The sequence below is a fragment of the Pseudomonas oryzihabitans genome, from assembly GCF_014522265.1.
Lineage (GTDB): Bacteria > Pseudomonadota > Gammaproteobacteria > Pseudomonadales > Pseudomonadaceae > Chryseomonas > Chryseomonas aestiva.
Map to the genome: position 1 here is coordinate 2,205,303 of NZ_CP017024.1, position 111,906 is coordinate 2,317,208.

General features: G+C 67.0%; 96 protein-coding genes, 1 other RNA gene and 11 pseudogenes (2 of these 108 running past the window's edge). 40 read left to right on the forward strand and 68 right to left on the reverse strand.

Going from position 1 to position 111,906, the window contains the following annotated elements; genetic code table 11:
* The 4 genes from BGI51_RS10180 to BGI51_RS10195 all read left to right on the forward strand — a co-directional run.
* Positions 1-801, forward strand: partial view of an MFS transporter gene (locus BGI51_RS10180; RefSeq protein ID WP_252977260.1) — the 3' portion only. It extends 576 nt beyond the left edge of the window; the window shows 801 of its 1,377 coding nt (coding positions 577-1,377); the start codon falls outside the window, past its left edge; the stop codon is at positions 799-801.
* 125 nt (positions 802-926) lie between these two features.
* Positions 927-2,045, forward strand: a complete 1,119-nt coding sequence (locus tag BGI51_RS10185; RefSeq protein WP_187981033.1) for an ABC transporter substrate-binding protein — start codon at positions 927-929, stop codon at positions 2,043-2,045.
* A complete protein-coding gene (locus BGI51_RS10190) occupies positions 2,042-3,100 on the forward strand; it encodes a FecCD family ABC transporter permease (RefSeq protein ID WP_187981034.1) in 1,059 nt (352 codons plus the stop codon). The genes BGI51_RS10185 and BGI51_RS10190 overlap by 4 nt, the downstream gene beginning before the upstream one ends.
* Positions 3,097-3,894 carry an ABC transporter ATP-binding protein gene (locus BGI51_RS10195; protein WP_187981035.1) on the forward strand — a complete coding sequence of 266 codons (798 nt, stop codon included), beginning with the start codon at positions 3,097-3,099 and terminating at the stop codon, positions 3,892-3,894. Before BGI51_RS10190 ends, BGI51_RS10195 begins: the two co-directional genes overlap by 4 nt.
* A 156-nt stretch (positions 3,895-4,050) precedes the next feature.
* Here the strand turns inward: BGI51_RS10195 and BGI51_RS10200 are convergent, their stop codons facing one another.
* The gene (locus BGI51_RS10200) at positions 4,051-6,177 is read right to left on the reverse strand and encodes a TonB-dependent siderophore receptor (protein ID WP_187981036.1); all 2,127 of its coding nucleotides are present in this window, start codon (positions 6,175-6,177) and stop codon (positions 4,051-4,053) included.
* Positions 6,178-6,410: 233 nt separating this feature from the next.
* Between BGI51_RS10200 and BGI51_RS10205 the strand changes: the two genes are divergently transcribed.
* From BGI51_RS10205 to BGI51_RS10215, 3 genes are all read left to right on the forward strand, one after another.
* A complete protein-coding gene (locus BGI51_RS10205; RefSeq protein ID WP_187981037.1) occupies positions 6,411-7,358 on the forward strand; it encodes a class I SAM-dependent methyltransferase in 948 nt (315 codons plus the stop codon).
* Positions 7,359-7,869: 511 nt separating this feature from the next.
* A complete protein-coding gene (locus tag BGI51_RS10210) occupies positions 7,870-8,313 on the forward strand; it encodes an NfeD family protein (RefSeq protein WP_158891696.1) in 444 nt (147 codons plus the stop codon).
* Positions 8,314-8,340: 27 nt separating this feature from the next.
* A complete protein-coding gene (locus tag BGI51_RS10215) occupies positions 8,341-9,195 on the forward strand; it encodes an SPFH domain-containing protein (RefSeq protein WP_187981038.1) in 855 nt (284 codons plus the stop codon).
* Positions 9,196-9,219: 24 nt separating this feature from the next.
* On the opposite strand, the gene BGI51_RS10220 is transcribed toward BGI51_RS10215, so the two are convergent.
* Positions 9,220-9,441, reverse strand: coding sequence for a VF530 family DNA-binding protein (locus tag BGI51_RS10220; protein ID WP_187981039.1), 222 nt, complete (start codon positions 9,439-9,441; stop codon positions 9,220-9,222).
* A gap of 206 nt (positions 9,442-9,647) precedes the next feature.
* On the opposite strand from BGI51_RS10220, the gene BGI51_RS10225 reads away from it, so the two are divergent.
* The 8 genes and pseudogenes from BGI51_RS10225 to pcaC all read left to right on the forward strand — a co-directional run bounded on the left by BGI51_RS10225 (position 9,648) and on the right by pcaC (position 16,772).
* A complete protein-coding gene (locus tag BGI51_RS10225; RefSeq protein WP_187981040.1) occupies positions 9,648-10,496 on the forward strand; it encodes a CoA transferase subunit A in 849 nt (282 codons plus the stop codon).
* Positions 10,497-10,499: 3 nt separating this feature from the next.
* Positions 10,500-11,285 carry a CoA-transferase subunit beta gene (locus BGI51_RS10230; protein ID WP_187981041.1) on the forward strand — a complete coding sequence of 262 codons (786 nt, stop codon included), beginning with the start codon at positions 10,500-10,502 and terminating at the stop codon, positions 11,283-11,285.
* Positions 11,282-12,496: a 3-oxoadipyl-CoA thiolase gene (gene pcaF / locus BGI51_RS10235; protein WP_187981042.1), complete on the forward strand. Its 1,215-nt coding sequence runs from the start codon at positions 11,282-11,284 to the stop codon at positions 12,494-12,496. Before BGI51_RS10230 ends, pcaF begins: the two co-directional genes overlap by 4 nt.
* Positions 12,497-12,751: 255 nt before the next feature.
* A complete protein-coding gene (locus BGI51_RS10240) occupies positions 12,752-14,044 on the forward strand; it encodes an MFS family transporter (protein WP_187981043.1) in 1,293 nt (430 codons plus the stop codon).
* 61 nt (positions 14,045-14,105) lie between these two features.
* Positions 14,106-14,181: non-coding RNA, sX9 sRNA (locus BGI51_RS10245), on the forward strand.
* A 23-nt stretch (positions 14,182-14,204) separates the two neighbouring features.
* Positions 14,205-15,562, forward strand: a pseudogene (locus BGI51_RS10250) (3-carboxy-cis,cis-muconate cycloisomerase).
* A gap of 16 nt (positions 15,563-15,578) precedes the next feature.
* Positions 15,579-16,365 (forward strand): annotated as a pseudogene (gene pcaD, locus BGI51_RS10255) (3-oxoadipate enol-lactonase).
* 11 nt (positions 16,366-16,376) lie between these two features.
* The gene (gene pcaC / locus BGI51_RS10260; protein WP_093257243.1) at positions 16,377-16,772 is read left to right on the forward strand and encodes a 4-carboxymuconolactone decarboxylase; all 396 of its coding nucleotides are present in this window, start codon (positions 16,377-16,379) and stop codon (positions 16,770-16,772) included.
* 971 nt (positions 16,773-17,743) lie between these two features.
* Here pcaC and BGI51_RS10265 read toward each other — a convergent pair.
* The 9 genes and pseudogenes from BGI51_RS10265 to BGI51_RS10305 form a co-directional block, all read right to left on the reverse strand.
* Complete coding sequence (locus tag BGI51_RS10265; RefSeq protein ID WP_187981044.1) at positions 17,744-19,150, reverse strand: ATP-binding protein; 1,407 nt, start codon at positions 19,148-19,150, stop codon at positions 17,744-17,746.
* A gap of 119 nt (positions 19,151-19,269) precedes the next feature.
* Positions 19,270-19,794: a GNAT family N-acetyltransferase gene (locus BGI51_RS10270; RefSeq protein WP_187981045.1), complete on the reverse strand. Its 525-nt coding sequence runs from the start codon at positions 19,792-19,794 to the stop codon at positions 19,270-19,272.
* Positions 19,795-19,957: 163 nt separating this feature from the next.
* Complete coding sequence (gene pqqE, locus BGI51_RS10275; RefSeq protein ID WP_187981303.1) at positions 19,958-21,109, reverse strand: pyrroloquinoline quinone biosynthesis protein PqqE; 1,152 nt, start codon at positions 21,107-21,109, stop codon at positions 19,958-19,960.
* 22 nt (positions 21,110-21,131) lie between these two features.
* Positions 21,132-21,407, reverse strand: coding sequence for a pyrroloquinoline quinone biosynthesis peptide chaperone PqqD (pqqD, locus tag BGI51_RS10280; RefSeq protein WP_133862265.1), 276 nt, complete (start codon positions 21,405-21,407; stop codon positions 21,132-21,134).
* A complete protein-coding gene (gene pqqC / locus BGI51_RS10285; RefSeq protein ID WP_187981046.1) occupies positions 21,404-22,153 on the reverse strand; it encodes a pyrroloquinoline-quinone synthase PqqC in 750 nt (249 codons plus the stop codon). The genes pqqD and pqqC overlap by 4 nt, the downstream gene beginning before the upstream one ends.
* 5 nt (positions 22,154-22,158) lie before the next feature.
* Positions 22,159-23,069: pseudogene (pqqB, locus tag BGI51_RS10290) on the reverse strand (pyrroloquinoline quinone biosynthesis protein PqqB).
* A 55-nt stretch (positions 23,070-23,124) separates the two neighbouring features.
* On the reverse strand, positions 23,125-23,196 hold the full coding sequence (gene pqqA, locus BGI51_RS10295) for a pyrroloquinoline quinone precursor peptide PqqA (RefSeq protein WP_003243383.1): 72 nt from the start codon (positions 23,194-23,196) through the stop codon (positions 23,125-23,127).
* Between the two features lie 183 nt (positions 23,197-23,379).
* The gene (gene pqqF / locus BGI51_RS10300) at positions 23,380-25,770 is read right to left on the reverse strand and encodes a pyrroloquinoline quinone biosynthesis protein PqqF (protein ID WP_187981047.1); all 2,391 of its coding nucleotides are present in this window, start codon (positions 25,768-25,770) and stop codon (positions 23,380-23,382) included.
* A 438-nt stretch (positions 25,771-26,208) separates the two neighbouring features.
* Positions 26,209-28,641 (reverse strand): glucose/quinate/shikimate family membrane-bound PQQ-dependent dehydrogenase, encoded by a 2,433-nt coding sequence (locus BGI51_RS10305; RefSeq protein WP_187981048.1) that lies wholly within the window; start codon positions 28,639-28,641, stop codon positions 26,209-26,211.
* Positions 28,642-28,974: 333 nt separating this feature from the next.
* Here BGI51_RS10305 and BGI51_RS10310 point away from each other — a divergent pair, with 333 nt between their 5' ends.
* The 9 genes and pseudogenes from BGI51_RS10310 (at position 28,975) to BGI51_RS10340 (ending at position 41,875) form a co-directional block, all read left to right on the forward strand.
* Positions 28,975-29,916, forward strand: a complete 942-nt coding sequence (locus tag BGI51_RS10310; RefSeq protein WP_405046460.1) for an AEC family transporter — start codon at positions 28,975-28,977, stop codon at positions 29,914-29,916.
* A 183-nt stretch (positions 29,917-30,099) separates the two neighbouring features.
* Positions 30,100-31,134 (forward strand): annotated as a pseudogene (locus tag BGI51_RS24040) (HAMP domain-containing protein); the annotation flags it as partial.
* 93 nt (positions 31,135-31,227) lie between these two features.
* Positions 31,228-31,992 (forward strand): methyl-accepting chemotaxis protein, encoded by a 765-nt coding sequence (locus BGI51_RS24045; RefSeq protein ID WP_410003747.1) that lies wholly within the window; start codon positions 31,228-31,230, stop codon positions 31,990-31,992.
* 120 nt (positions 31,993-32,112) lie between these two features.
* Positions 32,113-33,144 (forward strand): annotated as a pseudogene (locus BGI51_RS24050) (HAMP domain-containing protein); the annotation flags it as partial.
* A gap of 93 nt (positions 33,145-33,237) precedes the next feature.
* A complete protein-coding gene (locus tag BGI51_RS24055; RefSeq protein WP_374941207.1) occupies positions 33,238-34,002 on the forward strand; it encodes a methyl-accepting chemotaxis protein in 765 nt (254 codons plus the stop codon).
* A 344-nt stretch (positions 34,003-34,346) separates the two neighbouring features.
* Entirely contained in the window at positions 34,347-39,203 is a 4,857-nt protein-coding gene (locus BGI51_RS10325) for a PAS domain S-box protein (protein WP_187981052.1), read from the forward strand.
* The gene (locus tag BGI51_RS10330) at positions 39,200-40,138 is read left to right on the forward strand and encodes a diguanylate cyclase domain-containing protein (protein WP_187981053.1); all 939 of its coding nucleotides are present in this window, start codon (positions 39,200-39,202) and stop codon (positions 40,136-40,138) included. Before BGI51_RS10325 ends, BGI51_RS10330 begins: the two co-directional genes overlap by 4 nt.
* A 292-nt stretch (positions 40,139-40,430) precedes the next feature.
* Positions 40,431-41,441 (forward strand): AI-2E family transporter, encoded by a 1,011-nt coding sequence (locus tag BGI51_RS10335; protein WP_133862255.1) that lies wholly within the window; start codon positions 40,431-40,433, stop codon positions 41,439-41,441.
* A complete protein-coding gene (locus tag BGI51_RS10340) occupies positions 41,441-41,875 on the forward strand; it encodes an NUDIX hydrolase (protein ID WP_187981054.1) in 435 nt (144 codons plus the stop codon). The genes BGI51_RS10335 and BGI51_RS10340 overlap by 1 nt, the downstream gene beginning before the upstream one ends.
* A 12-nt stretch (positions 41,876-41,887) precedes the next feature.
* Here BGI51_RS10340 and BGI51_RS10345 read toward each other — a convergent pair whose 3' ends face one another.
* The 4 genes from BGI51_RS10345 to BGI51_RS10360 all read right to left on the reverse strand — a co-directional run bounded on the left by BGI51_RS10345 (position 41,888) and on the right by BGI51_RS10360 (position 47,567).
* Entirely contained in the window at positions 41,888-42,130 is a 243-nt protein-coding gene (locus BGI51_RS10345; RefSeq protein WP_133862253.1) for a hypothetical protein, read from the reverse strand.
* Positions 42,131-42,314: 184 nt separating this feature from the next.
* Positions 42,315-43,226 (reverse strand): D-alanyl-D-alanine endopeptidase, encoded by a 912-nt coding sequence (pbpG, locus tag BGI51_RS10350; RefSeq protein WP_037006760.1) that lies wholly within the window; start codon positions 43,224-43,226, stop codon positions 42,315-42,317.
* A gap of 242 nt (positions 43,227-43,468) precedes the next feature.
* On the reverse strand, positions 43,469-45,004 hold the full coding sequence (locus BGI51_RS10355) for an acetyl-CoA hydrolase/transferase family protein (RefSeq protein WP_187981055.1): 1,536 nt from the start codon (positions 45,002-45,004) through the stop codon (positions 43,469-43,471).
* Positions 45,005-46,115: 1,111 nt separating this feature from the next.
* Positions 46,116-47,567, reverse strand: a complete 1,452-nt coding sequence (locus BGI51_RS10360; RefSeq protein ID WP_187981056.1) for an anion permease — start codon at positions 47,565-47,567, stop codon at positions 46,116-46,118.
* 304 nt (positions 47,568-47,871) lie between these two features.
* On the opposite strand from BGI51_RS10360, the gene BGI51_RS10365 reads away from it, so the two are divergent.
* Positions 47,872-48,396, forward strand: a complete 525-nt coding sequence (locus tag BGI51_RS10365) for a gamma carbonic anhydrase family protein (RefSeq protein ID WP_187981057.1) — start codon at positions 47,872-47,874, stop codon at positions 48,394-48,396.
* Between the two features lie 979 nt (positions 48,397-49,375).
* Here the strand turns inward: BGI51_RS10365 and BGI51_RS10370 are convergent.
* From BGI51_RS10370 to BGI51_RS10380, 3 genes are all read right to left on the reverse strand, one after another.
* Positions 49,376-50,299, reverse strand: coding sequence for an SdiA-regulated domain-containing protein (locus tag BGI51_RS10370; protein ID WP_187981058.1), 924 nt, complete (start codon positions 50,297-50,299; stop codon positions 49,376-49,378).
* 70 nt (positions 50,300-50,369) lie between these two features.
* Positions 50,370-51,275 (reverse strand): SdiA-regulated domain-containing protein, encoded by a 906-nt coding sequence (locus BGI51_RS10375; RefSeq protein WP_187981059.1) that lies wholly within the window; start codon positions 51,273-51,275, stop codon positions 50,370-50,372.
* 138 nt (positions 51,276-51,413) lie between these two features.
* Positions 51,414-52,079 (reverse strand): fumarylacetoacetate hydrolase family protein, encoded by a 666-nt coding sequence (locus BGI51_RS10380; protein WP_187981060.1) that lies wholly within the window; start codon positions 52,077-52,079, stop codon positions 51,414-51,416.
* Between the two features lie 238 nt (positions 52,080-52,317).
* Between BGI51_RS10380 and serA the strand changes: the two genes are divergently transcribed.
* On the forward strand, positions 52,318-53,547 hold the full coding sequence (gene serA, locus BGI51_RS10385; protein WP_187981061.1) for a phosphoglycerate dehydrogenase: 1,230 nt from the start codon (positions 52,318-52,320) through the stop codon (positions 53,545-53,547).
* 214 nt (positions 53,548-53,761) lie between these two features.
* On the opposite strand, the gene rpiA is transcribed toward serA, so the two are convergent.
* A complete protein-coding gene (gene rpiA, locus BGI51_RS10390; protein ID WP_187981062.1) occupies positions 53,762-54,436 on the reverse strand; it encodes a ribose-5-phosphate isomerase RpiA in 675 nt (224 codons plus the stop codon).
* Positions 54,437-54,560: 124 nt separating this feature from the next.
* On the opposite strand from rpiA, the gene ilvA reads away from it, so the two are divergent.
* Positions 54,561-56,075, forward strand: coding sequence for a threonine ammonia-lyase, biosynthetic (ilvA, locus tag BGI51_RS10395; protein WP_187981063.1), 1,515 nt, complete (start codon positions 54,561-54,563; stop codon positions 56,073-56,075).
* Positions 56,076-56,885: 810 nt separating this feature from the next.
* On the opposite strand, the gene BGI51_RS10400 is transcribed toward ilvA, so the two are convergent.
* From BGI51_RS10400 to BGI51_RS10505, 23 genes and pseudogenes are all read right to left on the reverse strand, one after another.
* Complete coding sequence (locus BGI51_RS10400; protein ID WP_187981064.1) at positions 56,886-57,122, reverse strand: hypothetical protein; 237 nt, start codon at positions 57,120-57,122, stop codon at positions 56,886-56,888.
* A 59-nt stretch (positions 57,123-57,181) separates the two neighbouring features.
* Positions 57,182-57,631, reverse strand: a complete 450-nt coding sequence (locus BGI51_RS10405; protein ID WP_158894320.1) for an excinuclease — start codon at positions 57,629-57,631, stop codon at positions 57,182-57,184.
* A gap of 101 nt (positions 57,632-57,732) precedes the next feature.
* Positions 57,733-58,131, reverse strand: coding sequence for a hypothetical protein (locus tag BGI51_RS10410; protein WP_133862242.1), 399 nt, complete (start codon positions 58,129-58,131; stop codon positions 57,733-57,735).
* Between the two features lie 23 nt (positions 58,132-58,154).
* Positions 58,155-59,386: pseudogene (locus BGI51_RS10415) on the reverse strand (beta-ketoacyl-ACP synthase).
* Positions 59,386-60,123: a 3-oxoacyl-ACP reductase FabG gene (gene fabG / locus BGI51_RS10420; RefSeq protein WP_187981065.1), complete on the reverse strand. Its 738-nt coding sequence runs from the start codon at positions 60,121-60,123 to the stop codon at positions 59,386-59,388. The pseudogene BGI51_RS10415 and the gene fabG overlap by 1 nt, the downstream one beginning before the upstream one ends.
* On the reverse strand, positions 60,120-60,569 hold the full coding sequence (locus BGI51_RS10425; RefSeq protein ID WP_187981066.1) for an ApeP family dehydratase: 450 nt from the start codon (positions 60,567-60,569) through the stop codon (positions 60,120-60,122). The genes fabG and BGI51_RS10425 overlap by 4 nt, the downstream gene beginning before the upstream one ends.
* Positions 60,566-61,750, reverse strand: coding sequence for a beta-ketoacyl-[acyl-carrier-protein] synthase family protein (locus tag BGI51_RS10430; protein ID WP_187981067.1), 1,185 nt, complete (start codon positions 61,748-61,750; stop codon positions 60,566-60,568). Before BGI51_RS10430 ends, BGI51_RS10425 begins: the two co-directional genes overlap by 4 nt.
* On the reverse strand, positions 61,747-62,247 hold the full coding sequence (locus tag BGI51_RS10435; RefSeq protein ID WP_187981068.1) for a hypothetical protein: 501 nt from the start codon (positions 62,245-62,247) through the stop codon (positions 61,747-61,749). The genes BGI51_RS10430 and BGI51_RS10435 overlap by 4 nt, the downstream gene beginning before the upstream one ends.
* Entirely contained in the window at positions 62,244-63,491 is a 1,248-nt protein-coding gene (locus tag BGI51_RS10440; protein WP_187981069.1) for an NAD(P)/FAD-dependent oxidoreductase, read from the reverse strand. Before BGI51_RS10440 ends, BGI51_RS10435 begins: the two co-directional genes overlap by 4 nt.
* Positions 63,484-65,808, reverse strand: a complete 2,325-nt coding sequence (locus tag BGI51_RS10445; RefSeq protein ID WP_187981070.1) for an MMPL family transporter — start codon at positions 65,806-65,808, stop codon at positions 63,484-63,486. The genes BGI51_RS10440 and BGI51_RS10445 overlap by 8 nt, the downstream gene beginning before the upstream one ends.
* Complete coding sequence (locus BGI51_RS10450) at positions 65,805-66,389, reverse strand: outer membrane lipoprotein carrier protein LolA (protein WP_187981071.1); 585 nt, start codon at positions 66,387-66,389, stop codon at positions 65,805-65,807. The genes BGI51_RS10445 and BGI51_RS10450 overlap by 4 nt, the downstream gene beginning before the upstream one ends.
* Positions 66,377-66,811 carry an acyl-CoA thioesterase gene (locus BGI51_RS10455; protein ID WP_187981072.1) on the reverse strand — a complete coding sequence of 145 codons (435 nt, stop codon included), beginning with the start codon at positions 66,809-66,811 and terminating at the stop codon, positions 66,377-66,379. The genes BGI51_RS10450 and BGI51_RS10455 overlap by 13 nt, the downstream gene beginning before the upstream one ends.
* On the reverse strand, positions 66,804-68,330 hold the full coding sequence (locus tag BGI51_RS10460) for an HAL/PAL/TAL family ammonia-lyase (protein WP_187981073.1): 1,527 nt from the start codon (positions 68,328-68,330) through the stop codon (positions 66,804-66,806). Before BGI51_RS10460 ends, BGI51_RS10455 begins: the two co-directional genes overlap by 8 nt.
* Complete coding sequence (locus BGI51_RS10465) at positions 68,320-69,240, reverse strand: LpxL/LpxP family acyltransferase (RefSeq protein ID WP_187981074.1); 921 nt, start codon at positions 69,238-69,240, stop codon at positions 68,320-68,322. Before BGI51_RS10465 ends, BGI51_RS10460 begins: the two co-directional genes overlap by 11 nt.
* Positions 69,237-69,974, reverse strand: coding sequence for a glycosyltransferase family 2 protein (locus BGI51_RS10470; RefSeq protein ID WP_187981075.1), 738 nt, complete (start codon positions 69,972-69,974; stop codon positions 69,237-69,239). Before BGI51_RS10470 ends, BGI51_RS10465 begins: the two co-directional genes overlap by 4 nt.
* A complete protein-coding gene (locus BGI51_RS10475) occupies positions 69,971-71,617 on the reverse strand; it encodes an AMP-binding protein (protein WP_187981076.1) in 1,647 nt (548 codons plus the stop codon). Before BGI51_RS10475 ends, BGI51_RS10470 begins: the two co-directional genes overlap by 4 nt.
* A complete protein-coding gene (locus tag BGI51_RS10480) occupies positions 71,614-72,186 on the reverse strand; it encodes a hypothetical protein (protein ID WP_187981077.1) in 573 nt (190 codons plus the stop codon). The genes BGI51_RS10475 and BGI51_RS10480 overlap by 4 nt, the downstream gene beginning before the upstream one ends.
* 10 nt (positions 72,187-72,196) lie before the next feature.
* The gene (locus tag BGI51_RS10485; protein ID WP_027599969.1) at positions 72,197-72,451 is read right to left on the reverse strand and encodes an acyl carrier protein; all 255 of its coding nucleotides are present in this window, start codon (positions 72,449-72,451) and stop codon (positions 72,197-72,199) included.
* Positions 72,452-72,461: 10 nt separating this feature from the next.
* A complete protein-coding gene (locus BGI51_RS10490; RefSeq protein ID WP_017642722.1) occupies positions 72,462-72,722 on the reverse strand; it encodes a phosphopantetheine-binding protein in 261 nt (86 codons plus the stop codon).
* Positions 72,715-73,482 (reverse strand): lysophospholipid acyltransferase family protein, encoded by a 768-nt coding sequence (locus BGI51_RS10495; protein WP_187981078.1) that lies wholly within the window; start codon positions 73,480-73,482, stop codon positions 72,715-72,717. The genes BGI51_RS10490 and BGI51_RS10495 overlap by 8 nt, the downstream gene beginning before the upstream one ends.
* Positions 73,479-74,201 (reverse strand): beta-ketoacyl synthase chain length factor, encoded by a 723-nt coding sequence (locus BGI51_RS10500; RefSeq protein ID WP_187981079.1) that lies wholly within the window; start codon positions 74,199-74,201, stop codon positions 73,479-73,481. The genes BGI51_RS10495 and BGI51_RS10500 overlap by 4 nt, the downstream gene beginning before the upstream one ends.
* Before the next feature lie 368 nt (positions 74,202-74,569).
* Positions 74,570-74,899, reverse strand: a complete 330-nt coding sequence (locus BGI51_RS23465) for a hypothetical protein (RefSeq protein WP_252977262.1) — start codon at positions 74,897-74,899, stop codon at positions 74,570-74,572.
* Positions 74,872-75,846, reverse strand: a complete 975-nt coding sequence (locus BGI51_RS10505; protein WP_252977263.1) for an MFS transporter — start codon at positions 75,844-75,846, stop codon at positions 74,872-74,874. Before BGI51_RS10505 ends, BGI51_RS23465 begins: the two co-directional genes overlap by 28 nt.
* Before the next feature lie 107 nt (positions 75,847-75,953).
* On the opposite strand from BGI51_RS10505, the gene BGI51_RS10510 reads away from it, so the two are divergent.
* Complete coding sequence (locus BGI51_RS10510; protein WP_187981080.1) at positions 75,954-76,850, forward strand: LysR substrate-binding domain-containing protein; 897 nt, start codon at positions 75,954-75,956, stop codon at positions 76,848-76,850.
* Positions 76,851-76,871: 21 nt separating this feature from the next.
* On the opposite strand, the gene BGI51_RS10515 is transcribed toward BGI51_RS10510, so the two are convergent.
* The 3 genes from BGI51_RS10515 to BGI51_RS10525 all read right to left on the reverse strand — a co-directional run bounded on the left by BGI51_RS10515 (position 76,872) and on the right by BGI51_RS10525 (position 81,120).
* Positions 76,872-78,554 carry an ATP-dependent nuclease gene (locus BGI51_RS10515; protein WP_187981081.1) on the reverse strand — a complete coding sequence of 561 codons (1,683 nt, stop codon included), beginning with the start codon at positions 78,552-78,554 and terminating at the stop codon, positions 76,872-76,874.
* Complete coding sequence (locus BGI51_RS10520) at positions 78,535-80,409, reverse strand: 3'-5' exonuclease (RefSeq protein WP_187981082.1); 1,875 nt, start codon at positions 80,407-80,409, stop codon at positions 78,535-78,537. Before BGI51_RS10520 ends, BGI51_RS10515 begins: the two co-directional genes overlap by 20 nt.
* A gap of 318 nt (positions 80,410-80,727) precedes the next feature.
* On the reverse strand, positions 80,728-81,120 hold the full coding sequence (locus BGI51_RS10525; protein ID WP_187981083.1) for a globin domain-containing protein: 393 nt from the start codon (positions 81,118-81,120) through the stop codon (positions 80,728-80,730).
* A gap of 215 nt (positions 81,121-81,335) precedes the next feature.
* Here BGI51_RS10525 and BGI51_RS10530 point away from each other — a divergent pair, with 215 nt between their 5' ends.
* Entirely contained in the window at positions 81,336-82,028 is a 693-nt protein-coding gene (locus tag BGI51_RS10530) for a bacteriorhodopsin (RefSeq protein ID WP_187981084.1), read from the forward strand.
* Between the two features lie 2 nt (positions 82,029-82,030).
* Positions 82,031-82,882, forward strand: a complete 852-nt coding sequence (locus BGI51_RS10535) for a Brp/Blh family beta-carotene 15,15'-dioxygenase (RefSeq protein ID WP_187981085.1) — start codon at positions 82,031-82,033, stop codon at positions 82,880-82,882.
* Here the strand turns inward: BGI51_RS10535 and BGI51_RS10540 are convergent.
* Positions 82,856-83,335 carry an Lrp/AsnC family transcriptional regulator gene (locus BGI51_RS10540; protein ID WP_064309082.1) on the reverse strand — a complete coding sequence of 160 codons (480 nt, stop codon included), beginning with the start codon at positions 83,333-83,335 and terminating at the stop codon, positions 82,856-82,858. The two genes, BGI51_RS10535 and BGI51_RS10540, sit on opposite strands and share 27 nt — an antisense overlap.
* 490 nt (positions 83,336-83,825) lie before the next feature.
* The gene (gene proP, locus BGI51_RS10545) at positions 83,826-85,277 is read right to left on the reverse strand and encodes a glycine betaine/L-proline transporter ProP (RefSeq protein ID WP_133863240.1); all 1,452 of its coding nucleotides are present in this window, start codon (positions 85,275-85,277) and stop codon (positions 83,826-83,828) included.
* 290 nt (positions 85,278-85,567) lie between these two features.
* Here proP and BGI51_RS10550 point away from each other — a divergent pair, with 290 nt between their 5' ends.
* Positions 85,568-86,548 carry a DUF6515 family protein gene (locus tag BGI51_RS10550; RefSeq protein WP_187981086.1) on the forward strand — a complete coding sequence of 327 codons (981 nt, stop codon included), beginning with the start codon at positions 85,568-85,570 and terminating at the stop codon, positions 86,546-86,548.
* Between the two features lie 19 nt (positions 86,549-86,567).
* Here BGI51_RS10550 and BGI51_RS10555 read toward each other — a convergent pair whose 3' ends face one another.
* Entirely contained in the window at positions 86,568-87,251 is a 684-nt protein-coding gene (locus BGI51_RS10555; RefSeq protein WP_187981087.1) for a class I SAM-dependent methyltransferase, read from the reverse strand.
* A gap of 898 nt (positions 87,252-88,149) precedes the next feature.
* Here BGI51_RS10555 and BGI51_RS10560 point away from each other — a divergent pair.
* On the forward strand, positions 88,150-88,596 hold the full coding sequence (locus BGI51_RS10560; RefSeq protein WP_187981088.1) for a type IV pilin protein: 447 nt from the start codon (positions 88,150-88,152) through the stop codon (positions 88,594-88,596).
* Here the strand turns inward: BGI51_RS10560 and BGI51_RS10565 are convergent.
* Positions 88,593-89,432, reverse strand: a complete 840-nt coding sequence (locus tag BGI51_RS10565) for a DUF6502 family protein (protein ID WP_133863247.1) — start codon at positions 89,430-89,432, stop codon at positions 88,593-88,595. The genes BGI51_RS10560 and BGI51_RS10565 overlap by 4 nt on opposite strands.
* Before the next feature lie 121 nt (positions 89,433-89,553).
* Positions 89,554-89,697: a hypothetical protein gene (locus tag BGI51_RS10570; protein ID WP_007161029.1), complete on the reverse strand. Its 144-nt coding sequence runs from the start codon at positions 89,695-89,697 to the stop codon at positions 89,554-89,556.
* Positions 89,698-89,874: 177 nt separating this feature from the next.
* Between BGI51_RS10570 and BGI51_RS10575 the strand changes: the two genes are divergently transcribed.
* Positions 89,875-90,975: a catalase family protein gene (locus BGI51_RS10575; protein WP_187981089.1), complete on the forward strand. Its 1,101-nt coding sequence runs from the start codon at positions 89,875-89,877 to the stop codon at positions 90,973-90,975.
* A gap of 8 nt (positions 90,976-90,983) precedes the next feature.
* On the opposite strand, the gene BGI51_RS10580 is transcribed toward BGI51_RS10575, so the two are convergent.
* Positions 90,984-91,616, reverse strand: coding sequence for a glutathione S-transferase family protein (locus BGI51_RS10580; RefSeq protein ID WP_187981090.1), 633 nt, complete (start codon positions 91,614-91,616; stop codon positions 90,984-90,986).
* Positions 91,617-91,743: 127 nt separating this feature from the next.
* Between BGI51_RS10580 and dbpA the strand changes: the two genes are divergently transcribed.
* Positions 91,744-93,117 carry an ATP-dependent RNA helicase DbpA gene (gene dbpA, locus BGI51_RS10585; protein ID WP_187981091.1) on the forward strand — a complete coding sequence of 458 codons (1,374 nt, stop codon included), beginning with the start codon at positions 91,744-91,746 and terminating at the stop codon, positions 93,115-93,117.
* A gap of 261 nt (positions 93,118-93,378) precedes the next feature.
* Here dbpA and BGI51_RS10590 read toward each other — a convergent pair whose 3' ends face one another.
* The 5 genes from BGI51_RS10590 to BGI51_RS10610 form a co-directional block, all read right to left on the reverse strand.
* A complete protein-coding gene (locus tag BGI51_RS10590; protein WP_187981092.1) occupies positions 93,379-94,251 on the reverse strand; it encodes an oxygenase MpaB family protein in 873 nt (290 codons plus the stop codon).
* 3 nt (positions 94,252-94,254) lie between these two features.
* Positions 94,255-94,842: an NUDIX domain-containing protein gene (locus BGI51_RS10595; RefSeq protein WP_133863251.1), complete on the reverse strand. Its 588-nt coding sequence runs from the start codon at positions 94,840-94,842 to the stop codon at positions 94,255-94,257.
* Positions 94,843-94,957: 115 nt separating this feature from the next.
* Entirely contained in the window at positions 94,958-95,605 is a 648-nt protein-coding gene (locus BGI51_RS10600; protein ID WP_133863252.1) for a TIGR04211 family SH3 domain-containing protein, read from the reverse strand.
* A 236-nt stretch (positions 95,606-95,841) separates the two neighbouring features.
* Positions 95,842-96,054: a hypothetical protein gene (locus BGI51_RS10605; protein ID WP_133863253.1), complete on the reverse strand. Its 213-nt coding sequence runs from the start codon at positions 96,052-96,054 to the stop codon at positions 95,842-95,844.
* A gap of 22 nt (positions 96,055-96,076) precedes the next feature.
* A complete protein-coding gene (locus BGI51_RS10610) occupies positions 96,077-96,913 on the reverse strand; it encodes a CDP-diacylglycerol diphosphatase (RefSeq protein ID WP_252977264.1) in 837 nt (278 codons plus the stop codon).
* On the opposite strand from BGI51_RS10610, the gene BGI51_RS10615 reads away from it, so the two are divergent.
* A complete protein-coding gene (locus BGI51_RS10615) occupies positions 96,912-97,178 on the forward strand; it encodes a DksA/TraR family C4-type zinc finger protein (protein ID WP_017642690.1) in 267 nt (88 codons plus the stop codon). The genes BGI51_RS10610 and BGI51_RS10615 overlap by 2 nt on opposite strands.
* Positions 97,179-97,328: 150 nt before the next feature.
* Here the strand turns inward: BGI51_RS10615 and BGI51_RS10620 are convergent, their stop codons facing one another.
* The 5 genes and pseudogenes from BGI51_RS10620 to BGI51_RS10640 all read right to left on the reverse strand — a co-directional run bounded on the left by BGI51_RS10620 (position 97,329) and on the right by BGI51_RS10640 (position 100,318).
* Entirely contained in the window at positions 97,329-97,700 is a 372-nt protein-coding gene (locus tag BGI51_RS10620) for a VOC family protein (protein ID WP_187981093.1), read from the reverse strand.
* Between the two features lie 65 nt (positions 97,701-97,765).
* A pseudogene (locus BGI51_RS10625) lies at positions 97,766-98,463 on the reverse strand (helix-turn-helix transcriptional regulator).
* A 78-nt stretch (positions 98,464-98,541) separates the two neighbouring features.
* Positions 98,542-98,907 (reverse strand): hypothetical protein, encoded by a 366-nt coding sequence (locus BGI51_RS10630; RefSeq protein ID WP_252977265.1) that lies wholly within the window; start codon positions 98,905-98,907, stop codon positions 98,542-98,544.
* Positions 98,908-99,059: 152 nt separating this feature from the next.
* Positions 99,060-99,614: a GNAT family N-acetyltransferase gene (locus BGI51_RS10635; protein WP_187981095.1), complete on the reverse strand. Its 555-nt coding sequence runs from the start codon at positions 99,612-99,614 to the stop codon at positions 99,060-99,062.
* Positions 99,614-100,318 (reverse strand): glutathione S-transferase N-terminal domain-containing protein, encoded by a 705-nt coding sequence (locus BGI51_RS10640; RefSeq protein WP_187981096.1) that lies wholly within the window; start codon positions 100,316-100,318, stop codon positions 99,614-99,616. Before BGI51_RS10640 ends, BGI51_RS10635 begins: the two co-directional genes overlap by 1 nt.
* 145 nt (positions 100,319-100,463) lie before the next feature.
* On the opposite strand from BGI51_RS10640, the gene BGI51_RS10645 reads away from it, so the two are divergent.
* Together BGI51_RS10645 and BGI51_RS10650 are read left to right on the forward strand one after the other, a co-directional pair.
* A complete protein-coding gene (locus BGI51_RS10645) occupies positions 100,464-101,213 on the forward strand; it encodes an alpha/beta fold hydrolase (protein WP_187981097.1) in 750 nt (249 codons plus the stop codon).
* Positions 101,214-101,216: 3 nt separating this feature from the next.
* Positions 101,217-102,263 (forward strand): metal-dependent hydrolase, encoded by a 1,047-nt coding sequence (locus tag BGI51_RS10650; protein WP_187981098.1) that lies wholly within the window; start codon positions 101,217-101,219, stop codon positions 102,261-102,263.
* Between the two features lie 86 nt (positions 102,264-102,349).
* Here the strand turns inward: BGI51_RS10650 and BGI51_RS23865 are convergent.
* Positions 102,350-102,598: pseudogene (locus BGI51_RS23865) on the reverse strand (hypothetical protein); the annotation flags it as partial.
* A gap of 27 nt (positions 102,599-102,625) precedes the next feature.
* On the opposite strand from BGI51_RS23865, the gene BGI51_RS10655 reads away from it, so the two are divergent.
* Complete coding sequence (locus tag BGI51_RS10655; RefSeq protein WP_187981305.1) at positions 102,626-104,071, forward strand: PLP-dependent aminotransferase family protein; 1,446 nt, start codon at positions 102,626-102,628, stop codon at positions 104,069-104,071.
* On the opposite strand, the gene BGI51_RS10660 is transcribed toward BGI51_RS10655, so the two are convergent.
* A complete protein-coding gene (locus BGI51_RS10660) occupies positions 104,068-105,786 on the reverse strand; it encodes a GGDEF domain-containing protein (RefSeq protein WP_187981099.1) in 1,719 nt (572 codons plus the stop codon). The genes BGI51_RS10655 and BGI51_RS10660 overlap by 4 nt on opposite strands.
* Before the next feature lie 245 nt (positions 105,787-106,031).
* Between BGI51_RS10660 and BGI51_RS10665 the strand changes: the two are divergent.
* A pseudogene (locus BGI51_RS10665) lies at positions 106,032-106,540 on the forward strand (nucleoside 2-deoxyribosyltransferase).
* 139 nt (positions 106,541-106,679) lie between these two features.
* On the opposite strand, the gene BGI51_RS10670 reads toward BGI51_RS10665, so the two are convergent.
* Together BGI51_RS10670 and BGI51_RS10675 are read right to left on the reverse strand one after the other, a co-directional pair.
* Complete coding sequence (locus tag BGI51_RS10670) at positions 106,680-107,381, reverse strand: glutathione S-transferase family protein (RefSeq protein ID WP_187981100.1); 702 nt, start codon at positions 107,379-107,381, stop codon at positions 106,680-106,682.
* Between the two features lie 154 nt (positions 107,382-107,535).
* A pseudogene (locus BGI51_RS10675) lies at positions 107,536-108,436 on the reverse strand (LysR family transcriptional regulator).
* An 87-nt stretch (positions 108,437-108,523) separates the two neighbouring features.
* Here BGI51_RS10675 and BGI51_RS10680 point away from each other — a divergent pair.
* Positions 108,524-109,306: an NAD(P)H-dependent oxidoreductase gene (locus tag BGI51_RS10680; RefSeq protein WP_187981101.1), complete on the forward strand. Its 783-nt coding sequence runs from the start codon at positions 108,524-108,526 to the stop codon at positions 109,304-109,306.
* A gap of 436 nt (positions 109,307-109,742) precedes the next feature.
* Here the strand turns inward: BGI51_RS10680 and BGI51_RS10685 are convergent, their stop codons facing one another.
* The 3 genes and pseudogenes from BGI51_RS10685 to BGI51_RS10695 all read right to left on the reverse strand — a co-directional run.
* Positions 109,743-110,126: a DUF2845 domain-containing protein gene (locus tag BGI51_RS10685; protein WP_187981306.1), complete on the reverse strand. Its 384-nt coding sequence runs from the start codon at positions 110,124-110,126 to the stop codon at positions 109,743-109,745.
* Positions 110,039-110,323 (reverse strand): DUF2845 domain-containing protein, encoded by a 285-nt coding sequence (locus tag BGI51_RS10690; RefSeq protein ID WP_133862215.1) that lies wholly within the window; start codon positions 110,321-110,323, stop codon positions 110,039-110,041. Before BGI51_RS10690 ends, BGI51_RS10685 begins: the two co-directional genes overlap by 88 nt.
* 25 nt (positions 110,324-110,348) lie before the next feature.
* Positions 110,349-111,906: pseudogene (locus BGI51_RS10695) on the reverse strand (DUF748 domain-containing protein); its annotated part runs 1,286 nt beyond the window's last position; the annotation flags it as partial.

Genomic DNA, 111,906 nt, shown 5'->3' on the forward strand with positions numbered 1-111,906 from the left:
TGGCACAGCCTGCTGGTGCTGGGCGGCGTGCTGCCGCTGGCGCTGGCCGTGGTGCTGCTGCTCTGGCTGCCGGAATCGGCGCGCTATCTGGTGGTGCACGGCAAGAGCGCCGAGCGCATCCGCCGGGTGCTGGCACCCATCGGCCGCGAGGCCGCCGAGGCCCGGCACTTCGTGGTGCCCGAGCAGAAGTCGGTCAAGACCGGCAACGTCTTCGCGGTGATCTTCAACCGCAACTACAGCGCCGGCACCCTGCTGCTGTGGCTGACCTATTTCATGGGCCTGGTGATCGTCTACCTGCTCACCAGCTGGCTGCCGACGCTGATGCGCGACGCCGGCGCCAGCCTGGAGCAGGCCGCCCTGATCGGCGCGCTGTTCCAGTTCGGCGGGGTGCTCAGCGCGGTGTTCGTCGGCTGGGCCATGGACAGATTCAATCCGCACAAGGTGATCGGCCTGTTCTATGTGCTGGCTGGGATCTTCGCCTATTGCGTGGGCCAGAGCCTGGGCCAGGTCGCCCTGGTCGCCACCCTGGTGCTGGTGGCCGGCATGTGCATCAACGGCGCCCAGTCGGCCATGCCGTCGCTGGCGGCGCGCTACTACCCGACCCATGGCCGCGCCACCGGGGTGTCCTGGATGCTCGGCATCGGCCGCTTCGGCGCCATCACCGGCGCCTGGATGGGCGCGACCCTGCTGGGCCTGGGCTGGACCTTCACCCAGGTGCTCACCGCGCTGCTCCTGCCGGCCGGTCTTGCCGCCCTGGCGGTATTGATCAAGGGCGTGGTCAGCCACGCCGATGCCACCTAGCGTCGACGGCTTCCCCTTTGCCGGTGGCAGGCGCTAGGCGCAGGCGCTGCCACCGCGTAAAGTTGCACCCTTTGCATGCTCCGCAGTCACCCGTCTAGAGCGGGTGCAGACGTCCAAGGGGTTCCATGAAAGGTTTCGCGCGCAGCGGGCAGTGGGCTGTCCGGCTGGTAACGCTTATCGCTTGCTTTCTGATTGCTCCGGCCTTTGCCGAGACCCGCCAGGTCACTGACGTTCTCGGGCGCACGGTGACGATCGAGGCACCGGCCAAGCGGGTGGTGCTGGGCTTCCACTATGGCGACTACCTGGCGGTCGGTGGCGAGCAGGCCTTCGATGCCGTGGTCGGTGTCTCCCGCGGCGCCTGGGAACGCAAGGTGCCGGCCAACTGGGCGCTCAATGTCGCCCACCGACCCTCCCTGGCCAGCCTTCCCGATGTGGGGGAGACGGAAAACAACAGCTTCTCGGTGGAAAAGGTCCTTGCCCTCAAGCCTGATCTGGTGGTGCTGGCCGCCTGGCAATTCCAGGCGCTGGATAGCGAGGTCAAGCGCCTCGAACAACTCGGCATCCCGGTGGTGGCGATCGACTACAACGCCCAGACCCTGGAGCGCCACCTGGCCTCCACCCGCCTGCTCGGCGTCATCACCGGCCAGGAGGCGCGCGCCGCCGAGCTGGCCGACTTCTATGCCAAGGTGGTGGAGGACATCCAGACCCGCATCGCGGCCGCTCATCGTCCGAAGCCGCGGGTCTATGCCGAGTTCGGCAACAAGGGGCCGGCCGAGTACTCCTTCACCTATGGTCGCAACATGTGGGGCGCCATGGTCACCCTGGCCGGTGGCGACAACATCGCCGCGCCCTTCATCCAGTGGTGGGGGGTGATGAATCCGGAACAAGTGCTTATGGCCCAGCCGGAGGTCATCTTCATCTCCGGGCGCGAGGACAACAGCAATCCCACCGCCTTGCCCATGGGCCCTGGCGTCAGCGCCGACGACGCCCGCAGCCACCTGCGCGCCTTCATGCAGCGACCGGGCTGGGCCAATCTGCCGGCGATCCGCGACGGGCGTCTGTATGGCGTCTACCAGGGCGCCTCGCGCAGCCTGGAGGACTTCGCCATGCTGCAGTTCATCGCCAAGCAGCTCTATCCGGATCTGTTCCAGGACGTGGATCCCATGGCCAACTACCGCGACTACTATCGCCGCTACATGCCGATCCAGCCGCAGGGCACCTTCGCCATAGGCCTGACGCCATGAGCGAGGCCGCGAGCGCCAGCCACGGCAACGCCATCGCCGAGCAGCGCGCCCGCGAGCGTCGCCGCTGGCGCGCCTGCGCGGTGTTTCTGCTGTTGACCCTGGCGGCTCTGGTGCTGGACATCGCCACCGGGCCGTCGCTGCTCTCGCCGCTGGAGGTGCTCAAGTCGCTGACCGGGCTTGGCGAGCGGCAGCCGATGACCGACGCCATCGTCCGCGACCTGCGCCTGCCGGTGGCGCTGATGGCCCTGGCGGTGGGCGCCGCCCTCGGTGCGGGCGGGGCGCAGATGCAGACGCTGCTCAACAACCCCATGGCCAGCCCCTACACCCTGGGCATGGCCGCCGCCGCCGGCTGTGGCGCCGCTCTCAGCCTGGCACTGGGCAGCTTCGGCCTGGGCGCGCTGATCGGGGTGCCGCTGGGGGCCTTCGCCTTCGCCATGCTGGCGGCGCTGTTTCTCTTCGCCCTGGCCTCGCTCAAGCGCACCGGCAGCGACACCATCATCCTCGGCGGCATCGCCCTGCTGTTCCTCTTCCAGTCGCTGCTGTCGCTGGTGCAGTTCCTCTCCTCGCCGGAGCTCTCCCAGCAGATCCTCTTCTGGCTGTTCGGCAGCCTCGGCCGCGCCACCTGGACCACCCTGGCCATCGTCGCCGGGGTGACCCTGCTGTGCTGCCTCCTGCTCTTGCGCGATGCCTGGAAACTGGCCGCGCTGCGCCTGGGCGAGGCGCGGGCCGAGAGCCTCGGCGTGGACATCCGCCGCCTGCGCCTCAAGGTGCTGATCCTGGTGGCGGTGATGACCGCCACGGCCACCAGTTTCGTCGGGGTGATCGGCTTCGTCGGCCTGGTCGCGCCCCATATCGCCCGTTGGCAGGTGGGCGAGGATCAGCGCTTCCTGCTGCCGCTGTCGGCCATCTGCGGCGCCCTGATGCTGTCCTCTGCCTCGGTGCTGTCCAAGTCGATCCTGCCCGGGGCGCTGTTTCCGGTGGGCATCGTCACCGCCATCGTGGGAGTGCCCTTCCTGCTATGGCTCATCTTCGCCCCGCGCAGGTCCAGCCCATGATCCGTCTCCATGACCTCGCGCTGAAGCGCGGCGACCGCACCGTGATCTCCGGACTCTGCACCGAGCTGCACGCAGGGCAGGTGCATGTGATCCTCGGCCCCAATGGCACCGGCAAGACCACCCTGCTGCGCGCCCTGGCCGGTGACCTGCCGCTGGCGGCGGGTCATATCGAACGCGGGGAAAGGCGGCTGGTGGCGGGGGCTTCGCTCCGCGCTCAGCGCGAGGGCTGGCGCCAGGGCGTGGCCTATATGCCCCAGGATTCCCATGCCGAGGCGGCGCTGTCGGTGCTGGAGACGGTGGCCATGGGCAGCCTGGAACGGCTGACCCTGCACCTGGACGATGAGCTGCTGGAGCGGGCGCTGGGCAAGCTCGACGAGGTGGGCATCGGCCATCTGGCCTCGCGTCAGCTGGGTGCCCTGAGTGGCGGTCAGCGGCAGCTGGTGTTCTTTGCCCAGGTGCTGATGCGCGAACCCGAGGTGATGCTGCTGGATGAACCGGTCAGCGCCCTGGATCTGCGGCACCAGATCAACCTGCTCGATCGGGTACGCCACGAGACCCGATTGCACAATCAGGTGACCGTGGTGGTGCTGCACGATCTCAACCTGGCCTGCCAGTACGCCGATTCGCTGCTGGTGCTGGTCAACGGTGGCCTGCTGGCCGCCGGCCGACCCGCCGCCATCGTCACCGCCGACCTGCTGGAAGCCACCTACGGCGTGGCGGTGGACATCCTCCACGACCGCCAGGGCCGCCCGGTGGTGCAGCCGCTGACCGGTCAGGCCTTCAGCGAGGCCTGATTTTCAATGGGTCGTAGAGCCTGTTCATAATCTCGCGAGCTAGAGCCAAACAAGGCGAGAAGGCCTGAGGAAGCGGAGTTTACATAGCGTAAATGAGCATTCCGAAGGCCTTCTCAACGCGGTTTGGCCGACGCGCAGCAGATTATGAGCAGGCTCTTAGAAAGTGTAGGTGAAACCGGCCTGTACCGTCCGCGGCTCGCCCGGATAGCTGTAGGCGTTCCAGGAACTCTCGTCGTAGCCCTTGTTGAAGACGTTGCGCACGTCCAGGTTCAGCCGCAGGTGCTCGTCGACCTTGTAGAAGCTCAAGAGGTCGGTGACCGTGTAGCTGTCCATCGTGTAGTCGCTGGCGATGGTCTTCTGGCCTTCGCGCTCACCCACGTACTTGAGGTTGGCACCCAGGCCCAGGCCGCGCAGTGCACCGTCGTGGAATTCGTAGACGTTGAGCAGGTTGACGGCATTGCGCGGGATGTTGGTCAGGCGCGTGCCGCGGGCCAGGGTGTTGTCCTTGGTGACCTCGGCATCGGTGAAGGCGTAGCCGCCGAGGATGCGCCAGTTGGGCGTCAGGTCGCCGGTCACGTTGACTTCGAAGCCGCGGCTGCGCACCTCGCCGGCGGCGACGTTGAAATTCGGATCGACCGGGTCCAGGGTCAGGACGTTTTCCTTGACCGTATGGAAGATCGCCGTGTCGACGCTGAGACGACCGTCCAGCGCCGCCCACTTCATGCCCACCTCGTAGGCCTTGCCTTCCTCGGGATCGAAGCCGCCGCCCAGGCGCGCCGCGCCGGTGTTGGGCTTGAATGACTTGGAGGCGCTGGCATAGAGGGCCAGTTCCGGGGTGAGGTCGTAGCTGACGCCCAGGCGCGGGGTGACGGCGTTGTCGGCGTTGGACCAGCTCTGACCACCGGCGACGAAGTTGTCGTAGTCATGCTCGAAGCGTTCCAGGCGCACGCCACCCAGCACCTTGAAACGCTCGGTAAGGGCGATCTGGTCCTGCACGAAGGCCGCCCAGGTCTTGAGGGTCTCGTGGTCGTGGGTGGGCGTACGGGTCAGGGCCGGACGCGGCTGGCCGAGAACCGGATCGACCAGGTTGACCGGATAGGCGCTGACACTGCCTGGCGAGCGCTGGATGATCGACTGATAGTCGTAGTCTTCCACCTCGATCCCGGTGATCAGGGTGTGGCCGAGGCCGAAGGTGTCGAAGCGACCGGTCACGTTCAGCTGCAGGTCGCGATCGCTCCACTCCAGCTTGCGGTAGTTGAAGTTGCGGCCGAGGGTCACGCCGTCGGCCTGCACGCCGTTGGCTTCCACGGCATTGCCCTTGAGGCTGCCGTCCAGGTACTGGAAGCCGCCGGCCAGGGTCCAGGCGTCGTTCAACTGGTGCTCGAAGCGCAGCTGATAGGCCTCGCTGTCGCTGTGCAGCAGGTTGGTGGTGCCCTTTTCCCAGGCATTGGTGGAGCGACTGGCCTCGGCGCGCTGGGTCAGGTAGTTGGTGCGACCGCGATCCAGCGGGGCGTTGCTGCGGATGATGTCCGCCTCGAACGTGATGAGGGTGGCGTCGGTGGCCTGCCAGCTCAGCACCGGGGCGACTTCGTAGCGCTCGGTGTGCACGTCGTCGCGGAAGGTGTCGCCGCCCTCGGCGATCAGGTTGAGGCGATAGGCCAGGCGGCCGTCCTCGTCCACCGGGCCGGTGGTGTCCAGGGTGCCGCGTTTCTGGCCCTGGTCGGTGAACTGGCTGCCAAGGGTGGTCTTGCGCTCGCCCAGCGGCTGCTTGGTGACCACGTTGAAGGTGCCGCCCGGATCGCTGCGGCCATAGAGGGTCGCGGCCGGTCCGCGCAGGACCTCGACCCGCTCCAGGGTGGCGGCATCCGGCGCGCTGGGATAGCCACGATTCATGGGGAAGCCGTTGCGGAAATACTCGGAGCTGGTGAAGCCGCGCACCGTGTAGCTGGTCAGGCCCTGGCCGCCGAAGTTGTTGCCGCGGCCGACGCCACCGGCCTGGTCCAGCGCCTGTTGCAGGCGGGTGGCGGAGAGGTCGTCGAGGGCTTCGCGGGAGACCACGCTCACCGACTGGGGCGTTTCGTGCAGCGGGGTGTCGGTACGGGTGGCACTGCTGGAACGCTCTGCCTTGTAGCCCTGCACCGGACCGGTGGGTGATTCGGCCGTGCCGACGATGGTGAGGTCGGACAGCGCCTGGGGCGAATCTTCCGTCTGCTCCTGCGCATGACCGGCGAGGGGGAGGGCACAGAGGGGCAGCAGATAGAGAGCAGGGGCCAGCCGGTGCATTGTTATCGTCCTGGGGTTCGGGGAGGCGGATTCTAGAGCGGCTTACAAAGTGGATACAACTGCGAGTCGTTACCGCCTGAGACATATTTTCATCGGACTGGTCGGTTCGTTGGCGACGGCGCGCCCAAATACCGTCGTCGCCAATCGCCGGCAGACATCTGGCGGGCCTGCGCCGGGAGGCGAGCCCGGCACTTTTGCCGTAGCATGCCGCTCCTTTGCCGTCGTGACCGCCCATGAATACCGCCACCCTTGCCCACCTCTCCGCGCTGCTGCTCGCCGCCCTCGATTCGCCACCTGCCGAGGCGCGCCGGCTGGTGCACGGCCGTGGCCGGCTGCTGCCGGGGCTGGAACAACTCACCGTGGACTGGCTGGAAGGCGTGGTGCGGGTAGGGCTGTTTCGCGAATTGCCCGCCGCCGAGCTGGATGCCCTGCGCACGACTCTGACCGTCCTGGGCGAGACCCCGGCGTGGCGCGCCAGCGGCGCCCGCAGCCTGCTCCTGCAGCATCGCTATCGCCTGGACGCGGCCAGCGAGGCGCTGATCGGTGCGCCGGTGGGCGAGCACGTCATCCATGAAGACGGCCTGAAGTTCGGCCTGGACCTCACCCGCCACCAGAACATGGGGCTGTTCCTCGACATGCGCCTGGGCCGCCGCTGGGTGCGCGAGCAGGCCGCCGGTCTGCGCATCCTCAACCTGTTCGCCTACACCTGTGGCTTCTCGGTGGCCGCCCTGGCCGGCGGCGCGGCCCAGGTGGTCAATCTGGACATGGCCCGCGGGCCCCTGACCCGCGGTCGCGAGAACCACCGACTCAATGGCCATGACCTGGGCAAGGTCAGCTTTCTCGGCCACGAACTGTTCAAGTCTTGGGGCAAGGTGCGCAAGCTGGGGCCCTATGACCTGGTGATCGTCGATCCGCCCAGCTTCCAGCAGGGCAGCTTCGCGCTGACCAAGGACTACGCGCGCATCCTGCGCCACCTGCCCGAACTGCTCACCCCCGGTGGCCGGGTGCTGGCCTGCGTCAACGACCCCGGCGTCGGCGCGGATTTCCTCATCGCCGGCATGGCCCAGGAGGCGCCCGGACTGGCCTTCGTCGAGCGCCTGGCCAATCCACCGGAATTCGCCGACGAAGACGCCGAAGGTGGTCTCAAGGTGCTGGTGTTCCAGCAGGACCAGGCGTCGTAGGTTGGGTTGAGCGCCGCGAAGCCCAACGGTGTCCAGGCGCGACCCCGCCTTGTTGGGCTTCAACGATAAAGCCGTCTCAACCCAACCTACGGAATCCGCCCGTAGGTTGGCGCTGAGCGCCGCGAAGCCCAACGGTGCCCAGCCTCGACCCCGGCCCGTTGGGCTTCGACGATGAGGCCGTCTCAACCCAACCTACGGAGCCTGCCCGTAGGTTGGCGCTGAGCACAGCGAAGCCCAACGGTGCTCAGGCGCGACCCCGCCTTGTTGGGCTTCGACGGTGGAGCCGTCTCAACCCAACCTACGAATCCGCCCGCAGGTTGGCGCTGAGCGTAGCGAAGCCCAACAGTCCCCAGGTTCAACTTCAGTTCTTTGGGCTTCGACAGTGGCGCCGGCTCAACCCCACCTGCGCGACGGGGCGCCATTTCATCGGGCGCTCGGTACCACTCGGAGGCCCTGGTGGCGGATGAGCGCAGCAGCAGCCATGCTGTGGCGTTACCTGGAAGGAGCGGCAATGGACGTGCAATGGTGGTACTGGCTGGTGCTGGGCGTCGGCCTGATGCTGAGCGAATTGGTGGTGCCGGCCTTTTTCCTGATCTGGTTCGGCCTGGGCGCCCTGCTGGTCGGCGTGCTGCTGCTGGTACTGCCGGCCCTGGCGCTGGCCGTGCAACTGCTGGTCTGGAGTCTGGCCTCGCTGGTGGCGGTGTTTCTCTGGTTTCGCTATGGCAAGGACCGTGGCAAGCCCGGTGAAGACTGGAGCGCCGACGTCCATCTGGGCGAGATCGGCCTGCTGGTCGCGGCGGTCGGCCCCTTCGCCCGTGGCCGCGTGCGCTTCCAGAAACCCATCCTCGGCAGCGATGAATGGCCCTGCCTGGCCGACGCCGAGATCGCGGCCGGCGAGCGGGTTCGACTGCTCGCCTTCGAAGGCAACCTGGTCAAGGTCGCCCGTCAATCCTGACGTCTTCCATCCATAGGGACATCGTCCATGAGTGTCAGTCTTATCGTCGCCCTGCTGTTGCTGGTCTTCATCGTCGTCACCGTCGCCAAGGGCGTGCGCCTGGTGCCCCAGGGGCAGGAGTGGATCGTCGAGCGCCTCGGCAAGTACCGCACCACCCTCAAGCCCGGGCTGAATTTCCTCATCCCCTACATGGACCAGGTCAGCTACCGCCTCAGTACCAAGGACCTGATCCTCGATGTGCAGCAACAGGAGGTCATCACCCGCGACAATGCGGTGATCCTGGCCAATGCCCTGTGCTTCGCCAAGATCGTCGATCCGGCCAAGGCGGCCTATGGCGTGGAAGACTATGCCCAGGCCATCACCAGCCTGGCGATGACCTCGCTGCGCGCCATCATCGGCGAGATGGAACTGGACCAGGCGCTGTCCTCGCGGGACGAGATCAAGGCGCGGCTGAGGGTCAGCATGGCCGAGCAGACCGTGGACTGGGGCATCACCGTCAAGGCGGTGGAGGTGCAGGAACTCAAGCCGACCCCGTCGATGCAGGCGGCGATGGAAATGCAGGCGGCCGCCGAGCGGGAGCGCAAGGCGGTGGTGACCCGGGCCGAAGGCGCCAAGCAGGCCGCCATCCTGGAGGCCGATGCCCGTCTCGAAGCCGCCAAGCGCGACGGCGTGGCCCAGGTGACCCTGGCGCAGGCCTCCGCCGCCGCCCTGAGCAAGATCTCCGAAGCCGTGGGCAGCGAACCGACGCCGGTGCTCTATCTGCTGGGCGAGCGTTATATCAATGCCATGGAAAAGCTGGCCACCAGCGAGAACGCGAAGACGGTGGTCCTGCCGGCCGATATCCAGCAGACGCTGCGTGGCCTGCTGGGGACCAAGTCCTAGTCCGGCAATTGTCGCGGGCCTGCCCTAGCCCTGCTTCGGCAGGCGCCGATAGAGCTGCTCGACCTTTTCCCGCGCCCAGGGCGTGCGGCGCAGGAAGGTCAGGCTGGATTTGATACTGGGCTCATGGGTGAAGCAGCGCAGCGGGATGCGTCGGCCGAGTTCTTCCCAGCCATGATGCTCCACCAGGCGGGTGAGCAGGGCTTCGAGGGTGATGCCTTCGAGGGAGGTGCGGGGCTTGTCGGACATCGGCTGGGCTCTGGATGAAGGGAGGGCAGTGTAGCCGCTGCAACAGCGCGCCGCGCGTCGAAGCGGTCGACAGTCCACAAACAATGCTGTTCGATAATCGAACTGTTAGTCGATTATCGGATTGTTTGCGTGGGTAGGGCTTTGTAGTCTGGCTCCAGACCGCCGCACCGGGCGGCGCCGACAACAAAGACGCGAGTCGACAATCCATGGCCCAGATCCTGTCCCTGAGCGAAGCCATCCAGCGCTTCGTCCACGATGGCGAGACCGTCGCCCTCGAAGGCTTCACCCATCTCATTCCGACCGCCGCCGCTCACGAGCTGATCCGCCAGAACCGGCGCGACATGACCCTGGTGCGTATGACCCCCGACCTGGTCTATGACCTGCTGATCGGTGCCGGCTGTGCCAAGCGGCTGATCTTCTCCTGGGGCGGCAATCCCGGGGTCGGCTCCCTGCACCGCCTGCGTGATGCGGTGGAAAAGGGCTGGCCGCACAAGCTGGAGATTTCCGAGCACAGCCACGCGGCCCTGGCCAACGCCTATGTCGCCGGCGCCTCCAACCTGCCCTTCGCCGTCCTGCGCGGCTACCAGGGCTCGGACCTGGCCAAGGTCAATCCGGACATCAGGTTCATCGCCTGCCCCTTCACCGGCGAGCAGCTCGCCGCGGTGCCCAGCGTGCGCCCCGACGTCACCGTCATCCATGCGCAGAAGGCCGACCGCCAGGGCAACGTGCTGATCCAGGGCATCCTCGGCGTGCAGAAGGAAGCGGCGCTGGCCGCCCAGCGCTGCATCGTCACCGTGGAGGAGATCGTCGACGACCTCCAGGCGCCAATGAACGCCTGCGTACTGCCGACCTGGGCGCTCAGCGCGGTCTGCGTGGTGCCGGGCGGGGCGCATCCGTCCTATGCCCACGGCTACTACGAGCGGGACAATCGTTTCTACCAGGCCTGGGACCCGATCGCTCGCGACCGCGACACCTTTACCCAGTGGATCGACACCTACATCCGCGGTACCGCGGACTTCGCCGCCTTCCAGGCGAAGCTGGCTGCGGAGGCCTGAATCATGAGCGACTTCACCACCAATGAAATGATGACCGTGGCCGCCGCACGCCGCCTCGGCAATGGCAGCGTCTGCTTCGTCGGCATCGGCCTGCCGTCCACCGCCGCCAACCTGGCACGCCTGACCCATGCGCCGGACGTGGTGCTGATCTACGAATCCGGCCCCATCGGTGCCAAGCCCTCGGTGCTGCCGCTGTCCATCGGCGACGGCGAACTGGCCGAGACCGCCGACACCGTGGTGCCCACCGGCGAGATCTTCCGCTACTGGCTGCAGGGCGGACGCATCGACGTGGGCTTTCTGGGTGCGGCCCAGGTCGACCGCTTCGGCAACATCAACACCACGGTGATCGGCGACTACCACCAGCCCAAGGTTCGCCTGCCGGGCGCCGGCGGCGCGCCGGAGATCGCCGGCTCGGCCAAGGAGGTGCTGATCATCCTCAAGCAGTCGCACCGCAGCTTTGTCGACAAGCTGGCCTTCATCACCTCGGTGGGCTTCGGCGAGGGTGGCGATCATCGCCAGCAGCTGGGTCTGCCGGGCAAGGGGCCGACCGCCATCATCACCGATCTCTGCATCATGGAGCCGGAAGCCGGCACCCACGAATTCGTGGTGACCGCCCTGCATCCCGGAGTGAACCGCGAACAGGTGGTGGCCGCCACCGGCTGGGCCATCCGCTTCGCCGACCAGGTCGCCACCAGCGCGGCGCCGACAGCAACCGAACTCGCGGCCCTGCGTGATCTGCAGGCCCGGACCAATGCCGCCCACGGCGGCCAGAAAGGAGCTGAGGAATGAGTCGCCCCGTCTATATCTGCGACGCCATTCGGACCCCCATCGGCCGGCTCAACGGCGGACTTTCCGCGGTGCGCGCCGATGACCTGGCGGCCATTCCGCTCAAGGCGCTGCAGGAGCGCAATCCCCAGGTGGACTGGACGGCGGTGGACGAGGTGTTCATGGGCTGCGCCAACCAGGCCGGGGAAGACAACCGCAACGTGGCGCGCATGGCAGTGCTGCTGTCGGGACTACCGGAAACGGTGCCGGGCGTGACCCTCAATCGCCTCTGCGCTTCGGGCATGGAGGCGGTGGGCCAGGCCTATCGCGCCATCGCCCTCGGCGAGATGGAGCTGGTGATCGCTGCCGGGGTGGAATCCATGACCCGCGCACCCTATGTGATGGGCAAGGCCGACAGCGCCTTCGGTCGCGGCCAGAAGCTGGAAGACACCACCCTGGGCTGGCGCTTCGTCAATCCGGCGATGAAGGAGACCTACGGCGTCGACAGCATGCCGGTCACCGGCGACAACGTCGCCGCCGACTATGGCGTCAGCCGCGCCGACCAGGACGCCTTCGGCCTGCGCAGCCAGCAGCGCGCCGCGGCGGCCCAGGAATCCGGCTACTACGCCGAGGAAATCGTCCCGGTGACGATCAAGGGCAAGAAGGGCGACCTGGTGGTGGCGCAGGACGAGCATCCGCGTCCGGACACCACCGCAGAAGGCCTGGCCAAGCTCAAGCCGGTCAACGGCCCGGACCGGACCGTGACCGCGGGCAACGCCTCGGGTCTCAACGACGGCGCCTCGGCGATCATCCTGGCCTCGGCGGAAGCGGTGCAGAAGCACGGCCTCACGCCCCGCGCCCGGGTACTGGGCATGGCCAGCGGCGGGGTGGCGCCGCGCATCATGGGCGTCGGTCCGACCCCGGCAGTGCGCAAGCTGCTGCAGCAACTGGACCTGTCCATCGAGGCCTTCGACGTCATCGAGCTCAACGAGGCCTTCGCCGCCCAGGGCATCGCCGTCCTGCGCGAGCTGGGCGTGGCCGACGACAGCCCCAAGGTCAATCCCAATGGCGGCGCCATCGCCCTGGGTCATCCCCTGGGCATGAGCGGCAACCGCCTGGTGCTCACTGCGGTGCACCACTTGGAAAAGACCGGCGGCCGCCTGGGGCTCGCCACCATGTGCGTGGGCGTCGGCCAGGGGCTGGCGCTGGCGGTGGAGCGGGTGGACGGGATCTGAGGCTTTGGCGCTTGGGCGCTTAGGCAATCGCGGCCATGGCGGTCCGCCGATGCGGCCGCTTCTACAAGAGCTCGATGTACTTGTAGGAGCGGCCCATGGCCGCGATAAGCCTCTCACTGCAGAGCGGCTAGGCCGGAAAATCGCCCCGGTTTCACTTCTTCTACGCCCACACTTCCCTGTAACCGCGTGTGTCTCTCCTGGTCCGATGGCGGTAGGCTGTCCCCCGTCCATCCATACCTATAATTAAGGATCTCCATGAGCACTCACCTGCATTACAGCTTCGAGGAGCGCAAGAAGCGCATCTTCGCCATCGTCGGCGCCTCGTCTGGCAACCTGGTGGAATGGTTCGACTTCTACGTCTACGCCTTCTGCTCCATCTACTTTGCCGCCGCCTTCTTCCCGAAGAGCGATCCCACCGTGCAGCTGCTGAGCACCGCCGGCGTCTTTGCCGCGGGCTTCCTGATGCGGCCCCTGGGCGGCTGGATCTTCGGGCGCGTCGCCGACAAGTACGGCCGGCGCACCTCCATGGTCATTTCCATCCTGATGATGGGCGCCGGCTCCCTGGCCATCGCCTGCCTGCCCACCTATGCCAGCATCGGCGTCGCGGCGCCGGCCCTGCTGCTGCTCGCGCGCCTGCTGCAAGGCATCTCGGTGGGTGGTGAATACGGCACCACCGCCACCTACATGAGCGAGGTGGCCCTGCGTGGCCAGCGCGGCTTCTTCGCCTCCTTCCAGTACGTCACCCTGATCGGCGGCCAGCTGCTGGCGGTGCTGGTGGTGGTGATCCTGCAGCAGGTCCTGAGCGATGCCGACCTGCGTGCCTGGGGCTGGCGGATTCCTTTCCTGGTCGGCGCCGCTGCGGCCGTGGTCTCGCTGTTCCTGCGTCGCTCGCTGGAAGAGACCACCACCGCCGAGACCCGCGCCAACAAGGAGGCCGGTACCCTCAGCGGCCTGTTCAAGCACCACAAGGCAGCCTTCTTCACCGTGCTCGGCTATACCGCCGGCGGCTCGCTGATCTTCTATACCTTCACCACCTACATGCAGAAGTACCTGGTCAACACCAGCGGCATGGACGCCAAGACCGCCAGCGCCGTGATGACCTGTGCCCTGCTGGTGTTCATGCTCATGCAGCCGCTGTTCGGTATGCTCTCCGACCGCATCGGCCGGCGCGCCTCCATGCTGCTGTTCGGCGGCCTGGGCACGGTCTGCACTTGGCCGATCCTCACAGCGCTGGCCAGCGTCCAGAGTCCCTTCGTGGCCTTCCTGCTGATCTGCCTGGCCATGGCCATCATCAGCCTCTACACCTCCATCAGCGGTCTGGTGAAGGCGGAGATGTTCCCGCCGGAGGTGCGTGCCCTGGGCGTGGGCCTGTCCTATGCGGTGGCCAATGCCATCTTTGGCGGTTCGGCGGAATTCGTCGCCCTGAGCTTCAAGACCCAGGGGCATGAAGAAGTCTTCTACATCTATGTCTCGGTGATGCTGGCGGTGGCCTTCCTGGTCAGCCTGAGATTGCCGCGGCAGGCCACCTACCTGCATCACGACCACTAGGAGCAACCAACAAAACTACTGCGCGTCCGCCAGGCGGGCGCGTGCAGTGCTCGGAATCCTCATGTACCACTTGTACATTCCGGTTCCTGCGCGCCGCGCGCACCCGCCTGACAACCGCTCGCTACGCTTTGTTGGCCGCTCCGCCACTTGAGGAATCCCCATGTCCAACCTGCTATTCGACGCCTACTTCACCAGCGCCGCCATGCGCGCGGTGTTTTGTGACCACGGCCGACTGCAGGGCATGCTGGACTTCGAAGCGGCCCTGGCGCGCGCCGAGGCAGCGGTGGGGGTGATTCCGCAGACGGCGGTGGCGCCCATCGCCGCCGCCTGCCACGCCGAGCGGTATGACGCGGCCGAGCTGGCCCGGGCCGTGGTCAGCGCCGGCAACTCCGCCATTCCGCTGGTCAAGGCCCTGGGCCGGCAGATCGCCGCCCAGGACCCCGAGGCCGAACGCCATGTGCATCGCGGCGCCACCAGCCAGGACGCCATGGACAGCGGCCTGGTGCTGCAGATCCGCCAGGCGCTGGACCTGCTGGACGCCGACCTGGCGCACCTGGCCGAGGCCCTGGCCATCCAGGCCGAGCGCCATGCCGGTACCGTGCTGGCCGGCCGCACCTGGCTGCAGCACGCGACGCCGGTGACCCTCGGTATGAAGCTGGCCGGAGTGCTGGGCGCCATCACCCGGCATCGCCGGCGCCTGGCCGAACTGCGGCCGCGGGTGCTGGTGCTGCAATTCGGCGGAGCCTCGGGCAGCCTGGCCGCCCTGGGCGATCAGGCCCTGCCGGTGGCCGAGGTCCTGGCCCGGGAGCTGGCGCTGAGCCTGCCGGAGCAACCCTGGCACACCCAGCGCGATCGCCTGGTCGAGGTCGGCGCCTGGCTCGGCCTGGTAGCCGGCAGCCTGGGCAAGCTGGGGCGTGATCTGTCGCTGCTGATGCAGACCGAAGCCGCCGAGGTCTTCGAGCCCTCGGCGCCGGGCAAGGGGGGCTCTTCCACCATGCCGCACAAGCGCAATCCGGTGGGCGCCGCGGTGCTGATCGCCGCCGCCACCCGCGCGCCGGGTATGGTCAGCACCCTGTTTTCCGCCATGCCCCAGGAGCACGAGCGCAGCCTGGGGCTCTGGCACGCCGAGTGGGAGACCCTGCCGGAGCTGTTCTGCCTGGTCTCCGGCGCCCTGCAGCAGGCTCAGGCCATCGTCGCCGGGCTGGAGGTCGACGCCGCGCGCATGCAGGCCAACCTGCAACTGACCCACGGCCTGGTGCTGGCCGAGGCGGTCAGCATCGCCCTGGCCGGACGGCTGGGGCGCGAGGCCGCCCACCACCTGGTGGAGCAGAGCTGCAAGCGCGCCGTCCAGGAGGGGCGCCACCTGCGCCAGGTCCTCGGCGATACCCCGAGGTCACCGCCGAGCTTTCCAGTGCCGAGCTGGATCGACTGCTGGACCCCGCCCATTACCAGGGCCAGGCCCGGGCCTGGGTGGCTCGCGCCCTGGCCGAACACCGCACTTTGCTTGCCCATTCCTAGACCAGAGGACTGCCTGATGCCCAGCGTACGTCTCGCCGATGGCGACCTGAATTACCAACTGGAGGGCCCGCGGGCGCCCCCGTGCTGATCCTGTCCAACTCCCTGGGCACCAACCTGGCCATGTGGGACGACCAGGCCGCCGCCTTCAGCGAGCGCTTTCGCCTGCTGCGCTACGACACCCGCGGCCATGGCGCCTCCCTGGTGACGCCCGGCCCCTATCGCATGGACGGGAACGGTCGCGACGTCCTGGCCCTGGCCGACGCCCTAGGTATCGACCAATTCGCCTTCTGCGGCCTGTCCATGGGCGGCTCCATCGGCCAGTGGCTGGGCATCAACGCCCCGAGCGGGTCACCCGTCTGGTGCTGTGCAACACCGCCGCCAAGATCGGCACCCCCGAGGTGTGGAATACCCGCATCCAGACCGTCGAAGCCGGCGGCGAGCAGGCCATGCGCGACCTGCGCGACGCCTCCATCGGTCGCTGGTTCACCCCTGATTTCGCCAGCGCCGAGCCGGACCGGGTCGACCGCATCGTCGCCATGCTCGCCGGCACCTCGCCCCAGGGTTATGCGGCCAACTGCGCGGCGGTGCGCGATGCCGACTTCCGCGAGGTGTTGGATGCCATCCGTGCGCCGACGCTGATCGTCGCCGGCAGCCACGACGCCGTGACCACCCCGGCCGACGGCCGCTTCCTGCAGGAGCGCATCCCGGGCGCCGAGTACGTCGAGTTTCCCGCCGCCCACCTGTCCAACGTGCAGATGGGCGCTGCCTTTACCCAGCGCGTGCTGGCCTTTCTGAGCGCCTGAAGGAGTCGATCTTGGACGAAAGAGAACGTTATGAAGCCGGCATGCAGGTCCGCCGCGCGGTGCTGGGCGACGCCCACGTCGATCGCAGCCTGGAAAAGCTGACCCCCTTCAACGAAGAATTCCAGGAGATGATCACTCGCCACGCCTGGGGCGACATCTGGACCCGCCCGGGCCTGCCGCGGCACACCCGCAGCCTGATCACCATCGCCATGCTGATCGGCATGAATCGCGAAGGCGAACTCCGCCTGCACCTGCGTGCCGCCCGCAGCAACGGGGTGACACGAGAGGAGCTCAAGGAGCTGATCATGCAGAGCGCCATCTACTGCGGCATCCCGGCGGCCAACGCCACCTTCCACCTGGCGGAGGCGGTGTGGGATGAGTTGGGGGTGGAGTCGTTGGAGGGGTGAGTTTTCCCTTGGGCCCCTTGGATGAAGCCCGCCGGTTTGGATTTGGTGGGCGTTATTGGTTTTGAATGAGGCGTATGGCGTAGGTTGGGTTGAGCGTTAGCGAAGCCCAACATCACGGGGTTAGCCCTCGATACCTGGCTTTGCCTGCTGGTGCCCTAGCTGCTTATCGAAGTCTAGAGGAGGTCCTTGTTTCGCCCCCTCGGGCGAGTCACTTTTGCCAATCGCGGCAAAAGTAACCAAAAACGCTTGCCCCACGTTTCGGCCCTGCGCTGCGCTCCGGGTCCCCTCGCTCCGGTGCCGCTCCAGGGGCACGGCACGAAGGGGCTTCCTGCCCCTCGCGCCTTGCTCGGCGTCCTGCCTCGCATCCCCCTCCGCGACACCTACACTCGGCCTCACTGACGGGGCGGGGCGACAGCCTGAGGCTTGGGTGTTTAAAGGTTTGTAGCGTGGAAAACCGCGTAGCGTTTTCCACTGATACGCATGGCCATGCTTAGTGGACAAGGCTTCGCCGTTGTCCACGCTACGGCTACGGCTACGGCTACGGCTACGGCTACGGCTACGGCTACGGCTACGGCTACGGCTACGGGCTTTTTGTGGCTCTTCAACCAACACTTTCAGGCTAGCGAATCGCCCCGTTCAGGAGGGCGAACGCCAGTGTCGTGGAGTGGGTCGAGCCGCATGGATGCGGCGAGAGGTCCAGTGGGCCATGGACGGCCCATCTGGACCGACCCCGGAACGGCGCTGGTGCGAGCGCACCCGGAGCGAAGCGGAGGGCCGGATGGTCGGGGCAAGCGTTTTTGCTTACTTTTTTCGCGTTTGAAAAAAGTGAGTCGCCCGGGTGGGCGAAACAAAAAGCATGAAGGCGTTTGATAAACAGCTGAGGCACCAATAGGCCAGAGAGTTGGGCTTCGCTATCGCTCAACCCAACCTACAAAAGCGGCCCCCAGCCTAAGACCGAGGGCGTAGGCTTGTTATTTCGCCATCACCCGCGTAATCCGATCCCCCTCGGCATCATCCTGCCCCTTGGCCTTGTTCACCGCGTAGACCACACCCTTGCCATCCACCACCGCGTGGTTGGGATAGGTACCCAGCTCCAGGTTGGCCTTGATGGTGCCGTCCGGGTCGACCACGGTCAGGGTGCCGGCGCCGCGGTTGGTCACGTAGGCCAGGCGCTTGACCGGGTCGAAGGCCACGTTCAGCGCTCCGGCACCGGTAGTGACGTTGTGCAGGGTCTTGCCGGTCTTGGCGTCGACGATCAGCAGGTTGTCGCTGCCCTGGGCGGTGATGAACAGGCGATCGGTCTGGGGATCGTGGGCCACGCCCATGGGGGTCTTGGCGCCCTGGATCGGGAAGACCTTCTCGACCTGCTCGGTCTTGGCGTCGATCACCGCGGCTTCGTTGGTCTTCAGGCTGACGGCATAGAGCTTGTGCACCGCCGGGTCCAGGTGCATGCCGACCACGGCGAACTGCTCGCCGCGCACGCCCGATTCGATGGTGATGTGCTTGCGCACGGCCGGGGTCTTGGCGTCGAAGCTGACGATGTCCGGGGTCATGGCTGCCGAGGCGAAGGCGCGGTCGAGCTTCTCGTCGACCACCACGGTGTGGGCATGGGGCACGAGGCCGGGTTCGAATTGCTTGACCAGACCCAGGTCGCTCTGGCGATAGACCGCCACGGTGTTCTGCCGGGTGTTGGTGGTCCAGACGGTGCCGTTGCGATCGTCCACGCCTACGCCGTAGACGGCGTAGACACCGGCATCCGCGCCGGGGGCGGCCGCCGGGGTGAGCTGGCGTTCGATGGCCAGGTCCTTGGGATCGAGCTTGAGCAGCTGCGAGACCTTGACCGGCGGGCGGCCCACGGCCGAGGTGACGAAGAGGGCGCCGGTCTTGGCGCTGCTGTCCACCTGGTAGAGGCCCGGGACCAGTTTGACCGTGGTGAGGCTATAGGCGTCGGCGCCGGATAGCGGCACTACCGGCGAGACCTTGAGCGGGAAGACCGCGGCGCCCGAGGGCTGGGCGGTGCTGATGACGATGGGGTGCTGGCCGGGGGCGGCGTCTTCGGGGATGCGCAGGGTCGCCTTGAAGTTGCCCTGGGCATCGGCCACGTAGGCGGCGTCGGGGTTGAGCGCTACGCCGCCGCGGGACAGGGTGATCCGCTGACCGGGGGTGAAGCCGCGACCGTCCAGCGCCACCTCGCTACCGGCCAGGATGGCGGTGCCGGTGACGGGGCTGGCCTTGATCTCGCCGTGGTAGTCCGGATCGGGGGCTTCGAAGCTGGAACGCGCCTGGGCGGCTTGCCCACCCAGCGCCAGCAGGGTGGCCAACAAGGTAACGGAAAAGACGCGCCGGCCCTTGGCCGAAGACGCTGGAGCGATGTTCATCAGGGATTCCTTGTAGCGGCGATCAAGATACCCGCGCCAGAGCGCCGGGCGGCAGAGGCCCTCCTGGGCTAAGCCATGTTAAGGCGAAAGCGAAATACTTGCATTTAGATTTGCAAGGTTTAGGCGTGCTCGGCATCCGGGGTGTCGAGGGTGCGCTGCATCAGGCAGGCACCGGCGCCATAGCCGGCCAGCTTGGCCTTGAGCGCCGCATCGGCGGGAACCGGATGATAGTGGTGACGCTGCCAGTAGCCGATGGCACCGGACAGAGACACCAGCCGACCCTGGCGCAGGCGGGCACGCCGGGCCTGGCCCTTGGCATGGCGATAGAGGCGAGCGGCCACGCCCTGGCCCTGGGCCTCGGGGTGCACCGCGCAATCGTGCAGGAACCAGGTGGAAGCCTCGCTCGGCAGCTGCTGCAGGCGAGCCCCCAGCACCGGTGGCAGGCCGTCGTCCCAGGGATAGGCGATCAGATAGCCGCGCAGGCGATCTTCGGCATCGGTCGCCGCCCAGCAGTGCTCCGGGGCGAGCTCCAGGCGATTGACGTAGAAGGCGCGGTCTTCGAGCAGGTCGGCGGGGTAGGTGGCCGCCTGGATATCGAGAACGGCAGGGATATCGGTGGGGCGCAGCGGGCGTATCGAGGGCATGACGACGAGGCGAAAAGGTCCGGCCGGGCAGTATGGTCACTGCCCGGCCGGGAGGCAAATGCCTCGGAGCCGTGGGTGGTGAGTCCCGCTGACAAGCCTGCACCCTGGCACGAGGAACCGGATTCCGCCGACGACCTTGGCATGTCTGGCGCCGCCGCTGGCTTCAAGCCTTGGCGATCAGCCGCGAATTGCGCTCGTTGCGGAATTGCAGGTCCTCGATCCGCTGGGTCGCGGTCTCGGCTTCCTGGCGGGCGGCGAGGATGAGGTCGTGGTGCGGCGACTTGGCGCAGACCGGATCGGCGGTGCGCGCATCGCCGGTGAGCATGAAGGCCTGGCAGCGGCAGCCACCGTAGTCCTTTTCCTTCTCGTCGCAGGAGCGGCAGGGCTCGGGCATCCAGTCGTAGCCGCGGTAGACGTTGAAGCCGAAGGAGTCGTACCAGATGTGCCTGAGGTCCTGCTCCTTCACGTTGGGGAAGGCGATGGGCATCTGCCGGGCGCCGTGGCAGGGCAGGGCGGTGCCGTCCGGCGTGATGGTCAGGAACAGCTTGGCCCAGCCATCCATGCAGGCCTTGGGGCGCTCTTCGTAGTAGTCCGGGGTGACGAAGATCAGCTTGCAGGGATGATTCTCGGCCTTGAGGCGCGCGCGGTACTCGTTCGTGATGCCTTCGGCGCGCTCCAGCTGGGCCCTGGTCGGCAGGAGACCGGCGCGATTGCGCTCGGCCCAGCCATAAAACTGGCAGGTGGCGAGTTCGACGAAGTCGGCCTCCAGGGCCAGGCAGAGGTCGATGATCTGGTCGATGCGATCGATGTTGTGCCTGTGGGTGACGAAGTTGAGCACCATCGGGTAGCCATGGGCCTTGACCGCCTTGGCCATGGCCAGCTTCTGGGCGAAGGCCTTCTTCGAGCCGGCGAGCAGGTTGTTCACCTGTTCGTCGCTGGCCTGGAAGCTGATCTGGATATGGTCCAGGCCGGCTTCCTTGAACTCGGCGATGCGCGCCTCGGTGAGGCCGATGCCGGAGGTGATGAGGTTGGTGTAGTAGCCCAGCCGGCGCGCCTCGCGGATCAGCTCGGCGAGGTCCTGGCGCACCAGGGGTTCGCCCCCGGAGAAGCCGATCTGGGCCGCACCCATCTCCCGTGCCTCGGCCATGACCTTGAACCACTGTTCGGTGGTCAGCTCGCGCCTTTGGGCGGCGAAGTCCAGGGGATTGGAGCAGTAGGGGCACTGCAGCGGGCAGCGATAGGTGACCTCGGCCAGCAGCCACAGGGGCAGGCCAATGCTGGGCGCAGCAACGGTGGGCGGCTGCGGCAACTGCATGGGCGTGCCCGGCAGGCTGGTGTCAGCCGAGCAGGAGCCAGTGCTCGGCACGGGCGACCTCCATGAATTGTTCGACGTCCGCACCCAGTTCGGGAACGCCGGGGAAGCGTTCGTCGAGGGCTTCGATGATGGCGGCCACGTCACGCTGGCCGTCGATCAGCCCGCCGATGGCGGCGGCGCTGTCGTTGAGCTTGATCATGCCCTCGGGATAGAGCAGCACATGGGCGTCCTGCGCCGGCTCGAACTGGAAGCGGTAGCCGGGACGCCAGCGCGGCACCTGGGTGCGGTCGAAGCTCATAGGTCGATTCCTCGGTGCCAGCGACGCTCGGCGGTGACGCTGTGGTAGGGCGGGCGGTGCAGTTCGTAGGCCATGCTCATGGCGTCGAGCATGCTCCAGAGGATGTCCAGCTTGAACTGCAGGATCTCCAGCATGCGCTGCTGGGATTCCCAGGTGGTGTAGTGCTGCAGGGTGATCTGCAGGCCGTGCTCGACGTCGCGCCGCGCCTGGCCCAGGCGGGTGCGGAAGTATTCGTAGCCGGCCGGATCGATCCAGGGGTAGTGCTGTGGCCAGGCGTCCAGCCGCGACTGGTGGATCTGCGGCGCGAACAGCTCGGTCAGGGAGCTGCTGGCGGCCTCCTGCCAGGAGGCGCGGCGAGCGAAGTTGACGTAGGCGTCCACCGCGAAGCGCACCCCCGGCAGCACCAGTTCCTGGGAGAGCACCTGCTCGCGATCCAGGCCGGTGGCCTCGGCCAGGCGCAGCCAGGCCTCGATGCCGCCTTCGCTGCCGGGCTCGCCGTCATGGTCGAGGATGCGCTGCACCCACTCCCGACGGATCTCGCGATCCGGGCAGTTGGCCAGGATGGCGGCGTCCTTGAGCGGGATGTTGACCTGGTAGTAGAAGCGGTTGGCCACCCAGCCCTGGATCTGCTCGCGACTGGCGCGACCCTGGTACATGGCCACGTGATAGGGGTGGTGGATATGGTAGAGGTCGCCCTTGGCGCGCAGGGCGGCTTCGAATTCGGCGGGCGTGAGGGCGTTGGGCATGGCGTTCACAACTCGATGGACATCCCGTCCCAGGCGACTTCCACGCCCTGGCGCGCGACGATGGCGCGTTCGGGGAGTCTTCGTCCAGGATCGGATTGGTGTTGTTGATGTGGATCAGCACCTTGCGCTGGCGTTCGAAGCCGGCCAGCACCTCCAGCATGCCGCCGGGACCGCTTTGCGGCAGGTGGCCCATCTCGGTGCCGGTCCGGGTGCCCACGCCGCGACGCTGCATCTCGTCGTCGGTCCAGAGGGTGCCGTCCACCAGCAGGCAGTCGGCCTGGCCCATCAGCTCCAGCAGGGCGGCGTCCGGCTGGCCCAGGCCCGGGGCGTAGAACAGCTTGCCGCCGGTGCGCCTGTCATGGACCAGCAGCCCCAGGTTGTCGCCCGGGTGCGGATCGTGGCGATGGGGCGAATAGGGCGGCGCGGCGCTGCGCAGCGGAAAGGGCGTGAATTCCAGATTCGGACAGGCCGGAATGGTGAAGCTGCCGCTCAGGGCGATGGGCTGCCAGCTGAGCCCGCCGTTCCAGTGTTCGAGCATGTTGAACAGCGGAAAGCCGGTGGTGAGGTCCTGGTGGACCATCTCGGTGCACCAGACCTGGTGGGGGCAGCCTTCACGCAGGCTGAGCAGGCCGGTGGTGTGGTCGATCTGGCTGTCCAGCAGGACGATGGCGCGGATGCCGGTGTCGCGCAGGGCCCGCGCCGGCTGCAGCGGGGCGAAGCCGGCCAGCTGGGCGCGGATGTCGGGCGAGGCGTTGCACAGGATCCAGTTCACCCCGTCGTCGGACAGGGCGATGGAGGACTGGGTACGGGCCTGGGCCCTGAGGGTGCCCTTGCGGAAGCCGTCGCAATTGGCGCAATTGCAGTTCCACTGGGGAAAGCCACCGCCGGCGGCGGAGCCGAGAATCTGGATATGCATGGGAAAGGCTAAACCTGGAAAAAGTACGCCCCGGCGAACCGGGGCGTGGGGCGCATCAACGGTTGGCGAAGTACATGGTGACTTCGAAGCCGATGCGCAGGTCAGTGTAAGCAGGCTTGGTCCACATGGGAGGTCTCCTCTTTGACTGCGAAAGCCGGATGGATCCGGTCGTCAAGTCTAACAAATGTTATCTAGCTAAGGGTTTTTGCCGCGACGAATCGCTGGCGGTCCGGCGGACATAACTGTCTTACCGATCCTGCAACAGATTGACCGCCGGCAGCGGCCGACGCTCCCGGGAAAGTGTTGAAAGCTATGACATCCAGCCGGATGGCGCGTCGGCATTGGCCAGGGCGAAGCGCGGCGCGTCGCTGGCGATGAGTTGCTGCCAGGCCTGCTGCAGGGCCCTGTCGTCCAGGGCGGCCAGGGCTGCCTGCAAGGGCGAAAGGTCCAGCGTCCCGCTGCGCTGGAAGCCCCACCAGAGGCGCTCGGCCAGAGCTGCGCGCTGAGGGGTGGCGGGGCTGAAGTCGTGCACCAGCTGGCGGATGTTCTGCGCCAGCGGCGCACTCTCGGCCTGAATGGGGGCCAGGCTGTCAGCCAGGCAACCTTCGATTTCCGCCAGGATATCCGCCGCCCGGGCATGGGGTGACTGCACGCCGATCAGCAGGCCGCCGTGATCGCCCAGCTGGCGATAGGCGGAAAACACCGCATAGCCCAGTTGCCGCTCGCTGCGCAGACGCTGGAACAGCGGTCCTTGCAGGCGCGCCGCCAGCAGCCGCCAGGCGGCCTCGGTGGTGGGGCACGCATCGGGTTCCGGGCAGAACAGCAGCAGCGCCTGCTGGGCGTCGGTGCTGGGTTCGGGGTGCCAGTGGCGCCCGGTGAAGCTGGGCGGTTCACCCGGCGGCCCGGCCTGGGGCTGGGGCGGCGGGGTGACGGCAGCCAGGGATGCCTGCGCCGTTTGCGGCAGGCCGCAGGCCAGGGCTTGCCAACGCGGGCCTTCGGCAATCTCCGTCAGCGGCGTGACCGCAGTCAGTCGCTCGGGCAGGACCTTGAGCAGCTGGCGGATCAGCATGGGCTCTGGCGGTACCGCGGGTGCCGGGCTGCCGTTATCCCGCTCCGCTGTCAGGCGGCCGAGCGCCTGCTCCAGCACCGCCGGCAGCGCCGCGGCCCAGCCTTGCAGTCGCAACTCCCAGGGCGCCCCCGGTGGACTCCAGCGCAGGTTCACACCTGCCTCGGCGGCCAGCCGGGGGAGCGCGCCCAGTACCTGGGCATCGGGCGCGACCGGTCCCGGCCCCGGCCATCGCCAGCGCAGGAACAACAGGCCTTCGCGCTGCTGCGGGGCAAGGGCCTGGCTGATCGGCCAGGGTTGCAGCGCCGGGGCGCTCGAAGGTACGGGGTCAACGAGCAAAGGATTGGGCGGTGGCAGGGTAAAGGGAGCGGCGACGGGCGACGCCCGATCCGCTGCATCGGCCAGGCCGGCGGCGAAACCGCTGAGGCGTTCCGGGACCAGTTGCGCGAGCAGCCGCGGCCAGGCGGCCTGGGCGGCGGGCGAGAGGGCCGGTTGTGGCCAGGCGTTTCCTCGTCGATCCAGCCAGAGGCGTTCACCCAGGCGTCTTGCCAGCGCCAGGGCGGGCAGGGTGGCCCAGAGGCGCTGGATACGTTCGGCGTGGCCCTGCTGCAGCGCGGCGAGAGGTGTCTGGCGCAGGGTGTCCAGCCAGGCGAACAGGAGGCTGGTCAGGTGGCCGGGGCTGGCCTGAGGACCAGGTGAGAGATCCAGCTGGAGCAGGCCCTGGCCTGCCTGGCGATAGGGCCAGGCGAGGCTGAGCCGTGCCGCCTGGCCCGCCTGGCGCAGAAGGGCGGGCAGGCCGCCGGGATGGTCGCCGAGCAGCAGGGTCTCCAGCAGCTCCGCCGCTTCCCAGCTGCCGGGCGGCAGGTCGTCGAGAGCGAATTGCAGGGCCAGCCTGGGCGGGGTGGCGGTGATGGTCTGCCAGCGTTCGCCGGTGGCCGGGAGTGGCGGGGGCGTTGCATTTGCGGACGCAGAACCGGATGCCAGGACGGCACCCTGTTCGCGGGCCAGGTCTGCCAGTTCGGCCAGCGATTGTGGCCCGGCCAGCACCAGCAGAGCATTATCGGCGCGGTAGTGCTGGTGCTGGAAAGCGCGCAGCGCCCTTTGGAAGGCAGGGCTCTGCAGCGGCAGGCTATAGCGATTGCCGGCGTGAAAGCCGGCGGCGGGATGGTCCGCGGGCAGGGCGGCCGCCAGGGCCAGGTCGCGGCGGGTATCGGCGCTGCGCGACCATGCGATGAATTCGGCGTGCAGTACCTCGCGCTCGCGGCGCTGGGCGCCTGGTGCCAGCAGCGGTGCGGCGAGCATGTCCAGCAGTCGGGCGAGCCCGGCGGCCAGATGCTCGGGGGCCAGCGCAAAGAAAAAGTCGGTGGTGGTCTCGCGGGTGCTGGCGTTGAGTTCGCCGCCCAGGCGCTGCACCAGCGGCATCAGGCCGTCCGCCGCCGGATAGCGATGGCTGCCGAGAAAGAACAGGTGTTCGAGAAAGTGCGCCAGCCCCGGAAAGGCCCGCGGTGCCTGGTGACTGCCGGCGCCTATGCGGACCAGGGCGGCCGCCTGGGGCAGCTCGGGGTCGTGCAGCAGGGCGACGGCCAGGCCGTTGGCGAGGCGCAGTCGGCGGTGTTGGGAAAGAGAGCTGGGCATGGGGATAGCTTAACCGAGTCCAGGGGAGGGTGATGGAGCGGAGCGTGCCCTCACCCCGACCCTCTCCCTGGGGGAGAGGGGGAAGAGCGAGAGCCGTGCCTGGTTTGGCCCTCACCCCGGCCCTCTCCCCGAGGGAGAGGGGGAGGAGCGGGTGGGGTGCCCGGGTTGGTCCTAACCTTGGCCTTCTGCCGGGAGGAGACGGAGCGTTCGAGGCACGGTCTTGACACTGTAGCGTGGAAAACGGCGCAGCCTTTTCCGCTGGGCCTCAGGTGCCAGGGGCTCTTTTCATAGCAAGAAAAGCCCGGGCGAAAAAAATCCCGGCTGGGCCGGGATTTCGGGGTGGGGCGAGGGGGGTTCCAACAGGATGTCAAAAATGCTCGAAGCATCCTCGCCCCGAACCCTCTCCCGGAGGAGAGGGGAGCTCAGGCGCGGGCGCCCTTACTTCTTCTCGGGCAGGGCGAAGGCCATCACATAGTCACCCTGCTTGGTGCCCAGCGAGCCATGGCCGCCGGCATAGACCAGCACGTACTGGCGACCGTCCTTGCCGGTGTAGGTCATGGGGGTGGTCTGACCACCGGCCGGCAGGCGGCCTTTCCACAGTTCCTTGCCGTTCTTCACGTCATAGGCACGCAGGTACTGGTCCAGGGTGCCGCTGAGGAAGGCCACGCCACCGGCGGTGGTGACGGTGCCGCCCAGGCTGGGCACGCCCATGGGCAGGGGCAGCGGAACCGGCGAGTTGTCGCGCACGGTGCCGTTCTTGTGCTTGTAGACCAGTTTGCCGGTGGTCAGGTCGAGACCTGCCACATAGCCCCAGGCGGGTGCCTGGCAAGGCAGGCCCAGCGGCGACAGGAAGGCCGACAGGATCACGCCGTAGGGCGCGCCCTTGTTGGGCTGGATGCCCTCGGTCTCGCTCTTGCGCGCCGGCTGGTTGGCAATCTCTTCACGCGGCACCAGCTTGGAGGTGAAGGCCATGTAGCTGGGGTTGAGGAAGGCGATCTGGCGCACCGGATCGACCGAGAGGCCGCCCCAGTCGAACACGCCGAAGTTGCCCGGGTAGACGATCGACCCTTGCGTGGACGGCGGGGTGTAGATGCCCTCGTAGCGGTGCTCGCGGAAGGCGATGCGGCACAGCGCCTGGTCGAAGGGCGTACCGCCCCACATGTCGCTTTCCTTGAGGGTCGGCGCGGCCAGGTTGATCGAGGAGACCGGCTGGGTCGGCGAGGTGTGGTCGCCTTCCACCGCGCCCTGGGGCACCGGGGTTTCCTTGATCGGGTAGATGGGCTGACCATTGGTGCGGTCCAGCACATAGATGCTGCCCTGCTTGGTCGAGGCCATCAGCGCGGGTTTCACGCCGCCTTCGGTCTTGATGTCCACCAGGGTCGGCTGACCGCCCACGTCCATGTCCCAGAGGTCATGGTGGGTGAACTGGTAGTTCCAGCGCACCTTGCCGGTGGCGATGTCGAGGGCGACCACGCCGGCGCTGTACTTCTCGGAGGCCGGGGTACGGTCACCGCCCCACTGGTCGGGCATCTGGTTGCCCATGGGCAGATAGACCATGCCGATCTTTTCATCGACGGCCATCATCGACCACATGTTGGGCGAGTTGCGGGTGTAGATGCCATCGGCGGCGATGGGCGCGGTGGCGTCCGGATTGCCGCTGTCCCAGTTCCACACCAGCTTGCCGCTGTGCACGTCGTAGGCGCGGATCACGCCGGACGGCTCGTCGGTGGAGACGTTGTCGGTGACGTGGCCACCGATGATCACCAGGTTGCGGGTCACCGCTGGCGGCGAGGTGGAGTAGTAACCGCCGGGCGTGAAGCTGCCCATGTTGGCGGTCAGGTCGACCTGACCGTTGTCGCCGAAGTCGCTGCATACCTTGCCGGTGTCGGCGTTGATGGCGATCAGGCGGGTGTCGGCGGTGGGCAGGAACAGGCGGCGCGGGCAGCTGCTGGCGGCCGGGGTGCTCTGCTCGTCGACCGGGACGGCACTGCCGTTGGCCAGGCTCTGGCCCGCGGTGGTGGTGCCGGCGTAGGTGGCGTCGTCGTGGTAGGCCACGCCGCGGCAGGTCATGTGCGCCCAGCCCTTGAAGCTGTCGGCGTGCTGGGTGCTCAGCTTGGGATCGAAGCGCCAGATTTCCTTGCCGCTGTCGGGGTCCACGGCGATCACCTGGCTGTGCGGCGTGCAGACATAGAGCTTGCCGTTGACCTTGAGCGGGGTGTTTTCCGCGGTGGTCTCCTGGGGATCGTTCGGGCCGGGGATGTCGCCGGTACGGAAGGTCCAGGCCGGTTGCAGCTCCTTCACGTTGCTGACGTCGATCTGCTTGAGCGGCGAGTAGCGATCACCGAACGCGGTGCGGCCATAGGACGGCCAGTCGCCATCGGCGGCGGTCGGGGCGGCGCTTTCGACGCCAGCGGTATCGCGGCCCAGGTCACCGTCCAGACGGTTGTAGTTGACGAACTGGGCGATCAGGGCGACGACCGCGGCGATTACCAGGGAGCCGACCAGCGGCAGGCCGCCGCTACGGCTGTCCAGCGGACGGCGGAACACCGGGATCAGCAGCACCAGGCCGAGGACGAACCAGAGCGCCAGGCGCGGCACCAGTTGCCACCAGTCGAACTGGACTTCCAGTACGGCCCAGGCGGTGGAGACCACCAGGAAGAAGGCATAGACCCAGACCCCGCTGGCCCGCCGGATGCACAGCAGGTAACCACTCAGGGCGAGCAGCACGCCGCCGCCGAGGTAATACAGGGAGCCCCCGAGGGTGGCCAGTTTGATGCCCAGCCCCAGCAGGGCGAGGCCCAGGAGGATGAACAGGATGCCGAGTAACCTGGCAGGCAGGCCTCCCGGTCTCGCGTTGGAAGTGACAGTCATGGCAGCGCTCGCAATGCAATCGTGAAAAGAGACTTCGACTCGATCGACGACATCGCAAATCGGAACCGCATGCGGATCTGTCGTCTGCTACGTCTGAACCTGTTGTCTGTCTTATTGTTCCACCCCTTCGCCGGCTTCCCTGGCAGGAAGCTAGAGCGGTCGCGCTGAGGCGAAGCGGGGGATGGATCGGGGGCGTCGTCTGAATCGGGCGGGTAGATAGTAAGCTAAGCATTGACTGATGTCACTTCGCGATGACGGAAGGAAGGGACCCGTGGCGCGCCGTGCCTGCTAACATCGCGAGCCGTTTCCGCGATGCCTCCTGCCATGTCCGACGTGCTTGCCCTGGTCCAGGCGACCTTCGACGTCACCGCTCCGGTCTTCGCCCTGGTGCTGCTGGGCTGCGTGCTCAGGCGACTGGGCTGGATCGACACCCCCTTCATCAACACCGCCTCGGCGCTGGTGTTTCGCGCCACCATGCCGACCCTGCTGTTTCTCGGCATCCTCAAGGCCGATCTCGGCGAGGCGCTGCAGCCGCTGCTGCTGGGCTATTTCGCCCTGGCCACGGTGGCGAGTTTCCTGGCCGCCTGGGGCTGGGCGATCTGGCGCTGTCCCCATGCCGATCGCGGGGTCTATGTGCAGGGCGCCTTCCGCGGCAACTGCGGCATCGTCGGCCTGGCCCTGGCGACGACCCAGTACGGCGACTATGGATTGTCGGTGGGCGGGATCATGGCCGGCATGGTCATCCTCTTCTACAACGTGCTTTCGGCCATCGTGCTGGCGATCTACAGTCCGCACCTGGAAGCCAACTGGCGCACCCTCCTGCGCAGCATCCTCGGCAATCCGCTGATCATCGGCATCCTGCTGGCGATTCCCTTCGCCTATTTCCAGTGGCAGCTGCCGCGCTGGCTGGACACCTCGGCGCGCTACTTCGCGGGTCTCACCCTGCCGCTGGCGCTGATGTGCATCGGCGCCACCCTGTCACTGACCTCGCTGCGCGAGAGCAGCGGCCTGGCGCTGGGCGCCAGCCTGTGGAAGATCGTCTGGATTCCGCTGCTGGGCGTGCTGGGCGCCCTGGCGCTGGGCATCCAGGGACCGGCACTGGGCATCCTCTTTCTCTACCTGGGGTGCCCGACGGCCGCCTCGAGCTTCGTCATGGCCCGCGCCGCCGGCAGCAATGCCCAGCTGGCGGCGACCATCGTGGTGCTCAGTACCCTCGGCGGGATGCTGACCACCAACCTGGGCCTGCTCCTGCTGAAAGCATTCAGCCTGCTGTAGGGCGCGCCGGCCAGACATCGGCGTTGTGAGAACGTTTATCGGTTGGCGCCAGCTAAAAGTCAGATTTGAGCGTAATAGTGCGACGTCGCCCGTCCCAGGTCGTCTTGCCCTCTCTATACTTATCGCACTATCTACTTGCGAGGAGAGCGGCTGCTCACTACCCAAGCCCTACGCGTGGTATCCATGAAACGCTCGCTCCAATTCAGCCACAAGATCCTGCTGGCGGCCGCCCTAGTGGTGACCATCGCCCTGGCCGGCTTCGCCAGCTTCAATGCCTATCTGCAGCGTCAGGCGATCACCCAGAGTCTCGAAGCTTCGCTGGGCGAGATCGGGCGCATTACCGCCGGCAACATCGCCTACTGGCTGGACGCGCGGGTCAAGCTGATCGACAGCCAGGCCCAGGCGCTCAGCCGCGACAGCAGCCCGGCCAACGTGGTGGGCCTGCTGGAAGAGAAGCTCTATACCAGCAACTTCGACTCCACCTACCTGGGTGAGGTCGACGGTACCTTCACCGACCGCCCCCATACCCCCATGGAGGCCGGCTACGACGCCCGCCAGCGCGACTGGTACAAGGCTGCGGTCAGCGCCGGCGGCCCCATCCTCACCGAGCCCTATCTCACCGCGCCGCCGCAGAGCTTCCTGTGCATCACCATCGCCGCGCCGGTCCTGCAGAACGGCAAGCTGATCGGCGTGGTGGCTGGCGACCTGGTGATGGACAGCCTGATGAAGATGATCACCTCGCTGGACGCCGGCGGTCTGGGCGAAGCCTTCCTGGTGGACGGTGACGGCAAGATCCTGGTCAGCAGCCACGCCGACCAGGTGCTGAAATCGCTCAAGGAGGTCTTCCCGGAGCAGACGCCGAGCCTGGCCCCCGGTTTCCATCACGTGCTGCAGAACGGCAGCGAGCGCCTGGTGAGCTTTACCCCGGTCGCGGGCCTGCCCTCGGTCAAGTGGTACCTGGCGCTGTCCATCGACCAGGCCAAGGCCTATGCCCCGGTGACCCAGGCACGCAACCTGGCCATCGTCGCCACCCTGGTGGCGGTGGTCGCCATCATCCTGCTGCTGGGCTTGCTGATCCGCGTGCTGCTGCGGCCGCTGCACGACCTGACCCGCGCCATGGACGACATCGCCGAAGGCGAGGGCGACCTGACCCGCCGCCTGCCGGTGCAGTCCCGCGACGAATTCGGCGCCCTGGCGGAAGCCTTCAACCACTTCGTGGCGCGCATCCACACCTCGATCCGCGACGTGGCCCAGAGCACCGGCGAGCTGAATCAGGGCACGCGCCGGGTGCTGGAAGCCTCGCAGTCGTCCATGCAGCAGTCCGATATCCAGGCCCAGCGCACCACCAGCGTCGCCGCGGCGATCAACGAACTGGGCGCCGCCGCCCAGGAGATCGCCCGCAATGCCGCCCATGCCTCCGGCGAGGCCAGCACCGCCCGCGCCCAGGGCGAGGAGGGCCGCGAGGTGCTGGACGAGGCCCTGCACGCCATGCAGGCGCTGTCGGCCAAGATCGGCACCAGTTGCGAACATATCGAGGCGCTCAACGGCAAGGCCGCCAACATCGGCCAGATCCTCGAAGTCATCCGCGGCATCTCCGAACAGACCAACCTGCTGGCGCTCAATGCCGCCATCGAGGCGGCCCGCGCCGGTGAGGCCGGGCGCGGCTTCGCCGTGGTGGCCGACGAGGTGCGCTCCCTGGCCAGCCGCACCCAGAGTTCGGCGCAGCAGATCCAGCAGATGATCGAGGAACTGCAGACCGGCTCGCGCGACGCCGTGGCGCTGATGCAGGAAAGCCAGCGGCAGAGCGCCCACAGCATGCAGGTGGCCAAGAGCGCCGGCGAGCGGCTGGGCAGCGTGACCGAGCGCATCGGCGAGATCGATGGCCAGAACCAGTCGGTGGCCACCGCGACCGAGGAACAGACCTCGGTGGTGGAGACCCTGAACATGGACATCAGCGAGATCAACCTGCTGAACCAGCAGGGCGTCGACAACCTCCAGGCCACCCTGGCGGCCTGTACCGCCCTGGAAGCCGAGGCCGGTCGCCTGCAGCGGCTGGTGGGTGGCTTCCGCATCTAGCGCGGGCCCCCGAAAAGAGGTTGCCGCTCCGCTCAAGTCGTAACGTACGTGCCCGATAACGAGTGACCGCCATGCCCTGAATCCGGCATGGCTCCACCCTGGCCACGGACGCAGACCTGTATGAAGCGACACCTGAAATTCAGCCACAAGATCCTGCTGGTCGCGGCGCTGGTGATCACCACCGCGTTGGCCGCTTCCGCCGGTTTCAATGCCTATCTGCAACGCCAGGCCATCGACCAGAGCCTGAGTGCCAACCTCGCGGAAACCGGCCGGGTCACCGCCGGCAACGTCGCCTACTGGCTGGATGCGCGGGTCAAGCTCATCGAAGGCGAAGCCCAGACCCTGGCACGCGATCGTTCGCCCGACGGCCTGGTCGGTCTGCTGGATCAGAAGATCTACACCGGTACCTTCGATTCCACCTACCTGGGCGAGGTGGACGGTACCTACACCACCCGTCCGCTGCGCACCCTGCCGGCCGGCTACGATCCACGCAAGCGACCCTGGTACGCGGCCGCCACCGCCGCCGGCGCCACGGTGCTGACCCCGCCCTATATCTTCGCCTCTTCCGGCCAGTTGGGCGTGACCATCGCCACCCCGCTGCAGCGCGACGGCCAACTGGCCGGTGTGGTGGCCGGCGACCTCAACCTCTCGGCGCTGGTGGAGATCATCACCTCGCTCAACGTCGGCGGCCTGGGCGAAGCCTTCCTGGTCGACGGCGACGGCAAGGTGCTGGTCAGCAGCCATCCCGAGCAGGTGCTCAAGACCCTCAAGGACGTCTTCCCCGAGCAGACGCCGTCCCTGCAGCCGGGCCTGCATGCCGTCACCCAGAATGGCAGCGAGCGCCTGGTGAGCTTCACCCCGGTCGCGGGCCTGCCCTCGGTCAAGTGGTACCTGGGCCTGTCCATCGACCAGGCCAAGGCCTATGCCCCGGTCACCCAGGCGCGCAACCTGGCCATCGTCGCCACCCTGGTGGCGGTGGTCGCCATCATCCTGTTGCTGGGCTTGCTGATCCGCGTGCTGCTGCGGCCGCTGCACGACCTGACCCGCGCCATGGCCGACATCGCCGAAGGCGAGGGCGATCTGACCCGCCGCCTGCCGGTGCAGGCCCGCGACGAATTCGGCGCCCTGGCCGAGGCCTTCAACAAGTTCGTGGCGCGCATCCACACCTCGATCCGCGACGTGGCCCAGAGCACCGGCGAGCTGAATCAGGGCACGCGCCGGGTGCTGGAGTCATCGCAATCCTCCATGCAGCAGTCGGATCTGCAGGCCCAGCGCACCACCAGCGTGGCCGCCGCCATCAACGAATTGGGCGCCGCCGCCCAGGAGATCGCCCGCAATGCCGCCCATGCCTCGGGCGAGGCCAGCACCGCCCGTGCCCAGGGTGAAGAGGGTCGCGAGGTGCTCGACGAGGCCCTGCACGCCATGCAGGCGCTGTCGGCCAAGATCGGCACCAGTTGCGAGCATATCGAGGCACTCAACGGCAAGACCGCCAACATCGGCCAGATCCTCGAAGTCATCCGTGGCATCTCCGAGCAGACCAACCTGCTGGCGCTCAATGCCGCCATCGAGGCGGCCCGCGCCGGTGAGGCCGGGCGCGGCTTCGCCGTGGTGGCCGACGAGGTGCGCTCCCTGGCCAGCCGCACCCAGAGTTCGGCGCAGCAGATCCAGCAGATGATCGAGGAACTGCAGACCGGCTCGCGCGACGCCGTGGCGCTGATGCAGGAAAGCCAGCGGCAGAGCGCCCACAGCATGCAGGTGGCCAAGAGCGCCGGCGAACGGCTGGGCAGCGTGACCGAGCGCATCGGCGAGATCGACGGCCAGAACCAGTCGGTGGCCACCGCGACCGAGGAGCAGACCTCGGTGGTGGAGACCCTGAACATGGACATCAGCGAGATCAACCTGCTGAACCAGCAGGGTGTCGACAACCTCCAGGCCACCCTGGCGGCCTGTACCGCCCTGGAAGCCGAGGCCGGTCGCCTGCAGCGGCTGGTGGGCGGCTTCCGCATCTAGTCCGCGCGACAGGTCCTTGAAAAGGGAGCGCCGACGTCAGGTCGGCGCTCCCTTTTTGCTGTCCGACAGGTCAGCAAATCGCCCCCGGACACTGATTGGGCCTAGACCACTCGTCAGAAACAGTAAAACTGATTAGCGCGTGAACTTGCTCTGGCCTGCCGCTTTGCGCGGATCGCCCACTGCGCCTCGGCCCGACGACCGATCCGCGGTATCAAGAAAGCCTTTTTTCCCGCCGATGGGCTAGCTGTTACCGCCAGGTCTGGTGGAGGCCCTGCTCCGTCCGCGCTTCCCGCTCCTGGCACCGCCTAACCTACGGCGTGGCACCCTTTGCCACCAGGGGCTTCATGTTCAGCAGGCTGTGCAAATCCTCTCGCGTACGCTGGAGTCTCGGCGTCTTTCTGTTCGGCGTTCTGCTGACCAGCCTGACCATGCGCCATCTGACCGAGCGCAATGAACAGCAGCTGCGCAGCGCCCTGGACGACGTCGCCGATGACGTTCGCGATCAGGTGCTGGATCGGCTGCGCATCTACGAATACAGCCTGATCGGCATGCGTGATGTGGTGGTGGTCGCCGGCGGCAACCTGTCGCGCGAGCTGCTCGGCGATTACGGGCGGGTCCATGACCTGGGCCAGGAGTTTCGCGGTGCCCGTGGCGTCGGCTTCATTCGCCGTGTGCCTCAGGCCGACGAGGCCCGCTTTCTGCGTGAGGCCCGTGCCGACGGCTGGCCCAACTTCAGCATCCGCGCCTTCGCGCCGCACGACGGCGATCGCTACGTCGTCCAGTATCTCGAACCCGCCTGGCGCAATTTGAAGGCCATCGGCCTGGATACGGCCTCCGATCCCACCCGCCGCGAGGCCGCCGTGCTGGCCATGCGGCATGCCGACATCCACCTGACCGGTCCGTTGCAGCTGCAGGCCTCCCAGCCCCCGGAACCGGGCTTTCTGATGCTGCTGCCCATCTACCAGGGCGGGCAGGCGCCGGCCGATCCGATGGCCCGCGAGGTGGCGACCATCGGCTGGTCCTATGTGCCCCTGAGCATCGATGAGATGTTCGGCAGCATGCGCCTGAACATCCCCGGGCTGATCATCCGGCTGAGCGACGTGACCGTTCCCGAGGCCCCCAGCCTCTTCTATCGCCAGGGTGAGGAAGAGGAGCAGGGCGCCGAGGCGCCGACCGAGCGGCGGCTGGTGCAGGAGGTCTATGGCCGCCAATGGCAACTGGCGCTCACCGCCACCCCGACCTTCGTCGCCGCCCAGCACCTCGTCTCGGTGCCGCTGGTGCATCTGTTCGGCAAGCTGTTCAGCCTGCTGGCCGCCGGCCTCACCTTCGCCGTGATGACCACGCGCCAGCGGCGCCGTCAGTATCAGCAGGACCAGGCCAACCTCACCGCGGTGGTGGAAAGCTCGTCCGACGGCATCATCAGCAAGGACCTCCAGGGCGTGGTGCTGAGCTGGAACCACGCGGCGGAAGAGCTGTTCGGCTACAGCGCCAGCGAAGCCGTGGGCCAGCGCCTGCTCGACCTGGTGGTGCCCACCGAGCTGGAGCACGAGGAATGGTCGGTGCTCGCCCGCATCGGCCGCGGCGAGCCGGTGCCGCACTTCGAGACCCGTCGTCAGCACCGCGACGGCCGCCTCATCGATGTCCTGGTCAGCGTCTCGCCCATGCGCGGCCGTGACGGCCGGATCATCGGCGCCTCCAAGACGGTGCGCGACATCTCGCTGCAGAAGGCCGCCCAGGCCGAGATCCTGGCGCTCAATGCCCGGCTGGAAGAGCAGGTGGCCCAGCGCACCGTCGAACTCAGCCAGACCAACCGCCTGCTCGGCGACGTGCTGCGCGCGGCCTCCGAGGTGGGCATCATCGCCACCGACCACGAAGGTCGCATCACCCTGTTCAATGAAGGCGCCGAGCGCCTGCTGGGCTACCGCGCCGCCGAGGTGGTGGGGCTCTGGCAGGCCAGCGACTTCCATCTGCCGGAAGAGTTGGCGACCCAGGGCGCGGCCCTGGAAGCCGAATACGGGCTGCCGGTCGCCGGCTTCCGGGTGCTCGTGGAGCGCTCCGAACGCGCCGGTGCCGACGCCCGCGAGTGGACCTTCGTCCGGCGCGACGGCGAACACCGCGACGTCAGCCTGGTGGTGACCACCATGCGCGATGTCTCTGGCCAGGTCAGCGGCTATCTGGGCATCGCCTCCGATGTCACCGAGCGCAAGGCCGCCGAGCAGGAGCTGGCTGCCAGCCTCGCCCTGACCCGGGCGATCCTGGACACCGCGGTCAGCCCCATCGTCACCGTGGACAGCAATGGCCTGGTGCGCTCCTTCAACCCGGCCGGCGAACGCATCTTCGGCTATCGCGCGGCCGAGGTGATCGGTCAACCCGTCCGCCGGCTGATTCCCGGCTATCTGGCCGGCTACGAGGCGCTGTTCAGCTGCTCGCAGGCGGTGCCCGACGACAATTCCGCTCAACAGGGCCAGGAAATGGAGGGGCGCCGGGCGGACGGCAGTGTCTTCCCGATCACCCTGAGCCTGGGGGTGATGTGGACCGATGGCGAGCGCCTGGCGGTGGCCATCATCGCCGACATCACCGAACAGAGTCGCCAGCGCCAGGCGCTCGTGCAGACCCGCGATCAGCTGACCATGGCCGCCGACGTCGCCCAGCTCGGCATCTGGTGCTGGCAGCCCGACACCGGCCAGGTGCAGTGCAACGAGCGGATGTTCGATCTCTACGAATGGAACGAGGAGCAGCGCACTCGCGGCATCACCTACAACGACTGGCGCGACCGCGTGCACCCCGACGACCTGGGCAGCGCCGAAGAGCGCCTGGGCGCCGCCATGGCCGGACGCGCGGTGTTCGATCCGGTGTTCCGCATCCGCCGTCGGGATGGCTCGCTGCGGCACATCATCGCTGGCGCCCGCACCGAGCGCGATCCGCGCGGCCGGGTGCTGCGGGTGGTGGGCATCAACCGCGACATCACCGAACAGCTGGAGCTGGAACACCGGTTGCGCGAGGAGCGTACCCGCGCCGACCTGGCCAGCCAGGCCAAGTCGTCCTTCCTGGCCAACATGAGCCACGAGATCCGCACCCCGATGAACGCCGTGCTGGGCATGCTGCAACTGCTGCAGCGCACCACGCTCGATGCGCGCCAGGGCGACTACCTGACCAAGGCCCAGCAGGCGGCGCGTTCGCTGCTGGGGCTGCTCAACGACGTGCTGGACTATTCCAAGATCGAAGCCGGCAAGCTGCAGCTGGATGTCCATCCCTTCAGCCTGGAGCAGGTGCTGCGCAACCTGGGCGTGGTGCTCTCCGGCAACAGCGGCGAGAAGAACGTCGAGATCAACTACCACCTGGATGCCGGGCTGCCCACCGCCCTGATCGGCGACAGCCTGCGCCTGCAGCAGATCCTCATCAACCTGGCCGGTAACGCCCTCAAGTTCACCGAGGCGGGGCAGGTGCTGGTCAGCGTGCGCCAGCTGTCGCGCGACGGCGGCCAACTGCGCCTGGAATTCTCGGTACAGGACACCGGCATCGGCATCAGCCCGGCGCACCAGGAGCAGCTGTTCCAGGGCTTCACCCAGGCCGAGGCCTCGATCAGCCGGCGCTTTGGCGGAACTGGCCTGGGCCTGGCCATCTGCAAGCGCCTGGTGGAGCTGATGGATGGCCAGTTGCAGGTGGAAAGCGAGCTTGGGGTGGGCAGCCGCTTCTGGTTCGATGCCGCCCTGGCGGTGGACAGCCAGGGCGAGACCCAGCTGGCGCCGGTATGCCGGCGGGTGCTGCTGGCCGACGACAACACCCTGGTCGGCGAGGTGCTGGTGGAAACCCTAGCCGCCCTCGGCTGGCAGGTGGACCTGGTCACCAGCGGCGCCGCCGCCCTCGCGCGGGTCGTCCAGGCCCAGCAGCAGGCACAGCCCTATGAGGCAGTGCTCATGGATTGGCGCATGCCTGACGGCGATGGCCTGCTGGCGGCCCGACAGCTGCGCGAGCGGCAGGCCGACAACCGACCCAAGGTCATCATGCTCACCGGCTTCGGCCGCGACTTCCTGTCCGAAACCCAGCAGAGCGCCGATGCGCCCTTCGACGACTACCTGACCAAGCCGGTGACCCCGGCGCAGATCGTCGAGGTGGTGGAGCGGGCCCTGGGCGCCGAGATCCCGGCCGGGGTGCACGCCGCCGCGGTGGTCGACGAGAGCCACCGGCTGGCCGGCCTGCGCCTGCTGGTGGTGGAAGACAATGCCCTCAACCGCCAGGTGGCCGCCGAGCTGCTGCTGGCCCAGGGCGCCCAGGTGGAACTGGCCGAGGGTGGACTGGAAGGCGTCGAGCGGGTGCTCTCCGGCGCGCCGCTGGACGTGGTCATCATGGACATGCAGATGCCCGACATCGATGGCCTGGAAGCCACCCGCCGCATCCGCGCCGACGGGCGTTTCCGTACCCTGCCGATCCTGGCGATGACCGCCAATGCCTCCCATACCGACCGCGACGCCTGCCTGGCCGCCGGCATGGACGACCATATCGGCAAGCCCATCGACCTGGAATTGCTGGTCGCCCGCCTGCAGCGCCTGACCGGCCAGGAGGTCAGCGTCGCGCCCGTTGCCGCGCCGGTCGGCGAGGATCGCCAGGTGGAACCCCTGAGTCTCGTCCTGCGCCGCTTCGGTGGCGATGCCCGGCTGTTCGGCTCGCTGCTGGAGCGCTTTGCCGAGGACTCCGTCAGCCTGCTGGAAGGACTCGCCCGAGCCTGGCACGCCGCCGACAGCGAGGCAGCGGTGGCCGTACTACACTCCCTCAAGGGCAGCGCCGGCACCATGGGTGCGCAGCGCCTGGCCGCGCGCGCCGCCGAGGGCGAACGCGCCGGCAAGGCCGGAGCGGGTGTCCCCCCGGAGGTGGCGATGGAACTGACGACCCTGCGACAGCTGCTCGACGAAGCCCTGGTCGAATTGCGCAGCGCCCTGGCCGAGCTCCTGCCACCGCCCGCCATTGCCGCAACCGCAAGCGCAACCCACACCGACCCCCAGGTCGACTGGCGCGCCCGCCTGGACGAACTCGAACAGCTGCTCAGCCAGGGCAATCTCGACGCCCTGGAACTGATCGCCGAGCTGCCCGTGCACTGTCGCGCCGAAGCCCAGGTGCGCTACGACCTCTTGCGCGCCCAGGTCGAGACCCTCGACTTCACCGCGGCGCTCATCACCCTGCCTGATCTGAAGGAAGCCCTATGACTCCGCCGACCGCGCAGGCCGCCGGACGCAGCAAGCCCAAGCTGCTGATCGTCGACGACCAACCGCTGAACATCCGCATCCTCCACGAACTCTTTCGCCAGGATTGCGAGACGCTGATGGCCACCAGCGGCGCCCAGGCCTTGCAACTGGCCCTGGCCCAGCTGCCGGATCTGATCCTGCTCGACGTGATGATGCCCCAGCTCGACGGCCACGAGGTCCTGCGGCGATTGCAGGCCGAGCCCGCCACGGCCGCCATCCCGGTGATCTTCGTCACCGGCCAGGAAGGCCCCGACGAAGAGGTGACCGGCCTGGAACTCGGCGCGGTGGACTTCATCAGCAAGCCGATCAATCCGGTCATCGTCCGCGCCCGGGTGCGCACCCAGCTGACCCTCAAGGCGCAGCGCGACGCCCTGCGCAGCATCGCCCTGGTCGATGGCCTCACCGGCATCGCCAATCGTCGCCAGTTCGACGAGGCGCTGCTGCGTGGCTGGCGCCAGAGTCAGCGCGAAGGCACGCCGTTTTCGCTGATCCTCATGGATATCGATCACTTCAAGGCCTACAACGACCACTATGGCCACCTGGCCGGCGACCAGTGCCTGCGCCAGGTCGCCCAGGCGCTGGGGCAGGGCCTGTTCCGTCCCTATGACCTGCTGGCGCGCTACGGTGGCGAGGAATTCGGCTGCCTGCTGCCCGGGACCGACCTGGAAGGCGCCACCCAGGTCGCCGAGCGGCTGCTGCAGCAGGTGCACGACCAGCGCCTGACCCACGGCTATTCCTCGGTGACCGGCTACGTCACCCTGAGTCTGGGCGTGGCCACCGCGCTACCGCCCACCGCCGTCGATCCGGCCGCCCTGATCACCGCCGCCGATGCCCAGCTCTATGCGGCCAAGCACCAGGGCCGCGCCCGGGTCTGTGCCGCGGAACTGGCTGGCTGAGGCCATCCTTCGTAAGGCCCGTTCGGGTAACGCCGGGTAACAGAGGTCCGGCCTTTATTCGCTGTCTAGTATGGTGTTTCAGAAGTTCGCGCAGGAATTGGCGAGTGCTTTTTGTTCATGGGCTAGGCGCCGGGACGAGTCATGGCAGGGCTATGGCGAGCAGGGGCAACGACGTCCAGGGATAAAAGGCGCCGGCAAAATTGCCTAGATAACTTTTGAAATACCACACTAGGCTGGGCGGCGAGGCGGCAGACTGTCAGACTGCGGGCAGGGATTCTGCCGCCGGTAATCTATGTACGCCTTCACGCAACGCCAGGCCATCTTGGCCAGCTGGATCATCGTCTTCACCGCGCTCTATCTGGTTCTCCCGCTCAAGCTCCTGCCCAGCCTGCTGGCCGGCCTGCTGGTGTACGAACTGGTCAACACCCTGGCCGGGCGCCTGCAGCGGCAAATGCCCGGCGGCGGCGCGCGCTGGCTCGCCGTGGCCCTGCTCGGCGCCCTGGTGGTGAGCCTGCTGACGCTGTTCTTCGTCTGGTTCACCAGCTTCATCATCCAGGAAGTCCAGAACCCCGGACGCCTGCTGGACAAGTTCATGGTGCTCACCGAGCGCGCCCGTGCCCAGTTGCCGCCTTCGCTGGATGCCTACCTGCCGGCCAACGCCGACAGCATGAAGCAGGAGCTGGTGGAATGGGTGCGCGCCCATGTGGCGCAACTGCAGCTGTTCGGTCGCGACGCGGCACGGACCTTCGTCATCGTGCTGATCGGCATGATCCTCGGTGCCATCGTTGCCCTGCAGCCCACCCCCGATCCCGAGCGCCTGCGCCCGCTGTCCGGCGCGCTGCTGGTGCGTCTCGGCCTGGTGGCCCAGGCCTTTCGCAACATCGTCTTCGCCCAGATCAAGATCTCGCTGCTCAACACCACCCTGACCGGCATCTTCCTGCTCGGCGTGTTGCCGCTGTTCGATGTCCATCTGCCGCTGGCCAAGACCCTGGTGATCCTCACCTTCATCCTTGGCCTGCTGCCGGTGATCGGCAACCTGATGTCCAACACCCTGATCTTCATCGCCGGCCTGTCGCTGTCGATCTGGGTCGCGGTGGCGGCGCTGGGCTACCTGATCGCCATCCACAAGCTGGAGTACTTCCTCAACGCCCGTATCGTCGGCGGCCAGATCAGCGCCCGTTCCTGGGAATTGCTGGTGGCCATGCTGGTGTTCGAGGCGGCCTTCGGCCTGCCCGGGCTGGTGGCGGCGCCGGTGTACTACGCCTATCTCAAGAGCGAGTTGAGGGCGGAAGGGCTGGTTTGATGAGCGGTCAGATTCGCGTCCTGGCACTCTGTGTGCTGCGCCAGGGCAAGCGCATCCTGGTGCGCGAGACGCAGGACCCGCAGGATGGCCGAAGCTTTTGCCGCCCCCTGGGCGGTGGCGTGGAATTCGGCGAAACCAGTCTGGCGGCCGTGCGGCGCGAGATGCGCGAGGAACTGGGCGTCGAACTGGCCGAGGTGAGGCTGCTGGGCACCCTGGAATCGCTGTTCAGCTACGCCGGGCGGCCGGGCCACGAGGTGGTGCTGGTCTACGCCGCCGAATTCGTTGATCGGCAGCTCTATGCGCAGACCGAGCTGCCTGGTCAGGAGAGCGATGGTGAAGCCTTCATGGCTACCTGGCGCTCGCTCGATTCCTTCGACGACAGCTGTCGGCTGGTACCCGAAGGCCTGCTGGCGCTTCTCGCTAGCGCTGCCTGAAGCCGCGGCCCCTCACTGACGATCCAGATTCGCCCACATGCGTTGCCAGAAGGCACCGGCCTCCTCATTGATGGCGCGCCAGCGCTGCTCCAGGCGTTCGCGCTCGGGCGTGCCCAGGTCCTCCGGGCAGGCCAGGTAGCGGTCGGCGGCGGCCTGGGCCTCGGCCTGCAGGCGGCGCCATTCGCGCACGTCATCCAGCCAGCAGCGGCCGGTAATGGTTTCGTAGTACTCGTGGGCGATCGCGTCTTTGCTCATAGGGCGTTCCAGGTAGGGGATACAGCCCTAGACCGCACCTTACGCCCGGGGTGCCCGTCTCGGCGGTCAAAGGAGTCCAGGAGGCCGATTCGCCGGGGGCGGCAGGGGTCCGCTCTTCGAGCGCCAGGTGCTGGACAGCAAGAAGCCGCGTCGAGACGCGGCTTCTTGCTGTCCCAGACAGGACTTACTGCCGCGCCAGCACCGTGCTGCGACCGGCCTTGGGCGCGCCCGGCAGGGGGCTCAGGGCGCCGGTTTCCAGCCAGCGGCGCACGCGGGTGGCGTCGGCCATGTGGGTGAACTTGCCGAAGGCGTCCATCACCACGAAGGCCACCGGACGACCGGCCATCACGGTACGCATCACCAGGCAGTGACCGGCCTTGTCGGTGTAGCCGGTCTTGGTCAGCTGCACGCTCCAGTCGGCGTTGTAGACCAGGTGGTTGGTGTTGCGAAAGCCCAGCACATAGTTGGGGTTGTGGAAGGCCTGGGTCTTTTCCGGGGTGGTGCTGAGCTGGCCGAGCAGCGGATAGTGCTCGGTGGCCTTGAGCAGGGTGACCAGGTCACGCGCGGTGGAGACGTTCAGCGGCGACAGGCCGGTGGGTTCGGCGTAGCGGGTGTTTCTCATGCCCAGGGCGCGGGCCTTGGCATTCATGGCGGCGACGAAGGCCCGCTGGCCACCCGGATAGTGATGAGCGAGGCTGGTGGCGGCGCGGTTTTCCGAGGACATCAGCGCCAGTTGCAGCATGTCGCGCCGGGTCAGCTGGCTACCCAGGCGCACCCGCGAGAAGATGCCACGCATGGCCGGATTCTCGCTGATGTCGATGTCGATGGTCTGCTCCAACGGCAGCCGGGCATCGAGCACCACCATGGCGGTCATCAGCTTGGTCACCGAAGCGATGGGGGCGACCTGGTCGGGATTCTGGGAAAAGAGTACCTGGTTGGTCTTGAGGTCGACGACCAGGGCGTGGTTCGAAGCCAGGCGCTGGGCGGTGGCGGCCGCCGCGGCCTTGACCTTCGGTGGGGTCTGGGCCAGGACGGCCGGACTCAGCCCGACCAAGCCAGCCAGCAACAGGCCAGCAAGTTGATGACAGATCTTCACGGTGGCAGCTCTCAAAAGGGGGGCGGGGTTAGAACAACCGCGAACGGCAATGCCCCTTGCAGATCAAGGACATTGCTCAGAGATTTCACGTCTTTTATCACCCGGAATGTCGGCTGGGAATCCGACAAGGCAGCTTTTTACACAGCGCGCTGGCAAAAAGTCACAATAAGTTGCATATGGGCGACGGACGGCGGGGATGGCGGAGCGAAAGGGCGCCCGAGAGGCCTCGGACGCCTTGCCTTTCAGTCGTGGGCTTCCTGGGCGGTGGGGCCGAGCATGCTGCCGGTGACCAGGTAGCGTTCGTGCCAGGCCAGAGCCTCGGGCAGCAGGTGCGGGGTGTGCTTGCCGTGGCTGCCGGCCAGGGCGCGTTCGAAATAATCTTCCAGCGCCGGACGAAAGCTCGGGTGCACGCAGTGCTCCAGGATGGCCCGGGCGCGCTGCTTGGGGCTGAGCATGCGCAGGTCGGCCAGGCCCTGGTCGGTGACGATCACCGAGACATCGTGCTCGGTGTGATCGACGTGACTGACCATGGGCACCAGGGTCGAGATCAGCCCATTCTTGGCCATGCTCGGCGCCATGAACACCGACAGATAGGCGTTGCGGGCGAAGTCGCCGGAGCCGCCGATGCCGTTCATCATCCCGGTGCCCATCTGGTGGGTGGAGTTGACGTTGCCATAGAGGTCGGCTTCGAGCATGCCGTTCAGGGCGATGCAGCCCAGCCGCCGCACCAGTTCCGGATGATTGCTCACGCCCTGCTGGCGCAGGATGATGCGCTGGCGCAGCGACTCGGCGTGCTCGACGAAGCGCTCGATGCCCGCCGGACTCAGGGAAAAGGAGGTGGCCGAGGCCAGCTCCATCTTGCCGCTGATGAGCAGCTCCAGCATGCCGTCCTGGATCACCTCGGTGAAGGCGGTCAGCCCCGCGAACTCGCTCTCGGCCAGACCCTGCATGAAGGCGTTGGCGATGTTGCCGACCCCCGACTGGAGCGGCAGCAGATTGGCCGGGATACGGCCCTGGCGTACCTCGAAGCGCAGAAAGTCCAGCAGGTGCGCGGCGATGGCCTGGGAGGCGGCGTCCGGGGCCTTGAACGGACTGTTGCGGTCGGGGGCATCGGTCTCCACCACGGCCACCACCTTGTCCAGCGGCACCTCCAGATAGGGCGAGCCGATGCGGTCGCCGGGGTGCGCCAGGGGAATCGGCGTGCGGCGGGGCGGCAGGGCGCCGTCGGTGTAGATGTCATGCATGCCGTCCAGGGCGTCGGGCTGCCAGCGATTGACCTCGAGAATCACCGCATCGGCCATGTCCAGCCAGGTCTTGTTGTTGCCCACCGAGGAGGAGGGCACCAGCAGACCGTCTTCGCGAATGGCGGCGATCTCCACCACCGCCACGTCGATCTTGCCGAAGAAGCCATAGCGCACCTTTTCCGCCAGCTGGCCCAGGTGGATGTCCATGTACTCCAGGCCACCGGCGTTGATGCGACTGCGCAACTCCGGATCGGACTGGAAGGGCACCCGCAACTCGATGCCATCGACCCGCGCCAGGGCGCCGTCCAGCTCCGGTGCGGTGGACGCGCCGGTCAGCACCTTGATGCGAAAGGGCTCGCCGGCGCCGTGGCTGACGGTGATGCGCTGGGCCAGGGCGCCCGGCACGGCCTTGGGGTAACCGGCCCCGGTGAAGCCGCTCATGCCCACGGTCATGCCGTGACGAATGAACTGTGCGGCCTGCTCGGCGCTCTGGCGCTTGGCGGCGAAACCGGGATGGCGAATACGGTGGGACATGACGACCTCTGCGGGTGTTATCGAAAGCACACTAAGAATGTGGATTCTACGCCGAAGGGATGCTTAGGTCCCTAAGCAAAAGGTCGGGTGGGCGGGGAAATCTTTGGGAGTGGGGCGTAGGTTGGGTTCGGTAGGTTGGGTTGAGCGCAGCGAAGCCCAACGGTGCCTGGTCATCCCAAACATCGGCATTCGTAGGTTGGTGCTGAGCGTAGCGAAGCCCAACATCGCGAAGGTCGGTCGAAGTGCCTTGGCTTAATGGTGCCCTGGCTGTTTATCGTGGTCTGCTTGTGGCTCTTGTTTCGCCCACCCGGGCGACTCACTTTTTTCAGTCGCTAAAAAAGTAAGCAAAAACGCTTGCCCCGACCATCCGGCCTTCCGCTTCGCTCCAGGTGACTCGCGTTGCTCGCCCTTCGGGCCAGCCTACGGCTGTTACTTCGCTACGCTACGTTTCGCTCACGCCAGCGCCGCTCCGGGGTCGGTCCAGATGGGCCGTCCATGGCCCACTGGACCTCTCGCCGCATCCATGCGGCTCGACCCACTCCACGACGCTGGCGTTCGCCCTGCTGAACGGGGCGAATCGCCAGCCTGAAAGTGTTGGTTGAAGAGCCACGAACAGCTCGTAGCGTGGACAACGGCGAAGCCTTGTCCACTGTTAGTGTAGGTACCTTCCAGTGGAAAACGCTGCGCGGTTTTCCACGCTACGACCTCTGAACCCCGAATTCCCAGGCTTGCGCCCCGCCCCGTCAGTGAGGCCGAGTGCAGGTGTCGCGGAGGGGATATGCGAGGCAGGACGCCGAGCAAGGCGCGAGGGGCAGGAAGCCCCTTCGTGCAGTGCCCCTGGAGCGGCACCGGAGCGAGGGGACCCGGAGCGCAGCGGAGGGCCGAAACGTGGGGCAAGCGTTTTTGGTTACTTTTTTGCGGGGCGCGCAGCCGCGCATGCAAAAAGTAACTCGCCCGGGTGGGCGAAACAAAAGCCCTCAGAGCACTCGATAAACAGCTAGGGCACCCATAACCCTAATCCGTTGGGCTTCGCTATCGCTCAATCCAACCTACGCCGATCCGCCCGGATCACCACGACCCAGGCGTTGGGCACTGAACGCCCAACTACCCCTCACGCCACCATCATGATCCACGGCACCCCGATCCCCAGCAGCACCAGCAGGAACAGCGCGCCGAAAATGGTCCCCAGTCGCCAGTAGTCCGCGCTGGGCAGGTAGCCGCTGCCGTAGTACACCGGGCTCGGCCCGGTGCCGTAGGGCGTGATGATGCCCATCAGCCCCAGCGAGGTGCCCAGCAGCAGGGCGAATACCGGCAGGTCGATGCCGGGGATGCCCATGCCGGCGGCCAGCATCACCGGCAGCAGCGCCGTGGTGTGGGCGGTGGAGCTGGCAAACAGGTAGTGGGCGAGATAGAAGACCGCCACCAGTACCACCATGGCGGTACCGGCGTGGAAGCCGCCCAGGTGGCCGGCGACCCACTGGCCGAACCAGGCGACGAAGCCGACCCGGGTCAGGCCGTCGGCCAGGGCTACCAGGGTGGCGAACCAGGCGAAGGTGTTCCAGGCGGCCTTGTTGCCCAGGGCATCGTTCCAGGTGATGACCTTCAGCAGCAGCATCAGCACGATCACCAGGATGCCCACCAGCGCCGGATCGGCCCAGGCGGCACCAAAGATCCACAGCACCAGGGCACCGATCACCAGGGCCAGTAGCAGCTTTTCATCGCGGGTCAGCGGGCCGAGTGCGGCCAGTTCCTTGGCCGCCCACAGCGGCACCTGGTCGTTGCGCTTGATCTCCGGCGGATACAGCCAGTAGGCCAGCAGCGGCAGCAGGGCCAGCAGCAGGATGCCCATGGGCGCGGCGGCGATGAACCACTGGCCCCAGCTGATGTGCACCTGGGCGGTCTTCTCGATCAGCGCGGCGGCCAGCAGATTGGGGGCGAGGGCAGTGAGGAACAGGGTGCTGGTGACGCAGGTGGAGGAGATCGCCACCCACATCAGGTAGGAACCGATGCGCCGGGCGCTGGGGTCGTTGGGCTTGGAATCGTAGAGCAGCGGCAGGTTGCGGATCACCGGGTAGACGGTGCCGCCGCTGCGCGCGGTGTTGGACGGGGTGAAGGGTGCGAGGGCCAGATCGGCCAGCATCACCGCGTAGCCCAGGGTCAGGGTGCGCCGGCCCATGGCCTTGACCAGCAGCAGGGCGATGCGTCGCCCGAGCCCGGTCTTCTCGTAGCCCAGGGCGAACATGAAGGCGCTGAAGATCAGCCAGACGGTGTTGTTGGAAAAGCCCGCCAGGCCCCATTTCAGCGCCTCCTGGGGGGCGCGAAAGCCCGGTGTCGCCAGCTGCGCCGGACTGAACAGCACCCAGGGCGCCAGCAGGGCCGCCACGGCCACCCCGATCAGGCCGACCACCGCGCCGGGCAGGGGTTCGAGGATCAGTCCCACCACCACGCCGGCGAAGAGGGCGAAGTACAGCCAAGCATGAGCGGGCAGGCCCTCCGGTGCCGGCAGCAGCGCCAGCAGTCCGGTGACGGCGAGGGGCAGCAGGAATTTCCAGGTGGTACGCATCGGGCGCTCGCAGATTCCGGTGGTCTCGGGAAACCGGCCTGGGCCGGGACGGCTGACGGTACTGTGCCAGAGGGCTGCGCGGTCAGCGGCAGCCAGCTTTGCAAAGGCAGGGCTGCTTTCCCAGCGCGCTGGCCGTGGTCATTCGTCGCAGTCCCGCGGTCTTAGGTTCCCTGAGGGCATTCTTTCGCTATCGAGAATGACTTGCAACAACGCGAAGGTGCCGGTCGTTGCCGATTGCGCCCGTCGCTCACCTCGGCGAACAATCGGACTTTCCGCCAACCCTAATAACACGAGGATGACCGCCATGAAGTACCGCCTGGGAGAACACCGTGTCGACGCCCATCCGCACAGCTGGGTCGCGCCTACCGCTGCGGTGATCGGCAAGGTACGCCTGGAAGAGGGCGCCAGCGTCTGGTTCGGCGCGGTGTTGCGTGGCGACAACGAGCTGATCCATATCGGCCCGGACAGCAATGTGCAAGACGGCGCCGTGCTGCACACCGATCCCGGCTCGCCGCTGACCCTGGGGCGTGGCGTCACCGTCGGCCACCAGGCCATGCTGCATGGCTGCGAAATCGGCGACGGCAGCCTGATCGGCATCCACGCCGTGGTGCTCAACGGCGCGCGCATCGGGCGCAACTGCCTGGTGGGCGCCAATGCCCTGGTCACCGAGAACGCGGTGATTCCCGACGGCTCTCTCGTGCTCGGTTCGCCGGCCAAGGTGGTGCGCACCCTGAGCGAGGCCCAGCAGGCGCAGCTGGCGGCCAACGCCCAGGTCTATGTGGCCAATGCGCGGCGCTATCTGGAAGAGTTGTTCGAGCAGGGGGAGTAGGGCGATCGGGAGCCGCGCCCCGCGCTGGATGACCTTCTTCCTCCGAGCAAGGGCTGGGATGAGGGGAAAGCCGCTTCGGTCCGTTGGGCTTCGCTACGCTCAGCCCAACCTACAAGGCAGGTAGCGCCCTGGCCGAAGCCGTAGCGTGGAAAACGGCGCAGCCTTTTCCACCTGAAGAGTTGTTGCCAGACGTGCCCTCACCCCAACCCTCTCCCGGAAGGAGAGGGGGCTGTCCGAGCAAGCGTTTGGGTCTAACGGTCCAGACGGGCCGCGATCCGTTGTCGCCCGGCTATCCGTTAGCGCAGAGCCACCCCCTCTCCCCTTGGGAGAGGGCTGGGGTGAGGGAAAAGCCGCGCCGGTCCGTTGGGCTTCGCTGCGTTCAACCCAACCTACAAGGTAGGCAGAGCGCCCCGGCCGAAGCCGTAGCGTGGAAAACGGCGCAGCCTTTTCCACCTAAAGAGTTGTTGCCAGGCGTGCCCTCACCCCAACCCTCTCCTGGAGGGAGAGGGGGCTGTCCGAGCGAACGTTCGTGTGCAGCGCCAAAGGCAGATTCGCGATTCATTGTCGCCAGGCTATCCGTTAGCGCAGAGCCACCCCCTCTCCCCTTGGGAGAGGGCTGGGGTGAGGGAAAAGCCGCGCCGGTCTATTGGGCTTCGCCGCGCTCAACCTAATACCGGCTGCGTAGCGTGGAAAACGGCGCAGCCTTTTCCACCTGAAGAGTTGTTGCCAGGCGTGCCCTTACCCCAACCCTCTCCCGGAGGGAGAGGGGGCTGTCCGAGCGAACGTTCGTGTGCAGCGCCAAAGGCGAATTCGCGATTCATTGTCGCCAGGCTATCCGCTAGCGCGGAACCACTCCCTCTTCCTGTGGGGGAGGGAAGGCTAGGAACTGATCGCGGCCATGGGCCGCTCCTACAGGTGTTTCCCGGTATGTAGGAGCGGTCGCTACGGCGCACCGGCATGGCCGCGATGAGCATCTACCTCACGGCTTCTCGAACCGATAGAACAGATTGGGCTCGCTGACCACGTACAGCCGGCTCTGGTCGTCCATGGCCACGCCTTCCGCCTGGGGCACGCTGCGGCTCAGGCCGTGCTGGCCGCGCAGCAGTGACAGCGAACTGATCGGCTTGCCGTCGTCGTCCAGTTCCAGCACCAGGCGCGACTGATCCGAGAGCGCCAGCAGGTGGCCGGTGCCGGGGTCGAATTGCAGGCTGGAGAGATCGCGCACGAAAAGGCGGCGATCACGCTGTGGATCCGTGCGCAGCGACAGCGCCTGCAGGCCTTCGAAGGCTTCGCTGCCCAGGCCGTCGATCTCGTAGATGCGTACCGGATCGCTTTCCTTGGCGACGAAGAAGCGCTCGCGGGCCGCGTCATAGGCCAGGCCTTCGTTGCCGCGGTTGTCGCTTTGCACATCGCTGAGGCTGAAGGGGTGGCTGACCTGGCGGTCGTCGACGTCCACCACCCGGGTGTCGGCGCCGATCCGTACCCGCACCAGGCGCTGGCGGCGCTCTTCGCTGATCATGTAGACACCCGGCTTGATGTACTCGATGGCTTCCGGATCGCTGAAGCCCCTGAGCTCCACCTGGCGCAGCAGCCGGCCGTCCAGGTCCAGTTCGAGAAAGCGCGCCGGCTTGTTGGTGACGCTGACCAGGGTGCGGCGATCCGGATCGAAGCTCAGTGCCGAGACATCGGTGATGCCCTCGCCGATGGGGCGGGCTTCGACGGTGACCCGGTAGCTCGGCAGCCACAGCGAACGGGCCTGGCGGCTCTCGGCCTGAAGCTGGCTCTGGACGTTGAACAGGAGCCGCTCGAACAGCCGGTGTTGCTGGGCCACCAGGGTCAGGGCCAGCAGCAGGGCGCCGCCCAGCAAGGCGCCCAGGGTGCGAGGGGAAAGCAGCGGAAACATCGACAGGGTCCTGAGGCGGTAATGCCGCGCAGCCTAAGGGCGCCACCCTGAATTCAAGCTGAATAGGCGCTCATTGCGTCGCTTTGGACACCTTGTGAAACACGTGGAAGAGATTGGGTTCACCAATCAGGTAGAGATTGCCGGCTTCGTCGAGGGCCACGCCTTCCGGTTGCTCCATGGTCGCGTCCAGGCCGTGCAGGCCACGTCTCAGGCTGATGAAGCTGACCGGTTGTCCCTCGGCGGTCAGCTCCACCAGGGTATGGGACTGGTCGGACAACGCCAGTAGGTGCCCGGTGCGCGGATCGACCGCCACCGCGGAGTAGTCGATCACCAGCTGCTTCAGCGGAAAGGGTTGCAGGCTGCCGGTAACGCCGCGGCCGTCGCTGGCCAGGGTGAAGAGGGCGGCCGGGTCGCGCTCCTTGCTGAGGATCAGGCGCTGGTGCCGCCGGTCCCAGGCGATGCCTTCGAAGCCCTTGTTGCCGGCGTCGGGAAAGCCCAGGTCGTGGTGCTCGAAGGTGTTGGCATCCAGCTCCCGGGTGTCGTCCTTCAGCTGGAACAGCGACAGCCGCCGCTGGCGTTCGTCGACGATGGCCAGGCGCCCGTCTTCCAGGGCGGTCACGCCTTCCAGGTTGGAGACGTTGCGGATCGGGATGCGTCTGAGGATGTCGCCGGTCAGGCTCAGCTGCACCAGGTAGGGGGTGCTGCCGGTAACGGCGAAGAGGGTGCGGGTACGGGGGTCGTAGGTGAGATCGGAGGTCTCGGCTTCGGCCAGCCCCGGCAGCTGCTTGCCCTGGATCACCGCCTGGTAGTCCGGCAGCCAGACCGCCTGGGCGCGGATTTCCGGCGGCGTGCGGTATTCCTGCCACCAGAGCAGCGCCCGGTCGTTCCAGTGCCAGACGAAGGTGAGGACGATCAGCACCAGCAGGACGAAGGCGGGAAGGAGGCGCGACAGGATGAGGCGGGGGAGTCTGGACATGCGGGCTCGTACGGCTTCTTGTTATGGCTTGTCTGCAAAGTCGCCGAGCGTAGGCACTTTTCAGGCAAGGCCTGGAGCGTCGTGGCCGCGCCGGCACACCGTCGCCCGGCACCGGCCGGGAGACGGTGGGTGGCGGGGTTATAGCACGCGCGTTTCGAAGCGGCTAACGTCCGGCAGCTCCAGTACCAGGTCATCGCCCACGTTGAGAGGTCCGACACCCACCGGCGTGCCGGTGAGGATGACGTCGCCCGGTTGCAGGGAGAAATGCCCGGCGATGGCCTGGATCAGCGGCAGGATGGGATTGAGCATGTCGTGGCTGTTGCCGTCCTGGCGCACTTCGCCATTGATGGTCAGGCGCACCGGGATGTCGGCCAGGTCCTCGAAGGCATCGCCCGGCACGAAGGGCGCGAGCACGCAGGCGCCGTCGAAGCTCTTGGCGATCTCCCAGGGATAGCCCTTTTCCTTGAGCCGGCTCTGCACCTCTCTGAGGGTCAGGTCCAGGGAAGGGGCGAAGCCGGAGATGGCGTCGCGCACCTCTTCGGTCGACGGCTTCTTCGACAGCGGCTTGCCGATCAGCACGGCGATCTCGGCCTCGTAGTGCACCGAACCCTGGTCGGTGGGGATGGCGAAGCCCTCGGCCACCGGCACCACGCAACTGGCCGGCTTGATGAACAGCAGGGGCTCGGTGGGAACCGGATTGTTCAGCTCCTTGGCGTGCTCGGCGTAGTTGCGGCCGATGCAGACGACCTTGCCCAGGGGGAAGTGGATCTTGGTGCCATCGAGGTACTGGTGCTGGTAGGCCATCTGGTGCTCCTGGTGAGTGGCGTCTGCGGGCGATCTTGACCTCACGATCTTAACCAAAAGCGCGGACCGCGGCGCGGTCCTGGTCGCAAGGCGCTCATGGTCGCCCTGAGAAAGCTTCAGGTCGCAACCGGACCTGCATGCGACGGCTCATGCTAAGATAGCGCCCCCTTTGCCGCTGGCTGAACTGGCCTGCGCCGCGCCGGCATCCTTCTCCCTGGACACTCTGGATTCAACGCAGATGAGCAAGACTTCCCTCGACAAGAGCAAGATCCGCTTCCTTCTCCTGGAAGGCGTCCACCAGTCCGCCGTGGATATCCTGAAGTCCGCGGGTTACAGCAACATCGAGTACGTCACCAGCTCCCTGCCGGATGCCCAGCTCAAGGAAAAGATCGCCGACGCCCACTTCATCGGCATCCGCTCGCGCACCCAGCTCACCGAAGAGGTGTTCGACTGCGCCAAGAAGCTGGTCGCCGTCGGCTGCTTCTGCATCGGCACCAACCAGGTCGACCTGCAGGCCGCCCGCGAGCGCGGCATCGCCGTGTTCAACGCGCCCTATTCCAACACCCGTTCGGTCGCCGAGCTGGTGCTGGCCGAGGCCATCCTGCTGCTGCGCGGCATCCCGGCCAAGAACGCCTCCTGCCACCGTGGCGGCTGGATCAAGAGCGCGGCCAATTCCTTCGAGATCCGTGGCAAGAAGCTGGGCATCATCGGCTACGGCTCCATCGGCACCCAGCTGTCGGTGCTGGCCGAGGGCCTGGGCATGCAGGTGTTCTTCTATGACGTCATCACCAAGCTGCCCCTGGGCAACGCCCAGCAGGTCGGCTCCCTGACCGAACTGCTCGGCATGAGCGACATCGTCACCCTGCACGTGCCGGAAACCCCCGTCACCCAGCTGATGATGGGTGAGCGCGAGATCCGCGCCATCAAGAAGGGCGGCATCCTGATCAACGCCGCCCGCGGCACCGTGGTCGACCTCGACGCCCTGGCCGCCGCCATCAAGGACGAGCACCTGATCGGCGCCGCCATCGACGTCTTCCCGGTGGAGCCGCGCTCCAACAACGACGAATTCGTCTCGCCGCTGCGCGGCCTGGACAACGTCATCCTGACCCCGCACATCGGTGGTTCCACCGCCGAGGCCCAGGCCAACATCGGCCTGGAAGTGGCCGAGAAGCTGGTCAAGTACAGCGACAACGGCACCTCGGTGTCGTCGGTCAACTTCCCCGAAGTGGCCCTGCCGTCGCACCCGGGCAAGCACCGCCTGCTGCACATCCACCAGAACGTGCCGGGCGTGCTGTCGGAGATCAACCGCGTCTTCTCCGAGAGCGGCATCAACATCTCCGGTCAGTACCTGCAGACCGACGAGAAGGTCGGCTACGTGGTGATCGACGTCGACGCCGACTACTCCGACCTGGCTCAGGAAAAGCTGCAGAACATCAAGGGCACCATTCGTTGCCGCGTGCTGTTCTAAGCGTTAATGCACCATGAAAAAGCCCCGGTCGGGTTCGCCTGACCGGGGCTTTTTTGTGGGCTGAGAGCATGGGATCGTTGGGCTTCGCTTCGCTCAACCCAACCTACGGGAGCCCAACGCCGCGTAGTGTGGATAACGGCGCAGCCTTATCCACTGGCCGTGCTTGAGTTCACCTGTGGAAAACGCTGGCGCGATTTTCCACGCTACGGGTGGCTTAGCTGCGCTCCAGGCGCTCCACGCCCTGGGCGGTGCCCAGCAGCAGCACGTCCGCCGGGCGGGCGGCGAAGAGTCCGTTGGCGACCACGCCGACGATGTTGTTGATCTTGGCTTCCAGGCCCACTGGATCGACGATGTGCATATTGTGCACGTCGAGGATGACGTTGCCGTTGTCGGTCACCACGCCGTCGCGGTATTCCGGGTCGCCGCCCAGCTTGACCAGTTCGCGGGCCACATAGCTGCGGGCCATGGGGATAACCTCGACCGGCAGCGGGAATTCGCCGAGCACCTCGACGCGCTTGCTGGCGTCGGCGATGCAGATGAAGGTGCGCGCCACGGCGGCGACGATCTTCTCGCGGGTCAGGGCCGCGCCGCCGCCCTTAATCAGGTTGAGGTGGCCGTCGGCTTCGTCGGCACCGTCCACGTAGAATTCCAGGTGGTTGACACCGTTGAGGTCATAGACGGTGATGCCATGGCTCTTCAGCCGGTCGGCGGTGGCCTGGGAGCTGGCCACGGCGCCGTCGAATTCCAGCTTGTGCTTGGCCAGCAGGTCGATGAAGAAGTTGGCGGTCGAGCCGGTGCCCACGCCGATCACGCTGTCGCGGGAGAGTTGGGGAAGGATGAGGTCGACCGCGGCCTGGGCGACGGCCTGCTTGAGCTGGTCCTGATTCATGGGGGTATCCGCGAAACGGGTGGAGGGTCGCCGATTATAGCCGCTCGGACGGCCTGGCTAACCCACCCGGGGGTGCCCGTAGTAGACTTTTCGCCCCCGCCGCACCTACCGGATCGTCCCGCCGATGCTCGAACAGTACGTGAAGAAGACCCTGCTCGCCCCCGTCTACGACGTGGCGATCGAAACGCCCCTGCAGCCGGCGCGGGCGCTGTCCGAGCGGCTGGGCTGCCAGGTGCTGCTCAAGCGCGAAGACCTGCAGCCGGTGTTTTCCTTCAAGATCCGCGGCGCCTACACCAAGCTGGCCAGCCTCTCGGCCAGCGAGAAGGCCCGCGGGGTGATCACCGCCAGCGCCGGCAACCACGCCCAGGGCCTGTCCCTGGCGGCCCGCGAGCTGGGCGTGCGGGCGATCATCGTCATGCCGCGCACCACGCCGGAGCTCAAGGTCATCGGCGTGCAATCGCGCGGTGGCGAAGTGGTGCTGCACGGCGACGCCTTTCCCGAGGCCCTGGCCGAGGCGCTGCGCCTGGTCGAGGAGCAGGGCTACACCTTCGTGCCGCCCTATGACGATCCGGACGTCATCGCCGGCCAGGGCACCGTGGCCATGGAGATCCTGCGCCAGCATCCCGGTCGGCTCGATGCCATCTTCGTCCCCGTGGGCGGAGGCGGTCTGATCGCCGGCATCGCCGCCTATGTGAAATACCTGCGGCCCGAGATCAGGGTCATCGGCGTCGAACCGGACGACTCCAACTGCCTGCAGCAGGCCATGGCGGCGGGTGAGCGAGTGGTCTTGCCGCGGGTAGGACTGTTCGCCGATGGCGTGGCCGTGGCCCAGATCGGCCACCATACCTTCGAGATCTGCCGGCGTTATGTCGATGAAGTCATTACCGTCAGCTCGGACGAGATCTGCGCGGCGATCAAGGACATCTACGACGACACCCGCTCCATCACCGAGCCCTCGGGCGCCCTGGGCGTGGCCGGGATCAAGAAGTACGCCGAGCGCGCGGGCTCCGGCGGCCAGGTGCTGGTGGCCATCGATTCCGGTGCCAACATCAACTTCGACCGCTTGCGCCATGTGGCCGAACGCGCCGAACTGGGCGAGCAGCGCGAAGCCATCATCGCCGTGACCATTCCCGAGCGGCCAGGGAGCTTCCGGACCTTCTGCGAAGCCCTGGGCCGGCGGCAGATCACCGAATTCAACTACCGCTACCACACCGGCGAAGAGGCCCATATCTTCGTTGGCGTCCAGACCCATCCCCAGCGTGATCCGCGCGAGGACCTGCTGCAGGGGCTGCGCGACCAGGGTTTTCCGGTGCTGGACCTGACCGACAACGAACTGGCCAAGCTGCATATCCGCCATATCGTGGGCGGTCATGCCGCGCGGGTGGGCCAGGAGCAGGTGTTCCGTTTCGAATTCCCCGAGCGACCGGGCGCACTGTTCGACTTCCTCGAAAAGCTGGGCGGACGCTGGAACATCAGCATGTTCCACTACCGCAACCACGGCGCGGCGGACGGCCGGGTGTTCGCCGGGCTGGAAGCCAGCCAGGCCGAACGGCCGGAGCTGCTGGCGACGCTGGATGCCATCGGCTATCGCTACTGGGACGAAACCGAGAATCCGGCGTACCGGTTGTTCCTGGGTTGAGGTCTGGTGGTGTTGGGCTTCGCCAGGCTCAGCGCCAACCTACAGGGGCATACGGGTAGCGTGGATAACGGCGTAGCCTTATCCACCCTTGGTACCGGAGCCCGTCAGTGGAAAAGGCTGCGCCGTTTTCCACGCTACAGAGTTCAACCGCCCCTCTCCCTCCGGGAGAGGGCTGGGGTGAGGGCGGCCAGACACCGCGGCTCCTGCCCGTTGGGCTTAGCTGTGCTCAGCGCCAACCTACGGGTAGGATGCCTTGTCCGCTATTGGCACCGGAGCCCCTCAGTGGAAAAGGCTGCGCCGTTTTCCACGCTACGGTGATGATCGCGGCCATGGGCCGCTCCTACAGGGAATGACGCTGTTGTAGGAGCGGCCGCAGCGGCGAACTGCCATGGTCGCGATGCGCCCACAAGCCCACGCTGGACCAGACCGCCCCTCTCCCTCGGGGAGAGGGCTGGGGTGAGGGTAGCCCCATACCGGAAGGTGCCACCTGCTGGACTTTGCGGCGCCCAGCGCCAAGCTACGGGTAGGGTGGATAACGGCGCAGCCTTATCCACCGTTGGCACCGCAGCTCGTCTGTGGAAAAGGCTGCGCCGTTTTCCACGCTACGGGTAAGCGCAATTGATCGCGGCCATGGGCCGCTCCTACGGTCAAGCCTGTAGGAGCGGCCCATGGCCGCGATTGGTATTTGGCGCAAAAAGTGGAAAACGCTGCGCGGTTTTCCGCGCTACGCGCTGCGGAGCCCAACCGCCCCTTCTCCCTGCGGGAGAGGGTTGGGTGAGGATGACCACGCGCCAGACGCTCGACACCAACCTACGAAGCCAGCGGCTCCACTTGGATATCCGTCAGTCCATGCACCTCCGCCTGGCGCAGGATGGCCGCGGCGGGGGCATCGGCGGGCGGCAGCGCCAGGCTGTTCTCGGCGTCGGCGCGCAGCTGTTCCAGCACCGCCAGGGCGGCTTCGTGCGGGGCGAGACTGGCCTGCGGATGCTCGAGCTCGAGCTGGCGGGACTCGCCGTCCTTGCGGTAGTGGACGCGAAACGTGGGCATGGCGGCGGCCTCTAGGTAGGTCTCTAGAAAGACCCACCCGGCCGCACCGCCGTTCCGAGCTACTTGAGGATGACCAGCTTGCCCTTGAGGGCGACACCGGCCATGAGGGCGCCGGCGTGGCACTCGTAGCGGGTGGGATCGCTCCACTCGTTCTTCTTGTAGTAGCTGGTGATGTCGGTGACCGCATTGGCACCGGCGGCCTTGGCCGCCTCCTGCAGGCGGATCAGCGCCGATTGCAGCACCCAGCGGCAGGCGACCTCGTCGGTCTTGTTGAAGGCGTTGGTCTTCTGGTTGGTGGTGATGCTGGAGTTGACCACCGTGGCCTTGCCCGGCACCGGGTTGCCGGCCAGGTAGAACTTCACGCTGCCATCCAGACGCTTGGCGGCCAGGGCTTCCTGGACGACTTCGGCGAAGGGCAGTTGCAGGGTGGTGTCGCGGGCCTGGGCGGCGCTGGGCAGCAGGGTGGCGAGGCTCAGGGTAAGGGCGAGGGTGGAGGCTAGGGTACGCATGGCGACTTCCTTGTGGTGGTGGGGATGACTGTTTAACCCAGAACGTCCGCGCCGTCAGCCTGGAGAGCGGCGTTCTGCGCTATCGCGCAGGCCACGGGCGGTCATTCCGCGTCGGCTGCGGGGGCGGGCAGCTGCAATTGCCGGCGGATGTCGGCGTCGAGCAGCTGGACCCATTTGTTGTAGTTGCGATGGATGCGTTCGCCGTCGTAGTCGAGGCCGGCGCTGTCGCGGTAGCGGATCTGGTAGCCCTTGGTGCTGTAGGGGATATCGACCCAGGCCTGGTGGCGATCGCGCACCACGATGCTGGCGACCACCAGGCCGGGGCTCTCCTGGCCGACGCTCCAGCCACGGCGTTCGAGGGTGTCGACGATGGCGCGGCGGACATCGGCGGCGTTCTCCGTGCGGTCGGCGGGAAAGACCTCCTGGGGCGTCACCAGGGGCGCGCGGGTGCAGGCCGCCAGGAACAGCAGCGCGGAGACGAGCAGCAGGCGACGCAACATGGGAGTACCTCGGGCTATGGCCATCAGGACCAGCGACGGAAGATCAGCGAGGTGTTGACCCCGCCAAAGGCGAAATTGTTGTTCATCACGTGATCGGTACGCAGGGTCCGCGGTCCGTCACGCAGATAGTCCAGCTCGCCGCACTGGGGGTCCAGGTCATCGAGGTTGAGCGTGGGCACGAACAGCTCCTCGTTCATCATGGCGATGCTGAACCAGGATTCCAGGGCGCCACAGGCACCCAGGGTATGGCCCAGGTAGCTCTTCTGCGAGCTGATGGGCATGCGGGCGCCGAACAGCGCCTGGGTGGCGCGGGTCTCGGCGATGTCGCCCTGTTCGGTGGCGGTGCCGTGACCGTTGACGTAGCCGATGGCCTCCGGCCTCAGCCCGGCGTCTTCCAGGGCCAGCTCCATGGCGCGCTGCATGGTGGCCTGCTCGGGCGGGTGGAATGCTGGCCGTCGGCGTTGCTGCCGAAGCCGACGATCTCGGCGTGGATGTGCGCGCCGCGCGCCAGGGCGTGCTCCAGCTCTTCCAGCACCAGGATGCCGGCGCCTTCGCCGATCACCAGGCCGTCGCGTCCGCGGTCGTAGGGACGCGGCGAGGTGTGGGGGGCGTCGTTGCGCAGGCTGGTGGCATAGAGGGTGTCGAAGACCATGGCCTCGCTGGGGCAGAGTTCTTCGGCGCCGCCCGCCAGCATCAGCGGCAGACGGCCGAACTTGATGGCCTCGTAGGCGTAGCCGATGCCCTGGCTGCCGCTGGTGCAGGCGCTGGAGGTGGGGATCAGCCGGCCCTTGAGGCCAAAGAACAGACTCAGGTTGGCGGCCGCCGTGTGCGGCATCATGCGCACATAGGTGTTGGCATTGAGGCCCACCGCGGCGTCGCTGAGCAGCATGTTGGCCAGCGCCTTGATGTCGTCGGTGCTGCCGGTGGAGGAACCGCAGGCCACGCCCATGCGGCCGTCGGTGATGCGGGCGTCGTCCAGCAGCCCGGCATCGGCCAGGGCGCGCTCGCCGGCGGCCACCGCCAGCTGGGAGACGCGGCCCATGCTGCGCAGTTGCTTGCGCGTCCAGTGGCCGGGCACCTGGAAGTCGACGATGGGTCCACCCAGGCGGGTGTTCATCTCGGTGTAGCGATCCCAGGTGTCCATGCGGCGGATGCCGCTGTGGCCGGCGAGAAAATGGTCGCGGATGGTCGGCCAGTCACTGCCCAGGGCGGTGACGCCGGCCATCCCGGTGATCACGACGCGGCGGCCGTTCATCAGCACAGTCCTCCGTTGACCGCCAGCACCTGGCGGGTGATGTAGCCGGCTTCGGGGGCGAGCAGGAAGGCCACGGCGTGGGCCACCTCCTCGGGGGTGCCCATGCGCCCGGCGGGAATCATTTCGAGGATCTTGTCCACCGGTACGTGCTCATCGAGAATCTCGGTGTCGATCAGCCCCGGGGCCACGCAGTTGACGGTGATCCTGCGCTTGGCCAGCTCCACGGCCAGGGCCTTGGCGGCACCGATCAGCCCCGCCTTGGAGGCGCTGTAGTTGACCTGGCCGCGATTGCCGATCAGTCCGGAGACCGAGGTGATGCAGACGATGCGCCCTGGCGCGCGGCGGCGGATCATCGGCATGACCACCGGGTGCAGGACATTGTAGAAACCGTCGAGATTGGTGCGCAGGACCACGTCCCAGTCTTCCCCGGTCAGCGCCGGAAAGGCGCCGTCGCGGGTCAGGCCGGCGTTGCAGACCACCCCGTAGTAGCCGCCGTGGGCCTCGGTGTCGGCCTCCAGGATGGCGGCGCAGGCGGCGCGGTCGCCGACGTCGAATTGCAGCACCCGGGCCGTGCCGCCCAGGGCCTCGACCTCGGCGCGTACCGCGTCGGCTTCCTCGCGGCGGCTGCGGCAGTGCAGCACCAGGTCGTGCCCGGCGGCGGCCAGGCGCAGGGCGATGGCGCGGCCCAGGCCGCGGCTGGAACCGGTCACCAGGACCGGGGCGGGGGCGACGCTCATGGCGCGGGCTCCTCTAGGTACAGATCCGCCCGGGGCGGACGATAGACGTTCAGTCGGGCGCTGGCCTGGCAGCCAGGGCCCTGCAGGTGGCAGTCGAAGATGGCCATGCCATCGTCGTTTTCCAGCGCCGGCTGGGCGCGGATGCGCAATTCGCCACCGGCGGGAAAGGCCGGCACGTCGCAGGCGAACTGGCGGGTGCCGAGCAGGAAACCCAGGGCCGGGGCCTCGCCACGACGGCGCGCCTGGCAGCCGGCGAAGGCGGCCACGCTCTGGGCCATCAGCTCCACGCCGATCCAGGCCGGCAGGGCGCCCGCGGCATCGGTGAAGAGACCAGGCCTGACCACCAGGCGGGTCTCGATGCCGCCCTCGTCGCAGGCGAGGATCTCGTCGATCAGCAGCATGTCGCCGGCGTGGGGCACCAGCTCGGCAAGGGGCCAGGGGATCATGGCGTGGCTCCGAGGATGAGGCTGACGTTGCTGCCGCCAAAGGCGAAGCTGTTGCTCATGGCATGGCGACGACCGTCCAGGCGACTGTCGGCGTGGGCCAGCGCCAGGCGTGGCAGGGCCGGATCGGCCTGGCCGTCCCAGCGCTGCGGCGGCAGCTGGCCGGCGGGGTTGAGGTGCGGGTCCAGGGTCAGCCAGGCGAAGGCGGCTTCCAGGGCGCCGGCGGCGCCGAGGGTATGGCCGGTCAGCGGTTTGGTCGAGGAGCAGGGCACCCCGGCCGGGAATACCTCATGGGTGGCGTGGCTTTCCATGGCGTCGTTGTGTGGCGTGGCGGTGCCGTGCAGGTTGAGATAACCGATGTCGCCCGGCTGCAGACCGCTGGCGCGCAGGGCCGCCTGCATGGCCTGGACGGCGCCGCGGCCGCTGGGATCGGGGGCGGAGATATGGTGGGCATCGGAGCTGGCGCCGCCGCCGAGCAGGGCGATGGGGCCGGGCTCGCGGGTCAGCAGGAACAGCGCCGCGCCCTCGCCGATGTTGATGCCGCAGCGATTGACCGAGAAGGGATTGCACAGCGACTCGCTGACCGCTTCGAGGGCGGCGAAGCCGTTCAGGGTCAGGCCGCAGAGGCTGTCGACGCCGCCGCAGAGCACGGCATCGCAATGGCCCTGGACCAGCAGCCGACGGGCGCTGAGCAGGGCACGGGCGCTGCTGGTGCAGGCGGTGGACAGGCCGTAGCAGGGGCCGCTCAGGCCCAGGTAGCGGGCAAGGAAATCCGCCGGCGCCACCAGTTCCTGCTGGGCGTACTGATAGCCCTCGGGCAGCTGGCCGCTGCGCTGGTGCACGGCGATGCCCTGGCTGGCCTCGTGAATGCCCGAGGTGCTGGTGCCCAGCACCACGCCGATGCGGGCGGGGCCATGGCGCTCGATGGACTGGCGCACCTGGGGCTCGATCTCGGCCAGGGCCGCCAGCAGGAGCTGGTTGTTGCGACTGAAATAGGGCGTCCAGGCCGCTGGCCAGGCCGGCAGCGGGGCGCTGACGGTGCCCACCGGTGGCTGGCGCGCGGGAATCCAGCCCGGGGTGGGCTGCATGCCCGCCGTGTCGCCGGCGAACAGACCGCGCGCCACCTCGGCCTTGCCCTGGCCCAGGGCGCAGAGCAGCCCCAGGGCGTTCAGGTAGGCGCTCAAGGCGCGGACTCCGGCAGCAAGGTCAGGCGATAGCGCGACCCGTCCGGCGCCTCCAGCTCCAGGCGCTCGGTAGCAGGGTAGCGCACCTGCCAGTCCTTGAGGCGGCGACTGCCGTCGGCGTCCCTGTGCCAGTCGCCCGCGGCATAGGCCCGCGGCAACTGGTCGATCGGGGTCAGGGCGAACAGCAGCACGCTGAAGAAGGTGCGCGCCCGGGGATTGGGCGGCAGCAGGCCGTCGGCGTGCCAGGCGCCGTCGAGCAGCCGCTGGCGCGCCTGGGGCACGCCCAGGGGATCGAACAGCGAAAAGCGCAGGGCCTGACCTTCCGGCTGGATGGCCAGCAGCAGGGCGTCATTGCCCTCGGCGGTCTGACGCTCCACCTGGTAGACGAGGGCGCGCGCCAGCGGGGGCGGATTGCTGGGCAGTGGCGGCTGGCTGGCGCAGGCGGCGAGCAGCAGCAGGCAGGCCAGCGCGAAGACGAACGGACGGGGCAGGGTCATGCAGGATGGGCCGAATTCAGCTGGCAGAGCTCGACAAGCAGGCGCAGGCGCCGCTTGGGCTCCTTGACGAAGGGGTTGCGAAGGTCCCAGGCGTAGCCGGCGAGAATGGCGCAGATCATGCGGCGGATCTCGGGATCGGCGTTCTCGAAATAGATGACGTCCTGGAAGCTGCCATCGTACCAGCCCTCCACATAGGCACGGAACGTATCGACGCCCGCCTTGAGCGGTCGGGCGAATTCGCCCTCCCAGTCCACCGCCTCGCCACGCAGCTGGCGATCCACCAGGGGCGCAGCCAGGCTGGCCGAGCGCAGGGCGATGGTGACGCCCGAGGAAAACACCGGATCGAGGAATTCGGCGGCGTTGCCCAGCAGGGCGAAGCCAGGGCCGTGCAGGCGCTTGACGTTGGCCGCATAGCCGCCCAGTTCGCGCACCGGGGTATCCCAGACCGCATTGTGCAGCACCCGGGCCAGGCTCGGGGTCTCGGCCACCCAGTCGCGCAGACAGGTGGCGAGATCGGGGGCGCGTCCGGCATAGCGCTCGGCGGCGGCCACCACCCCGAGCGAGGTGCGGCCATCGCTGAACGGAATGGTCCAGAACCAGATGTCGCGCAGGGTCGGATGGGTGGTGATGAGGATGCGTTCGCGGTCGAAGCCGGGATCGTCGATGCGATCCTCGACATGGGTGAAGAGGGCGCGACGCACCGGGAAGTCCGAAGGGGCTTCCAGGTCCAGCAGGCGTGGCAGCACCCGCCCGTAGCCGCTAGCGTCGAGCAGGAAGTCGGTGGTCAGCGCATAGGCCTGGCCGTCGTCGCCCAGCACCTCGATCCGGGTCCTTTCACCGCCTTCGCCCAGGGTCACGGCGGTCACCCGCTGGCCGTAGCGGATCGCCACGCCCTGGCGCGCGGCGTCATCGGCGAGGATCTTGTCGAAGGGGCCGCGCTGGACCTGGAAGGTGCTGCGGCCACCGCTATAAGTGTCGCGAAAGTCGAAGTCGGTGTAGCGCTCGCCCCAGGCGAAGGCGGCGCCGACCTTGGTCTGGAAACCGGCGGCCTCGACCGCCGGCAGCATCCCGGCTTCCTCGACGAAGTCCAGGCTGTGGGAGAGCAGGCTCTCGCCGATGGAAAAGCGCGGAAAGTGCTGGGCTTCCAGCACCAGCACCGGATGGCCGCGACGCTTGAGCAGGGCGGCGACCACGGCGCCGGCCGGGCCGGCACCGATGACGACCAGGGGGTGATGTTCAACCATGACGAAGGTCCTTTTCGTGGGAGACGGGGGGCGAAGCCCAAGGCGCCAGCAGGAAGCTGAATACCAGCCCCAGGCTGATGGCCAGGCCGAAGTTGGCGATGGCCGGGGTGCTGCTGAGCATCAGCAGACCGAACGACAGCCAGCTGCCGACGCCGGACAGCAGGCCGCCGAGCAGACTGACCGCCGCGCCGCCGATGGCCTCGTGCATGAGGATGGCGTAGTCCACGCCGATGGCGGTGATGAGCAGCAGGGCGAAGAGGCTGAACAGGGTCAGCGGCTGGCCCAGCCAGCCCAGGCAGGCCAGGGCCGCGAGGGCCGCCAGGAGCGGCAGGCAGACGATGCGTAGCGCCGCGCGGCGACCGAAGGCCCAGAGCAGTAGGAGGAAGATGGCCCCCGAGGCCAGCAGCTTGAGTTCCACCGCCAGGCGCTGGGTATGAAGGAACAGTCCGCGCAATTCGCCGAGGCGATCCACCAGCTGCACCCCGGGCAAACCCTCGGCCACCGTCTGCAGCACCTGGGCGTTGCCCAGCCCTTGCAGGCTGACCAGGCCGGCTGCGTTGCCGTCGGCCGTGCGGCCCAGCCAGAGCGGTCGCCAGGGCTCGCCCAGCGGGCCGGCCAGGGCCTGGTCGAGACTCAGGTCGGGTAGCTGCTGCAATAGCTTGAGTTCGGCGTCCAGCGCCTCGGCCGGTATGCCTACCGCCAGCAGGGGTTGCAGGCGCTCGCCCCAACCGGCCAGGGCCTGGCGCAATTCGGCCTGGGCTGCGGCAGGGGCGACCAGACCACTGAGGGCGCGATAGCCCTGCAGCTGACCCTGACTGACCAGGCTATCCAGGCGCTGCCCCAGGGCGGCCTGGCGGCGCAGCACCTCATCGGCATCCGCCCCGCGCACCAGGAAGAACTGGCTGGTGGGTTGCAGCCCGGTAAGGCGGGCGATGGCCTGGGCTTCGCGGGTCAGGGCCGGGTCTTGGCCAAGCCAGAGGCGCAGATCGTTCTGCAGGTGCAGTTGCCAGACGCCCGCGCCGCAAAAGGCCAGCAGCGCCAGCAGCAGCGGCAGGCTGCCGGTACGCGCCAGCAGGCGCAGCCGCAGGTCGAGCAGGCGCTGCATCAGCCGCAGCGGCGCGGCGGGCGGTGCCAGGTCCAGACGCTGCCACCAGGCCGGCAAGAGGCAGACGGTGGTGAGGTAGGCGCCGATCAGGCCGGCGGCGGAAAACGCCGCCACCTGGGTCAGCGCCGGAAAGGGCGTGCAGGCCAGCGCCAGGTAGCCCAGCAGATTGGTCGCCAGGCTCAGGGACAATCCCGGCAGCGTCTCGCGCAGGATGGCCGTGGCATTCCAGGGGCCGCCCTTCCAGCTCTTGCTCAGGTAGTGCAGCGGATAGTCGGCGGCCACCCCGGTCAGGCTGGCACCGAGGATCAGGGTGAGGGCGTTGATCTGGCCGAACAGCAGCACGCAGGCGGCGCTGCCGGCCAGGAGCGCCACGCCCACCGCCAGCAGGCTGAGCAGTACCCGCCAGCGGCGGAACAGCCCCAGCAGCAGGGCCAGGGTGCCAAGGGTGGCCAGGCCGCCGATCAGCGACATCTCGCGACTGGCGGTGGCCTGGCCGGCGGCGGCGTATCTCAGGCCGCTGGCGGCGAGTAGCTGACCGCCCTCCGCGACCACCTCACGGCGGGCGGCCTCGATCAGGGCTTCCACCCGGGGCGGGGCATCGAAGTCGAAGGCATCGGCGCGGGTACGTGCGCGGATCAGGGCCCAGGTCAGGTCGTCGCCCTGGGTCAGCAGCAGGCCGCTGCCGGCGTCGAATTGCACCTTGCTCGCCGGGGTGAGCTGGCGCTGCAGCAGCAGGCCGAGGCCGAACCAGTCCTGCTCCAGGGGCAGGGCGCCGGCGCCGGCGAAGGGATCAAAGAGGGCCGCGGCGCGGGCCTGTAGATAGCTGTTGGGCGTCTTGAGCAACTCGTCGCGCGCCGGCCCTGGTGCCAACGCCAGGCGGCTGGCCAGGAGTTGCTGGCGCAGACCGGGCAGGTCCGGCGTGAGTTGCCACTGCACCTTCTCGAACAGCGGCTCTCGCGACCAGGCCTGGCCCAGGCGCTCGGTCAGGGCCGGCAGTCGCTCGCGCTGGGGATGGCCGACCAGCAGCAGGACCTCGCGATTGAGCGGCTCGGTCATGCGCGCCTCGGCCTGCAGGGTGAGGGCATCACCGGCGCCCTGGGGCAGCAGCGCCAGCAGGTCGGCGGCCACCGGCGGACCCTGCCGCCACTGCCAGGCGCTGAGCGCCAGCAGGGCGAGCAGGAACAGCAGGAAGGGGCGCTGCAGCCGGGTCACTGGAAGACCGCGCGCTGCTCGGCGCTCAGGGTGTCGCCAGGCTGGCCGTCCAGCTTGAGCAGGCTGCGGTCGCCCTGGGTCTCGCGGATCTCCACCTGTTCGACCAGGGCGCCGCCCTGGATGAGGATGCCGTCGAACACCTGCTTGAGCAGGGCGCCGCGCGGCGTCAGGCGCAGCTGCCAGTGGTTGGCGTCGCCGGTCAGGGCCAGCTCGAAGCCGCGTTCCAGGCCGCTGCGATCACCGCCGAGCACGGCCAGGAACAGTGCGCTCTGGCGCGCGGCCAGGTCGCTGCCGGGCAGGGGCGTCCAGCCCGTCGGCGTCTGCTTGGCGATGGCCCCGGGGGTGATGCGATAGGTCTGCGCCAGCGGCTTTTCCAGCCGCCAGAGCAGGCCCAGGCCGCGGGCCAGGGTGAAGTGACCGCTGCTGGTCAGCGGCTGCGGCAGGGCGCGCAGATAGCGCTGCTGGACGAAGCTGCCCGCGACCGCCGCGGGGCGCGCCAGCTGGGCGGCCAGGTCGTCGAGATCGAAGGCCTGGGCCAGGGGCGCGGCCAGGATGAATAGCAGAGCGATCAGCGTGCGCATGCCAGGGCCCTCTCCACGGCGTCGATGAAGACCCTGGGCGAGGCCAGCTGCATCTCGCGGCTGGCCAGGTCCACGGCGACCTGCACGGTGCTGGCGCGGGTCAGGCGCTCGCCGGTGGCGGCATCGCTGATCAGGTAGTTAAGCTTGAGGCGGTTCTCCCACTCCACCAGATCGGCCTTTACCCGCACGCGCTGCTGAAACAGCAGGGGGCGGATGTAGCGGATCTGCAGGTCGATCACCGGCCAGCCATAGCCGGAGTCGCGCATCTGCAGGTAGTTATGGTCAAGGCGGTCGAGCAGCGCGCAGCGCGCCACCTCCAGGTACTTCACATAATGGCCGTGCCAGGCGATTTCCATCATGTCGACGTCGAAGAAGGGGATCTGCATCTCCACCTCGACCTGCAGGGCACCGGTCTTACGCATAGAGCCTCCAGTGGCGGGCGCGAATCAGGGTCAGGGTCTGGCGCAATTCGGCTTCCAGGGCACGGTCTTCGATCAGCGGCGGGAAGGTCTCGCCCAGCGCGCGGTGCATGGCGGCCAGGGGTGCGGGCGGTTGCCCGCCCTGCTCGCACCTGAGCCAGACGCCCTGCTGGGCGGCCAGCAGGGTGGCGGCGGCCACCTGCTCGGTGAGCTCCAGCACGCGCAGGGCATCGCGGGCGGCGATGGTGCCCATGCTGACCTTGTCCTGGTTGTGGCATTCGGTGGAACGGGAGAAGACGCTGGCCGGCAGGGTGCCCTTGAGCGCCTCGGCGGTCCAGGCGCTGGCGCCGATCTGCACCGCCTTGAAACCATGGTTGAGCATGGCCCGCGCGGCCGGGGCGCCGGAGAGATTGCCCGGCAGGCCGTGGTTATAGCGCGCATCCACCAAGAGAGCGAGCTGGCGGTCGAGCAGGTCGGCGACGTTGGCCACCAGGGTCTTGAGACTGTCCATGGCGCAGGCGATATGGCCGCCATAGAAGTGGCCGCCGTGCAGCACCCGCTCGTCTTCGGCGTCGATCAGCGGATTGTCGTTGGCGCTGTTGAGTTCGGTCTCGATGAACTGGCGCAGCCAGGGCAGGCTGTCGGCCAGTACCCCCAGCACATGGGGCGCGCAGCGCAGCGAATATCTGTCCTGCAGGCGGTGCAGGGGCGCGGCCGGACCCTCTGCGGCCAGATCCGCGCGCAGCCAGGCGGCCACCTGGCCCTGGCCCGGATGGGGCTTGGCGGCGAACAGGCGCTGGTCGAAGTGCTCGGGGTTGCCGGCCAGGGCCACCACATTGAGCGCGGTGATGCGGGTTGCCAGGCGCAGCAGGTACTCGGCGCGGGAGAAGGCCAGGCAGGCCAGGCCGGTCATCACCGCGGTGCCGTTCATCAGCGCCAGGGCTTCCTTGGGTCTGAGCACCAGCGGCGTCCAGCCCAGCTCGGCATGGACGTCCGCCGCTTCCCGTAGCTCATTGCGCCAGAGCACCTGGCGCTCGCCGCAGAGGGCGGCGGCCACATAGGACAGCGGGGTGAGATCGCCGCTGGCGCCCACCGAACCCTCTTCGGGGATCAGCGGCAGGATGTCTTCGCGCAGGAAGGCGGTGAGGCGTTCGAGCAACTCGACGCGCACCCCGGAGACGCCCTGGCACAGCGACTGCAGCCGCGCTGCCAGTACCGCGCGGGTCGCCGCCGCATCCAGATGGCGACCCAGGCCGCAGCCGTGGAAGGTATAGAGCTGACGCGGCAGCGCCTCGACCTGGGCCAGGGGCACGGCGACCACGCAGGAGTCGCCATAGCCGGTGGTGATGCCGTAGACCGAGCCCTCGCGGGCCAGCAGCGACTCGACGAAGCGGGCACCGCGGGCGATGCCGTCGCGAAAGGCGGCGTCGTCCTGCAATTCGGCCTGGGCCCGGCCCTCGGCCAGGGCGACCAGGTCTTCGATGGCGAGGGCTTGGCTACCAAAGCGAACACTAGCGTTCATCGCGACTCCAGAAGGGGTAGAAGTTGAACCACTGCCGCGGCGCCTTGAGGCAATGGGCGGCAAGGCGCTCGGCATAGGCCTGGGCCAGGCCCTGGATGCCGGCGGCGCGCTCCTGGCGACGCCAGGCCGGGGCCGGGGCGAAGTCTTCCAGGTAGAGGTGGTAGCCGTCGGCTTCGCGCAGGCAGAACAGCAGGTTGGTCGGGCAGCGCAGCAGGTGCGCCAGCAGCCAGGGGCCCTGGGGGAAGGGCGCCGGGGCGCCGAGGAAATCCACCTCGACGGTCCGGCCGCCGTGCAGCGGCACCCGGTCACCGGCGATGGCCAGCCATTCGCCGCGCTCCAGGCGCTCGCTGAGCTGCAGCATCACCGCCGGGTCCAGCTCGCTGACCTGGATCAGCCGCAGATCACTGGCGCCGGCTTCCTCCAGCAGGCGATTGAAGGCTTCGGCATGGCGGGTGTGCACCAGCACATTGAGGCGCACCCGCCGCCCCAGCTGGGCCAGGGCGCGACAGACTTCGAGGTTGCCCAGGTGGGCGGTGACCAGGATCTCGCCGCGCGGCGCGTGCATGCGGCTGTGCACCTGATCCGGATCGTGCAGTTGCACCTGATCCAGGCCGAGACGGCCGTTCCAGGCATCGAGCTTGTCCAGCAGGGCTTCGGCGAAGGCCATGAACTGGGCGTAGCCGCTGCGCCAGCTGGGCTGCAGGTCGGGACGACCGCTCCAGCGGGCCAGGCGCTGCTGGTAGTCGCGGATGCCACGGCGGGCGCGGGCGCCGAACAGGAAGAAGTACAGCACGATCAGCCGCAGCAGCGGGGCGATGGCGCGGCGGCCCAGGTGCCGTGCCAGCCAGGCGGTGAGGCGCATCAGCAGGGGGCTGCCACGCTCGCGCTGCTGCGCCCAGTGGCCGCTCACGCGCGCACCCGGCGCCAGAGCAGGCGCGGCGCGCGCAGCAGCATGCCGAAGAACAGCCGGGTGTGCATGCGCGAGATCAGCACGTTGTCCTGCCAGAGGCGAAAGTGCGACCGGCCATCCAGCGGATAGTGCACCCGGGTCGGCCGCCAGCGCATGGGCTGCTCGCGCCAGGCCAGGCGCACCAGGATCTCCGGGTCGAAATCCATGCGCTTGCCCAGGCCGCCGGCGCGGATCACCGCCAGGGTCGGCGCCAGCGGATAGACGCGAAAGCCGCACATGCTGTCGCGGATCGCCAGGGACAGGCTGTTGATCCACACCCAGACATGGGTGAGGTAGCGGGCATAGAGCCGACCCCTGGGCACCGAGTCGTCGAATTGCGGATAGCCGCAGATCAGCGCCTCGGGATAGGCCTGGGCCTCGGCGAGAAAGGCGGCCACGTCGGCCAGGTCGTGCTGGCCGTCGGCGTCCACCTGCAGGGCATGGCTGAAGCCCAGCCGCTGCGCCTCGGCGAGTCCGGCCATCACCGCGCCGCCCTTGCCCTGGTTGACCGGCAGGCGCAGCAGATGGACGTCGGGCTGGGTCGCCAGCTCGTCCATCACCTGGGCGCAGGCGGGGCTGGAGGCGTCGTCCACCAGCACGCAGGGCAGGGCGCGCTGGCGCAGCGCCTGGACCACCAGCGGCAGGGCGTGCTCATGGTCGAACACCGGGATCACCGCGCAGGCCCGAAAGCTCATGGCTGCGCCTCCTTGAGCAGGATGCGCCCGGAAGAGCAGGCCGCGGTGCCCTGGCGAAAGGCGAAGTGCAGCTTGCTGCGGGTGGCGTCGAAGTGGAAGGTCAGGGTCACCCGGTCACCGGGGCGCAGCAGCTGCTGGAATTTCAGCACCTCCATCCCGGCGAAGTCCGCGGGCAGATCCAGGTGCTGGCGGGCCAGGCGCTGGGCCCAGCCGACCTGCACCACCCCGGGCACCACCGGCGCCGTGGGGAAGTGGCCGGAAAAGAACGCCAGGTCCGGGGCGACTTCCAGCTCCAGCCGCCAGCCGTCCGCGGTCCGCTCGACGTCGAGCGGTTCGATCTCCACTGGCCGTGGCTGGGCCAGCAGGCGTTCTACTTCGGCCTGGGCCAGCTTGCCCTGGGCGCTGTAGGGCAGCGCCAGCAGCAGGCGCCAGCGGCGTGGCAGGGCGATGGCCTCGCAATGGCCGACCAGGTGTTCGCGCAACTCGGCCACCAGGGCGCGGCGACCGCCATTGCGCAGCTGGTGCAGGCCGTGTTCGCTCAGGGCGACCAGGGCGCCGAGCAGGGCGCGACCCTGCTGCACCACGCCCAGGCGGACGTCGGCGACGGCGGGATGGTCGAGCAGGCGCGCTTCCAGTGCCGGCAAGGCGATGCGCTTCTCTTCCAGTTTGACGATGCGATCCAGGCGCCCGAGCAGTTCGAAGCGACCGTCATCCAGCAGGCGGACGCCGTCCATGGTCTGCTCGCGCACGCCCTGGGGCAGATAGGGCGAGGTCAGCCAGAGGGCGCCGTCAGCGTCCTGGCCCAGCTTCAGGTCGGCGAAGGCCTGCCAGGGCTGCGGGCCCTGGCGCCAGGCGATGCCGCCGGTCTCGGAGCTGCCATAGACCTCGGTGGGGTACTGGCCGAAACGGACCTGGCAGGCCGTCGCCGCCGCTTCCGGCAGCACGCCGCCAGAGGAAAACACCCGTACCACCTGAGCGAGGATGGCGTCGTCGAGGTTCTCGCCCAGGCGCTTGAGCAGCGCCGGGCTGCTGATCCACACCACACGGCGACCTTCGCGCAGCAGGGCGGCGGTCTCGCGCTGCAGTTCCTCGGTGAAGGGCAGCGCCTGGCGGGCGAAGGGGCGACCGGCGCAGAGCGGCCAGAGCACGCGAAACAGCAGGCCATAGATGTGCTGGGTGGAGACGCTGCCAAGGAAGGTCGCGTCGCCGAGAGAGCCACCCCACAGCCGCTCCAGGGCAGCGACCTCGTTGGCCAGCTGGAACAGCTGCTTGGCGATCAGTTTGGGTTCGCCACTGGAGCCCGAGGTGCTCAGGGTCAGCAGCGGTGCCTGGAGGTCGAGCGCGGCGGGCGCCAGGGGCTCGGCGGCCGTCCAGCCGGCAAGATCGTCGAGCCAGGCATCGAGTCTAGGCATCAGTCGAGCACGGGTGGCGGGCTGGACGTCGGCCGGCAGGATCACCTCGATGCCGGCGCGCCAGGCACCGAGCAGGGCGCAGGCCAGGTCCTCGGCATCGTCCAGATGCAGCGCCAGGCGCTTGAGGCCACTGGCCTGGAAGGCCGCCGCCAGGCTCAGGGCGCGCTGCTTGAGGGCCGCATCCAGCGGGCTCGCGGCGCCCAGCAGGTCGGCGAGAGGGGTGAACGTCATGACAGCCTCCGCACGCGCTGGCGGACCAGCCATTCACCGGCGAACAGCAGGCCCATCAGGCCATAGGCGATGACGCCGGTATAGAGGGTCCACCAGGCCAGCGGCGCCCAGAGCGCCAGGGCGGCGGCGGTGAGCGCATTGAACAGAAAGAACAGGCACCAGACCTGGGTCACCCGGCGGGTGTAGCGCATCGCACGGGGTGGCAGCTCGGGCTCGCGCAGCCGCGCCAGGCGCTCGATCAGCGGCTGGCCGCGCAGCAGGCTCAGGCCGAATACTGCCAGCAGGAAGAGGCTGAGCAGCACCGGATACCAGCGCAGCAGCACGGCGGCGTCGCTCAGGGCCAGCAGCAGGCAGAAGCCCAGGGCGACCAGGGCGGTGCCGCGCTGCAGGCCGTTGAGGCCGGGTTGCAGCAGGCGCAGGCCCCAGAGGGCGCCGAGGCCGGCGGCGAACAGGCGCGGCGAGAGGTGCTGCAGGCCGAAGTAGACGGCGAAGGGATAGGCCAGGCCGAGCAGGAGCAGCAGAGCACTGGCGACCAGGCCCAGGGGGGAGCGGGAAGGCAGGGCACTCATAGGCGGCGGATCAGGCGTCCGCCTGGCTGATGCGATGGACGGCCTCGACCACGTCACCCACGGTGCGCACCTGGCGGAATTGCTCGGCGGCGATCTTGTGCCCGGTCTGGCGGCGCAGGTGGTCGATCAGGTCGACGGCGTCGATGCTGTCGATCTCCAGGTCCTCGTAGAGGTTGGCCTCCAGGGTCACCCGCTCGGGCTCCAGTTCGAAGAGTTCGACCAGGGCGCTGCGCAGGGTCTCGAAGATGGCTTCACGGCTTTGCATGGCAATCTCCTCAGGCGGCGCGCTGGGCGGCGACGAAGGCCGCAAGGGCGTTGACGTTGGCGAAATGGGTGCGGGTGTCCTTGGCTTCGGCGTCGATGCGGATGCCGTAGCGCTTCTGGATCGCCAGGCCCAGCTCCAGGGCGTCCACCGAATCCAGGCCCAGGCCGTCGCCGAACAGGATCTGGTCGTCGCCGATGTCGTCGACGGTGACGTCCTCGAGGCCGAGCGCCTCGATGATCAGGCTTTTGAGCTCAAGGTTGAGATCAGTCATGGTTGCCGGTTTCCTTCAGGTAGAGCTGGTGCAGCTGGTCGTTGAGTTCACGCGACGCCAGCGGCAGCGGCCGCCCGGCGAAGGTGGTGGGGTCGATGTCGGCGCCCACTTCCAGCTGGAAGTCGAAGCGCCGGGAGGGGATGCGATACCAGGGCGTGGCCTTGGTCAGGGTGCTGGGCACCACGCGGATAATGACCGGGGTGATGCAGCGGGCGCCGCGCAGGGCGATGGCCGCGGCGCCACGATGGAAGCGCGGCGGCTCGCCGGGGGTGGTGCGGGTCCCCTCGGGAAAGATGATCAGCGTCTGGCCTTCGCGCAGGGCGTCGGCGGCTTCGTCGAGCATCTCGGCGCTGCCGTTGTTGCTGATATAGCCGGCGGCCTGGATCTGCCGCTTGAGATAGGGGTTCTGCCAAAGGCCCTGCTTGACCACGCAATTGGCGTCGGGCACCAGGCCGATGAGCACCACCACGTCGATCAGCGAGGGATGGTTGGCGATGATCAGCTGGCCCGGACGCCCCAGCCGCTCGTGGCCCTGGATACGCAGGTTCATCACCCGGGTCAGCACCATGAAGGCGACGAAGAAGCGGAACAGCCGGGCATTGGCCCGCCGCGCACGCTGGCGGCGGCGCAGGGGATCGCCCGGCAGGACCAGCAGGAGCGGCAGGATCAGCAGGCGAAAGACCAGGGCGCCGCAGCCGAACACCACGAAGTTGAGTCCCGTGGCCAGCAGTCGATAGCCGTAGTCCAGGCGGTCGCTCATCCGCAGGCCTCCGCCTGCCAGTGCCAGGCGCGCCCGGCATAGGCGAGGTGCAGGGCGCCAGGTGCTTCCAGCAGGCGCAGCAACTCAAGGGCATGGGGCCAGGCACTGGTCGCGGCATCCGCCGGAGCCGGTGCGCCGCTCAGGCCATGGCCGCTGCCAGGGGTGAGCAGCAGGCCCACGGCATAGGGAAAGGGGACATCGTCGATCTGCGGTGCATAGAGCGCCGGCGGCGCCTCTTCGGCGATCACCACCAGCACCCCGCTGGCGCCTTCGGCGAGCAGGGTGCAGGCCTCCAGCACGGCGTGTTCGAGACCGTCGCGGCCGGTGGCCAGGGCATTCATCTCGCTGTGGTCGCCGCGCAGGATCGACCATTGGCCGATGATGGCGTTGTGCACCGAGAGGCTGAACTGGGTCGGGGAGAGCGGCTCGCCGCGAGCCAGTTCCTGGAGGATGGCCAGGGTGCGCGGGGTCTCGCCATGACGCGAGGCAAAGATCAGCGGCAGCGGCTCGCCATGGGCGTCGGCCAGCGGCCAGGCCACCTGGAAGGTCATGCGCGCCAGCCGGCTCAGGCGGCGGCGCTGCATGGCCGGCAGGAAGCTGGCATCGGGTTGGCTGCCGTCGTCCGCCGGACGCCAGGGCGCGGCGCACCACTGCCGCCAGGCGTCCTGGTCGCCAAGACCAGGCGCCCAGGCGCGCCAATCGCTAATCTGGAAGTGCATGTTCACAGCCGAATCTACCCCGGAGCCTTGCGTGCTTGCCGTTTCATCTATCCCTGATGAGCAGGGTATTGCAGCGTTCGGCGCGCATTATCCAAGCGGCTCCCACCCTAGGCAAACATTTGTCTGAACTTTGCGAAGAGGTGACAGTCGCGCCGCCAAGCCAGGGACAGGCTAGCGTGGCGGGAGGCAGAGGGCCCCTTTTCAGGGCACGAAACGCCGCTCCGTGCGACGAGCGGCAGTAGAAACGGCGATTTAGGGAAGAGCGCTGAAGGTAAAGGTGAAGCTGTCGCTGACGGTTATCGCGATCATGGCTGCAGGGGGCCGCTCCACGGGCGTTTCAACCTCAAGGGAGCGGTCGAGGCCTGGCGTCACGCCGCTGGCAACGGCTGTAACCTGGACAGGCGGACCGCCACGGCCAGGGCCGCGAGCAGCAGGGCGCCGATGAACAGGCCGACGCCGGTCCAGCCCCCCAGGTGCCAGCAGACACCGCCCAGGGTGCCAGCCACGCTGGAGCCGGCGTAGTAGCTGAACAGATAGAGCGACGACGCCTGGCCACGCGCCTGGCGCGCCCGCCGCCCCACCCAGCTGCTGGCCACGGAGTGGGCACCGAAGAAGCCGAAGGTGAACAGCAGCATGCCCGGCAGCACCAGCCACAGCGGGGTGAACAGGGTCAGCAGCAGGCCGCACAGCTTGAGCACGATGGCGCCAGCGAATACCTGCCGCCGGCCGAAACGATCGGCCAGACTGCCGAACTTGGCCGAGCTGTAGATCCCGCCAGATAGACCAGCGACAGCACGCCGATCCAGGCCTGGCTCAGGTGATAGGGCTCGGCCAGCAGGCGATAGGCGATGTAGTTGAACAGGGTAACGAAGGCGCCCATCAGCAGGAAGGCTTCCAGGAACAGCCAGGGCAGCCCGGCATCGCGAAAGTGCAGGGCATAGCCGGCGAGCAGGCTGCGTGGCCGCAGCGGCCGTGGCTGAAAGCGCTTCGAAGCCGGCAGGCTGCGCTTGAACAGCACCGCCGCCACCAGCGCCAGCACCCCCAGGGCGCCGAGGGCGATGCGCCAGGAGACGAAATCCACAAGCACCCCGCTGATCACCCGGCCGGACATCCCGCCCAGGGCATTGCCGCTGATATAGAGGCCCATGGCATAGCCCAGGTGTTCGGGATGCACCTCTTCGGCCAGGTAGGTCATGGCCACTGCGGCCACCCCGGCCAGCGACAGCCCGACCAGGGCGCGGGTCACCAGGATGCCGTCCCAGGTGGGCATCAGGGCGCTGAGCAGGGTGAAGCCGCCTGCGGCGAACAGCGCATAGACCATCACCGACTTGCGCCCGATGGCATCGGAGATCGGCCCGGTCACCAGCAGGCCGCAGGCCATGAGGCCGGTGGCCAGGGACAGCGACAGACTGCTGGCGGCAGCAGTGAGGCCAAAGGCCTGGGAAAAGATCGGCATCAGCGGCTGCACGCAATAGAGCAGGGCGAAGGTGGCGAAGCCGCCGCAGAACAGCGCCAGGGCGGTGCGCAGGAATTGCGGCGTCCCCTTTTCGATGAAGGCGTCCGGTGCGTGCTGCGGCTCATTGGCGGCAGGGCGGGTTTCCAGCGGCGGGGCAGGGGGCGTGGCGGACGACCGGGACGTGTTCACAGGTACCTCAAGGCAAGTCTGACCTCATCACCCTAGGCTGGTCGCTGTCATATATCCAATATATTGTCCGTCTCGATTGATAGGTTTTGCGACTCAATGGAGAAGGTATGGAATTGCGACACCTGAGGTACTTCGTGGCGGTGGCTGAAGAACTGCACTTCGGTCGTGCGGCCCAGCGCCTCAACATCTCCCAGCCGCCGCTCAGTCAGCAGATCCAGGCCCTGGAAGCCGAGCTGGACACCCGCCTGCTGGAGCGCACCAACAGACGCGTCGCCCTGACCGATGCTGGCCGGCTGTTTCTCGATGAAGCCCGGCAGATCCTCCTGGCCAGCGAACGCGCCGCCGAACGGGTCCGTCGCGCCGGGCGCGGTGAGACCGGGCAGCTTCAGGTGGGCTTCAGTGCCTCTTCGCCCTTCGTCGCCACCATCCCCAAGACCCTGTTCGCCTATCGCCGCGCCTATCCGGAGGTGCGCCTGCAACTGCAGGAGATGAGCAGCCGCGACCAGATCGACGCCATGCTCGCCGGCAACCTGCAGATCGGCCTGATCCGCCCCATCGAATTGCCCGACGCCCTGGTGGCGGTCGAACTCTTCCGCGAACCCCTGGTGGTCGCCCTGAGACACGACCATCCGCTGGCCCAGCAGGGCAGCGGCCCGCTGCCTCTGGCCGCGCTCGCCGAGGAGCCCTTCGTCTACTTCCCGCGCAGCTTCGGCACCGGCCTCTACGATCAACTACTGACCCTCACCGCCCGCGCCGGCTTCGCCCCGCGCATCGTCCAGGAGGCCAGCGAAGTCCTCATCATCCTCGGCCTGGTCGCCGCCGGCCTCGGCGTCACCGTGCTGCCCGCCACCTACCAACGCACCCAGATGGAAGGGCTGGTGTATCGGGAGCTGGACGATCCCGAGGCGACTTCGGCGGTGTGGTTGCTCAGGCGCCGGGATGAGGTGTCGCCGCAGGCGGAGGCGTTTGTGGGGTTGTTGGTAAGTCAATCATGTTCTAATTAGTTTAGTTGTTGCGGTTAGCAATCATGGCTCGTTTAATAGTCGTTTTAGGCCTCTTTCAGCAAGTTCATTTACTGCTTCGATAACGATGTCAAAGGGGGCTGGGTGCGATTCTTCGTAAGGATTTTTCATGTAATCTAACATTAAATTCATGAAGTTTTTTTTGTGTTGATCGAAGATTTTTACCTTCTTTATATTTTTGGCCGCGTCATAATCGAATCCTTCCGGATCAAACCAGTTTTGATGATCCCTATGGGCAGCCCATATCCACTCATCAGGGAAAAGGCCTTCTATTTCTTTTCCTCCAGGAATGGATGTGTAATCTCTGTCGGGATAAAAGCCACCCTTCGATCCGAAAAATCCCCTCAGATCTTGTGTTGCTCTATCTCCCGCCTCGTCTCCGTCAAAGAGCGAGATTGCAATCACTTCTTTTGAGATGAACTCGTAGTTTGCTCTGAGGAAGCCAGATAGATTTTTGCAGCCGCCAAAGCTAATTATGTTTGTATTGCTTCCAATTACAAGTTTCTTTGAGTGTTTATTTTCGTATGATTTTATTGCGGCTCGAAGATACTCCACATCGGTTTCTCCTTCGACAAAAATATTTATCTGCGAAAGGTTGAAATAGTCGGAAAATCGTACCCCTAGCGCGCTTCGAATGTCAGATGTTGCATGAGATATTGTTTTGTAGGTTTTAAGTGATGTGCTTTTTTCTTTTCTATCAAAAAATACGCCGCTTATTAGTGAGGGGTTGTTAGGAAGAAAGCCCAAACTGTGGGTCGTCTTTACAAGAGTAGAGGCATCTCCGAGTTTTTCAAGAATCATGCAGGCTTTCTGCGCCAATGCCGGATGCATAAAAGTTTCAGGTTCTTCTATGAGCCACACTACGTGATTGTCCTGTTGCTGCTTTGTAACCCACTCAAGCGCCGAAAAAAGAATCGTGGACTGCAGTCCCATTCCTTTTGAATAAATCGAGCTTTTGTTCGCATCGTCGACTTGCAGTTCTAAAGAAGATATCAGGTTTTCTAAAGCGCCTGATGGATAGTCTAGAGTAACTTCCGCTTCGGTAATTCCTGCTTCTGTCAGAGATTGATTCATGCTGATGCTAAGAGAATTGATGCTTTCTCTAATCATTGCATCATATGGCTGAATTGCTTTTGCAATTTCTTTTTTAACTAGTGGCGTTACAAACTCTTTATAGATTTTTTCAACGGATTTTTCAGATGGAATTCTGTAGCATTTAAAGTGATCCAGAATTGAGTCGATTACAAATTTTTGTAATGATAGGTATTCGGTTCTTTTTCGGATGTCTTGTTTTACTCCCGGGAATATCTGATATACGGGTGAGGACTTTCTAAAAACTAGATTTATTGTGAAAGTGTTTGTTATGCCCTCTTGTTTGTGATCAAGAAGCATGCCTTGCATTTTTCTTGCGGCATTTACTATTTCTCTGTCTAGGTTTTTGGATAAATCAAAATCAAATGCGCATGTTAGACTGGTTTGTATTGTTTCTTGATTGAATGGAAGGTCTATTGTGTGATTGTATTTATGGGTATTTTCCGGGCCAGTAAAGAAGTAGTATATGCCTAAAAGGGTGTTTGATTTTCCTGAGTTGTTAGGTCCTACGATCGTAAGTCCATTACTTAAGTCGATTACCTGTTCGGATGTTATGGTTCTTAGGTTTTTTATTCTAAGCTTGGATATTTTCATGATCGTATTTGCGTTTCTGGATGGTTAAGTTAATTTTTTGGGAAAAGGGTGAAGAGGTTTGATAACTCATCACCAACCGATCAATCGCCCGCGTCATCGCCACATACAGCAATCGCGCCTCGTCCGCTTCCGGCTCGCCCTGCTTGGGCATTTCGCCTAGTCCTGGAATCAGTACCAAACCAAACTCCAGCCCTTTGCTGGAGTGCATGCTGACGATCTTCACGCTGTCTTCGGCGTCGTAGAGTTGGGCGCGGCCCTTGTTGCTGGCGCCGGAGCGGTAGGGGATGGCAGCCTTCTTGAGTTCGTATTCGGCCTGGTAGGCCTGGCTGGTGCTGCGGTAGAGGATGGCCATGTCGCTGAGCAGGCGGCCGTTTGCCTGTTCGTCGCGGATGCGGGCGATGAGCAGGTCCCATTCCTCGCGGTCGCTGCCGCACTGGATGAGTTCGGGGAAGGGACCGCGGCGGCCGGCGCTTTCCGGGGCGATCAGGGGCACGCCGTCTTCGCTGGCGTCACGGCTGGTCAGCAGTTCGGTAGCGAAGGCACGGGCGACAGCGAGGATCTCCACCGTGTTGCGGTAGTTGAGCTTGAGGATGGTGGTGCGGCCCTGGGCCTGGATGCCGACGCTGGCGAAGCTGAAGTCCAGCGCCTTCTTGCCGCCCTTACCGCGGTAGATGGCCTGGGCGTCGTCATAGAGCACCAGCAGGGACTGGGTGCTGGGGTCGACCATCTGCACCACCAGCTGGAACCATTCAGGGGCGAAGTCGTGGCCTTCGTCGATCAGCACGGCGCTGTACTGGCCGCGGGGGATCTGGCCGCGGTCGACGCCCTCGATGGTGCGCAGCACGTACTGCTCCATCTTGGCCGCCACCGGCAAGCGGTGGTCCGGCTTGTCCACCTGGTAGGCGGTGAGTATCTCGGCGCACCAGGCATGGAAGTTCTGCACCACCACCCGTTCGCCCAGGCCCTTCTGCTCGATCACCTGGCGCAGGCGCCCGGCCAGGGACTTGTTGTAGCAGAGCACCAGGATGGGTTTGACCGAGACCTTGGCCAGGTGAGCGCAGCGATAGCCGAGGATCATGGTCTTGCCACTGCCGGCGGCGCCGTGGATGACGCGGTGGCCGTCACCCAGGGAGCGCGCCAGCTGTTCCTGCTGCAGGTCCATGACCTTGATCAGGCTGGGCAGCGGCGCCTCGGCAGCGTCGAACAGGCCGAATTGGCCGGGCTGGCTGTTGACCCGTACCTCGGGGTAGAGGTGATAGCGCACCCGGTCGATCTGCGGCAGGGTCAGGGCGCAGGGAAAGACGTGGGGGAACATGTCCCAGAGGCGTTGCTGGAAGGCTTCCGGGTCGGCGGACTCGGTCATCTCGTCCTGGAAGAGCACGCGCTGCGGATCGAGGACGTCGGCGAGGTCGGTCTGCTCGAATTGGCGCCGGGTGATGCCGGTGAGCACCACGCCCCAGCCCCAGGGCATGATCAGCTGGCCCGGATGGGGCGAGCCGGCGCTCTGGCGCAGCAGCGGATCTTTCTTGAGTAGCAGGTCGACTTCGAGGATGTAGGAGCGGGCTTGCAGCAAGGGATTGGCGACGGTCTTCAGGCCGTCCTGGGTATGCAGCCGCACCTTGCCCGGGGTGACGGATTCAAGGGTGGCGAGCTTCCAGTCCTTGACCTCCAGCACCAGGATGCCGCGCCGTGGATGAAGTACGACGAAATCCGGGTAGCGCGCCTTGGGGCCGACCGGGACGTTGCTCCAGCAGAGGTAGTCGTCTTCTAGCAGTTTTTCCAGGCGTTCGGCGAAGCGACGTTCACCGGGGGTATCGAACTGGCACTGGCTGCGAGCGGGGAAGAAGCGGGCCATCGGTCATCCATTCCGAGAGGCGGCAGGGTGCGGTAAAGCGAGACCTGGCGCACAAAAATCCTTTCGTCATACGTTAGTCAGGCAGGTGCGGCGGGTAAAGCGCGAGACGGGTGTTGCCGGGCGATTGGCCGAGTTGGCCGACCGATGGTGGCTGGCAGGTGGCCGGTATTGGGCTGTCTTGGGTGGGATAGCGGTACTTCGGAGTTTGGTTTGCCCTCACCCCGGCCCTCTCCCTGGGGGAGAGGGGGCGTTTGGGGAGGTGCGGTGCCGTGGGGTGTTGGGCTGAGCGCGGCGAAGCCCAACAGGCCCCAGGCCGGCTCAGTAGTAACTACGCATCACCGCGATTCCCGCTTCCAGCACGCCCTGCCATTCCTGGCGCAACGCTGGAGAGAAGTCAGCATCGTGTTGAGCCAGGGTGGCGAGCAGACAGTCGACCCAGAGGTCGTAGAGCTCGGGGTCGATGTCCAGCCTTGCGCGGCAATGGCTTTCGCCAAGCTGACGCAGCTTGGTGGTGGGCATGCCGCGGGCGACGAGTACCAGATTCATGATGCCGTGACGCAGCAGCAGCTTCTGCGCGGCCATGTCGGTGTGGGCGAATTTCTCCCGGACCCGGGGCGAGCTGGCCAGGAAGCGCTGGTAGAAATCATCGAAGAAGGCGGGGCTGGCGCAGCAGCGTCCATAGCTCAGCATCACGTTCTGGGCCGGCAGCATGCGGATTCCTGGGCGGGCATGAAGCGGCGCAGCCTGCCTGGGCGCGGGGCAGGCCGTGTTGATCCGGATCAGGTGACAGCCAGTTTGCCGCCCTGAAACATTTTGAACCAATTCACAGGGCCGCTTCTCTACCCTAGGCGCAGCGGTAGCCGAGAAACCCCTACTCCAGAGGGTCTGGTTCGTCGCGGCGCGACTAACGTCCCCTGGAGAACCCCATGAGTCAGACTCCCCTGCTAATCGGCTTCGTCATCATGTCGCTGGCTTCCCTGGCCATCTATGCCAAGGGTGCGCACCGCGGACCGTTGCGCGGCCATACCCTGGTCCATGCCGCAGTGCCCTTCATCGCCGCCACGGCCTATCTTTCCATGTACCTGGGAGTCGGTAATCTGATCAAGCCCGATGGGAGCATCACCTATCTGGCTCGCTACCTGGACTGGACCTTCACCACGCCGCTGCTGCTGGCCGGGGTGGTCAGCTCGGCCTATCTGGGCGCACGCGAGCAGGAAGGCCAGGCCGGCTTCGTGGCCTCCATCGTCACCCTGGACGTGGTGATGATCGTCACCGGCCTGGTCGCCTCCCTGGCGCCCTACGGCACCCTCAAGTGGGTGTTCTTCGCCTGGTCCTGCGCGGCCTTCGTCGGGGTGCTCTATCTGCTGTGGAAACCGCTGGCGGCCCTGGCTGGGCAGCACGCTGCGATCGGCGCGGCCTATCGCAAGAATGTCGGCTTTCTCAGTGTGCTCTGGCTGATCTATCCGGTGGTCTTCGCCGTGGGTCCCGAGGGGGTCTGGGCGGTGAGCGACGCCGCCACGGTCTGGGTCTTCCTGATCCTCGATGTGCTGGCCAAGGTGGTTTATGCCTTCACCTCGGAGCGCAATCTCAAGGCGGCCCTGGCGCGGCCTGGCGTCTAGGGATGAGCGTGAGCGGGCGCGGCTGGCTGGCGCTGGTGCTGACCGCCGGGCTCGCCAGTCTGGCGAGCGGGGCCGGGCAACTGGCCTATGCCCTGGCGGTAGGCCTGGGTCTGGGCCTGCTGCATGGGGCCAGCGATCTGCGCCTGGTCGCACCCGGGCGGCGCCTCGCCTTTCTCGGCTGCTATCTGGCGACAGCCCTGGCCTGCCTGCTCTGCTGGCAACTGGCGGGCACGGCAGCGCTGCTGCTGTTCCTGCTGCTCTCGGCCTGGCATTTCGCCCATGAAGACGAGCTGTTTCCCAATCGGCTGACCTCGCTGGCCCTGGGGCTGTTCATCATTGGCGGTCCGGCGGTGGTGCACGAAGCCGCCGTCGCCCGGTTGCTGGCTTTGGCCATGGGGCCGGCTGCCTCTCTGGCCCTCGCGGACTGGCTGGCCCGCGTGCTCGCCCTGGGTGGGCTGCTGGCGCTGCCGGTGCTGTTGCTGGCCGCCTGGCAGCAGCGGTGCCCCAGGTTGGCGGTGACGCTGCTGGCCGTGGTGCTGGCGCCGCCGCTGGTGGGGTTCGCCCTGGGCTTCTACCTGCTGCACGCCGCGCCCCAGACCGGGGTGCGCCAACGTTTGTTGGGGGCGGCCACCTTCAAGGCCTATCTGCGTCTGACGTGGCCGATCCTGCTGGGCGCTGCGCTGTTTACCCTGGCCGGTGGCCTGGTGTTCCTGCTGCAGGAGCGCACCGGCATCCGCGCGCTATTCGCCGTGCTGGCTGCCTTCGCCGTGCCGCACATGCTGGTGTTGCCGCGTTTTCTCGAAGCCGGCGTCGAAGCCGCGCCGCGCTCAGGGCCGCAGGTGATTGAGCGGTAGCTCGGTACTGGCCAGGATCTGGTTGAGCACAAAGCTCGACCGCACGCTGGAGACGCCCTCGATGCGCGTCAGGGTGCCCAGCAGCAGCTGCTGGTAGTGCTCCATGTCGGGTACGACGACCTTGAGCTGATAGTCCGCATCCATGCCGGTGACCAGGCAGCACTCCAGCACCTCGGGGCACTGGGCGATGATCGCCTGGAAGTTCTCGAAGCGCTCGGGGGTGTGCCTGTCCATGCCGATCAGCACGAAGGCGGTCAGCGACAGGCCAAGTTTCTTGCGATCCAGCAGGGCGACCTGGCGGGTGATGTAGCCGCTGTCTTCCAGTTGCTTGACCCGGCGTGAGCAGGGTGAGGGCGACAGGCCAATGCGTTCGGCCAGTTCCTGGTTGGAGAGACGCGCATCGCGCTGCAGTTCTGCCAAGATTTTCAGATCGAAGCGATCGAGTTTGTCCATTTTGTGTGCCTTGCGCTAGCCGATTGCGTTCAATCCTAGGTTTGTGGTCATGGATTGCGCAAGAGGCAGGAAAGAAGCTGCACAACGCAACCCGCTGCCGGCAGCAGGGGCGTAAGCTGAACTCAACTTCGATAGCCCGGTAGAGCTGTCCAACGAAGGCGCCCCAGGAGGGCCTTTCGCATCGTCAACGACGGTATCCCGTCCGCGACGCCCGGGCCCGCCCAGGTCACCATTCCTGGTCGATCGCAGCCACCGTCACGAGCGGTGCGAGAGGACAACGAATTCAAGGGGAGGCCGCAAGGTCTCCCCTTTTCTTTTGGGCGGAAGTTTTTGGCGTTTGGCTTACCCTCACCCCGGCCCTCTCCCAGGGGGAGAGGGGCATTTGGGGGAGGTTGGGTGGGAAGAGCATCGCGGCCATGGGCCGCTCCTACCGCGTTACATGCCTGTAGGAGCGGCCGCGTCGGCGGACCGCCATGGCCGCGATCGGGGCTTACGCCTGCCCGGGCGGCTGCTTGTCCACGGTCAGGGGCGCGTCGCTGGCGAGGAATTCCTTGGCCTCCTCTTCGCTGGCCACCGAGGGCGGCGAGCCGCGCAGGGGCTGGCCGGCGGTTTCGCGCACGGTGAGCATGGTCAGGATGCCGATCACCGCCGCGGCCATCATGTAGTAGGCCGGCACCAGGGGGTCGCCGGTCTTTTCCACCAGCCAGGCGGTGACCAGCGGGGTGGTCCCGCCAAACAGCGACACCGAGATGTTGAAGGCGATGGACAGGGCGCTGTAGCGGATCGGGGTGTAGAACAGCGCCGGCAGGGTGGACGGCATGGTGCTGGTGAAGCAGGCCAGGGCCATGCCCAGGAGCATCAGGCCGAGGAAGATCAGCCAGTCGTGGCCGCTGCCGATCAGCTTGAGGCAGGGAATCGCCAGCACCAGGATCGCCAAGCAGGCACCGATGATCATCGGCTTGCGGCCCAGGCGGTCGCTGAAGAAGCCACCGAGGATGTTGAGCGGCATCATCACCACCATGACGATGAGGATCAGCAGCAGGCCCTTGGTCTCTGCATAGCCCATGGTCACGGCCAGGTAGCTGGGCATGTAGGTCAGCAGCATGTAGTCGGTGACGTTGAACACCAGCACCAGGCCGATGCACTTGAGCAGGGCGACGCGATGCAGGGTGAACAGCTCGCGCAGGCTGTGCGCCGGGCCGTCCGCCGCCTTGCCCTCGTTGGCCTCGGTATGAGCCTTGAATGCCGGGGTCTCTTCCAGCTTGAGACGCATGTAGAGGCCGAGCAGGCCGAGCGGGCCGGCGATGAAGAAGGGCACGCGCCAGCCCCAGTCGAGCAGCTGCTCCTGCGTCAGGGCCGCCGTGAGCGCCGTCACCGTTCCCGCGCCGGCGATGTAGCCGGCGAGGGTGCCGAACTCCAGCCAGCTGCCCATGCGTCCGCGGGTCTTGTCGGTGGCGTATTCGGCGATGAAGGTGGCCGCGCCGCCGTATTCCCCCCCGGTGGAGAAGCCCTGCACCACCCGCGCCAGCAGCAGCAGGGCGGGCGCCCAGATGCCGATGCTCTGATAGCTGGGGATGAGGCCGATGCTGAAGGTGCCCAGGGCCATCATGATCATGGTCAGGGCCAGCACCTTCTGGCGACCGTACTTGTCACCCAGGGGGCCAAAGACCATGCCGCCGATGGGGCGAACCAGGAAGGCCACGGTAAAGGTGGCGAAAGTGGCGATCAACTGGGCCGCGGCATCGCCGTCGGGAAAGAAGACCTTGCCGAGGGTTACGGCCAGGTAGCCATAGACGCCGAAATCGAACCACTCCATGGCATTGCCAAGGGCGGCGGCACCGACGGCGCGCTTGACCAGGGAATTGTCGACGATGGTGAGGTCGTCCGGCTTTACCTCATGGCGGCGTTTGAACCAGCCAACGTGATGATGGTGTTTCGACATGTGTTTTCCTCCTTGCGTGGGGCCATAGACCCGAGCGGACCGCTAGAAGTGCGATGACAGAGGGGCAGAAACTTCCCCGCTACCCCCAGGGATCGACCCGGGAATGCCCGAAGCCCGAGATGATTGCAGGCGCGGACGTTCGCTCCGTCCTTGCGGGCTCCGGGTTTCTCGGCGTGCTCTCGGCACCTGCAGTGGCCGTTCGATGGCAGATCGGCGCGGGGCTAACAGCCAGGCTGGGGCAGGGTCCAAGCCTTGGGGTACTCTGGGTCATCCCCTCGTGGAGCCGTGCGATGAAATCGCCTGCCGTGCTGTGTGCGCTTGTCCTTTCCGGCGTTTCCCTGTGGAGCGCCGGGCCCGCCTGGGCCGATAACAACTATCGCCTCGGCGGCGGCTATGTCACGCCCCCGGCGGGCGCCCAGCCGCCGCCGGTCATGCCCCCAGGCAATGCCGGACGCTGGCAGGGCGGCGGTCAGGGTGGCTGGAATGGCGGCCCGCCCGGGCGGGGCGACGGTCCCGGGCGCGGCAATGGTCCGGCCCTGGAGCGCTGGGAGCGCAACGACCCCCCACCACCGCGGCCGGGCTATCAGCCGGCCTGGCAGGATCGACCCGTCCCCGTGCCGCGTCCCGGCTACATGATGCCGGCGCCCGACCAGCCGGGTCGGAACTATCCGCCGCCCCCGCCACCGCGTCCGGAGCGGGATCCGCACTGGGCCGGCCAGCGTCCGGGCTGGGGCGCCAATCCCCAGTGGCGACCGGGTTTCGAGGTGCCGGGCGTGCCGGCCGGCTTCACCCGCGTCTGGTACCGGGACAGCCAGTATTACTATGCCGACGGCTACTGGTATCGACCCCAGGGGCCGCGCTATGTGGTGACCCTGCCGCCGACCGGGGTGCGCGTCAGCGTCCTGCCGGCCTTCGCCGAGACCCTGTGGATGGGCGGCACCACCTACTATTTCGCTGCGGGCAGCTACTACCGCACCGATCCGGGTGGCGGCTTCGTCACCGTCGCCGATCCCAACGTGGCGGCCGTGCCGACCACGACGGCAGCGCCGGCAGGAACGGGTTACGACGCCTATGACGTCACCGCCTATCCCTTGCAGGGGCAGTCGCCGCAGCGCTACGCCACGGATCGCTACGACTGTCGGCGCTACGCCGCCGGAGAGTCGGGCTTCGATCCCGAACGCCCCGGCGCGGTCGCCGATCCCTATCTTGCCCAGCGCTTCCGCCAGGCCTTGGCGGCCTGTCTGGCGGGGCGTGGTTATCGCGTGGAGTAGCCGTCGCCTGGAGTAGCGCTCAGTCGTTGGTCAGTTGCACCAGGGTGAACAGCCCGAAGGGCGGCACGCTGCTGCGACTGGCGCGGCGCAGGTCTTCGCGGGAGAGGATGGAGTCCATGGCGAAGTCCGGGTGCCAGCCAAGCTTGCGCGAGGCCGGCGCCAGGGCTTTTTCCGCCAGCAGCCGCAGGCCGCTCTCGGCCTGGAAGTGATTGACCAGCAGCAGGTGACCGCCCGGCTTCACCACCCGGCGCATCTCCTGCATCAGCTTGCGCGGATTGGGCACCACGGAGGCCACGAACATGGCCACGGCGATATCGAAGGAGCCGGTGGGCAGGCCGGTGTCCTCGGCATTGGCTTCGAGCAGGGCGTCCACCGTGGTGATGGCATCGCGGCCGACCCGCTCCCGGGCCTTGGCCAGCATGTCGGGCGAGAGATCGATGCCGGTGACGCGCTTGTCGGCGCTGTAGTGGGGCAGGGCCAGCCCCGTCCCTACCCCCACTTCCAGTACCCGGGTACCCGCCAGGGCGTTGACCGCCGCCACCGCGCGCTTGCGGCCGGGGGCGGAAACGCCGCCGAACACCCGGTCATAGACATTGGCCCAGCGCCGATAGGCGGAAATGATGGCGGCATTGTCCAGCGCGGAGTGTGGAGCTGAGGTGTCGGCAGTATTCAGCGAGTAATCGATTTTCTTCGAGTCGTGCATAGCGGCCTTGTCATTGTCGGTAGATGAAAGCAGCGGTGTTACGAAGCGAATTCGGCGCGTCGTTTGAGGGTGATAAGTGCGATCTATGGGTGGCTACAGGCGTTGCGCTATTTCGTCGTGCGGATTGAAAGATGGCCTGCCGCTTGGCTGTCTAGGGCCTGCAAGCCAGGCGTAGCGGCTGCTCCAGATAGGGTTGTTACCGTTTTAGAACAATCTAACGGGGTTTGGCTAGTTATGGCTGGTGTTATCTCGCCTGGATGAGAAGTTGGTAGTTTTAATTGTTTTTGATTGTTCGTTCTTTCAATTTAAATATTATTTTATTGTTTGTTCGTTCAATCAAGCTGGTTGTCGGTTTGGGTTAATGAGATTTCCGCGCTGCTGCAGCGGAATAGTTGTGTAATCGTGGTCGTGGGAAGGCAGGTGCGGACGAGCGAAGCGTTTCGCAGATGACGTTGCAGGCTTAAAGGGATCAACATGCACGCCAAAGAGACTGGATGCGGCTTGTCTGCCCTGCATCCCCTATACCTGCTTACCGAAGCCCTTTAGCCTTGATAGGTCTCAAGATCAGACTCGTCGAAAGGCAGGCGCCTCTCCAACAAGAATCCTTGCGATTCGAATGCCATTACCTATCGTTAGGTTATGGGCACGGCAGATCAGACTCTGCTTCCTGCACCTTGAGCGTTGGCTTTGCTGCCGGTCGCCGAGCTTTGCGCAGGTTGAAAATCTGGTGTGCGGTAGTGGTCTAATCGAGCGTGAGGCCGGACATCTTGCTGGGCAACGCCTCTGGCCTGAAGAGCAGTAGCAATGTCGGCCTCGCCGCTGATACAGGTCATCAGGCATATCTTCCGCCAAACCTGGCGCACCTTTTCCAAGCAGAATCCTGATCCCTGAGGTAGCGATGCGAGCACGAGGCTTTACCCTGATCGAGCTGATGATCGTCGTGGCGATCGTTGGCATCCTGGCGGCCATCGCCTATCCCAGCTATCAGAACTATGTGCTGCGCTCCAACCGCAGCGAGGGGCAGGCACTGCTCAACGAGGCGGCAGCGCGGATGGAGCGCTTCTATGCGCAGAACAATGCCTATCCGACCAGTGTAAAAGACCTGAATATCGTCAATACAAAGACCAATGCCGGCAGTGATAGGGTGTTCTCCAGCAGCGGGTACTACGAGTTGACGATTTCAACCAGCGCTGCTGGCAGTGCTGGCTATAGCAGTGATGGTCCCTATGTGCTGACCGCGCAGCCGAAGGGCAGTCAGGAAAAAGATCCCTGTGGCAATCTGATGCTTAACGCTCAAGGCGTCAAAAAGGTATCGAGGGGTGATCCTACCGACTGCTGGCGCTAATCCTCCCGCCCCTGTACCAGGCCGGCATCCCGGTCCTGTTCCACACGATAGCCGCCAAAGCCCAGGGTCACCCGCTGGGTGGCGTCGGGCTTGCCGGCGTCGCGGGCTTCGTGTTCGACCACCAGGCGGTTGAGACGGTTGAGCAGGTGCATGGATTCGTCGTAGGCGGTGCGATAGAGACTTAGGGTCGAGTCCTGGGTCAGGTTGTGGCCGTAGACCACGTGAAAGGTGAAGTCCGGCGCGGCGCGGTCCTGCAGGTAGAGGCGCTCGAAGCCGGCCAGCAGGTCGCCGGTGAAATGGGCCAGCAGCCGCCCCGCGCCTTCCTGACTCTCGGTGCCGCGCAACAGCGAGCGGGGCGTGAGCACCACGCGATCTTCCTCGTCGAGACGGGCGTACCCCTTGCGCAGCCATTCATCCAGCACGGTGCGGGCGCGGACGTCGCTGCCGACGCTGGCGACCAGGGCGTCGAAACTCTGTTCGCCGCCGCGCCGCTGGGTGCGGGGGAGGGGGCGCAGATTGCCCTCGGCATCGAGCAGATCCAGCCGTGAGGTCCAGGCGCTGAGCACCTGCCATTCCAGGCTGGGCGTGCAGGGGGTGCGTTCCGGGCTGGCTTCGCGCAGAGCGCGGACCTCGCGGCGCGGCAGGCCGGTCAGCACCGAGATGCGACTGTCGGAATTGGGCTTGTCGCGCAGCGGTTCGAAATCCTGGGCGACCTCGAAATAGGTCTGGCGCAGCAGGCGATCGAAGGTCTGGTAGGTCACGCCGGAGGCGATGGCGATACGCACCAGCCGACCGATCAGGCTGCGTAGAAGCAAGGGTACCTTGGTGGAAAGCATGGGGGACTCGACGCGGCAGACGCCCGCCCATCTTCGCGGGGGCCCGGGCCCCCGTCAAACCAGCCGGTCACAAAGTGTCGCGGACGCCGCTCAGGCTGTCGTCCGCGGGTCAGGGCGCCGGTTAGCCAGGAGTACCCGATTCGGTCGCGCCGGCCACGTCCGGATCGTCCGGAAACTCTTCCGGCTCCATGTCCGCATAGGGCAGTTCTTCAGGCGGCGGGGTGTTGCTGGGGTTGTCGTAGGTCTTCTGGTCGGCGTCACTCATGGTGGCTCTCCGGGGTGGGTGTAGAGATATCGAACCCCTCTGGGCGGGGCCGTTCCCGAGCAGCTGTCGACAGCGACCTCAGGTCGGCCAGATGGCCAGGGGCCGAACGTCGTTAGCGCGATAGCGGTCCATTGGCTGACCGTCTCCTCCGAATGACGGCACCCGAGGATTCCCGTGATGACCACGCCTACCGCTGTCCATCCGTTGCCGTTCCAGCCCGCCTTCGAACAGGTGCCGGATGATGAAGCCGCCACCATTCGCGAAATGGTGGTGGCCATGAGAGACATCACCGAGACCACCTACGCCAATGGTGGCCATGCCATCCGCAGCGTGCATGCCAAGAGTCATGGTCTGCTCACCGGCCAGGTGACGGTATTGGGCGGCCTGCCGCCGGCCTATGCCCAGGGCGCCTTCGCCGTGCCGGGCAGCTATGCCGCGGTGCTCAGATTCTCGACCAATCCGGGCGATATCCTGGCCGACAGCGTCTCCACCCCGCGGGGCCTCGCGCTCAAGCTGATCGACGTGCCGGGCGAGCGCCTGCCTGGCAGCGAAGGGCAGGTGACCCAGGATTTCGTCATGCAGAATGCCCCGGCCTTTACCGCGCCGGATCCCAAGACCTTTCTCAAGACGCTCAAGCTGCTGGCCAAGACCACTGACCGCGGCGAGGGCCTGAAGAAGGTCGCCTCGGCAGTGTTGCGGGGTACCGAGAAGGTGGTGGAAGCCCTTGGCGGCGAGAGTCCGACGCTGAAGAGCCTGGGTGGCCACCCGGAGACCCATCCGCTCGGCGAAACCTTCTACACCATGGTGCCCTTTCTCTATGGTCCCTATTTCGCCAAGCTCAGTGTGGTCCCGGTGGCGCCCGAGCTGACCGCCCTGACCGATGCCCCGGTCGAGGTCAACGGCAAGCCCGACGGCCTGCGCGAGGCGGTCAATGCCCATTTCGCCCGGCACGGCGGCGTCTGGGAGATCCGCGTGCAGCTGGGCGTCGATATCGAGCAGACGCCCATCGAGGATGCCTCGGTGGTGTGGCCGGAAGATCTCAGTCCCTATGTGACCGTGGCGCGCCTGGAGGTCCAGCCGCAACCGGCCTGGAACGAGGCGCGCTCGCGCGAGGTGGACGACGGCATGGTGTTCAGCCCCTGGCACGGTCTGGCCGCGCATCGCCCGCTGGGCGGCATCATGAGGTCGCGGCAGCCGGCCTACGAGATGTCGTCGCAGTTCCGCAGCGAGCGTAACGGCTGCCCGTTGCACCATCCGCGTGGACCGGTGGAGCTGTAGCCGCGGTACTAGTTGAGCGTGGCGAGCTCGGCGTCGTCGAGTTCGCGGGCGCGTACCGCGGCCGGGCGGCTTACCAGCCCGGCGACATAGCGCTCGAAGTGCGGACGTTTCTCGACGGTGCCAAAGGCCATGCCCCAGGCGAGATGAGCGCCGACATAGACGTCGGCGGCGGTGAAGCGATCATCCACCAGGTACTCGCCCGGGGCCAGGGCGGCGTCGAGGGTGTCGAGCACCTCGTCGAGACTGCCATAGCCCACCGCGCCGCGCTTTTGCGGGTCCTCGGGCAGGACGACGCCCAGCGCCTGGTTGGTGGTGGCGGCCTCCAGCGGACCGGCGGCAAAGAACAGCCAGCGGTAGTAGGCACCGCGCGCCGGATCGCTCAGTGGCGGCGCGAGCCCCGCGGCGGGAAAGGCGTCGGCGAGATAGGCGCAGATGGCGGCGGTCTCGGTCACCACGGCGGCGCCATGGCGCAGCGCCGGTACCTTGCCCATGGGATTGATGGCGCGATAGGCCGGGGATTTCATCGCCGGCCCGTAGTCGACCCGCTGCACCTCGTAGGGTTGTCCGAGCTCCTCCAGCAGCCAGCGCACGATGCGTCCGCGCGACATGGGGTGGGTATAGAGCACAGGCCGGTCGAACATGGTGAAGCTTCCTTGAGTTGTCGTACCCCTTAGCATAGGTAGCCCCTCATCCAGCGTCCATTCACAGGAGCCTGGGTACCCTTCTGCTAAACTGGTAAACCTTTACCAGCCGTTTCACAGGACTCCCGTGCCCTCATCCTTCGCTTCCCTGCCACTGGCCGAGGCCATGCAGGCCAATCTGGCCGAGCTCGGCTACCTGAGCATGACGCCCATCCAGGCGGCCAGCCTGCCCATCATCCTCAAGGGCCAGGACCTCATCGCCCAGGCCAAGACCGGTTCGGGCAAGACGGCGGCCTTTGGCATCGGCTTGCTGACGGGACTCAATCCGCGCTATTTCGGCTGTCAGGCCCTGGTGCTCTGTCCGACCCGCGAACTGGCGGATCAGGTGGCCCGCGAACTGCGCCGCCTGGCGCGCACTACGCCCAACCTGAAGATCCTGACCCTCTGCGGCGGCATGCCGCTGGGGCCGCAGATCGCCTCCCTGGAGCATGGCGCCCAGGTGATCGTCGGCACCCCGGGTCGGGTGCAGGAGCACCTGCGCAAGGGCACCCTGGTGCTGGACGGCCTCAATGTCGCGGTGCTCGACGAAGCCGATCGCATGCTCGATATGGGCTTCATCGAGGCCATCGCCGACATCCTCAGCCAGACCCCGGCACGGCGGCAGACGCTGCTGTTCTCGGCGACCTATCCGGAAGGCATCGAGCGTCTGGCCCAGGACTATCTGCGTGCGCCGCTGCGCATCAGCGTCGAGAGTCAGCACAGCGACACCCAGATCCGTCAGCGCTTCTACGAGATCGCCGCCCCGGACCGCCTCGCCGCCGTGGTGCGCCTGCTCCGGCACCATCGCCCGGCCAGTGCCGTGGCCTTCTGCCAGACCCGTCAGCAGTGCCAGGAGGTGGTCGAGGCGCTGCATGCCCAGCGCATCTCCGCGGCTGCCCTGCATGGCGATCTGGAGCAGCGCGAGCGCGATCAGGTGCTGGCGATGTTCGCCAACCGCAGTCTCTGCGTGCTGGTGGCCACCGACGTGGCGGCCCGCGGCATCGACGTCGCCGGCCTGGAGGCCGTGATCAACGTGGAGCTGTCCCGCGATCCGGCGGTGCACGTGCATCGCATCGGCCGCAGCGGGCGGGCGGGCGAGCAGGGCCTGGCGCTGTCGCTGGTGGCACCGGCCGAGGCCAGCCGCGCCCAGGCCATCGAGGCTCAGCAGGGCTCGCCGCTGGATTGGCAGTCCCTCGGCGCCCTGCGCGATACCCCGGAGCCGCTGGTGCCGACCATGCACACCCTGGCCCTGGCGGCGGGCAAGAAGGACAAGCTGCGCCCCGGCGACATTCTTGGCGCCCTGACCGGCGACGCCGGCCTGCCCGGCGCCAAGATCGGCAAGATCACCCTGTTCGACAACCAGGCCTTCGTCGCCGTGGAGCGCGATATTGCCCGCCAGGCGCTGCAGCGGCTGAGCGAAGGCAAGATCAAGGGCCGGTCGATCAAGGTGCGGATGCTGTAGGGCCAGGGGCGGATACCCTCTGTTGCTACGTCGAATCCCAGCTGTTGGGCTTCGACGGTGGAGCCGTCTCAGCCCAACCTACGGTGCGGCCTGAGGTGTAGCCGTAGCGTGGAAAACGGCGCAGCCTTTTCCACTGGGACTTCGTCGTGAGGCGCGCCCTCACCCCAACCCTCTCCCTGGGGGAGAGGGGGTCGTCCGAATGCCTTGACGTAACTCGGGCTCTTGGGCTTCGACGATGAAGCCGTCTCAATTCAACCTGCCTCAGCCCTCGATCCCCATCCGCCGCCTGGCGCGATGGGAAGAGCCGTTGCGGACGGCCCAGCGCAGCACCGGGGCGGTGGCGCCGATACCGGTACGAATCAGCCGTTTTTGCAACGGGCCCTGGTGGAAACCCAGTTCCGCGCTGGCCCAGTCGGGCAGCAGGTCGATGCCGGCCTGCATCATCAGGGCGCCGAAGGGCTTGGCCAGAGCGCTGGGCGCGGGCGCCTGCAGCAGCACCCGGCAGACCTCGCGGCTGCGTTCGTCGCAGACCAGTTGGGGGCGTATTGCCTGGTAGTAGGCGGCGATCTCCGCTCGCGAGCGGGGCACGTCGGTCGCGCCCAGGCGTTCGGCGACCAGGGCGATCTCGGCGTAGTAGCGATCCTGTTCGGCACCCGGCAGCTGAGGATCGAAATAGCGCAGATAGGCCGCGAGGAAATGGCTGACCTCGGCCACATGGACCCAGGTCAGCAGCACCGGGTCTTCGGCGCTGTAGGGGCGACCGTCGGCGGCCCGGCCGCGGATATGCCGGTGGATGGCCTGGACCCGGGCGATCAGCCGCTCGGCATCGCCGCGGCTGCCGAAGGTGGTGGCGGCGATGAACTGGCCGGTGCGGCGCAGGCGGCCGAGCATGTCTTCGCGAAACTTCGAATGGTCCCAGACCCCGGCCAGGGCCAGCGGGTGCAGGGTCTGCATGAGCAGGGCGGCGACGCCGCCGATCAGCATGCAGGTGAAGTCGCTGTGTACCCGCCAGGGGATGCTGTCAGGCCCGAACAGCCCCGGATCGCCCGGCGGCTGCTCGTAGTCGACTTCGCCCAGGGACAGTCCGGTGAGGCTCATCACCTGCCGCTCGATACGGTTGCGGATCAGTTCCATGGGCTAGCGCGACAGCAGGTAGAGGGCGGCGTACTGCAGCAGCATGATGGTCTTGCCATCCAGCAGCCGACCGTCACGGGCCATGGCCAGGGCCTCGTCGAAGGGCAATTCCAGCAGCTCTATGTCCTCGCCTTCCTCGTGCAGGCCACCGCCGTCGGCGATGCGCTGGTCGGCGCGGTATTCAGCAGCAAAGAAGTGCAGCAACTCGGTCACCGAGCCGGGACTCATGAAGGCGTCGAACAGGTGCTGGACGTTGTCCAGGCGATAGCCGGTCTCTTCCTCGACTTCGGCCTTGATGCGCTCTTCCGGGGCGGCCGCATCGAGCAGGCCGGCGGGGGTCTCCACCAGCAGGCCATCGGCCAGGCCGTTGCCCAGGGTCGGCAGGCGGAACTGGCGGATCAGCAGCACGGTGCGCCGTTCGCGGTCATACAGCAAGATGGTGGCGCCATTGCCGCGGTCGTAGGTCTCGCGGGTCTGGCGTTGCCAGCTGCCGTCGCGGCGCAGGTAGTCGAAGGTGGTCTTTTTCAGCAGGCCCCAGTCGGCGGAAAGGGTCTCGACCTGCTGGATGCGAACGCGCGGGGTATCGGGCATGGGGGCTCGTCTGGACGGGAGGCGTCGGGCCACGGTAGCAGAAGCGGTGCCTTTTTAAGGCACGCGCCGCGACCCCGGGTTGCACCCCGCCGTGAGGACGGCTGATAGCCGACGTCTAGAACCAGCGGTCGTTCTTCTTGCGACCCCGCGTCATGGACGGCAGGATCAGGCCGGCCAGCAGGCCGGCGCCGGCGATACTGCCGCCGTAGACCATGTACTGCATCAGCGCCTGCTTGTTCTCGTTGCCGAGCTTGGCCTGGGTGCTGCGCAATTCCGACTGGGCCTGGGTGAGCTGGGCGTCGAGGTCCTTGCGGCGGCTCTCCAGTTCGTCGATCTGTTTCTTGCGCGAATCCAGGGTCTCCTGCATGCCCTGGACGCGATTCTTCCAGCTGTCGTCGATGGTCTTGAGCTGGCCGCTCAACTCGGCCACCTGCTGTTCCAGCTGCGGCAGGCGCTCGGCCTGGCCGGGCTTGGCCTGCAGGTCGGCATTGGGGATCCAGACGGTGCTGCCGCCTTCGCCGCGCACCTGGCTGTAGTCGCCCTGGGTGCTGATCAGCTCGACCTTCTGCCCGGACTTGAGGGTGCCGACGATGCGATAGCCATCGGTGGGACCACTGCGGACATAGGTGGTCAGGCTGTCGCTGACCCAGCGGGCAGTGCCTTCCTGGGCCACGGCGGTGCCGGCCAGGGAAGCGAGGGAGGCGGCCAGGCAGAGGCCGAGATGCGGGAGGCGGGACAGCAGGCGAGATGGGGACATGGGCATGATCGGGTCTTTATGCATGAGCTGAAAAGATGAAGGCCGTGGTGAACAAGCCGGATTATTGTGGGGCAGTACCCTAGCAAGCTGCCGCGCTCTATCCGCCAACCCGTAGCGCCCGCTGTTCGAGACGGTGAAGCAGTTCAAGCTTTGGCGGCGGAAAGCGACGGCCAGTGTCATCTTGCCGCCATGCGGCGGCAGGCGAAAGCTGCCAGGTCATTCAGGATCTTGCCGGCGGCGCTTCAGAGGCGCTGCAACAGATCCAGACTCAGGGCCGCGAGTGCGCCCAGGCCGGCGCAGCCGAAGGCCAGCGCCTTGCCCCACCAGTGTTTCCAGGCGATGGCGCCAGCCAGCATGCCCACCCCGCAGAGCAGCAGGCCGGACTTGAGATAGAAGTCGGACCAGGCGAGCAGCTGATCGATGAAGTCGAAGAGTTCTTGGAATTCCTGCGGCATGTGGCCTCCTGGCGCGCTGGCGCTATTGAGTCGCCGGGGCCCCGGTCGTTCCCTGGCAGTCCGCCACCAGCAGCCGCTCGGCCGAACCCTGGTCGCCCGGCTGGCTGCCCGCGCGGCCGGCCAGCAGCAGGAACTGGCGGCTGGCATCCCGGCTCGGCAGCGCCACCACCGCCAGCGACAGCCGTGGGTCCGGCAGCGGGTAGGGCGGCTGGCTGGCCAGGGCCTGGAAGAAATCCGCGGGCAGCAACTGGGCTTCGCTCAGCCGCCGCGCCTGATAACGACCGCCCGCCAGCGCCATGGGCAGCGCGCGCCAGTGTTCGTCCAGCTCGGGCACCAGTGGCGAGAGCTGCTCGCGCACCTCGGGCCGCAGGCAGGCCAGGTGCACATGCAGCTGATCCTGGCTGCGCCCGCTGGGGGCATTGAGGGCCAGGGCGATCCGCTCGTCCGCCACCGGCGCCTGGCCCCAGGCGCTCAGGTACCAGCGCTGGCGCCAGGCCAGGCCGAACCAGTTGGGTTGGCCGGGCTGCCAGAGCGCCGGACTCTCCAGTCCGCGCAGGGGCCGCAGGGGTACCAGGATGAAATGCTGTCGCTCACCCGGCGCGCGCAGCACGGCGAAGCCGGGGTCCTTGACCACCTGGCGACAGGGGGTGGCCAGGCCGGTGAGGCGGGCATTGGGTACGCAGAGCCCGGTCGTGACCTGGCGCAGCAGGTCGCGGCTGGCACAGCCCGTCAGCGCCACGCCCAGCATCAGCAGCCACGGCAGGCGCCGCCACGACGAGCGGATGCTGGGCGGCAGCGAACAACTGCGCGAACTGCGCTTCCAATGGCTATCAGGGCAATGCAGCGGGAGATCAGCCATGGCCAATGGTTGGGCCGGAGACGGCGCGGTTCAGGAACAGATCGACAGCACGGTGGACGATGCGGTGCAACGCGCCCGCAGCCGTCTGCACCGAGGCGCGAGCCTCACCCATTGTGAGGAGTGCGGCGACGCCATCCCCGAGGCGCGCCGCCAGGCGGTCCCGGGTGTGCACCTGTGCATCCGCTGCCAGTCCGAGCAGGACGCCGAAGACCAGCGCGCCGGCGGCTACAACCGGCGGGCGAGCAAGGACAGTCAGTTGCGCTAGGGGTGGATGGGGCAGTGGCATGGTGCGGCGACCTGGACAGGGCTGGACGTCTCGCAGGATCGAGGCTGCTAAGGGTTTGTACCATGCGGGCCTCACTCCAGCAGCTGGCATGTGACGTGCCAGCTGCTGGAGTGAGGCCGCCAGCAGGAATCAGTCGGGATGCACCGCATAGCCTCGCAGTCGGTTACCGTCAGGATCGCGTACGACGAAGCTGCGGCCGAACGGCAGGTTGGTTGGCGGTAAAAGCGCTTCGGCGCCCTGCATGCGCCAGCGATCGTACAGCTCATCCACCGCCGGCATGCTGGCCACCTTGAAGCCCAATTCACCCGTCGCGCTTCCCGCGCCAACCGCAGGAACCACGGCTTCCCTTGTCCACAAGCCCAGGGCGAGACCGGACGGAAGCACGAAGAGGGCGAAACCAGGGCCGTCCTCGACCGGGGTGAGGCCAAGCAATTCGGCGTAGAAATTCCGGCTGGTACGGACATCGGCAACATAGAACATCAGACTGGTGCTGTAGTGCATGGCGCATCTCCTCTGTGGTGATGCCGCCCAGTCTAAGGAACCCCACTGCCAGTTTCTGTCAGCATTCAGGCAGGCATGGAACCCTGGCGTTTCATCTGCCTTCGCCAATCTCTGAGCAGGCTCTGACGGCGCTGTGGATAGCGTTCTTCGCAGGCCTTTGCCGAGACGATGCGATCGGCGCGAAAGCTACGGAAGTCTTTACGCAACTCACACCAGCCGAGCAGCACCCGTGCGGCGTCGAAGTAGGCCAGCGCGAAGGGCCAGATGGTGCGCTGGGATTCGCTGTCAGTGGCATCGCGATAAACCAGGGTGAGCTTGGTTTCCTGGCGTATGGCTTGACGCAGGATCGCCGGATCGACCTGGTTGCGGGGTGTTTCCCGACTCGGTCCGATGAGCAGGGTGGTCATGGCCAATTCGTTTTGCAGCTCGCTCGGCAGGACCGCGGAGATCCGTGCCAGGGCATTGCTGGCGGCCGCTGCCAGGCTGCCATCGGTGCGTTCGGCTACCCAGCGCGAGCCGAGGACAAGGGCTTCAAGTTCTTCGGGGTGAACATCAGCGGTGGCAGCAGAAAACCTGGCTTGAGGATATAGCCGACGCCCGGTTCACCCTCGATCGCCGCACCCAGCGCCTGCAGGCTGGCGATGTCGCGGTACAGAGTGCGTAGACTGACTCCCGTTTCTGCGGCCAAGGCGCGGCCACTCACGGCGCGGCGGTGCCTGCGCAAGGCCTGGAGCAGATCGAACAGCCGTTCTGAGCGTGACATCCGCGCAGTTTAATCTGGGAGCAGGTGATGCTCTAGCCGTGGCCAGGCGCGTTTAGGCTTCTTGATAGGGCAGGTCGGCTATAGAAAGTTACCGGGCTGACGCAAAAGCTCGTTGGCCATCTCTCTGAGGCGCGCGATCTCGATCCTTTGCGTCTGTTGCTCCTCTGGCCCAAGGTCTCGCTCGCCATATTCGCGGCTCAGATAGAGGATGGCATCGTTGCCATCCGGGTCGTCGCTGTAACTGGAGTGGGCTGCGATTTCGTTCAGCAGTGCGTGCGAAATCGGCGCAATGTGCACGTGCAGGGAGAAGCCTGCGGAAAAGCCCAGCTTGTAGAAGACCACCCTGTAGGGTGCATAACAGCGCTGCAGAAGTTTCTCGGCGAACCCCAGTTGCTGACCTAATTCGGCCAGACTAGGCGCGTCGAGTGTGTTGAAGTCGCTCACGGCTTGTTGACTGCTCAGGGTCAGAAGACCGGGATACCGAGAGTCCCGCCGATAACCCAGGCGCCAGTGGACTGTCTCGACTATCAGGGTCGCCTCGTGTGTATCCGGCCTTGCAGTCATCGGTACCGCTCTACCTTGGAGAAGGGGACAGTCTACTCAGCTGCGACGCGCGCGGCCGTCCATTGCGCCTGGCTCAGCCGAAACAGCCGATGCGGTCGAAGCGGATGGCTTGGTGGCAGACGCGGATGTTCGAAGTGACCGGCGTCGGCCATCGCCAGCCGGCGCATCACGGCCAGTGACGGCTGATTGGCTGCCGCGGTAAAGGCGACCACTTCGTCGAGTCCGAGAGTGTCGAAGGCGTGGGCCAGGGCCAACTGGGCACCGCGGCTGGCGTAGCCCTTGCCCCAATAGGGGCGATCCAGCCGCCAGCCGATCTCGACCGCAGGTGCAAAAGGAAGATCGGATGACACCGGGCTGATTCCGAGCAAGCCGAGCAGGGCGCCGTCGGTACGGCGCTCCAGCGCCCAGAACCCCCAGCCGCGCTCGGCAATGCCCTGCCGGCAACGCTGGAGCAGCGCATCACTGGCCGCCCGGTCCAGGCAAGCAGGAAAATGCCGCATCACCTCGGGATCGGCATTCAGCCTGGCGAACGCGGCGCCATCCTCCGCTCGCCACTGGCGCAGCCCCAGCTCGACGTCGCCCGGCATCAGGGCGCTGCCGGGATCTGCAGGCCGCGTTGCACTGCCGGGCGGGCGAGGAAGGCGTCGAGGGCGCGACGGACCTTGGGAAAGTCCTGGAAGCCGATCAGGTCGGCCACCTGGTAGACCTCCAGCAGGGCGCGGATCCAGGGGAAGGTGGCGATGTCGACGAGGCTGTAGTCCTCGCCCAGGATCCAGGCGCGGCCCCCGAGCTGACCTTCCAGCACGCCGAGCAGGCGCCGGGCCTCGGTCACGTAGCGGTCGCGGGGGCGCTTGTCTTCGATGTCCTTGCCGGCGAACTTGGTGAAGAAGCCGAGCTGGCCGAACATGGGGCCGATGCCTCCCATCTGGAACATCAGCCACTGGATGGCCTGGTAGCGTTGCGCCGGCGCCTCGGGCAGCAGGCGTCCGGTCTTTTCCGCGAGGTAGAGCAGGATGGCGCCGGATTCGAACAGTCCCAGGGGTTCGCCACCGGGGCCGTCGGGGTCGAGGAGGGCGGGGATCTTGTTGTTGGGGCTCAGGGAGAGGAATTCCGCAGTGTGCTGGTCGTCCTGGCCGAAGTCGATGCGATGCACCTCGTAGGGCAGGCCGAGCTCTTCCAGCAGGATGGCCACCTTGACGCCATTGGGCGTAGGCAGCGAATAGAGTTGCAGGCGCTCGGGATGCCGGGCGGGCCAGCGATGGGTGATGGGGAAGCGCGACAGATCGGCCATGGTGGACTCCGGAAAGGGGGTGGTTCTGGGTGAGACCGGCGAGCGCGGCCCGGGTTGCCGGGTCTTCAGCGAAGCGGAACTTCGCGCGATGCCTACCCCTCCATCTGAGACGTATCCGCCTTCAGCCCCGCACCGAGGATTTCCCATGCTTCCCCACAGTCAGCAGGGCAGCGGTTCGCCCACCTTCGTGCTCATGCACTTTCTCGGCGGCTCGCACCGCACCTGGTTTCCCACCGCGCCCTACCTGGATGGCGAACACCGTTGCGTGGCGCTCAATACGCCAGGCTTCGGCGATGCCGCCGCGGTCGAGGGTTACAGCGTCGCCGAGATGGCCGACCAGGTGGATGCCAGCATCCGTGCCCTGGGCCTGGAGCGTTGCATCCTGGTGGGCCACTCGATGACCGGCAAGGTGGCCGTGGTGCTGGCGGCGCGGCGACCGGAGTATCTGCTCGGGCTGATCCTGGTGGCGCCTTCGCCGCCCGGGCCGCAGCCCATGAGCGAGGCGGATCGCGATGCCCAGCGCGCCTATGGCAAGAGCCGGGCGGAGGCCGAGGCCTTTGTCGACGAATCCAGCGCCCATCGCCTGCCCGATGCCATCCGCGAGGTGGTGATCGCCGATGCCCAGCGGCTGAATCTGCAAGCCTGGCGGGCCTGGGTCGATCATGGCAGTCGGGAGGACTGGAGCGACCGCATCGAGACCCTGGACTATCCGGTGCTGCTGGTCTGCGGCGCCGATGACCAGCAGGTGCCGGGTCCGGACGAACAGCGCCGCACCACCCTGGCGGCCTTCCCCAACAGCCGGCTGCAGGTCATTCCCGGTGCCGGTCACCTGATGCCGCTGCAGACGCCCCAGGCCCTGGCGCGGCTGATGCTCGACTTCGCCCGGGAGCTCTGACCGGTGGATTCGCTGACCCAGGCCGTGCTCGGCGCTACCGTCCAGACCGCACTGCTGGGTCGCTGGCAGGGTCGGCGCGCGATCCTCTATGGCGCCGCCCTGGCCACCCTGCCGGATCTCGATGTGGTCATCGACTACGGCGATGCCGTCAAGGAGATGACCTACCACCGTGGCTTCAGCCATTCGCTGTTCGTGCTGACCGGACTGGCCCTGCTGCTGACCTTGATCTGCAGTCGCTGGCGCGATCCGGGTTACAGCCAGGCACGCCTGTTCCTGACGCTCTGGCTGGTGCTCATTACTCATCCCTTGCTGGATGCCTTCACCACCTATGGCACCCAGCTGTTCTGGCCGCTGCCGACCACCCCGATAGCCTGGTCCAGCGTCTTCATCATCGATCCGCTCTATACCCTGCCGTTGCTGGTGGCGGTACTCGCTGGCCTGGTGATTGGCCCCAGGGGCAGAACCCCTCGGCTGGCCATGGTGGCCCTGCTGCTCTCCACGGCCTATCTGGGTTGGACCCTGGTGGCCAAATATTCCGCCGAGCGCCAGGTACGCCAGGCGCTGGCGGCCCAGGGGCAGGCGGATGCACGCCTGTTCAGCGCGCCGCTGCCCTTCACCAGTCTGCTCTGGCGGGTCATGGTGGATGACGGACCCGAACGCTACCGGGAAACCTGGGTGGGGCTGTTCGACGACCGCCCGCCCACCTTGGTCCCGCTGCCACGCGGGGGCGAACTGGCGCCGATCGTCGCCGACTCGCCGGCCGAACAGCGGCTGCGCTGGTTCACCGACGACTGGCTGCGCTATGACCGCCTGGGCGACGACCTGGTGGTGACCGATCTGCGCCTTGGCGCCACCGGCTACCACAGTTTCCGTTTCGCCCTGGCTCAGCGCGAGGCCAGCGGTTGGCGACTGGTCGCCGAACCCTCGCTGTGGCCGCGCGAGCGCGGCGGTCGCGAACAGCTGGCGGTGGTCTGGCGCAGACTCTGGCACCCGGAGTCGCCGGCACCGGTGGCGGACTGGGCGGCGCGGCTGTCGCGTCTGCCGGACTGACGCCAGGCCTCCAGCAGCAGCCGCCACCAGGGGCGCTGGGCCTCATGCAGGGCGGTATGGCGATCCAGGCCGATATCGGCCAGTTCCCGGTCGGTAAGGTCCGGCAGGCTGCGGCGGGTGGTCAGCTGGCGCTGGAACAGCAGCCAGCAGCCGCTGGCGCGGGTCTGATCGTGAAGGCTGGGGTCTCTGGGCATGGCGTCTCTCCTGGGCTGTCTCCATGCTCCGCCGCTAGCCGCCTCAGGGGCAGACCCAGGCCGGTGGGTTGTCCGCCATACAGCCGCCTTACAGCGTTCGGCTGTATGGTGCAGGGCGTGGCTATCTGTATGGCGCGCCATCCCCGCCTGCGCCGCTATAGTCCGGACATGAATCGCTATCAGCTGCTGGCCGATGCCCTCGGCCGTCGTATCGAACAGGGTCTCTATCGACCGGGCGAGCGCCTGCCGTCGGTGCGCGCCCTGGCCCAGGAGCACGGGGTCAGTCTGGCCACGGTGCAGCAGGCCTATCGGCTGCTGGAGGACCGCGGGCTGGTGGAGCCACGGCCCAAGTCCGGCTATTTCGTCCGCCTGGAAAGACGCGTCATCGAGTTGCCGCGGGTGACCCGCCCGGCGCGCTGGCCGGTGGAGGTGTCCGGCTGGGAGCCAGTGCGCGAGCTGATGACCTCCACCCCGGATTCGGTACGGGTGCAACTCGGCCGCGGCCTGCCGGATACCGAGGCGCCGACCCTGGCCCCCTTGCTGGCCGGCATGGCGCGCCTGGCGCGGCGGCCGGGCAATGCCGGGCTGTCCTACGACAGCATCCAGGGCGTGGTGGCCTTGCGCGAACAGGTGGCCCGGCTGCAGCTGGATGCCGGCTGCGTGCTCACCGCCGATGACATCGTCATCACCAGCGGTGCCCACGAGGCCCTGGCCACGGCCTTGCGCGCCACCTGCCAGGAGGGCGACATCGTCGCGGTGGATTCGCCGACCTTTCACGGGGTGATGCAGACCCTCAAGGGTCAGGGCCTCAAGGCACTGGAGATCCCTACCGATCCGCGCACCGGCATCAGCCTGCCGGCGCTGGAACTGGCCCTGGAGCAATGGCCGGTACGGGCCATCCAGCTCACCCCCAGTTGCAACAATCCCCTGGGCTACTGCATGCCCGAGGCCAACAAGCGCCAGCTGGTGGCCCTGGCGCGCAAGCACGACCTGGCGGTGATCGAAGACGATGTCTATGGCGATCTGCTCTATGGCTATCCGCGGGCGCGAGCGCTCAAGGCCTTCGACGAAGACGATCGGGTAATCCTCTGCAGTTCCTTTTCCAAGACCCTGGCACCCGGTCTCCGGGTTGGCTGGGTGGCGCCCGGGCGCTATGCCGAGCGCATCCTGCACCTCAAGTACATAGGCACCGGCTGTACCGCTCCCCAGCCGCAGCTGGCCATCGCCGAATTCATCGCCGCCGGTCACTACACCGTGCACGTCCGCCGCATGCGCGCCCAGTACCAGCGCAATCGCGACCTGATGAGTGCCTGGGTGCAGCGCTACTTTCCCGCCGGAACCCGGGTCAGCCAGCCCCAGGGCAGCTTCCTGCTGTGGGTGGAGTTGCCCGAGGCCTGCGACAGCCATCGACTCAATCGCGAACTGCTCGCCCAGAGCGTGCAGATCGCCTGCGGCAGCATCTTTTCTGCCTCGGGCAAGTACCGTAACTGCCTGCGCCTGAACTATGCCCAGGCCCAGCGTCCGGGGATCGAGGAGGGCGTGCGGCGCGTGGGCGAGGCCGCCTGCCGCCTGCTCGACGAAGCGCTGCCGCGGTCGCTGGCCCTGCCGGTCTAGCCGAGTTCGGCGATCTCGCTGCAATTGCGCCCGCGATGCTTGGCGCGGTAGAGGGCGGCATCGGCCTGGGCCAGCAGGCGGACCGGGACGCCTTCCGCCAGCCGCGGCGTCACCGCCACGCCGAAGCTGGCGGTGACCGGCAGCGCCTCGGTCGGGCCGACGGCGAAGGGCGCCTCGGCGATGCCGCAGCGCAGGCGCTCGGCCAGTGCCAGGGCGTCGGTCGGCTGGGCTACATCGGCGAGCACGGCGAATTCCTCGCCACCGATCCGGGCGATGCGATCACCGGGACGCAGCAGCTCGCGGCAGCGCTGCGCCAGTTGCTGCAGCAGCAGATCACCGGCGGCGTGCCCGTAGGTGTCGTTGATGCGCTTGAAGTGATCGATATCGAAGGCGATCGCCGCCAGCTGCCCGGCGGTGCGGGTCACCCCCTGCGCCAGCTCGCGTTCGAAGGCGCGTCGATTGGCCAGGCCGGTCAGGTAGTCGGTCTCCGCGCGGACCCCCAGTTCGGCGATCAGGGCATCACGCTCCTCACGCAGCCGGTCGGCCTGCAGTAACTCGTCCTCCAGCTGGGCGAAGGCGGCGAACAGGCTGCGCGGGTCATCTTCGGCCACCGTCCCGAGCGGTCGGGCGCGCCGGCTGAGGCTGAGCAGTCGCTGGGTATTGGCCAGCAGCGGCGTCAGCAGGCGCTGCTTGAGCAACAGTAGACCGGTACCCAGCGCCAGCAGGATGCCCACCGCCGCGGCGATGGTCAGCCACAGCCGCAGCTGGGCCTCGCGTGCCAGGGCATCGGCTTCGTCACGGGCCAGACTCAGCATCTCGTCGCGCAACTCCAGGATGCTGACCATGGTCGGGACATAGCCCTGGGCGAAGCTGGCCGCAGTGGGCGCCGTGCCGGTCGCCAGGGCGGCGAGGGTCTGGTGGTACCAGTCCAGGCCTTCGCCCAGGTAGCGCTTTTGCACATGCAAGAAGCAGTCGTGCTCGGGACGGCCGGGGGCCAGGTTGAGGTTGCTGCGCAAGAGATCCATCAGCTGGTTGATGCGACCCTGGGTCTGCAGCAACTGGACCTGTTCCGCCCCGCTGGGCAGGCGCTGCGCCTGCAGCGCCGGGGTCAGCAGCGAACCCAGGCGTCCGGCGGTGTCGCGCAGACGGGCGGCCAGCTTGGCATTGACCAGGTAGATGGCCACGGCCGGGCTGCGCTGGATGAGGTCGTGCAGGGTGAGGTCGGCGGTGATGAAGTTGCTGTCGAGGGCGCGGAACATACCCTGGACCACGGTGGCGATGTCCTGGGACGGGGGATCGTCCGGCGTCCCCCGGAGGCGCTGGTCGACCCGGGCACGGGCCTGCAGCAGCGTCTGATAGCCGTTTGCCGCCTGCTCGGCGGTCACGCTGCATTGCCGGCAGCCCTGCAACAGCACCTGTAGCCGGGCGAAGCGCTGATCGCTCAGGGCCCGGGCGCGCGCCAGCTCATGGCTATCGCCGCCGCGACCGCCGAGCAGGGCATTGGTCGGGCCACGCTCGGCGGAGACGGCCTCCACCAGCCGCAGCGCCTCCTCGTAGACCGGCAACTGGTCACGGGTCAGGCCCATGCTCATCGAGTTCTCCTGGGCCTGCTGGACGAGCAGGGCCATGCCGCAGGCGGTGGCGAGCGAGGTCACCACCAGCAAGGCATTAATCAGTCGATTGAGATGAGCGGTCAGCAGAAAACGGCCAGACATCAGGCGACACCGAAGCGAGCATGCCCAGGAGGCGAGCCGATTCCGAACAGCGGAGGATTCAGGCTCTCAAGGTGCGCCGATGTTAAAAGGTCTAGCTTTCAAAACGTATACAGCTGGGGCCGGGCGGATTGGTTATTGCGCCAACGGTCATGCCGACAGCACGAGTGGCAGGGCGGCCACGAAACCTCGTCAGGCAGACGGGGTATCGCCCACCCTCTACACTGGCCATTTCGCGAGGTCCTGCCATGCCACCCTGTATCTATCTCGCCGGTCCCGAAGTCTTCCGGCCCGATGCCGTCGCCCAGGGCGACGCGCTCAAGGCGCTGTGCGCCCGTCATGGCTGCACGGGGCTGTTTCCGCTGGACAACGCCCTTCCCCGAGGCTGACCGAACCAGGGGAGCAGGCGGCCTGGATCTATCGGGCGAATCTGGCGCTGATCGAGCAGGCGGATGGCGTCCTGGCCAGCCTGGATTTCTTTCGCGGCGCCGAGCCTGACAGCGGCACCTGTTTCGAGGTGGGCTATGCGGTAGCGCTGGGCAAGCCGGTGGTGGGCTATGTCCCGGAGGCGGGCAGCCTGGCCGAGCGGATTCGTGCGCGACATCCCGAGTGGGTAGGCGTGGGGCTGCTGGACCGTGACGGCTGGACGCTGGAGGAATTCGGTCTGCCGCTGAACCTGATGCTGGCGGTACCGGCCAGCATCGTCGTCGGTGGGCCGGAGGTGGCCCTGGCGGTATTGCGCGAGCGGCTCGGCTAGCGAGTCAGGTGGGTACGACCCTCACCCCGGCCCTCTCCCAGGGGAGAGGGGTGGTTAGCGGTCAGTCCAGTGGAAAAGGCTGCGCCGTTTTCCACGCTACGGAGTTTCGCCCCGTAGGGGAGAGGCGGTCTGAACGGAGTCAGCCGCGTGCCAGGGACGCCAGTTCGTCCAGTCCGCTGTTGCCGTCGGCATAGGCCGCGCGGAAGCTGTCGCGCTGCTGCCAGCGCGCCCAGAAGGCCGCCAGGTGCTCGAAGCGCTCGTCCAGCGGCGTCTGGTTGGTGGGGAACTTGGAGAAGGCGATGGCGGTGCACAGGGTGATGTCGGCAAAGGTCGGCGCCGCGCCGCCCAGCAGCCACTCGCGACCATCCGCCAGGTGCCGATCCACCAGCGCCGCGTGCATCAGGGCTTCCTTGCGGCAATGCTCGCCCCACTGCGGATTGTGGGTCAGCTCCAGCTTGTGGCCGAGGCCTTCGTGCTGCACATGGAACATGGTCACGATGCGATAGAGCACATGGATGAAGATGCGGTCATTCCACATGGCGTCCTGGCCCTGCTCCAGCGGCGTTTCGCCCATTACCTTGCGGCCGGGATAGCTGTTGTCCAGATAGCGGGCGATGGCCGCGCTCTCGGCCAGGTAGCCGCCGTCGGCGAGTTCCAGGGTCGGCGTCTCGCCCCAGGGATTGCGCTTGAGATGCTGCCACTGGCGTTGCTCGCCTTCGGGCGCCATCTTCAGGATGACCTCCTCGAATTGGTCGGCGATGCCCTTTTCCTGGATGAACAGCCGCAGCCGTTGCGGGTTGGGAAAGGCAGATGGCGAGGTGAAGAGACGTAGCTTGGCCATGGAGGACTCCGGAAGGGACAGTGACGAAGCATGTGACTGCGGGCAGTCGTGCCGCGTTCGTACGAGGTGACCAAGGATGCCGGGCCAGGGCCGGGGCGAACAGCCAAGCCGCTGTATGCCCTCCATGCAGAGAGTCGATTGGTCAGGCGGGCGTTCAGCTCACGAGGCTGGCGACGATCCGTTCGCGCAGCCAGGCATGGGCTGGATCGCGGTGCAGGCGTTCGGGCCAGAGCAGCAGCATGTCGAAGCCCAGGATGGCCAGGGGGGCGGCTGGACCTGGAGACCGGGATGGTTCAGGGCGATCTGGGCGGGCAGCAGGGCCACCAGATCGCTGACCAGGAGGACACTGGCCAGGGTGGCGAAGTGGGGCACCGACAGCACCACCCGCCGTTCGCGGCCCTGTTCCGCCAGCAACCGGTCAGTGACGCTGGCGAAGCCGCCACCGCTCGGCGAAACCAGCGCCTGATCCAGTTGGCAGAAGGTTTCCAGGGACACAGGTTGCTGCAGCGCCGGATGGCCGCGCCGGCCCGCCAGCAGATAGTGTTCGGTGAACAGCAGCCGCTGACGCAGACCCGCTGCGGCGGTATCGGCCACGTCCAGCGCCAGGTCCAGGCGATCCCCCTCCAGTTGCTCGGCGAGCAACGCCGGCTTCTTGTCCAGCAGCGCCAGGCGGATGCCGGGCGCCTGCTGGCGCAGGTCAGCCAGCAGCGGGGTGAGCAGGGTGGTGGCACTGTGGTCGCTGGCGGCGATGCGCCAGGTTCGCTCGGCGCGAGCCGGTTCGAAGGGGCGGCCGGTGCCAAGGCCTCGTCCAGGGCTGCCAGCGCCTGGCGCAAGGGTTCACGCAGCGCCGCCGCGCGCGCCGTGGGTCGCATGCCGCGCGGCCCAGGTAGCAGCAGGGGATCGTCCTGCAGCTGGCGCAGCCGACCCAGCTGCAGGCTGACGGTGGGCTGCGCCAGATTCAGGCGGCGCGCGGCGCGGGTGACGTTGAATTCCACCAGGAGGGCGTCGAGAGTCACCAGCAGGTTGAGATCGAGGCGGCGCAAGCTATTGTGCATGGCAATGGCTACTGTTTCGGTAATTCATTTCCAGCATAACTCCGCCGTCACCTAGCCTGGCCACCTTTCCCTCGAGAGGTACGTGCCATGAAGGTCCTGCTGGTCTACGCCCATCCCGAACCCCGATCGCTCAACGGTGCGCTGCGCGACTTCGCCGTGGCCCATCTGCAGGCGGCCGGCCATGAGGTCCAGGTCTCCGATCTCTATGCCCTGCACTGGAAGGCCACCCTGGATGCGGCGGACGCGCCACACCTGGCGCCTGGGGCACGCTTCGATGCGGTCCTGGATTCTCGGCAGGCCTATGCCGCCGGCCAGCAACCGGCGGATATCGCCGCCGAGCAGGCCAAGTTGCTGTGGGCCGATGTGCTGATCCTGCAATTTCCGCTGTGGTGGTTTTCCTTGCCGGCCATCCTCAAGGGCTGGGTGGAACGCGTCTATGCCTGCGGCTTCGCCTATGGCGTCGGCGAGCACAGCGACACTCACTGGGGTGACCGCTATGGCGAAGGCACCCTGGCCGACAAGCGCGCCATGCTGGTGGTGACCTGTGGCGGCTGGGCGTCGCATTACAGCGAGCGCGGCATCAATGGCGCGCTGGATGACATCCTCTTTCCCATCCAGCACGGCATCCTCTTCTATCCCGGCTTCAGCGTGCTACCGCCGTTTCCGGTCTATCGCACGAGCAAGCTGGACGCCGCCGGCTTCGAGCGACTGTGCCAGGCCTATGGGGCACGGCTGGATGGACTGGTCACGGACACGCCCCTGGCGTTCCGGCGGCAGAATGGAGGGGATTACGAGATTCCGGCACTCACCCTGAAGCCCGAGCTGGCGCCGGGGCGGACCGATCTGGGGATTCATCTGCGGGAGGAATGAGGGCTGGCGCGGCCATGGTTTCCATGGCTCGGGGCCCAACGGCGGGGCTGGGCCTTGGGTGGTGTTGGGCTTCGCTGGCGCTCAGCCCAACCTACGAAGCGTCCCTCACCCCAGCCCTCTCCCAGGGGAGAGGGGGCGGTTACATGCGGTGTATGGACTGCAGTGAAGTTGACCTTATCAGTGGAAAACGCTCTGCGGTTTTCCACGCTACGTAGCGAGTCTACCGGGTTGAGCCGTAGGTTGGGTTGAGCGCAGCGAAGCCCAACGGTGCCCAGGATTGAACATCCTCGTTGGGCTTCGACGATGGAGCCGTCTCAACCCAACCTACGTAACTACGACGCTTCAGTGGAAAAGGCTGCGCGGTTTTCCACGCTACAGGCTGTAGGGTGGACGACGGCGCAGCCTCGTCCACGCGAATCATTCAAGGCAAGTCGCCTCAGTTGGCTCTCTTGCTGTCTACCTGATCCAGGCGGCCGCCGCGGAAGGTAAGGAAATGCAGCATGCCGTTCCAGGGACCGTAGGCCCATTCCTCGACGAATTCCACCTGGCGATAGCCATAGCCGTCGGTGACCTGGCGTTCGCCCAGGGGCGTGACGCTCAGCGGCTCGCCGCACTTGCCGCGAACCTCGTGGGTGGTGGAGCCGGTGGAGACCAGGGCGCTGCCGCAACGCAGCGACGCGGCCTGGCTGGTGCCGGTGGCGAGCAGGAGCAGCAACAGCAGGGGGCGCAGATTCATTGGCGCTGGAACTCGATGCGGGTGAGGCGATTGGCTTCGAAGGTGAGGATGTAGTTGGCGCCGTTCTTCGGGCCGTACACCCATTCCTCGATCACCGCCTCGCGGCGTTCGTTGCGGCCCAGTTCGTAGCCCACCAGGTCGCGGTGGGCGGGTTCGCCGCATTTCTGCAGCACTTCGAAGGCGCGATCGCCCCGGCTGACCAGGGCGTTGCCGCACCTCATGGAATCGGCGGCGGCGCCGGTGGCGACCAGCAGGGTGAGGGCGGCGAGTAGGCAACGCATGGGGGTCTCCTGACCGGTCAGAGCACCCGAGCTGCAACTGCGCGGCCGTGGGCGATTCACCGGATTGGGCTTGAGTGCTGACGTCCAGCAGATAGACCCGCTGGGCATCCAGTTTCGCCGTGTCCACCAGATAGGTCTTGATGGCGCCCGCGCGCTGCTGGGCCAGGCTGCGCAGGAGGCCGTCGTTGCCACTCCAGGCTTCGAGCACCGCCTGGCGCAGGCGCGCCGTGCGGGTGGCATCGTCAAGACTATCCCATTCCTGCGGGGGTTGCGCCTGCAGTCGCAGGCGGTACAGGCCTTCCAGCAGGGGCGCGCGCATGGCGGCGGGTACCTGCAACTGGCTGGGATCGGCGGGGACCTTGTCGCCGCGACGCTGCAGCAGGTTGAAGTACTGGGTCTGGAAGTCCTTTTCCAGCTGGCTGGCGGCCAGGGCGCGACCATCGCTGGCGGCGCCGGCATGGCCCCTGACCTCCACCGTCAGCTGCGGCCGCTGGCGCAGGGCCGCGGCCAGTTTGTCCAGCTCGCCGCGGGCCTGGGCCGAGAGCGTGGTGCTGCCGGCGGCGAAGTCGATGGCGCTGAGATCCGCCTCGTGCCCGCCAACCAGTCCCGCCAGCATGCGGAAGGGCGCCTGGACGGCGCGGCTGAGCACATTGCGCAGGGTCTGCCAGACCACCGGCATGACGCTGAAGTTGGGATCAGCGAGATTGCCCGCCACCGGCAGGCGCAGGTCGATGCGACCGTGGCTGTCCTTGAGCAGGGCCACCGCCAGGCGCACCGGCAGGTCAACGGCGTCCTTGCTGTCCACCCGCTCGCCCAGTTCCAGCTGGTCGAGCACCACGTGGTTCTGCGCCTGCAGCCTGCCGTCGTCGATGCGGTATTGCAGGTCCAGGTCGAGGCGCCCCTTGCGCACCGCATAGCCGGCGAACTTGCCGGTGTAGGGCGACAGGGTGGTGAGTTCGACCTGGCGGAAGTAGGCGGTCACGTCCAGTTGCTGCAGGGGATCGAGGGGATCGAGGCGGCCCTTGATCTCCACCGGGGCGAAGCGATCGACCTTGCCGGCGAGGTGGATGTCGGCCGGCTTGGAGGCGGCGGTGTCCAGGGTGCCGATGCCGCCTTCCAGCGACTGGATGTTGGTGGCGAAACCAGGTTTGAGGCTGTTGTCGGCGAAGTCGGCGCTGCCATCCTTGATGGTTACTCCGCCAATGCGGATCTGCAGCGGTGGCGAGCTGTCCTTCGACGCGGTTTTCGGCTGGGGGACCAGCAGGGCGCTGAAGTTGTTGCTGAGGTCTTCGTTGATCACCAGGGTGCCATAGGGCTTTTCCAGGTCGATCTTGTCGATGACCAGCTGTTTGCCAAGGGTGAAGGCGATGCCTTGCAGGTCCAGCAACTGCCAGCGCATGAAGTCCTGCTGGTGCAGGGTGTCGAGCACATGCACCTGGGTGACCTGGGCCGCGCCGCTGACGGTCAGCCCCAGCGGCTCGCCCGGGGCCAGGGCCAGCTTGAGCCGGCTGGCCAGCTGGCCGCTGCGGATCTCCAGGCGCACATAGGGGCTGAGATAGGGCTGGGCCTGGCGCAGGTTGAGT

What these genes read in the sequence shown, in the direction of transcription:
- BGI51_RS10185 (WP_187981033.1), top strand. Translation starts at nt 927, where the DNA reads ATGAAAGGTTTCGCGCGCAGCGGGCAGTGGGCTGTCCGGCTGGTAACG.
- BGI51_RS10190 (WP_187981034.1), top strand. Translation starts at nt 2,042, where the DNA reads ATGAGCGAGGCCGCGAGCGCCAGCCACGGCAACGCCATCGCCGAGCAG.
- BGI51_RS10195 (WP_187981035.1), top strand. Translation starts at nt 3,097, where the DNA reads ATGATCCGTCTCCATGACCTCGCGCTGAAGCGCGGCGACCGCACCGTG.
- BGI51_RS10200 (WP_187981036.1), bottom strand. Translation starts at nt 6,177, where the DNA reads ATGCACCGGCTGGCCCCTGCTCTCTATCTGCTGCCCCTCTGTGCCCTC.
- BGI51_RS10205 (WP_187981037.1), top strand. Translation starts at nt 6,411, where the DNA reads ATGAATACCGCCACCCTTGCCCACCTCTCCGCGCTGCTGCTCGCCGCC.
- BGI51_RS10210 (WP_158891696.1), top strand. Translation starts at nt 7,870, where the DNA reads ATGGACGTGCAATGGTGGTACTGGCTGGTGCTGGGCGTCGGCCTGATG.
- BGI51_RS10215 (WP_187981038.1), top strand. Translation starts at nt 8,341, where the DNA reads ATGAGTGTCAGTCTTATCGTCGCCCTGCTGTTGCTGGTCTTCATCGTC.
- BGI51_RS10220 (WP_187981039.1), bottom strand. Translation starts at nt 9,441, where the DNA reads ATGTCCGACAAGCCCCGCACCTCCCTCGAAGGCATCACCCTCGAAGCC.
- BGI51_RS10225 (WP_187981040.1), top strand. Translation starts at nt 9,648, where the DNA reads ATGGCCCAGATCCTGTCCCTGAGCGAAGCCATCCAGCGCTTCGTCCAC.
- BGI51_RS10230 (WP_187981041.1), top strand. Translation starts at nt 10,500, where the DNA reads ATGAGCGACTTCACCACCAATGAAATGATGACCGTGGCCGCCGCACGC.
- pcaF (WP_187981042.1), top strand. Translation starts at nt 11,282, where the DNA reads ATGAGTCGCCCCGTCTATATCTGCGACGCCATTCGGACCCCCATCGGC.
- BGI51_RS10240 (WP_187981043.1), top strand. Translation starts at nt 12,752, where the DNA reads ATGAGCACTCACCTGCATTACAGCTTCGAGGAGCGCAAGAAGCGCATC.
- BGI51_RS10265 (WP_187981044.1), bottom strand. Translation starts at nt 19,150, where the DNA reads ATGAACATCGCTCCAGCGTCTTCGGCCAAGGGCCGGCGCGTCTTTTCC.
- BGI51_RS10270 (WP_187981045.1), bottom strand. Translation starts at nt 19,794, where the DNA reads ATGCCCTCGATACGCCCGCTGCGCCCCACCGATATCCCTGCCGTTCTC.
- pqqE (WP_187981303.1), bottom strand. Translation starts at nt 21,109, where the DNA reads ATGCAGTTGCCGCAGCCGCCCACCGTTGCTGCGCCCAGCATTGGCCTG.
- pqqD (WP_133862265.1), bottom strand. Translation starts at nt 21,407, where the DNA reads ATGAGCTTCGACCGCACCCAGGTGCCGCGCTGGCGTCCCGGCTACCGC.
- pqqC (WP_187981046.1), bottom strand. Translation starts at nt 22,153, where the DNA reads ATGCCCAACGCCCTCACGCCCGCCGAATTCGAAGCCGCCCTGCGCGCC.
- pqqF (WP_187981047.1), bottom strand. Translation starts at nt 25,770, where the DNA reads ATGCCCAGCTCTCTTTCCCAACACCGCCGACTGCGCCTCGCCAACGGC.
- BGI51_RS10305 (WP_187981048.1), bottom strand. Translation starts at nt 28,641, where the DNA reads ATGACTGTCACTTCCAACGCGAGACCGGGAGGCCTGCCTGCCAGGTTA.
- BGI51_RS24045 (WP_410003747.1), top strand. Translation starts at nt 31,228, where the DNA reads ATGCAGCAGTCCGATATCCAGGCCCAGCGCACCACCAGCGTCGCCGCG.
- BGI51_RS24055 (WP_374941207.1), top strand. Translation starts at nt 33,238, where the DNA reads ATGCAGCAGTCGGATCTGCAGGCCCAGCGCACCACCAGCGTGGCCGCC.
- BGI51_RS10325 (WP_187981052.1), top strand. Translation starts at nt 34,347, where the DNA reads ATGTTCAGCAGGCTGTGCAAATCCTCTCGCGTACGCTGGAGTCTCGGC.
- BGI51_RS10330 (WP_187981053.1), top strand. Translation starts at nt 39,200, where the DNA reads ATGACTCCGCCGACCGCGCAGGCCGCCGGACGCAGCAAGCCCAAGCTG.
- BGI51_RS10335 (WP_133862255.1), top strand. Translation starts at nt 40,431, where the DNA reads ATGTACGCCTTCACGCAACGCCAGGCCATCTTGGCCAGCTGGATCATC.
- BGI51_RS10340 (WP_187981054.1), top strand. Translation starts at nt 41,441, where the DNA reads ATGAGCGGTCAGATTCGCGTCCTGGCACTCTGTGTGCTGCGCCAGGGC.
- BGI51_RS10345 (WP_133862253.1), bottom strand. Translation starts at nt 42,130, where the DNA reads ATGAGCAAAGACGCGATCGCCCACGAGTACTACGAAACCATTACCGGC.
- BGI51_RS10355 (WP_187981055.1), bottom strand. Translation starts at nt 45,004, where the DNA reads ATGTCCCACCGTATTCGCCATCCCGGTTTCGCCGCCAAGCGCCAGAGC.
- BGI51_RS10360 (WP_187981056.1), bottom strand. Translation starts at nt 47,567, where the DNA reads ATGCGTACCACCTGGAAATTCCTGCTGCCCCTCGCCGTCACCGGACTG.
- BGI51_RS10365 (WP_187981057.1), top strand. Translation starts at nt 47,872, where the DNA reads ATGAAGTACCGCCTGGGAGAACACCGTGTCGACGCCCATCCGCACAGC.
- BGI51_RS10370 (WP_187981058.1), bottom strand. Translation starts at nt 50,299, where the DNA reads ATGTTTCCGCTGCTTTCCCCTCGCACCCTGGGCGCCTTGCTGGGCGGC.
- BGI51_RS10375 (WP_187981059.1), bottom strand. Translation starts at nt 51,275, where the DNA reads ATGTCCAGACTCCCCCGCCTCATCCTGTCGCGCCTCCTTCCCGCCTTC.
- BGI51_RS10380 (WP_187981060.1), bottom strand. Translation starts at nt 52,079, where the DNA reads ATGGCCTACCAGCACCAGTACCTCGATGGCACCAAGATCCACTTCCCC.
- serA (WP_187981061.1), top strand. Translation starts at nt 52,318, where the DNA reads ATGAGCAAGACTTCCCTCGACAAGAGCAAGATCCGCTTCCTTCTCCTG.
- rpiA (WP_187981062.1), bottom strand. Translation starts at nt 54,436, where the DNA reads ATGAATCAGGACCAGCTCAAGCAGGCCGTCGCCCAGGCCGCGGTCGAC.
- ilvA (WP_187981063.1), top strand. Translation starts at nt 54,561, where the DNA reads ATGCTCGAACAGTACGTGAAGAAGACCCTGCTCGCCCCCGTCTACGAC.
- BGI51_RS10400 (WP_187981064.1), bottom strand. Translation starts at nt 57,122, where the DNA reads ATGCCCACGTTTCGCGTCCACTACCGCAAGGACGGCGAGTCCCGCCAG.
- BGI51_RS10405 (WP_158894320.1), bottom strand. Translation starts at nt 57,631, where the DNA reads ATGCGTACCCTAGCCTCCACCCTCGCCCTTACCCTGAGCCTCGCCACC.
- BGI51_RS10410 (WP_133862242.1), bottom strand. Translation starts at nt 58,131, where the DNA reads ATGTTGCGTCGCCTGCTGCTCGTCTCCGCGCTGCTGTTCCTGGCGGCC.
- fabG (WP_187981065.1), bottom strand. Translation starts at nt 60,123, where the DNA reads ATGAGCGTCGCCCCCGCCCCGGTCCTGGTGACCGGTTCCAGCCGCGGC.
- BGI51_RS10425 (WP_187981066.1), bottom strand. Translation starts at nt 60,569, where the DNA reads ATGATCCCCTGGCCCCTTGCCGAGCTGGTGCCCCACGCCGGCGACATG.
- BGI51_RS10435 (WP_187981068.1), bottom strand. Translation starts at nt 62,247, where the DNA reads ATGACCCTGCCCCGTCCGTTCGTCTTCGCGCTGGCCTGCCTGCTGCTG.
- BGI51_RS10440 (WP_187981069.1), bottom strand. Translation starts at nt 63,491, where the DNA reads ATGGTTGAACATCACCCCCTGGTCGTCATCGGTGCCGGCCCGGCCGGC.
- BGI51_RS10450 (WP_187981071.1), bottom strand. Translation starts at nt 66,389, where the DNA reads ATGCGCACGCTGATCGCTCTGCTATTCATCCTGGCCGCGCCCCTGGCC.
- BGI51_RS10455 (WP_187981072.1), bottom strand. Translation starts at nt 66,811, where the DNA reads ATGCGTAAGACCGGTGCCCTGCAGGTCGAGGTGGAGATGCAGATCCCC.
- BGI51_RS10460 (WP_187981073.1), bottom strand. Translation starts at nt 68,330, where the DNA reads ATGAACGCTAGTGTTCGCTTTGGTAGCCAAGCCCTCGCCATCGAAGAC.
- BGI51_RS10470 (WP_187981075.1), bottom strand. Translation starts at nt 69,974, where the DNA reads ATGAGCTTTCGGGCCTGCGCGGTGATCCCGGTGTTCGACCATGAGCAC.
- BGI51_RS10475 (WP_187981076.1), bottom strand. Translation starts at nt 71,617, where the DNA reads ATGACGTTCACCCCTCTCGCCGACCTGCTGGGCGCCGCGAGCCCGCTG.
- BGI51_RS10480 (WP_187981077.1), bottom strand. Translation starts at nt 72,186, where the DNA reads ATGAGTGCCCTGCCTTCCCGCTCCCCCCTGGGCCTGGTCGCCAGTGCT.
- BGI51_RS10485 (WP_027599969.1), bottom strand. Translation starts at nt 72,451, where the DNA reads ATGCAAAGCCGTGAAGCCATCTTCGAGACCCTGCGCAGCGCCCTGGTC.
- BGI51_RS10490 (WP_017642722.1), bottom strand. Translation starts at nt 72,722, where the DNA reads ATGACTGATCTCAACCTTGAGCTCAAAAGCCTGATCATCGAGGCGCTC.
- BGI51_RS10495 (WP_187981078.1), bottom strand. Translation starts at nt 73,482, where the DNA reads ATGAGCGACCGCCTGGACTACGGCTATCGACTGCTGGCCACGGGACTC.
- BGI51_RS10500 (WP_187981079.1), bottom strand. Translation starts at nt 74,201, where the DNA reads ATGCACTTCCAGATTAGCGATTGGCGCGCCTGGGCGCCTGGTCTTGGC.
- BGI51_RS10510 (WP_187981080.1), top strand. Translation starts at nt 75,954, where the DNA reads ATGGAATTGCGACACCTGAGGTACTTCGTGGCGGTGGCTGAAGAACTG.
- BGI51_RS10515 (WP_187981081.1), bottom strand. Translation starts at nt 78,554, where the DNA reads ATGAAAATATCCAAGCTTAGAATAAAAAACCTAAGAACCATAACATCC.
- BGI51_RS10520 (WP_187981082.1), bottom strand. Translation starts at nt 80,409, where the DNA reads ATGGCCCGCTTCTTCCCCGCTCGCAGCCAGTGCCAGTTCGATACCCCC.
- BGI51_RS10525 (WP_187981083.1), bottom strand. Translation starts at nt 81,120, where the DNA reads ATGCTGCCGGCCCAGAACGTGATGCTGAGCTATGGACGCTGCTGCGCC.
- BGI51_RS10530 (WP_187981084.1), top strand. Translation starts at nt 81,336, where the DNA reads ATGAGTCAGACTCCCCTGCTAATCGGCTTCGTCATCATGTCGCTGGCT.
- BGI51_RS10535 (WP_187981085.1), top strand. Translation starts at nt 82,031, where the DNA reads ATGAGCGTGAGCGGGCGCGGCTGGCTGGCGCTGGTGCTGACCGCCGGG.
- BGI51_RS10540 (WP_064309082.1), bottom strand. Translation starts at nt 83,335, where the DNA reads ATGGACAAACTCGATCGCTTCGATCTGAAAATCTTGGCAGAACTGCAG.
- proP (WP_133863240.1), bottom strand. Translation starts at nt 85,277, where the DNA reads ATGTCGAAACACCATCATCACGTTGGCTGGTTCAAACGCCGCCATGAG.
- BGI51_RS10550 (WP_187981086.1), top strand. Translation starts at nt 85,568, where the DNA reads ATGAAATCGCCTGCCGTGCTGTGTGCGCTTGTCCTTTCCGGCGTTTCC.
- BGI51_RS10555 (WP_187981087.1), bottom strand. Translation starts at nt 87,251, where the DNA reads ATGCACGACTCGAAGAAAATCGATTACTCGCTGAATACTGCCGACACC.
- BGI51_RS10560 (WP_187981088.1), top strand. Translation starts at nt 88,150, where the DNA reads ATGCGAGCACGAGGCTTTACCCTGATCGAGCTGATGATCGTCGTGGCG.
- BGI51_RS10565 (WP_133863247.1), bottom strand. Translation starts at nt 89,432, where the DNA reads ATGCTTTCCACCAAGGTACCCTTGCTTCTACGCAGCCTGATCGGTCGG.
- BGI51_RS10570 (WP_007161029.1), bottom strand. Translation starts at nt 89,697, where the DNA reads ATGAGTGACGCCGACCAGAAGACCTACGACAACCCCAGCAACACCCCG.
- BGI51_RS10575 (WP_187981089.1), top strand. Translation starts at nt 89,875, where the DNA reads ATGACCACGCCTACCGCTGTCCATCCGTTGCCGTTCCAGCCCGCCTTC.
- BGI51_RS10580 (WP_187981090.1), bottom strand. Translation starts at nt 91,616, where the DNA reads ATGTTCGACCGGCCTGTGCTCTATACCCACCCCATGTCGCGCGGACGC.
- BGI51_RS10590 (WP_187981092.1), bottom strand. Translation starts at nt 94,251, where the DNA reads ATGGAACTGATCCGCAACCGTATCGAGCGGCAGGTGATGAGCCTCACC.
- BGI51_RS10595 (WP_133863251.1), bottom strand. Translation starts at nt 94,842, where the DNA reads ATGCCCGATACCCCGCGCGTTCGCATCCAGCAGGTCGAGACCCTTTCC.
- BGI51_RS10600 (WP_133863252.1), bottom strand. Translation starts at nt 95,605, where the DNA reads ATGCCCATGTCCCCATCTCGCCTGCTGTCCCGCCTCCCGCATCTCGGC.
- BGI51_RS10605 (WP_133863253.1), bottom strand. Translation starts at nt 96,054, where the DNA reads ATGCCGCAGGAATTCCAAGAACTCTTCGACTTCATCGATCAGCTGCTC.
- BGI51_RS10615 (WP_017642690.1), top strand. Translation starts at nt 96,912, where the DNA reads ATGGCCAATGGTTGGGCCGGAGACGGCGCGGTTCAGGAACAGATCGAC.
- BGI51_RS10610 (WP_252977264.1), bottom strand. Translation starts at nt 96,913, where the DNA reads ATGGCTGATCTCCCGCTGCATTGCCCTGATAGCCATTGGAAGCGCAGT.
- BGI51_RS10620 (WP_187981093.1), bottom strand. Translation starts at nt 97,700, where the DNA reads ATGCACTACAGCACCAGTCTGATGTTCTATGTTGCCGATGTCCGTACC.
- BGI51_RS10635 (WP_187981095.1), bottom strand. Translation starts at nt 99,614, where the DNA reads ATGCCGGGCGACGTCGAGCTGGGGCTGCGCCAGTGGCGAGCGGAGGAT.
- BGI51_RS10640 (WP_187981096.1), bottom strand. Translation starts at nt 100,318, where the DNA reads ATGGCCGATCTGTCGCGCTTCCCCATCACCCATCGCTGGCCCGCCCGG.
- BGI51_RS10645 (WP_187981097.1), top strand. Translation starts at nt 100,464, where the DNA reads ATGCTTCCCCACAGTCAGCAGGGCAGCGGTTCGCCCACCTTCGTGCTC.
- BGI51_RS10655 (WP_187981305.1), top strand. Translation starts at nt 102,626, where the DNA reads ATGAATCGCTATCAGCTGCTGGCCGATGCCCTCGGCCGTCGTATCGAA.
- BGI51_RS10660 (WP_187981099.1), bottom strand. Translation starts at nt 105,786, where the DNA reads ATGTCTGGCCGTTTTCTGCTGACCGCTCATCTCAATCGACTGATTAAT.
- BGI51_RS10670 (WP_187981100.1), bottom strand. Translation starts at nt 107,381, where the DNA reads ATGGCCAAGCTACGTCTCTTCACCTCGCCATCTGCCTTTCCCAACCCG.
- BGI51_RS10680 (WP_187981101.1), top strand. Translation starts at nt 108,524, where the DNA reads ATGAAGGTCCTGCTGGTCTACGCCCATCCCGAACCCCGATCGCTCAAC.
- BGI51_RS10685 (WP_187981306.1), bottom strand. Translation starts at nt 110,126, where the DNA reads ATGGGTGTACGGCCCGAAGAACGGCGCCAACTACATCCTCACCTTCGA.
- BGI51_RS10690 (WP_133862215.1), bottom strand. Translation starts at nt 110,323, where the DNA reads ATGCGTTGCCTACTCGCCGCCCTCACCCTGCTGGTCGCCACCGGCGCC.